A 115,343-nucleotide genomic window follows, 5' to 3' on the forward strand; every position below is an offset into this window, starting at 1 on the left:
CGCCATTCTCCCGGCAATACCTGCAATGGTTCATTGAGCGAGAAGGCCTGTTGTGCCACGGCAGCATCACGCCAGTCTCCGGCATGTGGCAGCAGCGCATAAGTAAACTCATGTTCGCCGCGATCGGCGTGAGCATCTGGACTAACCGCAGATTTGATCAGCGTCAGTTGCATCACGTTATCTTTGATGGCATGACCGTACTTGCAGTCATTCAGCAGGCTAACGCCATAGCCGTACTCCGAAAGATCGGCCCACTGGTGTGCCACGCTCTCGAAGCGCGCAGCGTCCCAGGTGGTGTTCCAGGTTGTGGGTCGTTTAACGTTACCAAACTGGACGTCATAGGTGGCCTCTGTGGCACGCACCGCCACGGGGAAAACCACCTTGAGGAGTTGATTAAAGTCTTGCCAGTCGACACGGGTATGGAAATCGATACGGCGCAGTTGGCTATAAACCTGCATCTGCTGTACCACGCGACTGTGATGATAACGCCATATAAATTCAATGGAGCAGCGCAAGGCACCTTGTTCAACAACGCGTACTGATTCCAATTCGGTCACTGGGCGCTGTTTCTGGAAGTAGAAAATTTCGATATCCCAGGCGTCGTATTTCAATGGTTTATCTTCATATACCGTCAATACGTTGCCGTGATCCGCCAAGACCTCACGCTGATACTGTCGGTCGTAAATACGCGTCAAATGGCCCTGTTCATTCCAGACAATCAGGTAGTGTGGCGTTTCCAATTGACCTTCACCGAACACAAACGGGGCATTTTCTTCGACATTCGTTTCCAACGGCGTAGCGTAGATCGTCGTACCTGACAGCGAAGGCAAATCACTTACCTGCACCAGGCTTCCGCCATCCACCGGCTGCGATAACAGCATTTGTCCTTGCGCATCATGCCATACCACATCGCTAGCTCCAGGAATAAAGGCCATATCGTCGCGCCTCCAGGAGCCGCTGTTCACTAAGCTCACCGCACCCTGACGCGGCGTCACCAAGTGACGCCAGCTTTCATTAAGCACGTCAGCGACGATATTTTCTGCCTCCTGATACTCCAACGCCGCATCCTGATACACCTCAGCAATCGAGGAACCAGGAATGATGTCGTGGAACTGATTGCGCAGCAGGATTTTCCAACCGTCAGTCAAATCGTCAGCGCGATACTGTGACCAGCCCCCACCTGTCAAGGCGCTCAGCACCTGAACCCACTCTGCTCGACGGTAGCGTAACTCGGCCTGACGGTTGGCCTTTTTCACTTGAGCCTGACTGGTGTAGGTACCACGATGGCTTTCAAAATAGAGTTCACCGTCCCAGGTGTGTTGGTATTCATTACTGTCCTGCAAGCGCGCATCAAGGCGGGTAAAGTAATCATCCACACGCCCCATCTGAATTGCAGGTAGTGCCGGCATTTTTTCAAAGCGGCGTAACAACTCCAGCATCTCTTCCGTTGGGCCGCCGCCACCGTCACCATAGCCGTAGGCCAGCAGTAATTCCTGATTGAGCGGTTTGTCTTTATAGTTGTCCCAAATACCTTGTACCGATTCCGCATTCACCATGCCGTTATAGGTATAACGAGGATGACCAGCTTCTGGGGTAGTGATGAAGTGTGCCAACACATCGCTACCGTCAATACCACGCCAGGTAAACGTATCATGTGGCATCTTATTGAATTCATTCCAACTTATCTTCGTGGTCATGAAGTATTTGATGCCGCTTTTTTTCAGAATTTGTGGCAGTGCCCACGAATAACCGAAAACATCAGGCAGCCATAGGCAGTGTGGCGTGATGCCAAATTCATCCTGCATAAAGCGACTACCCAGAAGAATCTGGCGCACAAAAGACTCACCCGAGGGTAAGTTACAATCCGCTTCAACCCACATTGCCCCGTCCACTTCCCAGCGCCCTTCTTTGATGCGCTGTTTTATTTGACGATAAAGATCGGGGTAATCCTGTTTAATGTAGTCATACAACTGGGGCTGAGACTGGAAGAAGGTGTATTCAGGATAGCGTTCCATCAAGCGCAGCACCGTGGAGAATGAACGAGCGCATTTTTCACGTGTGTGTTTAAGTTGCCATAAAAAGGCGACGTCGATGTGCGTATGCCCGACGCAATGCACCGTCACCGGGTGTGACTTGTTGGGTTGCGCATAGTCACGCTCCAACTGAGTGGAAGCATCAGCAATGGAGCGGTAAAAACTGTCACTACCGGGATCCCGCCAATCAATCAGGCAGTAGGCAGCATCAGTGACCGTTAGTAATCGTATACGCCAAGGATCGTTTTCCGGCAACACTGCCAGCGTTTGCAAGATTGCCAATGTGGTGTAATAGAGCGTGTCAGTCGGTTTATCCAACACGGCAAATTGCGCGGTTTCAAACCCGTTCCCAACGTGGAATGCCTGAAAATGTTTACGAACCTTACCTTCCAGAATCCCCGACCAAAGACGGAAACAAAGTTCGAGGGTTTTCCCCTGATATTCCTCAGGGAAAACAACCTGCGCATGGTTTTGATCGATGCCATGAAACGGCAGACCGTCAATATACAGCAGAGCTTCAAAGTCAGGCCGTTGCACGCCCAAGCCAAAATCAAAATGCCCGACGACAGTGTATTGCGGGCCTCCCTGTGGCAACGTTACACGTAATTTCAGCCAGGCATAAATATCCCGTTCCTGCCAGCGGAATCCCTGTTTACAGGGCTGCCAGTCAGCCTCGGTGCCCGGTGGGTAAGCACCGTTTTTTCCTTCACGATCAAAGCAAATCTCCGCCAGCTCTACCGATTGAATCTGTCGCAATCGATATTGGGCTACTTCGTCCAAGCGCTGGCTTAACTTTTCCTCGGTAAAAAACATAGCGTGCTCACTGTAATCATAGGGGGGTAAATGCGGCTCCTATGTAATAGCACTCAGTGTTTTTTTAGTAAACAAAATGAGTTTTTTAATTAAACATCCGTGATGTGATTCACAACATGGCGTTATTTTTTCATATGCCATGACAATAAAAAAACACAACACAATGATTAATAAAGGTTAAAACCAAAACCCACTTGTCTAAACCCCCAAAACACCGATTGAGTTTAGTAAACATAAAAAGTACCCTAGACGAAAATTAACAATTTATAGCGCCTCTAATTTATGGCGTATCTCTGTCGCCAGTGGGCGGCACAGGAGCGAAACACCATGTTAAGTTTGGGCATTGATATCGGCGGGTCTAAAATCGAGGCCGTTGTGCTGAACGCAGCGGGCGAAGTCGTCTATCTACAGCGCTATGCCACAGAAAAGCAGAGCTATGAATCTTTCTTTCACCGTCTGTGCCAAGTGATTGAAGAGGTGCGGAAAGCCCTTCAGCAGCCTTTTACCATTGGCATCTGCCTACCCGGCACGGTAGAAGCCAGTAACCGCTGTATCAAGAACTCCAATATTTTGGTGATTAATCAGCAACCGCTGCCAGCTATGTTGGAGGCATACGTAAAGCAACCCATCGCCATTAGCAACGATGCCAACTGTTTCACGCTCTCTGAGGCTATCGACGGAGCGGGCCGAGGCTACGATACCGTATTCGGTGTCATTCTCGGCACCGGTTGCGGCGGTGGTATCGCTATTCATCAGCGGGTACTGGATGGCCGTAATCGCTGTGCAGGTGAGCTGGGTCACAATGCGCTGCCACGCTATACGCCGGAGTATGACGGCCCAGCGGTCAGTTGCTATTGTGGGCAAAGCAACTGTATTGAATCGTTTGTCTCTGGTACCGGTTTAGCCCAACGCTACAACCACTTTAATGGTACTACGCTGAGCGCCAGAGAAATTATGGATGCAGTCGAATTCAAAGAGAGCAACGCGCTGGCTTACTTTCAGCGTTATCAGGATCAACTCGCACGTGCATTGGCCAGTGTGGTCAACCTGCTCGATCCCGACGTGATCGTGCTGGGCGGCGGGTTATCAAATAGCGAAGCTATTTATACCGATCTTGGCGATCGTATTGCCCGCTACGTGTTTAGCAATACCTTTATGACGCCTATCGTACAAGCCAGATACGGCGACAGTAGCGGTGTGCGCGGCGCTGCCTGGCTCGGTGCAAAAGCCGGTTACCCCATGCCGGACGATGAAACGTTGTGATACCATAATGCAATCATCACGGAGTTCCTTTTTATTCACAGCGTAAGGTAACGCATGACCAAGCGGATCAGGATCAGAGATATTGCCGCCGCATCCGGCGTGTCCACGGGAGCAGTGTCCCGAGCCCTAAAAGGACAGCCAGGACTAAAAGAAGAGACTCGGCAGCGCATTCTCTCTATCGCCCAGCAACAGGGTTATGATTTTACTCGATTGCGCACAGAAAAAATTCGTCGAGTCCTGTTTCTGCTACACCGTCAACACAACATCACCAGTGCATTGTCCTTCTATTCTCCACTGTTGCTCGGTGTTGAAAATGCTTGCCGCCAAGAAGGCATTGCCTTGAGTTTTCTTGCGTTAGGGCCGATGGATCCCGTCGAGGAACAAGTCAGGCTGCACGAGCCGGATGCATTACTGTGTGCAGGTTTCTTTGAGCCTGAGCTTCTGGCCGTGCTGCACAAGATGCAACTGCCTTTGGCGTTGGTGGATCTTTGGGCACCTGATTTACCCAGCGTCAACCCAGATAATGTGCAAGGCGGTTATCTGGCGACCCAGCATCTGATCGCCCAAGGCCGGACACGTATCGCCTATTTGGCAAGCAGCTTGGCTCACTACAGTATTCGCCAACGAGAAAAAGGCTACCGCCAAGCGCTATATGAAGCGAAATTGCTGATGCCCCCAGAGTATGAAGCGATCGCCCCACCATTGCTGGATACCGAAAAGGCGCTGACGCAGGCGGTGGAAGAGCTGCTGGCACTGCCGCAGCGTCCTGACGCCATTTTTGCCTATAATGATTCCGCGGCGTTGATTGCTATGCGCGTCTGTCAAAAACAAGGGCTTAATCTGCCGCAAGATATGGCAATTGTCGGGTTTGATGACATTGATTCTGCACGCTTGGCTCATCCGCCCTTAACCACAGTTGCGATTGATAAAGCACAGTTAGGTCATCAAGCACTCGCTCTCTTGCTTGACCCTGAACGGCGCGTGGGCGCTCAGCATCTCGCAGTGCAGCTAGTGATCCGTAAAAGTGCAGGTGAAGAGTAGTATTCCTTTTACCTTGGAGACATTATGCCTTCACAACCCCACCTGTTCTCTTTGGCCAGCCATGATGGCCAACTTGCTGCCACGCTGAGTACGGCGGGTGGTATTTTGACTTCGCTACGTTACAAGACATCCGTTCTGCCACCCCGAGAAGTGCTCTATCGCGCCCCTTGGCTGGATGATGTAGCGGCCTGTGCCAATCTTCCGCCATTAATGCAGCGTCTTGCGGGAGAGTGGGTTGCCGTCCCATTTGGCCATAGTTCACAGGATGGTGAGGGCTTTTTTCATCATGCTTCACATGGTTTGCCTGTTAACGGTGAATGGCAGGTTACATCTCAGAAAGAAAACGTCATTCAGCTCCAGTTTCTGTTTGCTGAGGATTTTCCACTCACACGCTTAACGCGTGAAGTAACGTTGCAAGACGACGGAAGGGCGTGTTTTCGACTGATTGTTGAAGCGCGCCGAGAATGCCGTTTTCCTATCGGCCTGCATCCCATCTTTCCCATTGGCAATGACGCAGGAGATGTCATTTTAACGGCAGAAAACATGCAAAGTGGGCTGGTGTACCCCGAAGCACCGGAGCCAGGCATCAGCCAGTTACGCCCCTTGGCAAGGTTCAACAGCCTTGCTACTGTGCCAACGGTATCAGGCAATACGATGAATCTGCAACGGCTTCCATTAGCAGAAGCCACGGAAGAAATCGTCCAGCTACTGAGCCCAGTATCAGCCATCAGTCTGCATTATCCAGCACAACAGCACCGCGTCACGCTGCGTTGGGACACGCAGTCGCTTCCTCACTGCTTGCTGTGGTTTAGCAATGGTGGCCGTGCTTATGCACCCTGGAATGGGCGAAACCGCTGTTTGGGTGTTGAACCCATTTGTTCAGCCTGGGATCTTGGCCCCAAAAGCCTCAGGGAAAATCCTATCGCCGCGCAAGGTTATGCGACCAACCAGCAAATAACGCCAGAAAAACCACTGAAGATTGATTACCAGCTACATTGTCAGCCCGCTTAAACGGTAAGCATGCTTAAACAAGATGCAGTTGAAAAGGTTGTGCGTTGAGCTGCTGCTGCACCTCAAACGCTAACGCGCTGTCGGTGATGATATCGGTGAGTTCCGACAGGGGCGTGACGCAGAACAACGAATACGCACCGTATTTACTGCTGTCGGCCAGCAGTATCCGGCGGCTTGCATTCGCGCCGAGATCTTGTTTTATGCCCGCTTTCTCTTCCGTCGGCGTGGTGACGCCTTTGTCCAGACTCCACGAGTTGCAGCTGATAAACGCGATATCGGGGTAAATGCTGCGTAACAGACGGCGGCCATGTTCGCCGATGCAGGACTGGCTGCTGTCATCAATACGTCCACCGATAATCGTCACTTCGATCTGCTTGAACTCAGACAGAAACAGCGCAATTTGCAAATCGGCGGTAATCACGCGCAGCGGCAAATGTGTCAGGTTTCGCGCCAGCTCCAGCATGGTCGTTCCCGCATCCAGCACGACCGCACTGCCCGGTTTAACCAGCGTCGCGGCATAGCGGGCTATCGCCTGCTTTTCTTGAAGGCTACGATGTAATTTCTCATTCGTGGTCGGCTGGGAAGGGATAAAACGATTGAGCGTCACGCCGCCATGACTGCGGCTAATCACGCCCTGCTCATCCAGTTTGATCAAATCACGACGAATCGTCGCTGGGGAAGCGTCGATCACGGACACCAGTTCATCGACTGTCACCAGATTATGGCTTTTCAGATAATCCATAATCTGATCAAGACGGCTCTGCCCTTTTACTTTATCCCCGCTCATGCGGAAAGCATCAGTTAATGTAGGATCCACGGCGATATCCATCTTGCTGTCATATACCCGTAATACTTCAAGCTGCTTGTGCGTTGGCTGCGCTCACTCACCCGAATCACTTACCTGAGTAAGCTCATCGGGATTCCCTCACTTGCCGCCTTCCTGCAACTCGAATTATTTGGGGTATAAAGTTATTTTACATTGTTGGTTCTTGATTGCAGGATACCAGAAACCTTCCCGAACGCGGGAAGGAAGATATCCTGCAATGTGCACTGTAGCTTAAAAAACCGTGCTATCAACCGTGATGGGTTACTGCCAATCAGGCCAGTTGCATGGCGAGCTGGATAGAAATCGCCATACTTTCTGACTTCGCTTTCCCTGTCCAGGCAATATCAAACGCCGTACCGTGGTCAGCAGAGGTGCGGATGAACGGCAATCCGGCAGTGATATTTACCCCATCATAGAAGCCCAGCAGCTTAAGCGGAATGTGGCCCTGATCGTGATACATCGCCACTACCATGTCGTACTGGCCTTCATACGCCTGCAAATAGACGGTATCCGGCGGGCACGGGCCATAGACATCAATGCCTTTGGCCTTCATGGCTTCAACCGATGGCGACACGATGGTGATCTCTTCATCACCAAACAGGCCATTCTCGCCCGCATGCGGGTTAACCCCGGCAACAGCGATACGCGGGTGAGTAAAACCAACGCGCTTGAGGAAGACATCCGCCATCTCGATCACCGTTTCCACGCGATCGCGGTTCAGCGTATCCAGGAACTTACGCAGCGCGATGTGCGTTGAAACATGGATCACCTTCAACTTATCGGTATACAGCACCATGGCATAGTCGCGGCTGTTGGTCAGCTTCGCCAGCAGTTCAGTGTGGCCCGGATAGAGATGGCCCGCCGAGTGCAGCGCTTCTTTATTCAGCGGCGCGGTGGCAATCGCATGGACTTCACCCGCCATCGCCAGCTCGGTCGCTTTCTTGATGCAGCGGTAAGCCAAATCGCCCGCCTGCGACTGAACAACGCCAGGCTTCAGCGCCTGAGGATCTTCCAACGGCTCATCAATCATGTTGATGACGCCCGGCGCGAAGACCGCGTCAGCTGGTTTATCAATAATTTTCAGCTCTACGGCTGGCACGATATTCAGCGCCAGAATACGTCGCATCGTCTGTACGCAGCCCACCACCACGGCGGACGCGCCGGAAAGCTCGCCTTCGGCCAGCGATTTGATAATAATTTCCGGTCCAATCCCTGCCGGATCACCCATCGTTACCGCAATAATTTTACTCACTGACCTTCTCCTCAATAAAACGTAAAACGTCGAGCAAAGTAGTTTCGTTGCCAAAACCCCCCGCTTTAGTCATCACAGGGGTCGTGCCGACAACGCTGTTCAGCAGGTATCCCCAGGGCACACAGGATGCGATTTGCCCCTTAATCTGAAAGCCGGTCGCGCCCAGTGCGGTTGCCACGGCAATCGCAATGTCACCACCGGATAAATACAGTCCGCTCGGCAGACGCCGGTTAGCTCTGTCCGCCGTCAGGCTGTCTAGCGCCTGAACAATATTGCGCGTAAGTTCCCCCAGATAGTGGCTGATCGTTTCGCCAAGCTGCTGTCGGCTAAGCCCAAGCTCCCGACAGCGCGCGTCAATCTCGAAGCGCTGATTTTCGTTATGACAGGTACGAATAATGCAGTGATTACCGTTCATCAGCGCCTTCACCGCGTCCTGACACTGAGATGCCATGACGGTGGACGAGTTGGGTGAAAAGAGTGCGTTGATATCAATCTCAACCAGCGTGACATCGCTGCGCAGTCTGACGGCCGCAATCTGTTTTTGAGCAATATCGCTCATCGACCCGACGACAGCCAGCAGCGGCCTTTCGGTCTTACGCGTAAAATTCTGCGTATTCGCCAGCGCTTCGCTCAGGCCTGCTGAGCCAACTAGCAAGGGACGAAATGGCAACGTTCTGGCGGCGTGAACGATATGCGTCAGATCGTCCTGCTCGTCGGTATCAAGAATAATCAGACGTACGCCACAGCCCGCCAGTTGCTGCAAACGGTCGGCTAAATTGTCCTGGCGGACGTCATCAAGATGTATTTCCGCCACGGCTAAAGCGGTTTGCTCTGCCAGACGGGCAGCGATAGAAGCCGAAGCCACCGGTGTTTTTGGGTCGCTGGCAAATTCCGTATCGGTAAGCAGGCGACCATTCACCCAGACTTCACCTTTGCGGGTCACGCGCCCCAGCGTCGGCGAAGCCGCAGCAATCAGCGCGACAGGCACGTCTGCCGCAGAGAGCGCGGCGGCCACTTCCGCCCCCAGATTCCCACGTAGCGTCGAGTCAATCTTCTTAATAATCCAGCCTTGTCCGCCGGCTGCCTGCCAGGCAGTAACCGCTTCTGCGGTACGTTGAGACGCCACGTCGTCACGCGCCGCACGGCTATCGGTGTTGATCACCACCGCATCACCCAGTAAATCCGCATGCAGTTTATTAACGTCAAATACGACGCTAACCCGCGCGCCATGCTGCGCCAGACCGACGCCCGCATCATTGGCACCCGTAAAGTCATCAGCGACTACTAATACCTGTTCTGCTGATTGCTGCACGTTTGACATACCTCATCCCCGGTTCGTGATTACCTGATAATGATTATATTGAATCACATTTGATTATATGTGAGCAATATCAAATTATTTAAAAGGAATTTCACCTATAAATTATCACCACGATGTGGCAAATGGCGTTTCTGCGTGATGAGAACCACGCTATTTGACTGAAAGTAATCACCATCGCAACCATTATCATCATAGCGATAACGCTCTGGCGAAAGAGAAAAGGCAAGGTAATAAGCATGAACATCAATAGCACTATCCTCAGCGGTTACCGGGTACTTCAGGACATTAGTCACCTGTTGGCAGGGAAACAGCACGTTTTATTTGTCACCGACAAAAACATCATCGGGCTGCCTGACGTTCAGGCGCTGATCGCACAAGTTAAGCAAGCCGTTCCGCAGGTTCTGTTGGTTGATAATGTTCCTGCCGAGCCAAGCCAGCACGACGTCGCCCAGATACTGAGCCAGCTCAATCAAATCCAAACCGATCTGGTCATCGGCGTAGGCGGCGGCAGCGTACTGGATGTTGCCAAACTGCTTTCCGTGCTGTGCGCGGGCGATGACGCCGTCACGCTGGATAGCCTGTTGGCAGGAGAGCAACCGACTCGCCGCACGACATCCCTGCTTATCCCGACCACCGCAGGAACTGGCTCAGAAGCCACGCCGAATGCCATTCTGGCGATCCCGGAAAAAGAGACCAAAGTCGGCATTATTACGCCAGTGATGCTGCCGGATTACGTTGCGCTGGTACCGGAGCTGACCATCAGCATGCCGTCGCATATCGCCGCTTCAACCGGTATCGATGCACTCTGCCACCTAATTGAGTGTTTCACCTCAACGATTGCCAACCCAGTCAGCGACAACTACGCGCTGATTGGACTGAAAAAGCTGTTTGCCAACCTCGAAACCTCCGTGCGCGAGCCGAGCAATATGGAAGCCAAGCTGAACATGCTGTGGGCGTCCTATTACGGTGGTGCTGCCATTGCCCACTCCGGTACGCATCTGGTTCACGCCATGTCTTACCCGCTGGGCGGCAAGTACCACATCCCGCACGGCGTGGCGAACGCCATCCTGCTCGCCCCTTGCATGCGTTTCGTGCAGGACGCCGCACAGGACAAATTCGCACAGGCGTATGACCTGCTGCCGGATGCCGATCTGACGCTCAGTACGGCGGAAAAAGCGCAGGCGCTGGTGGCCTACTTCAGCGAATTGGTTAAACGACTCAATCTGCCTAACACCTTACAGCAGCTCGGTGTGGAAAAAGACCACCTGCCGTACCTGGTTGATGCCGCGTTACAGGTTCAGCGCCTGATGAAAAACGTGCCGACGCAGGTCAGCGCCGACGATGTCCGTGAGGTTTATCTGACTCTGTTTTAAAGCGCGCGGATTTAGGTTGAACGGTTTTAAATTTTCATCTTTTTGATTACGTGTCACGAGGAAGAACAATGAGTAAAAATATTACCGGCGTCCTGACCGCCATCGTCACGCCGTTTGATAACCAGGGCGAATTTAACCCCGCAGCCATGCGCCTTCAGGTTCAGCGCCAGATGCGCTATGGCAACGGTATTTTCTGTAATGGCACCAACGGTGAGTTTTTCGTACTGCACACCGATGAGAAAGTCGCCGTTACTGAAACCTGCGTTGATGAAGTTGCCGGAAAAGTGCCGGTTGTCGGCCACATCGGCGAAATCTCCACGCGGGAAACCATCAAGCTCGGCAAGCGCATCGCCGCGCTGGGTGTCGATGCCGTTTCGGTCATCACTCCCTATTTCATCCCACTCAAACAGGAAGAACTGATCGCCCACTACACCGCCGTCGCCGATGCGCTGACTGTGCCGGTGTTTCTCTACAATATTCCTGTACGCACGGGGAATACGCTGGCACCGGAAACCGTCCGCACGCTGGCGGATCACCCGAACATCATCGGCATTAAAGACAGCGCAGGCAGTTATGAAAGCCTGAGCGGTTATGTGCAAGCGGTGAAAGGCGTACAGGGTTTTAACGTACTGAATGGCCCAGACTCGCTCATTCACCAGGGCTTTGTTGACGGCTGCTCCGCCTGTATTTCCGGGCTGGCTAACGTGGCACCGGAACCGATCAGCCAGATCTGGCACCGCTTCAACGCGGGCGACATTGAAGGCTCTCGTCAGGCACAAGAACAGGTTGCCGAATTGCGTAAGACACTGTACGCCATCGCGTTCTCACCCGCCGTGGTGAAAAAAGCGCTGGCAATCATGGGTGAAGATGTCGGCGTCAGCCGCTATCCCATCCAGTTTTCCGCACAGGATGAAGACAACATCCGCAACATCCTTAATCAATTCTCGCAGTAACAGAGAAATATCAATTTCCATTTAAGGCCGAGAAGATATGAACCATTTTGACTTCACCGATACCCTCATCATCATTGGGATGATAGTGTTTTATATCGCGTTTACCTCTTGGTTAACGCTCAAACTACGCAGTAAATCAAACGCTGAGTTCATGGAAGGGTCGCGTGCGCTACCGGCATTTATCGTCGGTGTTTTGCTGATGACCGAATTCATCGGCGCCAAATCGACGGTCGGTACGGCACAGTCTGCCTTTGAGAACGGCATCGCCGCCTCCTGGTCGGTGATTGGTGCCGCGATCGGCTTTCTTTTGTTCGGTATGATTCTGGTTAAGAAAATCTATAACACCGGCAAATTGACTATTTCTGGTGCTATCGCCGAGAAATACGGTACGAGTACCAAAAATATCATTTCGATCATCATGATCTACGCTCTGCTGTTGGTAAACGTGGGCAACTACGTCAGCGGTGCAGCCGCAATCTCTACGGTGTTGAAGATTTCTCTGCCCGTCGCCGCACTGATCACCGCGATTGTGAGTACCTTCTATTTCTACTTTGGTGGTTTAAAAGGCGTGGCTTACGTCACCCTGATTCACAGTGCCATCAAATACATTGGTGTGATGATCATCCTGTACGTAGCATTGAAAATGACCGGCGGCATCACCCCGATGATCGAAAAAATGCCGGATTACTACTGGACATGGGATGGTAACATCGGGGCCAGCACTATCTTCGCTTGGCTGATTGGCACCATCGGTTCCATCTTCTGTACCCAGTTCGTGATTCAGGCCATCTCTTCAACCAGCAGTGCAAAATCAGCCAAACGCGCTACCTGGGTTGCTTTCTTTTTCTGTATGCCTATCGCAATTGCTATTGCGGTCATCGGTGTTGCAGCGAAGTTTGCTCACCCAGAAATCAAAAGCCTCTACGCTATGCCGATTTTTCTACAAGATATGAATCCATGGGTTGCCGGTCTGGTTACGACGTCACTGGTTGCGTCGATATTTATCAGTGTGAGTACCGTCGCACTGGCGATTGCTTCACTGATTGTTAAAGACTTTTATGTTCCGTATTACAACCCAACGCCAGAAAAAGAGATGAAGATGACGCGCGTATTCTCGCTCATCATCGGATTCCTGCCGCTGGTCTTTGTTTTATTGGTGCCTGAAGTTCTCAAGCTGTCATTCTTTACCCGTGCCATCCGCCTTTCTATCTCGGTAGTCGCCATCATTGCCTTCTATTTACCGTTCTTTAACAGCACCCGCGGCGCCAACGCCAGCCTGATATCAGCCTGTGTCGTCACCTCCGTCTGGTACATTCTCGGCAACCCGTACGGCATCGATAACATGTACGTCGCGTTGGCCACGCCAGCGATAGTCATGCTGATCGATCGTATGATTCCGAACAAAGCAAACAAAGCGAACAAAATCAAAACCTCTCCAACTGAAAATAAATCGGGAGCCTGAGTCATGAGTAGCGAAACCATTACTGTGGAACGTAGCGGAAAAGTTCATCACGCAGAAGGCGATGCCGCGCGTCTGGATGCCTACATTCCATCGGAATGCCCGCAGAATCATGCGGCCAACCTGCTCCATCTGCCGAACGGCGATGTACTGTGCGTCTGGTTTGGCGGCACACAAGAAGGGATTGCGGATATCTCTATCTACATGTCACGTCTGGTGAAAGGCAGCGATAGCTGGAGTAACGCCGTTAAGCTGTCTGAAGATGCTACGCGCTCCGAGCAGAACCCAGTTCTGTTCCTCGCGCCGGACAACGTGCTGTGGCTGCTGTACACCGCGCAGAAATCCGGTAATCAGGACACCGCGATTGTGCGCTACCGTCAGTCTACGGATTTAGGTGCCACCTGGGGCGAGATCGGCACGCTACTCGATCAGCCGGGTACCTTCATCCGCCAGCCCATCACCGTGTTGGCAAACGGCGACTGGCTGCTGCCGGTGTTCTACTGCCGCGTTCAGCCAGGTGAGAAATGGGTCGGCAACGATGACGACAGCGCCGTGAAAATTTCCAGCGATCAGGGGAAAACCTGGCAGGAATACCCAGTGCCAAACAGCACAGGCTGCGTGCATATGAACATCACCCCGCTGAAGGACGGTACGCTGCTGGCGCTGTACCGCAGCCGTTGGGCGGACTTCATCTACCAAAGCCGTTCAACGGACGGTGGTAAAACCTGGTCAGATCCCGTGGCAACCGAGTTGCCGAATAACAACTCGTCCATTCAGGTGACGACGCTGGAGAATGGCCATCTGGCGCTGGTGTTCAACCATATGAGCGCCGCCGATGCCACCGAACGCCGTCTGTCGCTGTACGATGAAATCGAGGACGAAGAAGACAAAGCCAGCGATGCCAAAATGCCGGAAGTGCAAGCCGGTGGTCGTAGCGCCTTCTGGGGTGCCCCGCGCGCGCCGATGACGCTCGCCATTTCGGAAGACGGCGGTAAAAGCTGGCCGTGGCAGCGTAATATCGAAGTGGGCGACGGTTATTGCATGACCAATAACTCCACGGAGAAGCTGAACCGCGAGTTCTCTTACCCCAGCGTTAAACAAGCGCAGGACGGTAAGCTGCACGTCGCGTTCACTTACTTCCGACAGGCGATCAAGCACGTCGTGGTGAGCGAGGAGTGGGTTAAAGCAGGTTAAGGCTGTAGATCGTTTAAAACCTGAGATACACGGAGCGACCACGGGGCGAGGCTTCCCTACGGGAACCTCATCCCCGTGTTTCTCCTAAAAATAGGCTTAAGGTTAAATCACGCAGCTTTTTCTCTTTTCCAGTGGGGGCACTCCCCCGCTAGTTTCAGGACTCGATTATGATTGCAGGAAACCTCAACACCCTCAAACTCGCCACCTTACCCGATGCGCTGTGGACCATTCTGTCCGCGCCGGGCATGTCGTTGGCTGAACTGAATGCGCTACCTGAAGGCCGCTATCAGCCGGAAGGGGCCGAATGGTTCTACAACATCGGCACCGTGAACACCGCACCGCGCGCTACTCGACATACTGAATTTCACAGTAACTACCTCGATATCCAACTGATTCTGGAAGGCGAGGAAATTATCGGTTACGGTCTGAATGATGTGCATGGTCAGCCCGCGACTGAACGTAAGCCGGATCTCTATATTCTGGATAATCCTCAGGTGCCACATCAGATCCACCTGCGGGCAGGCGACTTCGTCACCTTCTATCCAGGTGAAGCTCATCAGGCACTGTGTGCGATTAACGACAGTCCAGCACCGGTCAAAAAAGCCGTGTTTAAAATCCCCGTTACGTTGTTGCAATAAGAACGGTTGTATCAGAACGGTTGAATATTAAGGAGACGTATTTCATGTCAGCGACAGCCCCTAAACACGCCCTGATTACCGGTAGCAGCTCAGGGATCGGTGCCGCCATCACACAAAAATTACTGGCGGAAGGCTGGCGGGTAACCGGCCTGTCACGCAAGCCGGGTGACTACTCACATCCAAATTTTACCCACCGCGCGGTGGATATCATGGATACGCCCGCGCTGACGGCCATTCTGGACGAGATAGCGCAGGTTGATGCCGTCATCCATGCCGCTGGCATTATGAAATCAGCCCCACTCGGTCAGCTTTCGCTGGAAGACGGTGAAACGCTGTGGCGATTGCATATCAACGCGGCACAGGTACTGGCCGATCGTCTGGTCGATAAGCTGCCGCAAGGTGGAAGAATTGTGCTACTGGGCAGCCGCACATCCAGCGGTTCAGCAGGACGCAGCCAGTACGTCACGACAAAATCCGCGATGATCGGCATGGCAAGAAGCTGGGCAGCAGAACTGGCTCCACGCGGCATAACGGTAAACATCGTCGCGCCGGGCGCAACGGAAACACCGATGCTGACCATGCCGGGTCGCCAAAGCTCTCCGCCGAAGCTGCCGCCAATTGGGCGCTTCATCCAGCCACAGGAAGTGGCCGATCTGGTGGGTTACCTGCTTTCTCCGTCTGCCGCAGCCATTACCGGCCAGCAGTTGGTGATCTGCGGCGGTGCCTCGCTGTAATTCATCACAATTTCCTTGCTAAACTGGCCCCGCAGGCCGGTTTAGTTAGCTGCTGGCGCGGGGCTCAAAGATAAACTTCACTTTTTCCACTACCGGTGGATGCTCGTCGTTGTCCATCATAGCGAGTACCAGACGCCCGACCTCCGCACCCAGCTTTTCATAGTCAAGCCGCATCGCGGTCAGCGCGGGGAACGTGTGTTCGCATTGTTCGGAACCATCGAGACAGGCAATCGCCAGATCGTAAGGGACTTTCATCAGTCGGCGCTGGCATTCAAAGAGCGCGCCCAGCGCAATTTCCTCATGGCTACAGATAATCGCATCCAGCTCCGGCTGGTTTTGTAGCAGTTCCGTCATGGCGTAACGACCAAATTGCAGGCTGGGTGCTTCCGGGATCGTAATTTTCAAATCCGCATTGTGATAGTGCACCAGCATGGCTTTATTCCAGCCGTTCAACTGCTGTTTTTGCAAACGGTTATCCGTATGAGCGCCAATATAGGCCACGTGACGATACCCCTTTTCCAGCAGCGACATCGTCAGTTGTTCCGCCGCTTCGGCAAGGGCGATATCAATATTGATATTCGCACTCAGTGCATCAGCACCGGAAACGTTCACCGTAATGACGTTACTGGCCTGGATGATGTCTCGGGTTCGCTGTGAGAGTTGTGCGCTGAATAACACCAGCGCCGCTGGCCGCTGCTGCAGGAGTTTTTCGACCATTCCCGCTTCGGTATGCTGGCGATATTCATGGCAGCCCATGATTAACGGAACGTTATGTTTGCCCACCGCCTGTTGCAGCGCCTGCACAAAACGCACGCTGGCGCGATCTTGCTGAAAAGGATAAAGCACCGCGATAGCAGGCTGATAGGCTGATGCCAGTGCGCCTGCGGCCTGATTCGGTACATAGCCCAGCGTTTTTATCGCGTCATTGATTTTCTTCTGCGTGGCATCAGAAACCAGTCCGGGCTCCCGCAACGCGCGGGACACCGTCATGGCGCCAACACCGGCATGGTTCGCGATGTCCTGTAGCGTCACGCGATTCGTGCTCTCGGTAAGCTGGCTGGCCTCTTGATTGGGTTCATAGCCTAATGCTCTGGCGGCCAGTTCCACTTTGCTGCGTAACTTTTCAGAGACCAGATCGGGTTTACGCATCACGCGCGATACCGTCATCGTCCCTACGCCCGCGTAGTCGGCGACATCCTGTAGCGTAACCTTACCGGTACTGCGACGCTTACGCATGCTCACTTCCTCTCCATTCGTCATTTTTCTCATCGCACGGTCGCGATAACAGCCGGTGACTTCTATTGCCTTCAGGCTAGCGTGACGCAGGGCAACGTGCAAACGACACCGATTTCCTTACTGCGTCATTCACGCCCTGCACCGCAGTTCATAGTGTGCCTATGGTGACACAAGGGAACAAATAATGGCCCCGCTTGTGCTAAGTGGGTCACAGTTAATGATATATATATCAGTTAGCGCTATCTTTTTAGATGTTAATCACATTATTTTCGCAATCAGCACACTATCCTGCGTTCATAATGATACAGAGGTGACTCTAATGCTTAACACTTTACTAACACCAAACGTTGTTCAGATTTTGCCTGCCTGTGATGACTGGCGTCACGCTATCGCTTTGTCCTGTAAGCCTTTATTGGATAATGGATCGATTGAGCCTACCTATCTTGAGGCGATCTATCGCTCTCATGAGGCCATCGGTCCTTACTATGTCGTCGGTCCCGGCATTGCCATGCCGCATGCGCGCCCGGAAGACGGTGTGAACCAACTCGCAGTCAGCCTGACGCTGATTCGTGACGGTGTGGTTTTCCATTCCGAAGACAACGATCCCGTGCATTTACTGATTGTTTTGGCCGCTACAGACAGCAATAGCCATATCGATATTATTTCACAGCTTGCTCAGTTGTTCGACACACCTGATGACGTCGCCGCATTACTCCGCGCGACGGACGTAGAACAGGTGCTTTCCGTTATTTCTCGTTATTAATTGCCACCAGAGGGACACAGATTATGAAAATTACAGTCGTATGCGGTAACGGCTTGGGTACCAGCTTGATGATGGAAATGAGCATTAAAAACATCGTGAAAGAACTCGGCGTAGTTGCTGACGTGGATCACGTGGATTTAGGTTCGGCGAAAGGCACGGACAGCGACATCTTTGTCGGCACCAAAGATATTGCCGATCAGCTCGTCGCGCAGGCAGTAGGGGGGAAAATTGTGTCCCTGAGCAACATGATCGATAAAGTGGCGATGAAAGAGCGCCTGTCGGTCGCCCTGACAGAACTTGGCGCGTTATAAGCGAGGGATCAAAAATGGAATTCTTCCGTTTTTTAATGAGTGATGTGCTGTCTGAACCGTCCATATTGGTCGGTTTGATTGCGCTTATCGGCCTGATTGCACAGAAAAAACCGGCCACGGAATGCATCAAGGGAACGGTGAAAACCGTAATGGGCTTCCTGATCCTCGGGGCGGGCGCGAGCCTGATCGTGTCCTCGCTGGGCGATTTCGCCCAGATTTTCCACCATGCGTTTGGTATCGCCGGTGTAGTACCGAACAATGAAGCCATTGTCGCGGTAGCACAGAAGAACTTCGGCACCGAGATGGCCATGATCATGTTCTTTGCGATGGTCATTAATATCGCGATCGCCCGCTTTACGCCGTGGAAATACATTTTCCTGACTGGCCACCACACGCTGTTTATGTCGATGATGGTTGCGGTGATTCTGGCAACAGCAGGCATGAAAGGGGTGATGCTGATTACCGTTGGATCGCTGGTCGTTGGGGTATCGATGGTGCTGTTCCCTGCCATTATTCACCCGTATATGAAGAAAGTCACAGGCTCGGATGACGTCGCCTTTGGTCACTTCTCGGCGATATCACAGCTGCTGTCAGCGTTTATCGGCAGCAAGTTTGGTAATAAAGAGAAATCAACAGAGGACATGGAAGTACCGAAGAGCCTGCTGTTCCTGCGTGATACGCCGGTTGCCATCGCCTTTACCATGTTTTTCATCTTCATTTTCACCTGCCTGTTTGCTGGCCCGGAAGCGGTGAAAACGATGAATGCCGGTGGGAAAAACTGGTTCATGTTTTCGCTGATCCAATCCATTACCTTTGCCGCTGGTGTGTATATCGTGCTGCAAGGCGTGCGGATGGTGATTGCGGAAATCGTGCCTGCGTTTAAAGGCATTTCTGACAAACTGGTTCCCAACGCTAAACCCGCATTAGATTGCCCCGTTGTCTTCCCGTATGCCCCGAATGCTGTTCTGGTCGGCTTCCTGAGCAGCTTTGCGGCTGGGGTGATCGGTATGGTTCTGCTCTACCTGATGGGGTGGACGGTGATCATTCCCGGCGTGGTGCCGCACTTCTTCGTCGGCGCAGCGGCTGGCGTTTTCGGTAACGCCACTGGCGGACGTCGCGGTGCGATTTTAGGTTCTTTTGCCAACGGATTACTGATTACCTTCCTGCCTGTTTTCCTGCTCCCAGTGCTGGGCAGTATCGGACTGGCGAACACCACGTTCAGCGATTCCGATTTCGGCGCAGTGGGGATTCTGCTGGGCATTATCGTGCGCTAAACCCGCATGACGAATGTCATCCAACAAACCGGTTTTAGTTAACGGGGGAAATGATGGAATTCTATTTAGATACGGCGGATGTCGCCGCAGTAGAACGACTCGCTGGCGTGTTGCCGATTAAAGGCGTGACCACCAATCCGAGCATTGTCGCACGCGGAAAATCCGATATTTACAGCGTGCTGCGGGATATGCAGGCCATTATCGGCACGGAAGGACAGCTGTTTGCTCAGGTGATGTCGCGCGATCCTGACGTGATGGTGGAAGAGGCGTTGAAGCTCAGAGACGTGATTCCTTCTCTGGTCGTCAAAGTGCCGGTGACGCATTCGGGTTTAAGCGCTATCAGGCAATTGACGGCGCTGGATATTCCTACCCTCGGCACCGCCGTATACGGTGCGGGACAAGGGTTTTATGCCGCGCTGGCTGGCGCTCGCTATATCGCGCCTTACGTCAACCGCATTGATGCGCAGGGTGGCGATGGGATTGCGCTCGTGAAAGAGCTGCAAACTCTGATTAACCTGCACAGCCCGCAGACTCAGGTGCTGGCAGCCAGCTTTCGCACACCGCGTCAGGTGCTGGACTGCCTGCTGGCGGGGTGTCGGGCGATTACCGTCGACCCTGCCGTTGCTGAACTGTTCCTGCAAGATCCTGCGGTTGACGATGCGCTTAACCGGTTCGATCATGACTGGCAGGCACGCTTTGGTCATGCCGATCTTGGCTGATTGATGGAAAACACCACTCGCTCGCTGGGTGGTGTTTTCAACACGCTCAATGCAGGACGAACTCGCGATACTTTTCCACCAGCGTCAGAAAGTCATCCAGACCGCATAACGACAGGCTCTCTTCGTCGTAATAACTCATGCCTTCCTCCAGCTCATCCGTGGTGAAAGACAGCTGATTTGCCTGCACCATCACTTCTTCTTCATCAAGAAGCAGCGTGTATTCATGACCCACGCGCCGCCACTGCCGCTCGCTGCCTGCGACGGAACGCGCCGCCTCTTCGACGTCAGTCAATATCGTCAATTGGCCTTTCACTTCTTCATTGAACCAGTGCCCGATCGCTTCATGTCCCATCGACATACGAACGATGACCTGGCCCGTCACATCCCGCAAAAATTCATAGTCCATGGTGCCATCCTCACTGTTATGTTTCTTTTGTTCAGTCTAGTCGCCTCTGCACCCTATCGTCGTGATGCACCTTCACCTTTCATGTTGCAGATGCACACAATCCCGTATGCCAATTCCAGCAGAGATGGCGCATAAAAAAAGGAGGCACAAGGCCTCCTTCAATGTTGGGATGCGAACTATAGCGAGTTAGACCGTCGTCTGGAAGATCACGCCATCGGCTTTCTCGGTATATTGACCTAACTGGTCAAAATTCAGATAGCGATAGGTGTCCTGCGCGGTTTTATCCACCTGCGACATGTAGGTCTGGTACTCTTCTGAGGTCGGCAAGCGGCCCAGCAGCGAAGCCACCGCAGCCAGTTCAGCAGACGCCAGATACACGTTGGCACCGGTTCCCAAACGGTTCGGGAAGTTACGGGTCGAGGTAGAAACGACCGTCGCACCGTCCGCTACGCGCGCCTGATTACCCATGCACAGCGAGCAGCCTGGAATTTCGATACGCGCACCGCTCTTACCAAACACGCTGTAGTAGCCTTCTTCGGTCAGCTGTGCTGCATCCATCTTGGTCGGCGGCGCAACCCACAGGCGGGTCGGCAGCTGGCCTTTGTGGCTATCCAGCAGTTTACCTGCCGCACGGAAGTGACCGATGTTGGTCATACAGGAACCGATGAAGACTTCATCAATCTTCTCGCCCTGCACGTCAGACAACCAGCGCGCATCGTCTGGATCGTTCGGCGCACACAGGATTGGCTCTTTGATATCGGCCAGATCGATGTCGATCACCGCCGCGTACTCGGCATCGGCATCTGCTTCCAGCAGTTGCGGATCGGCCAGCCATTTTTCCATGCCCTGAATACGGCGCTCCAGCGTACGACGATCGCCGTAGCCTTCGGATATCATCCACTTCAACAGCACGATGTTGGAGTTCAGATACTCGATGATCGGCGCTTTATCCAGCTTGATCGTACAGCCCGCAGCAGAACGCTCCGCCGAGGCGTCGGTCAGTTCAAACGCCTGCTCAACTTTCAGATCCGGCAGACCTTCGATTTCCAGAATACGGCCAGAGAAGATGTTCTTCTTACCTTTCTTCTCAACGGTCAGCAGGCCTTGCTTGATGGCATACAGCGGAATGGCGTGAACCAGATCGCGCAGAGTAATGCCCGGTTGCATTTTCCCTTTGAAACGCACCAGAACAGATTCCGGCATATCCAGCGGCATCACGCCCGTCGCGGCAGCAAACGCCACCAGACCGGAGCCCGCAGGGAAAGAGATACCGATTGGGAAACGGGTGTGGGAGTCACCGCCCGTACCGACGGTATCCGGCAGCAGCATGCGGTTCAGCCAGGAGTGGATAACACCATCGCCCGGACGCAGCGAGACGCCGCCACGGTTCATGATGAAATCAGGCAGCGTATGGTGCGTGGTCACGTCAACCGGCTTCGGATAGGCCGCAGTGTGACAGAACGACTGCATCACCAGATCGGCGGAGAAGCCCAGACAGGCCAGATCTTTCAGCTCGTCACGGGTCATCGGCCCAGTGGTGTCCTGTGAACCTACAGACGTCATCTTCGGTTCGCAGTATTCGTCAGGGCGAATACCCGCAACGCCACAGGCACGTCCCACCATTTTCTGCGCCAGCGAGAAGCCTTTTTTGCTGACTTCAACCGCTTTGGAAATACGGAAAACATCGCTGTGCGGCAAGCCCAGTGATTCGCGCGCCTTGGACGTCAGCCCACGACCGATAATCAGCGGAATACGGCCACCAGCGCGGACTTCATCCAGCAATACGTCGGTCTTCAGCGCGAAGGTCGCCAGCACGTCATTGGTGTCATGGCGGCGCACTTCACCTTCATATGGGTAGATATCAATCACATCACCCATATTCAGATCGTTCACATCGACTTCGATCGGCAGCGCACCAGCATCTTCCATGGTGTTGAAGAATATCGGGGCGATCTTGCCGCCCAGGACGACACCACCGCCGCGTTTGTTCGGGACGTGAGGGATATCATCCCCCATGAACCACAGCACGGAATTAGTTGCCGATTTACGCGACGAACCGGTACCGACAACGTCACCGACGTAAGCCAATGGGAAGCCTTTTTTGTTCAGTTCTTCGATCTGTTTGATCGGGCCCACGGCGCCAGGTTGATCGGGATCGATACCTTCACGGGCGTTTTTCAGCATCGCCAGCGCGTGCAGCGGAATATCCGGGCGCGACCAGGCATCAGGTGCCGGAGACAGGTCATCCGTGTTGGTTTCACCGGTGACTTTAAAGACGGTAACCGTAATTTTTTCCGCCAGTTTCGGGCGGGACAGGAACCACTCGGCATCAGCCCAGGATTGAATCACTTTCTTGGCGTGCGCATTGCCTGCTTTCGCCTTTTCTTCTACATCGTAGAAGTTATCAAACATCAGCAGCGTATGGGACAGCGCTTCGGCGGCAATCGGTGCCAACTTGTCGTTGTCTAACGCATCAATCAGCGGATGAATGTTATACCCCCCTTGCATAGTGCCCAGCAGCTCAACCGCTTTTTCCTGGGTGACCAAGGGGGAAGTGGCTTCGCCTTTAGCGACGGCAGCCAGAAAACCGGCCTTCACGTAGGCGGCTTCATCAACGCCAGGGGGGACACGGTTAATCAGCAGGTCAAGCAATACTTCTTCTTCGCCCGCTGGGGGATTCTTGAGTGACTCAACCAGCGCGGCCATCTGCGTGGCATCTAACGGTTTAGGAACAATCCCCTGCGCAGCCCGGTCGGCTACGTGCTTACGATATTCTTCTAGCACGACGTTCTCCTCGCTCTCATTGTCTTCATTATGCCCGGCGCTCTTGTTCCCGCTTGTGGTGTCCATGCCTGGGTGCCAGCGTGTGGATGTAAGGTAGTAGAGTGTCCGGTCCAGCCTCGTCAGCATATCAGGATTTGAATTGATTGTTAATTCGTTCACATAATAGCAACATTAATTTTTATTCAACTACGCTATGTGCCCAATTTCGCTCTCACTGAAAAATGCCGACCTCAGCAGAATAGCATGTCCCTGACGGCGCACACTAACTATGCTGAGTTAACCACATAATAGGTAGGTTTTTAACAATATAGTGTGATTAATCATCGTTTGATGGCGTAACGATAATCAGAATGTTCGCAATAGCGTCGGGAAAAGTGAATATGACGGGTACGGATATCATCCCGCTCGAAGCCGAGGGTATGATAAGCTCAATATATTAGGCATCACTAAATTAGTCAGTTACGCGGGATGGCAGGAACATGGCGTTAATCAATTCAGATCGAGAATTCATGCAGGACGGTGCAGCAAAAGCAGCGGCTATGCTGCGCGCGATTGGCAACGAGAACAGGCTACTGGTGCTTTGCTTACTTATCGAGAAGGGTGAAATGTCGGTTGGCGCACTGCTTGAACACATCCCGCTCAGCCAGTCCGCTCTCTCGCAGCATCTGGCAAAAATGCGTGAAGAAGGGTTGATTAGCTATCGGCGCGAGTCACAAACGCTGTACTACCGCATCGAAAATCAGGACGTGGAGAAAATCGTCGCCACCTTAAAAGGCATTTTCTGTCCCTGATAGCCGCGACACGAAACGGCATAGACGGAATCCCGCAATAAAAACGCCACAGGATTTCCCGTGGCGTTCGCGATTAAGTATGACGGGTAGAGAATTTAGAACGACGTATTCACGCTAACAAAGAAAGTCCGTCCCGGTTCGTTATAGGTTGCCGCACCGGCACCCGCGATGGTGACGGTATTATTGGTCGTGTTCACCACATCCTGCGCATTACCCGCGCGGAACAGGCGTTTATCAAACAGGTTATCGACACCGCCGGTCACGCTCAGGTTCTTGTTAAACTTATAGGTACTGCTTAACCCGAACAGCGCATAAGGGCTTAACTCATTGGTTGCGCTACCCGTTACGCGCTCACCTTTGTAGTTATATTTCTTCGGCTTCTGGCGACCATACCAGGTCACATCGGCCAGGAAGGAAAGGTTCTCCGTTGCCTGCCAGTCCACTGATGAATTCAGGGTAAACTCCGGCGTAATCGACAGATAATCACCCGTGGTTTTATTTTTCGATTCCAGCATCCAAGTCAGGTTGTTACGCCAGTTGATGCTTTCCGTAACAGGAACGGTCAGGTTACCTTCCAGCCCCTGAATAACGGCTTTCGGTACATTGCCCCACTGGAAGATATTGGCGTTGGCATATCTTAAATCACTCCCGCCCACCGCTTTACCGATAACATTGTTGCCTGCTTCAATCTTGTTACGGTAATCGTTATGGAAGTAGGTAATACCCGCGATCAACCCATCGCGATGAAACTCCAAACCAATCTCTTTATTCAGGCTGGTTTCCGCCTTCAGGTCTTCATTGCCGATCAGGTAGCAAGACGTGCCGCCAGCACAGCCCTGTCCACGGCTATAGAGGAGATAATTCTCGTTGGTCTGGTACAGGTTCGGCGCTTTGTAAGCACGAGCGATACCTAACTTCAGCGTATAGTCGTCACCCAGCTCCTGCGACAGGTTGAGCGACGGGCTCCAGTTGGTGCCTGCCGTGCTGTGATGATCGACACGTAACGCCGGCGTCAGCATGGTGCTGTCCGTCAATTGGACGTTATCTTCCACAAAGGCGGAAGCCAGACGAGCTGCAGATTTTTCACTGCGCCCATTGCTGCTCAGCGAACCCACGCTGCCCGCTTCGGTTGTCGTCTGCGTGTTCGACACCGGATCCGTCATCTTCTGCTCGTTCCACTCAACCCCGAACGTGAGTACCTGATCGACCCAGAGATTCAGCGGAAGATTCACTTCGTTGTGCGCGGTGAAATTATCCAGTTTTATAGTTCCGAAGGTATCCGCTGCAGAAAACAGTCCTTCGGTTCCGCCTGCCAATCCTTCCAGAATACGAGTATTGTGCGTGCGTTCGTATTGCAGATACGACGTAGAGCTGACGCCGCTGTCCCAGTAGCCGCGATGCGTTACTGCGAAGTTTTGGCGGTACATGCGGTTGGTTTCTTTACCATAATTACCGCGAACATAACCTGTATTGACATCGGTATTTGTATTTTGTGTATCGCCCGCATAGATATTGCCCTGACGGCTGGAACCCGCTTCGAATTCCAGCGACTGCTGCTTGGTCATATCCCAACGTAACAGGCCATTGATATCTTTATTACGCACCCCTTCGCGTCCGGAAGGCAGTGAAGCGGATTGATTGCCCGCGCGCGCGGACTGATGCCCTTGGTTAATATCGCGTGCATCAGCCTCGGTTTTATTCAGGTTACCGTACAGACGGAAGCTCAAGCTGTCGGTCAGGCCACCCATCAGGCTAAAATCGGTACGCTTGGTTGCGCCTTCCGAACTATGCTCCGGCGCGTTCAGGAAGGTGTTCCAGGTGCCGTGCCATTCTTGCGTCGGCTGTTTGGTGATGATGTTGACCACACCGCCCGCTGCGCCGTTACCATAGCGCGCCGCCGCTGGGCCGCGCAGCACTTCAATACGCTCGACCATATCGGCAGGCACCCAGTTGGTGTCACCACGGGTATCGCGCTCACCGCGCCAGCCGTAACGCACCGCCGTACGGCTCGACACGGGCTTGCCATCCACCAGAATCAGCGTGTTTTCCGGTCCCATGCCGCGGATATCGATCTGGCGATTGTTACCGCGCTGGCCGCTGGTTGAGTTACCGGACAGATTGACGCCCGGCATGGTTCGAATCAGATCGGACAGATCGTTAGCAGGCGGACGTTTGCTGATATCTTCAGCCGTAATCACCGACACGCCCGGAGCCTGACGGGTTTGCTCGGCGGCCGTCACCACCATCGTATCGCCCGACGCTTTACTTTCGGCCTGATTCTGCACCTGAGGGGCAGGTTCTGTTGAAGGCGCGGTCGAAGTCTGCGCAGCGCTCAGAAACGACGTCATCCCGCAGCTAACGCCAATGAGCGTCGCCAGATAACGACGCGATTGTGGTAGTTTCATCAAAATTATCCTGCCCTGTAAGAAATGAGGCCTCGCACTGTGACGTCCTCAACGAAAAATGCTATTGAGAAGTATTTGCATTACCATTTTGGCGCGGTCATTGTTACATTTGTCATTCAGGACGGGGTTTGCTCTAGCAGCAAAATGTTTTGCCAAAGCATCAAAATGGAAGGCGCAGGTCGAAGGGTTCAATCAGGTAGGTAATCACGTGCGCAGCTTCACTCAGTCATCAAAGCCGATCTATAAAGATCACATCGTTCAGCAATCGAGTCTGGTCGCGAACAATTACCGTTTTATCGGCCCTCGGCTGATCGATAACACGCCAGTGCTGTTTGGCTCGTTCACTGTCGTACAGCTCAATCCGCATCTGATCCTGCACACCGCGGATGTGATTAATCGCCACAATATGAAAACCCAAAACCTGCTGGATGGCGCAATCAAGCTGGCCATCGTGGTAAGTGGCAATGCGCACATCTCCTTTGGTCATCAGGAACTGCATCTGGGAGAGAAGCAGCCCGCCTCACTGATTGCGCTGACGGAGCCGACGATGTTTACCCGCATCGGCAAGCGTGATGAATATGAGCGAACGATTACGCTGACGTTCGACAGGGAATGGCTGTACGGCAATATGCTGGATACCGTTGGCGACTGGCAGGCCATCCACGATTTCACGCAGACCCATCTGGCGACACACCTGTGGACACCGTCCCGACAGGCATTGGCGATTGCCTTACAAACGCTGGACGCTGAACCTTGTCAAACGCCGCTCCAGCGCCTTTATCTGGAAATGCAGTGTATGAGCCTGATTATCGAGGCGTTTACTTCATTGACCGCCAGCGTCGCGCAGGAAAAAAGCAGCGGTGTTACCCTGCGCAGCTACCATCGCATTCAACAGGTCAGAGATATGCTGGAAAGCGGCAGCGCCGACCATCTGTCGATGAGTGAGATCGCTAAAAGCGTCAACATGAGCGAAAGTACATTGCAACGTCATTTCCGACAGACGTTTAATATGAGCGTGTTTGAATACCTGCGTAACTGCCGTTTGCAGCGCGCTATGCTAGCCTTGCAGAAAGACGGCATCGGTATTGCGCAAGCCGCCAGCATCGCCGGTTACAACAGCCCTGCCAACTTTGCCACCGCTCTGCGTCGTGCATTCGGTATTACGCCGGGGCAGTTAAAAGACCGCTTCTGATTCTGAACCACTAATAACCAAATGGAATTTATTATTCCGTTTGGTTATTAATCGCTATTCAGCGATGCACAGTAAATTAGTGCTTTTCTGCCAGCGATACATGACGACTCATGACCAATCAGACTGATATCACCGCAACGCTTGCCCACCACATCATCCATAGCGAACCCAATCGAGAAGCGATTGATGCTGCCCGTGACGGGGTGACTGACTTCGTTTCCACCGCACTTCCCATCGTACAGGGTGCGATTGCCGATAGCGGGCTCGCGCCGTTAAAGCAGGTATTCAGCGGCACGGACAGCCTGACACGTAGTCTGATCCTGGGTTATGCCGGTCACGTACTGGACTTTGACGATTATCATCCGGCGTTTCGCGGCCACCCCAGCACCGTCATTCTGCCCGCCCTGTTTGCTCTGGCCGCAGAAGATCCTGCCGTGACGGAAGAAGCGTTTTTGACGGCCTATGTGATCGGCGTGGAAGCCGCAGGCAGAATCGGGCTGGCATGTGGCCCGCGTCATTACAGCCTCGGTTACCACAACACGGCTACGCTCGGCGCTATCGCCGCCGCTGCCGCTGCCGCACGTCTGGCTGGTGCTTCGGTAGAGCAGACGCAAACCATTCTTGGTCTGGCCGCCACGCAGGCCGCCGGGCTGCGGGCGCAGTTTGGTTCAGCGGTCAAACCACTACACGCCGGGCTTTCCGCCAGAGCGGGGCTAACCGCCGTCAAGCTGGGCTTGGCGGGTTTCGAGGGCAACACACAGCAGGTGATTGACGCCTTTCTTGCGGCGCATGGCGATCAAAAACAGCAGCCGGAGCTGCTGGTTGAAAACTGGGGCGCGCCGTGGCGCATGCTGTCTCCCGGTCTGGAATTCAAACGCTACCCGACCTGTGGCGGCACCCACAGCGCCGCAGAAGCCGCGTTTGCGCTGCGGGAACAGTGGTATAAGCAGAAGGGTGCGGATGCCGATCTGGCCGACGCTATCGAACAGATCACGGTGACCTTCCCGCCGGGCGGCGATGTCGCCCCCTTTATCCGCAATGCCACAAACGGCGTAGAAGCGCGTTTCAGTCTGGAATATGTGATTGCAGCGGCGCTGATTGAAGGGGAACTGAAGCTGGCACATTTTTCGGAAGCACCAGTTGAAACCACAATCTCCGCACTGGCGAATCGCGTCATACGCCGTGCCGATGAAACCGCACCACCCGACGAGCTTGACCCGGAAGCGCGTTTTCATGAGGTTACGCTGCACTTGCGTAACGGCAGCACGCTAATCCAGCGCACCACACGTCAGGAAACCTCGGCGCGCCCTACCGATCTCCGTGCCAAGCTGCGGCAAACGATCGGTTCGCTGGCGCATCTCAACAGCAGCCAGATCGCCGACCGCTGCGCATTACGGCAGGAAGGCGATCTACGCTATTTGCTTGGGCTGTTGTTTTAACAAGATGCCAGTTTTAACAAGATGCCAGTTTTAACAAGATGCCGGTTTTAGCGGGATGCCGGCTTTAGCCACTGGTCCAAAAAGCTAAAGACTTCTTCCTGCTGCTCTTGATAGAAAACGTGTCCCAGCTCAGGCCAGATCTTGGTTTGCAGCTTGCTGTCCGCCCGCTGGGATTGCCACACCTTGTGCATTTTGGCGTAGGCGTCTTCAACGGATTGCGTCGGGAACAGTTTGTCTTTGCCGCCGTTAAATAACAGCATCGGTTTTGGCGCGGCGACGCTCGCCACATCCGGGAAATCAAAGCGTGTCGGTAACCCCGGATGCAGCATATAGAATGCCGACTGCCCTCTCAGCACATTGTTGCCTGGCGTCATCAGGCCATCGTACGTGCCAATCCAGGACACCGCTGCCGTTGCCGCCACCTTATCGGACAGCGCGGCGAGCTGCCAGGCACGGTAGGCACCCATCGAGAAACCGACGACGCCAATACGTTGCTTATCAACCTGTTCAAGCGATGCCAGAAAATCCGTTGCCCGCATGTCTTCGTAGGCCATCAGCCCCGCGAGCGAGCGCCCCAGATTAAAGAAATTGCTCGCCAGCGCCTGCTGCTGCTCATATTTGATCGGCCCACGCGATCCCCAACCGAGTGCATCCACCGCCAGCACCACATAGCCCCGCTTCGCCAGTTCATCCCCGACAAAGCGCCCAGTGAAAAACTTATCGGCCCACGCCTGTGCGGAATCAAGCTGCTCGTTATTCCCCCACGGCTTGATCATCTTCTCTTTGCCGATATCAAACTTCGCGCCATGATCGTGTAGCAGGATGACCGCAGGATGCGGCCCCGCGCTTTTTGGGGTCAGGAGCAGCGCGTCTACGCGGCTTTCATCGGTCAGATTAAAGGCAATTTTCTCTGCCGTGTAGCTGCCGCGATCCTGTTTTTCAATCGCCTGCGGGGCAAAGTCTTTGGTGGAATCAGGCGTCAGGAGCAGCGAACGCAGCGTTTTTCTCGACTGGGCTTGCCACTGGCTAAAATCCGTAAAATTCCCAGATAGCCAAGAATCCGAGTAGGTCATCTGCTGCTTAAGCTGCGGATAGAATGAAGGAAGCCCTTCGTCTGTCACCGCCTGATCCGTCGCGGGTTGAATCGTAGGGTTCATATCGTTCGCCATCAGTGAAGGGCTAGCCAGCAAAGCCGTCAACAGCCAGACAGAGGTGCGTAAGGTATTAAGATTCATCATAACCTCAAAAACAAAACGTCGTTTCTTTTTTGAGGTTTGATTGTAATTGACGCGGCTAAAAATAAACGGACGGAAGACGCATTCTGCGAAGCCGCAGGCAAAAAAATCCGGCACCTATAAAGGTGCCGGATTATGATTCATCGTAACAGTAGACACAAAATGACATCAGGCGGCTGATCCGTCTCGTTTGCGTTCAGCCACCAGCACAACTCCTTTTCGCGATTCATTCGGCGCAAGGCTCCAGATATCGCTTTCGGGAATGCTGCGACCATCGTATCGAATCCGTTCTCCGTCATACGGCCAGAAAGTACGTTGTTCTGAGTCGAACACAAATATCTCAATGCCAACCTCTTTACGTGCCATACGTGCCCACAAGGTTTTCCCACCTGGGAATTGAGTTATCACTCACCAGCACAATGCCGTCATTAATGAGCGCCTTATACATGGCGCTCGCGACATTGGCGTTTCGTTCACGTTTAGTGACAATCACACCTTCAACCTGAGCAAGAGTGTCATCTACCAGTTGCTGATTTTCGTAATAACCGATGACCGCCAAAATAGTCTCGGTTTCATCATTGCTGTGACGAGACTTTAGGTCAATCTTTGCAACAACAACATGCCGTAAATCACCGTTAACGTCATCAGGCTCTCCATATATGGCAACGGCGTGATGCCGCTCATTATGGATATAAATATCCACGGCGCGACCATTCACACTCGTTTCGCCAATTTTCCGATATTCCCGCGCCATAGTGGCGGGGCTATATGACATTGGAAGAATCGCCATATCAAAACTCCCGCTATCGTTGAGGACTGGTGACATTATAAGCATAGCCTGTTGCACGTCGTTGGGGTCTATAATACCAAACATCATGCGCATTTATTAGCCAATTTACGCAATAGTACTCCACCTCCCTAATAGTAGAGCAGGAACAACAGAGAAATAGTTCACTCAATTATTCAGCACCGATGCGTAAAAAAAATCCGGCACCTATAAAAGGTGCCGGATTGAATTCACGCTATTCGAACCTGAGCGAACTTACTTCTTCTTCGCTTTCGGGTTTGGCAAGTCAGTGATGCTGCCTTCAAAGATTTCAGCGGCCAGACCAACAGACTCATGCAGCGTTGGGTGCGCATGGATGGTCAGTGCGATATCTTCTGCATCACAGCCCATCTCGATCGCCAGACCGATTTCACCTAACAGTTCACCACCGTTAGTCCCGACAATCGCACCACCGATAACACGGTGAGTTTCTTTGTCGAAAATCAGTTTAGTCATACCGTCAGCGCAGTCAGATGCAATAGCACGGCCAGACGCCGCCCATGGGAAGGTCGCGGTTTCGTAGCTGATGCCTTTCTCTTTCGCTTCTTTCTCGGTCAGACCCACCCACGCCACTTCCGGTTCGGTATAGGCGATAGAAGGAATCACTTTCGGATCGAAGTAGTGTTTCTTGCCGGAGATCACTTCAGCAGCAACGTGGCCTTCATGCACGCCTTTGTGCGCCAGCATCGGCTGACCGACGATGTCGCCGATCGCATAGATGTGTGGCACGTTGGTGCGCATTTGCTTATCAACGTGGATGAAGCCGCGATCGTCAACTTCCACGCCCGCTTTGCCAGCATCCAGGTTTTTGCCGTTCGGTACACGACCGATAGCAACCAGAACCGCATCGTAACGCTGTGGCTCGGCTGGCGCTTTTTTGCCTTCCATCGTCACATAGATGCCGTCTTCTTTGGCCTCTACTGCCGTCACTTTGGTTTCCAGCATCAGGTTGAACTGCTTGCTGATACGCTTGGTGAAGACCTTAACGACATCTTTGTCAGCAGCCGGGATAACCTGATCGAACATTTCAACGACGTCGATCTGTGAACCCAGAGCATGGTAAACGGTACCCATTTCCAGACCGATGATACCGCCGCCCATAACCAACAGACGTCCTGGGACGCTTTTCAGCTCCAGCGCATCGGTAGAATCCCATACGCGTGGGTCATCATGAGGAATGAAAGGCAGTTGGATTGGACGTGAACCCGCCGCGATAATCGCGTTATCGAAGTTGATCGTCGTTTTGCCGTTTTCGCCGTCAACTTCCAGCGTATTAGCCCCCGTGAATTTGCCCAGACCGTTAACCACTTTAACTTTACGGCCTTTCGCCATGCCAGCCAGACCACCGGTCAGTTGGGTAATGACTTTTTCTTTCCACAGACGGATTTTATCAATGTCGGTTTTAGGTTCACCGAACACGATACCGTGTTCTGCCAGTGCTTTGGCTTCTTCAATGACTTTAGCAACGTGCAGCAGGGCTTTGGAAGGGATACAACCCACATTCAGACACACCCCACCCAGCGTGGAGTAGCGCTCTACCAGTACAGTTTCCAGACCCAAATCCGCCGCGCGGAATGCAGCAGAGTAACCCGCGGGGCCGGCACCAAGTACCACTACCTGAGCTTTAATTTCAGTACTCATCATGACCTCTTAATTGATTTCCGGCGGGTCTGTGACGTCATTGTTATTGAGTCTTAACGCCCTCTTCCACCGGGACGTGTCTTTGCCGCTGTAGTTTACAAAATCGTTAACAATTTTGAAACAACAAGCGACTAACGATTTGTCCTTGATCACTGACAGCTGTAACAAATAACAGCTTATCAGAAAAAAGCCGGCCGTCAGGCCGGCTTTTCGATTACATCACCAGACGGCGGATGTCAGACAACGTGTTGTTAATGATGGTAATGAAGCGAGCACCATCAGCACCGTCAATGACCCGGTGGTCGAAGGACAGAGACATCGGCATCATCAGACGCGGAGTGAACTCTTTACCATTCCAGACCGGTTCCATCGCGGACTTAGACACACCAAGAATAGCCACTTCCGGCGCGTTGACGATCGGCGCAAAGTGCGTAGTCCCGATGCCGCCCAGGCTGGAGATCGTGAAGCATCCGCCCTGCATTTCGCCAGCGGTCAGCTTACCGTCACGGGCTTTCTTGGAGATCGCCATCAGTTCGCGAGACAGCTCAGTGATGCTCTTCTTGTTCACGTCTTTGAACACTGGAACCACCAGACCATTCGGGGTATCAACCGCTACACCGATGTTGATGTATTTCTTCAGTGTCAGACGTTGAGCGTCTTCAGACAGTGAACTGTTGAAGCGTGGCATCTGCTCAAGCGCAGCGGCAACGGCTTTCATGATGAAGACAACTGGGGTGAATTTCACATCCAGTCTGCGCTTCTCAGCTTCGGCGTTCTGCTGTTTACGGAACGCTTCCAGATCGGTGATATCCGTTTTATCAAAGTGAGTAACGTGCGGGATCACCACCCAGTTACGGCTCAGGTTGGCACCAGAAATTTTCTGGATGCGGCCCAGTTCCACTTCTTCCACTTCACCAAACTTGCTGAAATCAACTTTCGGCCATGGCAGCATGCCCGGCAGACCGCCGCCAGCGGCAGCCGCTGGTGCAGACTCAGCGCGTTTCACGGCATCTTTCACGTAAGTCTGAACGTCTTCGCGCAGGATACGGCCTTTACGACCAGAACCCTTCACTTTTGCCAGATTCACGCCGAATTCACGAGCCAGACGACGGATAACCGGCGTGGCGTGAATGTAAGCATCATTCTCAGCGAACTCGCTCTTGCCTTCTGCTTTCGCAACTGGCGCAGCAGCAGGTTTTGCCGCTGGAGCAGGTGCAGCAGCCGCTTCTTGCTTGGCCGCTGGAGCCGCCGCAGGTGCAGCGCCTTCCACTTCGAAGACCATGATCAGTGAACCGGTTTTCACTTTATCGCCAGTGCTGATTTTGATTTCTTTAACCGTACCCGCGAACGGCGCAGGGACTTCCATTGAAGCCTTGTCGCCTTCAACGGTGATCAGTGATTGCTCAGCCGCGATTTTATCGCCAACTTTAACCATCACTTCAGTCACTTCAACTTCGTCGCCGCCGATATCAGGTACGTTGACTTCTTTCGCCGCAGAGGCCGCTAGCGCAGTTGCTGCTGGAGCAGCGGCTTGTGCCGGAGCGGCAGCAGGTGCAGCACCCGCCACTTCGAACACCATGATAAGCGTTCCGGTAGAAACTTTATCGCCAGTGCTGATTTTGATCTCTTTAACCGTACCTGCGAAAGGTGCCGGGACTTCCATAGACGCTTTGTCGCCTTCTACAGTGATCAGAGATTGTTCAGCCGCAACGGTGTCGCCCACTTTAACCAGCACTTCAGTCACTTCGACTTCATCACCGCCGATATCCGGTACGTTGACGTCTTTCGCTGCCGATGCCGCTGGGGCAGCAGCCGGAGCCGCTTCTTTCTTCTCTTCTGCCTTGGCAGGTGCAGCGTCAACTGCACCGTCGGCGGAATCGAAAATCATGATCAGTTTGCCAGTTTCAACTTTGTCACCGACAGAGACGTTAATCTCTTTCACGACACCCGCCTGCGGAGAAGGGACTTCCATAGAAGCCTTATCACCTTCAACCGTGATCAGCGACTGTTCAGCTTCAACTTTGTCGCCAACCTTCACCAGCACTTCGGTGACTTCAACTTCATCTGCACCGATGTCCGGTACGTTGATTTCGATAGCCATGTAATCTTTACCTCTTATGCCAGACGCGGGTTAACTTTATCTGCATCGATGTTGAATTTAGTGATGGCATCTGCAACCACTTTCTTATCGATTTCACCGCGTTTAGCCAGTTCACCCAGAGCCGCAACCACGACGTAAGACGCATCCACTTCGAAGTGGTGACGCAGGTTCTCACGGCTGTCAGAACGACCGAAACCGTCAGTACCCAGTACGCGATAATCGCTAGCAGGGACGAAGCTACGGATTTGCTCAGCAAACAGCTTCATGTAGTCAGTAGATGCCACCGCTGGCGCATCGCTCAGTACCTGAGCCACGTAAGGTACGCGTGGCGTTTCGGTTGGATGCAGCATGTTCCAACGCTCACAATCCTGGCCTTCACGTGCCAGTTCAGTGAAGGACGTTACGCTGAATACGTCAGAACCGATGCCGTAGTCTGTCGCCAGAATCTGAGCTGCTTCACGTACGTGACGCAGGATAGAGCCAGAACCCAGCAGTTGCACTTTACCTTTGCTACCTTCAACCGTTTCCAGCTTGTAGATACCCTTACGGATACCTTCTTCCGCACCCTGCGGCATCGCAGGCATGTGGTAGTTTTCGTTCAGCGTGGTGATGTAGTAGTAAATGTTTTCCTGCGCTTCACCGTACATGCGATGCAGACCGTCATGCATGATGACCGCAACTTCGTAGGCAAATGCCGGATCGTAGGAAATACAGTTCGGGATAGTCAGAGACTGAATGTGGCTGTGACCATCTTCGTGCTGCAGACCTTCGCCGTTCAGCGTCGTACGACCTGAAGTACCACCGATCAGGAAGCCACGAGCCTGTTGGTCACCCGCTGCCCAGCACAGGTCGCCGATACGTTGGAAACCGAACATGGAATAGTAGATGTAGAACGGGATCATCGGCAGGTTGTTGGTGCTGTAAGACGTTGCCGCCGCCAGCCAAGAAGAACCTGCGCCCAGCTCGTTGATACCTTCCTGCAGAATCTGACCTTTCTGGTCTTCTTTGTAGTAAGCAACCTGCTCACGGTCCTGCGGAGTGTACTGCTGGCCTTTCGGGCTATAGATACCGATCTGACGGAACAGACCTTCCATACCGAAGGTGCGCGCTTCGTCAGCGATGATCGGAACCAAGCGATCTTTGATAGATGGGTTCTTCAGCATCACGTTCAGGGCACGTACAAACGCGATAGTGGTAGAGATTTCTTTGTTCTGCTCTTCCAGCAGAGTGCTGAAATCTTCCAGCGTTGGCAGTTCCAGTTTTTCGCTGAAGTTAGGCTGACGAGACGGCAGGTAGCCACCCAGCGCCTGACGACGCTCGTGCAGATACTTGTACTCTTCAGACTCTTTATCGAAAGTGATGTACGGCAGTTTTTCGATGTCGGCATCAGATACTGGTACGTTGAAGCGATCGCGGAAGTAACGCACGCCATCCATGTTAACTTTCTTAACCTGGTGCGCGATGTTCTTACCTTCAGCCGCGTCGCCCATACCATAACCTTTAATGGTATGCGCCAGAATAACGGTTGGTTTGCCTTTGGTGTCCTGCGCTTTTTTCAGTGCAGCGTAGACTTTCTTCGGATCGTGACCACCACGGTTCAGTGACCAAATTTGATCGTCAGTCCAGTCTTTAACCAGTTCTGCCGTCTCCGGGTATTTACCGAAGAAGTGCTCACGCACATAGGCACCGTTTTTGGATTTGAAGGTCTGGTAGTCACCGTCGACGGTTTCTTCCATCAGTTGGATCAGTTTACCGCTGGTGTCTTTACGCAGCAGTTCGTCCCAACGGTCGCCCCACATGACTTTGATCACGTCCCAGCCAGCGCCGCTGAAGATACCTTCCAGCTCGTTGATGATCTTGCCGTTACCGGTAACCGGACCATCCAGACGCTGCAGGTTACAGTTGATGACGAACACCAGGTTGTCCAGTTTTTCACGGGTCGCGATAGTGATCGCACCTTTGGATTCTGGTTCGTCCATTTCACCGTCGCCTAGGAAGGCATAAACGGTTTGTTTAGAGGTATCTTTCAGACCACGGTTTTCAAGATACTTCAGGAATTTAGCCTGGTAGATAGCACCGATCGGGCCCAGACCCATAGAGACGGTCGGGAACTGCCAGAAGTCCGGCATCAGTTTCGGGTGCGGATAAGAAGACAGACCGTTACCGTGAACTTCCTGACGGAAGTTGTTCATCTGATCTTCAGTCAGACGGCCTTCAAGGAAGGCACGAGCGTAAACGCCCGGAGAAATGTGGCCCTGGAAGTAGACCAGGTCGCCGCCGTCCTGCGCAGTGCGAGCACGGAAGAAGTGGTTAAAGCACACTTCATAGAAAGTGGCGGAAGACTGGAAAGAAGCCATGTGGCCGCCCAGATCCAGATCCTTTTTAGAAGCACGCAGCACTGTCATGATCGCGTTCCAGCGGATTGCTGAGCGAATACGACGTTCCAGATCCAGATTACCAGGGTATTCCGGCTCGTCTTCCACTGCGATGGTGTTGATGTATTGACGTGCAGCTGTACCAGCAGCAACGCTGACACCGCCTTTACGTGCTTCACTCAGAACCTGATCAATCAGGAACTGGGCGCGCTCAACACCCTCTTCACGGATGACCGATTCGATCGCCTGCAGCCAGTCGCGGGTTTCGATCGGATCCACGTCATTATTTAAACGATCTGACATGGTTATTCCTTATCTTCTCTAATCAGTTAGTTTATGGAGCCTGTCTTCCTGCATTCTGACTTAGGTTTCGTCCTAAGCAAAACGCATGAAGACAGGCTCATCGTCGTCATTACCGCATTCAGAGCCCCAAAGTACGGGTGCTCAATCCCTGCGTTGCTGGAGCCGACGCAGCGATCTCTCGCGCCGACTATGTTCCCGGTTAAGATCCAGCAATACTTCCTCAATAAACGCCAGATGACGGTGTGATGCTTCGCGCGCCTTCTCTGGCTCACGGGCAACAATCGCCTCAAAAATGCTGGCGCGATGAATGCTAACCTGAGCCAGCACTTCACGGCTCAAATAAAGCAATTCAAAATTCTGCCTCACATTCTGTTCGAGCATCGGCCCCATACAGCGCACCAAATGCAGCAACACCACATTATGCGTCGCTTCTGTTACAGCAACCTGATACTGCATAACGGCTTCTGATTCGGCGTCCAGATCGCCCGCTTCCCTCGCCTTCTCAATCACGGCATGACAATCCCGGATACGCTGCAGATCCGACTCTGTGCCACGCAACGCAGCATAGTAGGCAGCAATGCCTTCCAGCGCATGACGCGTTTCCAGAAGATCGAACTGTGATTCGGGATGTGTGCTCAATAATTCTGCCAGCGGATCGCTGACGCTTTGCCATAGATTGGCTTGAACGAAGGTACCACCACCCTGACGGCGCAAAAGGAGACCTTTGGCTTCCAGGCGTTGAATGGCTTCTCTCAGAGAAGGGCGGGAAACATCGAACTGTTTTGCTAGTTCGCGCTCCGGTGGGAGCTTCTCGCCGGGGCGCAAGGTTCCCTCAAGAATCAGAAACTCCAACTGCTGTTCAATCACATCTGACAGTTTGGGCTGACGGATCTTGCTGTATGCCATAGTGAATTCTTCTCTGCGAATGGCGCGGAGTCAATTGGTAATACCAATTTCAAAAACGTGACGCTAAAGTAACAAAGTATTCACCTTCTGTCCATAAGGACCTTGAGCTAAATCACCAATCCCACCAGATTTTAACAAATGCACGAGAAACATGCGGCAAAGTGATAGCCCGCCTGTGGTATTACCATTAATCCCCTCTGTCTATATTTTAACTTTTTTGAAACGTAAAGCAGGCATTGCTGAACCGTTTAAATACGAAAATAGTGAATTTTAATTCAAAAAATAAGAATTTTTATTCTAAAAAGAAAAGCATCACCCCGACAAATCCACATTGTGGTGAGCACTCTTTTTACAGCGGGGATAAAGAGATAATAAAAGGGAGTAAACCTAAAGAGGTAACAACCCCCTCCCATCCTAAAAAACCTCTCTCGATTTTCTTGTCATCAGGCTCTTAATTAAAGAAGGATGAAAATTTTGATGTAGCGATAGTTTTTAATTATCAGACTATAAGAAATCAGTGCAATCTTGCGCACTTACCACTATTCTCTGGCAAACGGTAGCGGTTTCATTATTTAAAGAAACACCACCCGTAAAAATAAAATTACACAAACGTACAGTCACTAATACGCGTGTTCGTTCACACCGTGTTTTTTACTTGCACTGGCAGAGGGTTAAATTTGATGGATAATCAACAAACGGACGGCACGTTAAAGCGTGGTTTGAAAAACCGTCATATTCAGTTGATTGCCTTGGGTGGCGCAGTAGGTACTGGCCTCTTTCTTGGTATTGCGCAGACAATCAAAATGGCCGGGCCATCGGTCCTATTAGGCTATGCAATTGGCGGCCTGATCGCATTTCTCATTATGCGCCAACTGGGCGAAATGGTGGTTGAAGAGCCGGTAGCCGGATCGTTCAGCCACTTTGCTTATAAATACTGGGGCGATTTCGCTGGCTTTGCATCGGGATGGAACTACTGGGTGCTGTATGTGCTGGTCGCCATGGCCGAGCTCAGCGCCGTGGGGATTTACGTCCAGTACTGGTGGCCAGACATTCCGACCTGGGTGTCCGCCGCCGTCTTCTTCCTGCTGATTAACGCCATCAATCTGGCGAACGTCAAAGTCTACGGTGAGATGGAATTCTGGTTTGCCATCATCAAAGTCGTCGCTATTATTGGCATGATTGTCTTCGGTGGCTGGCTGCTGCTCAGCGGTACGGGCGGGCCGGAAGCAACCGTAACCAACCTGTGGGCGCAGGGCGGCTTCTTCCCGAACGGCGTGCTCGGTCTGGTGATGGCGATGGCCGTGATCATGTTCTCATTTGGCGGGCTGGAGCTGGTGGGGATTACCGCAGCAGAAGCAGATGACCCAGAGAAAAGCATTCCACGCGCGACCAATCAGGTTATCTACCGCATCCTGATTTTCTACATCGGTTCACTCGCGATCCTGCTGTCACTGTACCCGTGGGGCAAGGTTGTGGAAGGCGGTAGCCCATTCGTCATGATCTTCCATGAACTGAACAGTAACGTTGTGGCAACGGTGCTGAACATCGTGGTACTGACCGCGGCGCTGTCCGTTTACAACAGCTGCGTGTATTGCAACAGCCGCATGCTGTTCGGTCTGGCGAAACAGGGTAACGGACCGAAAGTACTGAAAACTGTCGATGCTCGTGGCGTTCCGGTTGTTGCTATCGGTATCTCCGCGCTGGCGACGGCGCTGTGCGTCCTGATAAACTACCTCATTCCGGGTAAAGCCTTCGAGTTGCTGATGGCGCTGGTTGTGTCGGCTCTTGTGATTAACTGGGCGATGATCAGTCTGGCGCACCTAAAGTTCCGTGCGCAAAAGGACAAAGAAGGTACGGTGACCAAGTTTAAAGCGCTGCTTTATCCGCTGGGTAACTACCTCTGTCTGTTGTTCCTGGCCGGTATACTGGTCATCATGTTCCTGACGCCGGGCATTCAGATTTCCGTCATGCTGATTCCGGTCTGGCTGGTTATTCTGGGCGTGGGCTACTTTATCAAAAAGAAAAATCAGGCGAACTAAACAGCTCCAGCGTTCACCACATCCTTTTTCATGGCCGGCGCTGTCGGCCATTTTTAGATCATATCAACGTTTAAAATCAAACCAGCGCGCCGTATATGGTCAGGAGCGCGACGACCACCACCAGTGCTAGCGTCACTTTTTTCGCCAGCGTCACGGCGGCTTTCGGTGTCTCTACAGGCTCAACGTGGGATTCACGCGCCAGAGAAAATTGGGCCAGTTGAGTCAACACCCAATACTGTGAACTGCGAGAATCCCCCAGCGAGGCGAACCAGGCAGGCAACGCTCTCTCGCCGTGCCCCAGCAGTGCGTAAGCAGCACCGACCAAGCGGGCAGGAATCCAGTCAAGCCAATGCAACAAACTATCGACGCCAGACTGCGCACGCTCGAGCGGGGTGTGGTGGCGGGCAAGCCAGGTTTGTCTGGCGCGTAAAAACGCGTACCCCATCAGCGCAATCGGCCCGTAGGGTCCAGCAACGATAAACCAGAACAGCGGCGCTAAATAAAACCGGAAATTTATCCACAGCAGCGCATTTTGCAACTCTTTCAATTGCTCGCTTTCGCCTGTGCCAACGGGCAGACCGTGAATCAGCGCCAGTTCCGCCGCCATTTCCCGGCTGGCATCCGCCTCACCGCGCTGTGCCGCCTGCAAATAACGCCGATAGTGCTGACGGATTTCACCCGCACCAATGCACATCAAGCTGATGACAATCCACAGCAAAAGAGAAATCAGGCCGAACAGAATGCCGCTCGTGAGCCACAACAAGGCCGCCACGATGCCCATGCTGCACAGCGTCAGGAACAGCGTTTGAAATAAAGACGGAGGCGGCACGTGCCGGAACACGACCTCAAGCCGATGATCGATCTGCCAGTGCTCGCCCTGTTTGAACAAGCGTTCCCATGCCAGCGTAAGCAACAGTGTAAACAGCGTCATTAATCCAGACTCCCTTTGTTCTCTGTCCCGTTTTCTTGTAGCAGACGATGATAGCCGTCCCAGTCAAATGCTGGGCCGGGGTCGGTTTTACGGCCCGGCGCGATGTCGCTGTGTCCGGTAATTCGCGATAGCGTAATAGGATAGGCCCGCATTAACAGGCGTGTAATCGCCACCAGCGAATGATACTGCTGCGCGGTAAAAGGCAGCGTATCCGTCCCTTCCAGCTCAATGCCAATAGAGAAATCATTACAACGTTCCCTGCCTTCAAACACCGAAACACCGGCATGCCAGGCACGCTGATCGAAAGGCACATACTGGGTGATTTGCCCATCGCGGCGAATCAGGCAGTGTGCCGCGACGCGTAAATGGGAAATATCGGCGAAATAAGGATGCGCAGTGGGATCCAACGTCGCCGTAAACAGTTGATCAATATACGGACCGCCAAACTCACCGGGCGGCAGGCTGATATTGTGGATCACCAGTAGGGAAGGCACCTCATCATTCGGGCGACCATCATAATGCGGTGAAGGCGTGTGTGTAATGTCGGATAACCAGCCATTTTCCAAAAGCATCGGCGATAACCTCGCATCGTATCGTTTGCCGGCTGAATCAGGCGAAAAATCAATTTCAGGAGTAAAAACAATGTCAGATATAAAAACAATGTCAGATATAAAAATAATGTCAGGTGTAAAAACAATTGTAACCAAAAGTCCTTGTATTCAAGATACCATGTTTCACACCACGCTATCTATTCAACTGGATATCAACAGGCGGCCAATGGGCTGATGGCGCAGAACTCAATTTCGGCAAAGGCCCGTTTGAAGTGAAATCTACCGGCTGGGGCTACTACCTGGTCGTCGGTTACCACTTCTAAAATCGCTTCCTCTTTCCGGCGACCACGGATGTTCGCCGGAAGACTAATAACAGTAACAGATTGAATTATAATAACTATTCATTCTGGATGTCCTGATATAAACAAGGTAGCATAGACCTCCGAATCCCCCTTCGGAGTTTTGTCATGTCAACGCGTCGCTACAGTCAGGAACAACGCCAACAAGCCTTACTTGCTCGTATTACACAAGATATCCCCGCCAGCGTGCAACTGGCCTTGCGTGAAGATTTAGGTGGCATCGTCGATGCTAATCAAGATATTACCGCGCTTCTGCTCCCCGACAACGAGACTGTCAGCGCACGCATTATCACGCGTGAAGCGGGCATATTCTGCGGCACGGGCTGGCTTGAGGAAGTCTTTTCTCAATTAGGCAATACAACAACGATCGTCTGGCACGTTGCCGATGGCGACGCTATCACTCCCAACCAAACGCTGTGTGACATCACAGGGCCAGCCAAACAGCTCCTGACAGGCGAACGCACGGCGCTGAATTTCCTGCAAACGCTGTCCGGCGTCGCCACTGAAGTCAGCCGCTATGTTGCCGTATTACAGGGAACGCGTACTCGACTGCTGGATACGCGCAAGACGCTGCCGGGGCTGAGAACCGCGCTGAAATACGCCGTATCCTGCGGTGGTGGAGACAACCATCGACTTGGCCTATCCGATGCTTTCCTGATCAAGGAAAACCATATCATCGCCGCGGGTTCAATCAAAAATGCGGTAGCAAAAGCACAGTCTCTGCGCAGCGATGTTCCGGTAGAGGTTGAAGTCGAGTCACTGGACGAATTACAGCAAGCGCTGGAAGCGGGTGCCGACATCATCATGCTGGATAATTTCAGTCTGGATAACATCCGGGAAGCCGTTAACACGACACAAGGCCGCGCATTGCTGGAAATATCCGGTAATGTCACCCTCGACACGCTGCGTGGCTACGCGGAAACCGGCGTGGACTATATCTCTGTAGGGGCCTTAACCAAGCACGTACAGGCACTGGATTTATCCATGCGCTTTATCTAATCGCGCCTCTATGTCTACCAACGAGGTGCCATTTCACACCTCGTTCACCTCTTTACATCTCATCCTCTCGCACACCATCGAAACAACACACACTACAAATCCTGCGCGGATTTCCTGTCCCGACAGCGTGAAAATTGCGCCTCTGCTCGCAAAAAATTTTCAATCCTCTGCAAGTCGCTAAAAACATGTCGTAGCGCTTTCCTGTTTCACATTTCCCTGCTCGTCAGCCTTCGCTCCCTTTTCTATGCTGCCGCCATCCGTATGGATTTATGTACCAAAGCCTTTCATTTATGTGCCACAACAGGGAGATCGACATGATAAAACACCAAGGATTTACGCTGATTGAGCTGATGATCGTTATTGCGATCGTCGCCATCCTCAGCGCTATTGGCGTACCGGCTTATCAAGGCTATCTGCAAAAAGCAGCGCTAACAGACATGCTGCAGACGATGGTGTCTTATAAAACACCGGTCGATCTCTGTGGTCTGGAAAATGCCGCGTTTACGGCCTGCAATGTGGGTAGTCAGGGAATTCCGGGGAGTAAATCTTCACGCTATGTCAGCGCCGTTAGCGTCGCTCAAGGCGTGATTACGCTAACTGGCCAATCCACTCTTCAAGGGCTACGCGTTATTCTGACGCCAACGTGGGATACCGAAATCGGCGCTTCACGCTGGACGAAAAACTGTGCCACGGATGACAACGCAGAGAGCCTGCAATCCGCCTGTCAGGACGTTTTCCGTTTCGATAATACAGCAGGCTAATCATGACAGATTCTTCCTTCTCCTCCGAGCATACCCTCAGCGAATTACAGACGCTGTGCCGACGTTATCAGGCATTGTTGCTCAGTCTCGATGAACAAACGCTATCGGTCGCCGTCACGGCCTCCCCTTCTGCGGAGATGATTGCTGCGCTGCGTTTCGCCAGCAATCGCCGTATCATGGTGGAACAATGGCCACAGGCCAGAATGGAACAGCAGCTTAACCCAGTGAACGCCGTTGCCGAGCCCACAGAAACCTACCATGCCAGCACTTATCACAATATTCATAACAACAGCACCGAGCAACAAGATCATAACGACGACTCCCCCGTTGCACAATTTATCCACCAAACGCTACGTCTCGCCGTTCAGCGGCGCGCGTCTGATATCCACTTTGAGCCGTTGCTAGATAGCTACCGCGTACGCCTACGCATTGACGGCGTGCTACAGGCCATATCCGCACCGCCGCCTGAACTGACAAACCGTATTACCGCGCGGCTGAAAATCATGGGCAAGCTGAACATCGCTGAGCGGCGATTGCCGCAGGACGGTCAATTCAGTCTAACGCTGGATCAACAAGCCTATTCGTTGCGCATCGCTACGCTGCCCGTACAACAAGGCGAAAAAGTCGTACTGCGTATTTTGCAAACGCATCAGCAGGAGCTGGCACTGGATAAACTTGGGCTCACCGCAAAGGCGTTACAGCAGGTGATTAGCGTGCTGAGCGCCTCACAGGGGATGCTACTAGTCACGGGTCCAACGGGCAGTGGAAAAACTGTCACGCTTTACAGCGCAATACGCTGGCTAAATGAGTGCAGCCGCAATATCTGTAGCGTGGAAGATCCGGTCGAAATTCCCTTGCAGGGGATCAACCAAACGGCAATCAATCCCAAAGCCGAACTGGGCTTCGGCCGAATTTTACGAGCGCTGCTGCGACAGGATCCAGACGTCATTATGATCGGTGAAATCCGTGACGCTGAAACCGCAGAAATTGCGGTAAAAGCCGCACAAACCGGCCATCTGGTCATGTCCACGCTGCATACCAATTCTGCCGTAGAAACGTTAACTCGCCTCAGTCATCTGGGCATCCCCGGTTACCTGTTAGCCGCGGCGCTAAAACTCATCATCGCACAACGCCTTGTTCGTCGGTTATGCCCGCACTGTAAAACCCTAGGAGAACCGCTACTTTCACTACCCAATGACGTATGGCAAGGGCCACTGCAACATTGGCAAGCCCGCGGCTGTAGCCACTGTTTTTCTGGCTACTATGGTCGCGTCGCGCTCTATGAATTGTTGCCTATCACGCCAGATTTTCAGGCAGCGCTAGCGGGCAACGCCAGCACAGGGGAACTATCTGCACTCTCTCGCCATGCCGGTTTTCCAACGTTGCTGGCAGCAGGGCTTGAGTTGGTCAACGACGGCCTGACCTCACTTGCTGAAGTCTACCGTGTGGTGGGCGATGAGCGGTCAATGAATCAGGAGGCGAAATGAGGCTACAGCGCTTATATCACTGGCAGGCCATCACGTCCGAGGGCGAATTTATCGATGGAGAACTCATTAGCACACATCGCCAGCACGCCTATGCCAGCCTGATTGCACAGGGTTACCAGCCGCTTCTTGTAAAAGCCGGCCATTATCTGTCGCTGCGCTACTGGAAACGTGAGCAGCTAGGCGAGTTAATCAAACAGCTTGCTGCCCTGCTACAAGCCGGATTACCACTGCTGGAAGCATTAAAACTGGTGTCGGAACAGCACGATCGCCTCGGCTGGCGCTGCGTATTACGGGATGTGCGTACCCACGTTGCTCAGGGAAGCTCACTGTCTGAAGCACTACAGGAATATCCTCACATCTTTCCCGTTCTGTATCGTTCCCTCATTGCCGTCGGCGAGCTAACCGGCAAGCTGGACGCATGCTGCCTACAGCTCGCCCAGCAGCAAGAAAAACAGTCCAGGCTGCAACAGAAAGTCATCAAAGCCTTACGCTACCCCTGCTTTGTTTTAGCCATCGCCATGCTGGTCAGCATGATGATGTTAACGCTGGTTCTGCCCGAGTTTGCCTCGCTCTATTCCTCGTTTGATACGCCGTTGCCGTGGTTTACCCGTCAGTTGATTTATCTGGCAGAAATCATATCTGACTACGGACTGATTGGATTACTGATGCTGATTTGCCTGATGGTGGGGTACGCCCGCTTGAGGCAGAGACGGCCATTATGGAAAACCCGAGAGCAAGAATGGCTGCTGAAGCTTCCTATCGTATCCAGCCTGTTACGCGGTAAATCACTGAACCAGATATTCCATATTCTCGCCATGACGCAACATGCTGGCTTGACGCTCCCTGAAGGGCTGGATGCCGCTGCGACGATCCGTCACCCACTTTATCAGGCCGCACTTCAACAGATACAGGCGCAGCTACATCAGGGGACGTCGCTATACCATGCCACACAGCATCACGCCATACTGTTCCCTGCGCCCTGTCCGCAGTTGATCTGCGTGGGGGAAGAAACCGGTGCGTTGGACGCGATCTTTACACAACTGGCAGAATGGCATGAAGGTCGGGTACAACAGCAGGCAGACATGCTGACACAAACGCTGGAACCGTTGCTGATGATGGTCGTCGGGGGAATGGTCGGAGCGCTGGTGATTGGCATGTATTTGCCTATCTTCCAGTTGGGGAATGTATTGGCCAGTGCCTGAACCGACCAATACAGCACGACAACGTTTACACGTTAGGCCGCCCCCCCATCACTAACAGCAAGACGGCGCGTAACAGCGGCAACTATCCGTTGAAAATACGGTTTTCCTGCTCGGCCACGCGGATAAACGTTGTACGCTTCGTCAGCTCTTTCAAACGGGATGCACCGACATAGGTACAGGCCGATCGCAGGCCGCCAAGAATATCGCGTACGGTATTGTCTACCGGACCACGCAGAGGCAATTTCACGGTTTTTCCTTCTGCGGCACGGTACTCCGCTACGCCGCCAACATGACGCTCCATCGCAGATGCAGAACTCATGCCGTAGAACAGCATCATTTTCTCACCGTTTTCTTCCACGATGGTGCCTTCGCATTCGTCATGCCCTGCCAACATACCGCCCAGCATGACGAAATCGGCTCCGCCACCAAATGCTTTCGCGACATCGCCCGGCATGGCACATCCGCCGTCGCTCACGATTTGCCCACCGAGACCATGTGCTGCATCGGCGCATTCGATCACGGCAGAAAGCTGAGGATAACCAACACCCGTTTTAACGCGCGTCGTGCAGACAGAACCAGGGCCAATACCGACTTTCACAATGTCCGCACCGGAGAGAATCAGTTCTTCCACCATTTCGCCGGTCACAACGTTTCCTGCACAGATGACCTTATCCGGGCAGGCCTCACGCGCTTTTTGCAGGAACGTGACAAAGTGCTCGGAATAGCCATTAGCTACGTCGATGCAGATGAATTTCAGCTCAGTCGACAGCGCTAAGATTTGCTTTAACTTGATGAAATCAGCCTCAGATGTCCCAGTCGAGACCATCACATGGCGTAATACTGATGCTGGTGCACGTTGCACAAACTGGGACCATTGTTCGACAGAATAGTGTTTATGGACAGCCGTCAGAACATCAAAAGAGGCCAACACCTCCGCCATACTAAACGTACCCACGGTATCCATATTCGCTGCGATGATCGGTACGCCGGACCAGTTGCCGCCAGCATGGAGGAAGGTGAATTGACGTTCCAATTCAACGTCGGAGCGGCTTTTCAGCGTCGAACGCTTTGGCCGGATGAGAACGTCTTTAAAGCCTAACTTTAAATCTTCTTCAATACGCATGAGGTTCGAGTTCCTGGTTAGTGACGGCGGAATGCTCAGTATTGATTTTTACTGAGTGAAAAAATAATAGCCCTTTACCAGTGACGTTATCATACGCAGGAATAATCCTGCGGCAAGACTGCGATTTTCACTTTATTTGGGATAAAATCAGAGAAATTTACCTATCACCCAGCAAAGTGATAACGTGAAGCACACTGCGGTTGATACCTGATTGACTTCAGGGGGACGGGAAGATATTCCTCACCCTTGAAAATAGTAGAAGTGTTAACTTTTCAACACGGGTGCAATGACATACATCGTAGCCTTAACGGGCGGTATCGGCAGCGGAAAAAGCACCGTAGCCGATGAATTTGCCAAATTAGGGGCCACCATCGTTGATGCGGATATCATCGCGCGTCAGGTAGTCGAGCCTGGGGAACCCGCACTGGATGCCATCAGGCTCCGGTTTGGCGACGCTATGCTCAATGCTGATGGTTCATTGAACCGTGCCGCACTACGCCAGCGGATTTTCTCCTCACCAGAGGAGAAACAGTGGCTGAATAATTTACTCCATCCGTTGATCCACCAAGAAACACAGGCCCGGTTTCAGGCTGCATCCGCACCGTACATTCTGTGGGTCGTCCCATTGCTGGTGGAGAACGGTTTACAACGGCGGGCACAGCGCATTCTGGTCGTTGATGTAGACAAAGACACACAGCTTGCACGCACGCTGGCCCGCGATGGCATTAGCCAGCAACAAGCAGAAAACATACTGGCAGCACAGGCTACCCGAGAACAGCGCCTGGCTTATGCCGATGACATTATTGATAACAGTCGCTGCCCAAACGAGCTGGCTCCACAGGTTGCGGAATTACACCGCCAGTACCTGGAGCTCGCCGCCTCCGCAGCCGACAGGATGACTAAGAATGAGTGACGCTCCCTCAACGATTTTATTCGAATACCCGCTGAACGAAAAAACACGTACCTGGTTGCGTATCGAGTCATTATTGCAGCAGTTGCATCAAAACCACTCCCTGACCGATATGGGAGGCGCTCTGACATTTTTTCGTGCTATCGCCGAACTGCTCGATGTGCTGGAACGTGGAGATGTCCGTACCGAGCTGCTGAAAGATCTGGAGCGGCAACAGCAAAAACTGCTGCAATGGAGTGATGTACCGGGCGTTGACATGGAGCGCATCCATACGCTGAGACGTCAGTTGAAAGATCTGGCTAGTACGTTGATGGCCGCGCCACGAATGGGGCAGTTCTTACGGGAAGATCGCCTGATTGGCATGGTACGCCAGCGTCTTGGTATTCCCGGCGGATGCTGTAGTTTCGATCTGCCCACTCTGCATAGCTGGCTGCACCAACCTCAGGAACTGCGTGAGAAATTGGTTTCCGGCTGGCTTAACTCCTTGTCGCCGCTCAAACAAGCGCTGGATATGATCCTGGAACTGATCCGCCACTCCGGCACGTTCCGCCCGCAGACCAGCCTGAACGGTTTCTTTCAGGACAATGCCTCCGATGCTGACCTGCTACGTTTGCGCCTTGAACAGGTACATCAACTCTATCCGCAGATATCTGGCCATAAGACACGCTATGCCATCCGTTTTCTGCCATTAGATAGCGAAAACGGCCACATTCCTCCGCGTTTAACATTTGAACTGGCCTGCTGCTAGACCCAGCCCTGACAAACCAAAATGTGTTAAATCACAAATAGAGTGAAAAAGAATCTTATGACAACAGAAGTTACGACGGTGAAATGCCCAACCTGCAAGCAGGCGGTCATCTGGGAAGCAGCCAGCATCTATCGCCCATTTTGCAGCAAACGTTGTCAGCTCATCGATTTGGGTGAATGGGCTGATGAAGAAAAGCGCATTCCAAGTGATGATATGGTTTCTGATAGTGAAGAATGGAGCGAAACGCGCTAACGGCCACGTTTCGCTACTATCGTTTTCAGGCAGGGATTTTCAGACAGGTAAAGCTAGATTAAAGCGATTTCAGCCAGCGGATCATCTCCGCATTCGCTGGCGGAAATTCTTCCTCACGTAATTCGTCTACGTTAACCCAGCGAGATTCCTGGCCTTCCCGACCATAGGGTTCCCCCTGCCAGGTTTCAACCAGAAAGAAATGAAGCGTGATGATTCTCTCCGGCGTAGAAAACGCTTTGTTGTTTAGCGGCTGTGGTGCGCTGGCTTCGATACCCGTTTCTTCACGCAGTTCACGAATCAGCGCCAGCTCTGGCGTTTCGCCTTCTTCAATTTTACCGCCGGGAAATTCCCACATCCCTGCCATATGCACGCCATCAGGGCGGCGAGCAATGAAATATTGCTGATCCGCATTGCGGATGATGCCTACCGCGACAGATAACTTTTTTTGCGTCATGACACTTCCTATCAGGTTCTTATCAAGTAAAAGGCGGTCAATGACCGCCTTTTACTTATCACATGTTAATCACTGGATTCAGCAGTCAATTATTTCTGTAAGCGGCCGTGGCACTGCTTATATTTCTTGCCTGAACCACATGGGCAAGGATCGTTACGCCCAATTTTACGGTCTGCCTGCGCCGGTGAACCGGTATTCAGGCCATCTTCTTCCTGATGGCTAAACTGCTGCTGCTGCGCCAAACGATCAGCTTCTTCACGGCGTTGCTGCTCCAGCGCTTCGATTTCTTCCGGCATTCTCACCTGGACTTTGCTCAGCGTACTGATCACTTCATATTTCAGTGATTCCAGCATCGCGGCAAACATAGAGAACGACTCACGCTTATATTCTTGTTTCGGATCTTTCTGTGCATAGCCACGCAGATGAATGCCCTGACGCAAGTAATCCATTGCCGCCAGATGCTCTTTCCACAAGGAATCCAGCGTCTGCAGCATCACGCCTTTCTCGAAGTTGCGCATGACTTCCGCGCCAACCACTTCTTCTTTGCGATGATAAACCTCAAGCGCGTGCTGGAAAATACGTTCACGCAGCGTTTCTTCGTGCAGCTCAGGCTCTTTATCCAGCCACGCCTTGATCGGCATATCCAGATCGAAGTCGTTCTTCAGGCGCTGTTCCAGACCTTCCGTATCCCACATTTCTTCCAGAGATTCAGGTGGAATATAGCTGTCGATAGTCGCTTTAAACACATCCTCACGAATACTGGTTATGGTTTCACTGATATCGGACACATCCAGCAGTTCGTTACGCTGTGTGTAGATCGCACGACGTTGGTCGTTCGCCACATCATCGTATTCCAGCAGTTGTTTACGAATATCAAAGTTACGGCTTTCCACTTTACGCTGTGCGTTAGCAATCGCCTTGGTGACCCACGGGTGCTCAATCGCTTCGCCCGGTTTCATACCCAGCTTGCGCATCATGTTGGAAACGCGATCGGAGGCAAAAATACGCATCAGCGCATCTTCCATCGACAGATAGAAGCGTGATGAACCCGCATCCCCCTGACGGCCGGAGCGACCACGCAGTTGGTTATCGATACGGCGAGACTCATGGCGCTCTGTACCAATAATGTGCAAACCACCCGCTGCCAATACAGCATCATGGCACACTTTCCAGGCCGCTTTGATTTCTGCAATTTGCGCATCATCCGGGTTTTCCAGATGTGCGACTTCGGCCTGCCAGCTACCGCCCAATACGATGTCCGTACCACGACCGGCCATGTTAGTCGCGATAGTGACCGCACCAGACTGACCCGCCTGAGCAACAATGTCCGCTTCCATGGCGTGGAATTTCGCATTCAACACATTGTGTTTGATCCCCGCTTTTTCGAGCGCCTGAGAAACCACTTCGGATTTCTCGATGGAAATCGTACCGACCAGAATAGGCTGACCTTTTACGGAACGGTCTTTGATATCTTCAATGATGGCATCGATTTTTTCCTGCTCGGTCATGTAGACCAGGTCAGGCAAGTCTTTACGAACCATCGGACGGTTGGTCGGCACCACAATCGTATCCAGCTTATAGATAGAGCTGAATTCGAATGCTTCGGTATCTGCCGTACCGGTCATCCCTGCCAGTTTTTCATACAGGCGGAAGTAATTCTGGAAGGTAATGGAAGCCAGCGTCTGGTTTTCATTCTGAATGGCCACCTTCTCTTTCGCTTCCACAGCCTGATGCAGGCCATCGGACCAGCGACGCCCCTGCATGGTACGGCCAGTATGTTCGTCGACGATGATCACTTCACCGTCTTTCACAATGTAGTCCACATCGCGGGTAAACAGCACGTGCGCACGCAGCGCAGCGGTAACATGGTGCATCAGCATGATGTTCGTCGGCGAGTACAGTGATTCTCCCTCCTCCATAATGCCTTCCCGCACCAGCAGTTCTTCTACCAGAACCAGACCACGTTCGGTGAGGTTAACCTGACGCGCTTTCTCATCAACAGAGAAATGGCCTTCGCCGAGGAAGGTATCCGAATCGTCTTTCTCCTGACGGATCAGGTGGGGGATGATTTTATTGACGCTGATATAAAGCTCAGAGCTGTCTTCAGCCGGGCCGGAAATGATCAGCGGCGTACGCGCTTCATCGATCAGGATGGAGTCAACCTCATCCACCAGCGCGTAGTACAATTTGCGCTGTACGCGTTCTTCTGGGCTGAACGCCATGTTGTCACGCAGGTAGTCAAAACCGTATTCGTTATTGGTACCGTAGGTGATGTCTGCCGCATAGGCTTCACGCTTCGCCGGAGCAGGCATTCCCGGCAGGTTAATCCCAACGCTCAGGCCAAGGAACTCAAACAGCGGACGGTTATTTTCGGCATCACGCTGTGCCAGATAGTCGTTCACGGTAACCACGTGTACGCCACGACCCGTCAGCGCATTCAGGTACGCAGGCAGCGTTGCCGTCAGCGTTTTACCTTCACCGGTACGCATCTCCGCGATGCAGCGTTCGTTCAGTACCATACCGCCGAGAAGCTGCACGTCGAAGTGGCGCATGCCAAATACACGCTTACTGGATTCACGCACCACAGCGAAGGCTTCCGGCAGCAGGCTCTCCAGCGTCGCGCCTTTTTCCAGACGAACACGGAACTCCAGCGTTTTCGCTTGCAGTTCCTCATCTGAAAGTTTTTCCATTTCTGGTTCTAAACGGTTGATGACATCAACATTTTTACGCATACGACGCAGCGTACGATCGTTACGGCTACCAAAAATTTTGGTTAGGATATTCATGACCATAATAGTTTTAATCTCACAAATGCCACGTATCCAGTGGCAACACAACATCGAAAAACTGAGAAACTCAGCAAAAAACGAGAGAAATTTCTTCAGCTAATTATCCACTACACTTTCAGCTGAGAAGGGAAGGTCCTGCACGGATGCCGCGGATTTGGGCAAGCCAGATGCCGATTTGATGGTGTGCCTGAGGATAAAAAGTGACGCGCCCAGCATGGGGGGAGATCACAAAGGGATACTGGGAATCCTGCGTCAGCAAAGCATTTAGCGTATCCAGCAAAACCAGAGAATGAGGTTGAAGATCGTCAACCTGTTGGGCACTGGCCGTCTGTGGCGTCGTCAACGCAAAAGAAAGGTGGCGAATTACCGTACGAATCGCATGCTGGTGCCAGTAGTCAACGCTGTAGGACGAGCGCCGATGCGCTTCTTTCAGCGCGACCAGATCGGTAAGGTTCAGCGATACGTTATTCTGGCGACTCACGCTGGAGCTTGAATTAGGGAGTGAGGCGATATCCTGTGAGTCGTTCAGACTTGTCGGCAGGCCAAGACTCGCCGCGACCATCCCTAATAAGAGATGCGGCCAGAAATAACGTCTACCAAATTGTCGCCAACGATTTAGAATACCAATCACGAGTAACATCCACCGGAGCCAAGCCTATGCGTGATAGCCGCCCACAATCACTGGAATTTCTGTTTGATAACGCATCCATGTCGGGTAAAGGCCCGCTACAAGATGTGCAACAGCGCGCTATCGCCTTATTAAAACTCAACCGCGCCGTACGCGGATTACTGCCTGCACCGTTGCACCCATGGTGCCGCGTCGCTAATTACCGGCAAGGTTTACTAATACTGGAAACCGCCAACGCCAGTTGGTTGATGCGGTTACGTTACGAACAACCTGCATTACTCTCTGCATTACGCGCACAAATACTACCATCATTGGCTTCAATCGACATCAGGATTAATCCAACGCTTGCCGCAAAAGGGCATGAAATCGTGAAAAATAGTGACATTGCAGCGACGGAAAATACCGACGACAAACCGTTACGTCAGTTGAGTGAACAAAGTGCGGAGACATTGAGGACATTAGCAGGCAACAGCCCGGAAAAACTCAGAGAGATATTAGAACGACTGGCTTCTCTGGCCGGAGAGAGTACCAGTAAAACCAGTCGTAATAAGAAGTGATTACTTCAAGTTCAAGCGTTACGCCAGCACGATAGACGGTGCTTTAAATGCCAACGGCATTTCAGCTTCGTCTTCAAAGGTGACGTATTCCCACGCTTCCTGATTTGCCAGCACAGCCTGCAACAGTTTGTTGTTCAGCGCGTGTCCAGACTTAAACGCAGAAAACGCACCGATGATGTTGTAGCCACACATAAACAGGTCACCAATGGCATCCAGCATTTTATGGCGCACAAACTCATCTTCAAAACGCAGACCGTCTTCGTTCAGTACGCGGTAATCGTCAACAACGATGGCGCAATCCATACTGCCGCCCAGGCACAACCCACGAGACTGCAAGTATTCGATATCGCGCATGAAGCCGAATGTACGTGCACGGCTAATCTGACGAACAAACGCATCAGCGGAGAAATCCAAACGATAGCGCTGGTTGCCTGCATCAATCGCCGGGTGGTTGAAATCGATAGTGAAATCCAAACTGAAGCCGTTAAACGGTTTCATCTCGGCCCACTTGTCGCCATCTTCAACACGAACGGACTGTTTGATACGTACGAATTTCTTGGCACAATTCAGCTCTTCGATACCCGCATCTAACAGCAGGTAAACGAACGGGCTGGCGCTGCCATCCATAATTGGAATTTCTGGCGCGTCAACATCAATGACAATATTGTCAATGCCCAACCCTGCAAGCGCAGCGTTAAGATGCTCCACCGTAGAAATACGGACGTCATGCTCATTAACTAGGCAAGTACAGAGCATGGTATCACGCACGGATTTTGCATCAGCCGGAAAATCAACCGGGGGATTCAAGTCTGTGCGGCGATAGATGACCCCGGTATTTGCCGGTGCAGGACGCATGGTCAACGTGACCTTCTTGCCGGTATGTAACCCGACACCAGTCGCCTGAACAATACGTTTTAATGTACGTTGTTTGATCATCATTTTATCTCGCATGTTACTGAACCTACCGACCTAGTATACACCAAGCTCGGTGGCACAGTTTAGCACAAAGAGCGGAGATTCCAACGTTATCTGGCAGCAAATTAGTCTGCCTGCTTACGCAGAAACGCTGGGATATCGAGATAGTCTGGCTCTTTATTCGTCTGCGGATTCGGGTCGTTAACCACTTTGGCCGCTGGTTTTTCCTGCGCCAGTGGAGTCATACCGTGTTGCTGATAGCGATGATCCATCACAGGCTGGCTGGCCTGTTTGTTCGTCACCAGCGTAATCTCAGGACGTTTGTCCATGCCGATGCCTGTCGCAACAACCGTGACACGCAGTTCATCATTCATTTCCGGATCAAGCGACGTACCGATGACGACTGTCGCATTATCGGACGCGAATGCACGGATGGTGTTACCTACAGTCTCAAACTCATCCAAACGCAGGTCAAAGCCCGCCGTGATGTTGACCAACACGCCACGCGCGCCGGACAGATCGATATCTTCCAACAGTGGGCTAGAGATCGCCATTTCCGCTGCTTCTTCTGCACGGTCTTCACCACGCGCAACACCGGAACCCATCATGGCATAACCCATTTCGGACATCACGGTACGCACGTCTGCAAAGTCGACGTTCATCAGGCCCGGACGTGTGATCAGCTCGGCAATACCCTGCACCGCGCCTTTCAGTACATCGTTTGCCGCGCCAAATGCATCCAGCAGGGAGATACCGCGTCCCAGCACTTTCAGCAGTTTGTCGTTTGGAATGGTGATCAGCGAGTCGACGTGCTTAGACAGCTCGGCGATACCCTGCTCCGCAAATGCCATACGCTTTTTGCCTTCAAAGTTGAAAGGCTTGGTCACGACAGCGACGGTCAGAATGCCCAGATCTTTTGCAACTTCGGCAACAACTGGCGCAGCACCTGTACCTGTACCACCGCCCATACCCGCGGCGATAAACACCATGTCTGCACCTTCCAGTGCTGAACGCAATGCTTCACGATCTTCTTCAGCCGAATTACGGCCGACTTCTGGGTTAGCGCCAGCACCCAGACCCTTTGTAATGCCGCTACCGATCTGAATCGTCTGGCCAACAGCCGTTTTGCGTAATGCCTGCGCATCCGTGTTGACCGCGAAGAATTCGACGCCTTCGATGCGCTCACGCACCATGTGTTCGACGGCATTACCACCGCCGCCACCGACGCCGATGACTTTAATCACCGCGTCGTTGGTTAATTCCATTGGTTCAAACATAATTTCTCTCCGTTTGTGCCTGTAACTGCGAGATCATAAAACTGTGCCAGGTGATCTCTTTGATAAAATTAAAATTCTTTCCTCAACCAGCTGTTGATTCTCTTGAACCAGTTGCTCACTGAGGCACGTTTTTCGACTTCATGCTCACCACCCAGATGAGATTCTTTTCCGTAATGCAGTAACCCAACCGCCGTTGAGTAATAAGGCTCTTGGGCATAATCCGTCAGCCCTGTTATATTCATTGGTTGTCCAATACGCACCTGTGTATGGAACACACGCTGCGCACAGGCCGCCAGACCGTCTATTTGCGCAGCACCGCCCGTCAGCACGATCCCTGCTGCCAGATGGTGTTTCACGCCTTGTTGACGCAACTGCTCCTGCAACTGTAAAAGTTCATCGTTCACCAAGTTCAACAGCTCGGTGTAACGTGGTTCAATCACTTCCGCCAATGTCTGCCTTTGCAGACTGCGGGGTGGACGTCCTCCAACGCTCGGGACTTCCACATTCTCATCTTTGCCGACGATCGCGCCTAATGCACAACCGTAGCGTACCTTGATCGCTTCGGCATCCGTCGGCGGCGTGCCAAATGCATAGGCAATATCGCTGGTAACTACATTGCCCGCATACGGAATCACTTTAGTGTGTCGCAATGCACCGCCGGTATAGACCGCAATGTCCATTGTACCGCCGCCGATATCCACAACGCACACACCCAACTCACGTTCGTCTTCAGTCAGAACCGCATAACTGGAAGCCAGTCCCGCAAAAATCAGTTGGTCGACCTTTAAACCGCAGCGTTCAACGGCTTTAACAATGTTCTTCGCCATATCGTTATGGCAGGTTATCAGGTGGACTTTCGCCTGCATGCGCACGCCGGATAAGCCAACTGGGTTTTTAATCCCTTCCTGATAATCGATCGCGTACTCCTGTGGAATCACATGGAGAACACGATGTTCATCACGCACGCGCACAGATTTAGCAGTATGCACCACGCTTTCCACATCGTCCTGTGTCACTTCTTCTTCTGAAATAGGCACCATCCCTATTTCATTCTGGCAACTGATGTGTTTTCCCGACAGCGCCAGATACACGGAGGAGATCTGGCAGTCTGCCATCAACTCAGCCTGATCAATAGCGCGCTGCACACATTTAACGACCGATTCCAGATCGTTTACGCCGCCTTTATCCATACCGCGTGACGGGCAACTGCCTACGCCAATAATGTTGACCATGCCGTCGGGCAGAACTTCCCCTACCAGCGCAGCCACTTTTGCTGTACCGATTTCCAGCCCAACTACCAGTTTTCTGTCCGTCGACTTGATCATTGTTGTTTAGCCTGTGCCTATTTCTGGTTACTGTTCTTTTGCTGATCAATGTCTTATTGCTGACCAACTCGTTGCCGATCACCATGTTGTGGTTGATCACCATGTTGTTGATCAAGCAAGGCAGGAGCCCAACCTATCGCGGCCCCGCTGTCATACCGCAAATCCACATGGCTGATACGTTTGTTTTCGCTCTGAGCCTGCCGCTGCAACAGCGGATACAGCTCGATAAAGCGTTGCAGACGTTTGGCCCTATCGTCCCGCCCCAATTCAAGGCGAGTATCATCGTCTAATCCTAGTTGCCACGAATGCCGCGCACTCATCGCCACCATTTTTAACGTAAACTTCGCGGCGGCTAGCGTCTGATTCATTGCGCGATAGCCTTCCAGCACTTCTGCCTCACTGCCTTCCGGACCATACAGCAACGGCATCTTACGATTGCCAATACGTTCGGCAGGTACACTGAACGAATTTCCTTCTGCATCAACCATTAGCTGATCATTCCAACGCGCTACCGGAACATACTCAACCAAATGAATCTTTAATTCGTCCGGCCACTGCTTACGTACACTAGCCTGTTTTATCCACGACAGACGCTCGATCTGCTGCTGGATCACGTTCACATCCTGTGTCATGAACGTTCCCGGCGACCCCAACGACAAAATCGCCTGACGGATATCGTCGTTGGTGGTGTACTGCCTTTCCCCTGTCACTGCCATGCGGGAGAGCGGTAAGCGGCTGGCGTCTTTCATCCACCCCACAACCATCCAACTTCCCCAAACGATCGTCCCTATCACCATCAGCAGGAAAATCATCCCTGCCAGTTGGCCTCCATTACTGCGACGTGTTCCTTTCGTTTCAGGCTCTCGTCCGCGTGTATTCAGCGCTGCCTGCGACATATCAGCCAGCAAGCCCTAAAATTTTCACGACCAGTTGTGAGAAAGTCAGCCCGCGTTGGCGCGCCGCCATAGGAACCAGACTGTGGCTCGTCATACCCGGAGACGTATTCACCTCAAGTAGATAGAAGGCGCCGTCGCTATCCAGCATAAAATCGACGCGCCCCCACCCACTGCAACCCACCGCACGATAAGCCGCCATTGCCAGTCCCGCTAACGCCTGCTCTTGCTCGTCCGGCAAACCACTCGGACAGAAATACTGCGTATCATCCGATAGATATTTCGCTTCATAATCGTAAAACGTACCCGCAGGCTGAATACGAATAGAAGGCAACACGTCATCACCTAGAATAGCAACCGTATACTCTGGGCCACTCAGCCATTTCTCGACGAGAACATCATCGTCGTGACGGAATGCTTCTTCCAATGCCGCAGGCAGCTCGCTAAGCGTATTCACTTTGCTCATGCCAACGCTGGAACCTTCACGGCTTGGCTTGACGATCAACGGCAATCCGAGATGGGTGAACTTCGCTAACAAGGCGTTTGCCGCCATTTCTGAATATTGGCGACGATCCAGCGCCACGTATGGCGATACCGGCAATCCCAACGTTTGCCACACCTGTTTGGTGCGGAGTTTATCCATCGTCAGTGCGGATGCCATGACGCCGCTGCCAGTATAAGGCAGCCCTAGGAATTCCAAAACGCCCTGCAATGTGCCGTCTTCACCACCACGCCCATGCAACGCGATGAAAACCTTGGTAAAGCCTTGTTCCTTTAACGTCGTCACAGAGACGTCACGGGTATCAACCGCATGCGCGTTGATACCCGCTTCTTTCAGGCCAGCCAAAACCGCCTGACCAGAAAGTAACGACACTTCACGTTCGGCAGAGGTTCCACCAAGCAATACAGCAACTTTCTCAGTCATGATGTTCCTCATTCACTCATCTGCGGCTGTAATCTGGAATCAGCCAGTTTACGCGCCAATTTACCGATGTTGCCGGCACCCTGAACCAAAATCAGGTCTTCACCTCGCAGCGCCTGTGACAACAGTTCAGGTAAAGTATCCACATCCGTCACCAGAATCGGATCAATCTTACCTCTTCCACGAATCGTACGGCACAGCGAACGGCTGTCCGCGCCTGGAATCGGCGACTCTCCGGCGGAATACACATCCAACATCAGCAGCACGTCAACCTGTGATAACACATGCGCGAAATCATCATACAAATCGCGGGTTCGCGTATAGCGATGCGGCTGAAAAATCATGACCAACCGCTTATTCGGCCACCCAGCGCGGGCAGCTTTAATCGTGGCATCAACTTCCGTCGGGTGGTGGCCGTAATCATCCACCAACATCGCCGTACCGCTTTGCCCATTAACCAGTTCAAGCGGATACTCACCGAGGAAATCAAAGCGACGTCCGGTACCCTGAAAACGCTCAAGCGCGCGCAGAATCGCCTCATCATCAATACCCTCATCCGTTGCTACGGCAACCGCCGCCGCCGCGTTGAGCGCATTGTGACGCCCCGGTGCATTCAGCGTAACGTTTAGCAGCGGTTTATCTTTCCGCTCCAGCGTAAAATGCCCTTGCGCACCAGTCTGGTGATACCCTGAAATACGCACATCGGCATCGTCGCTAAAGCCATACGTGGTGATATGACGTCCCACGCGCGGTAACAGCTCACGGATTACTGCATCATCAATACACATCACCGCTTGCCCGTAAAACGGCAGGTTGTGCAGGAAATTGATGAACGTCTGCTTCAGGTTCTCAAAATCGCCCTGATAGGTATCCATATGGTCGGCTTCAATGTTGGTCACAATCGCCACCATCGGCTGCAAATGCAGGAAAGACGCATCGCTTTCATCCGCTTCCGCAATCAGGTAGCGGCTTGAGCCCAAACGCGCATGCGTTCCTGCCGCCTTCACTAATCCGCCATTCACAAACGTCGGATCTAACCCTGCTTCCGCGTAAATACTGGTGACCATCGCCGTTGTCGTCGTCTTACCGTGCGTACCCGCAATCGCAATACCGTGACGAAAACGCATCAGTTCCGCCAACATCTCAGCACGACGGATCACCGGAATACGAGCGTCATGTGCGGCGACAATCTCAGGGTTATCCGCAGTAATCGCACTCGACACCACCACCACGCTGGCGTTCAGAACATTCTCCGCACGGTGGTGGAAGTAAATCTGCGCCCCAAGTTCGGTCAACTGCTGCGTCACTGCATTCGGTGCCAGATCGGACCCGCTAATCTCATAACCTTCGTTGGCCAACACTTCGGCGATACCACCCATGCCAGCACCGCCGATGCCGACAAAGTGTATGTGCCGGACGCGATGCATCTCGGGCACGATTGAACGTAGTTTCGCCAGTTGTTGAGTATTCACTTTATTCTATCGCTACCTTGTAGCGTCGTCGCACAGCCTTATGTCCGACAACGTTGTATTAATTAACCATGAGCCACATGTGTGGCCCGACTGCCTGCCGCTGCACTGACTTCCGCCGCAACCCGTTCGGTTGCATCTGGAATGGCCACTGCGCGGGCTTTTTGCGCCATTGTCACCAAGGTGGCGCGATCCCAACCGGACAGCACCTCGCTAACCGCCGCCACGCTGAACTGTGGCTGCTCAATAATTTTTGCCGCACCGGCCTTTTCCAACGGCAGCGCATTCCAGTACTGCTGCCGATCTTTATGTTGGAACGGGACAAACAGCGCTGGTAGCCCAGCCGCAGCAATTTCACTGACGGTTAATGCGCCGGAACGGCACACCACAACATCCGCCCAAGCGTAAGCTGCCGCCATGTCATCAATAAACTCGGTAATCTTGTGCTGCGTCTGCCCAACATCTTGATAGGCCTGCTGAACGGTTGATAACGCACCTTTGCCAACCTGATGCCAAATCGTCACGCGATCGCCCAGCTGTGCCGCCACACCGGGCAGCGTTTGGTTCAGTACTCTTGCGCCCTGACTACCACCAACAACCAGCACCCTCACAGGGCCTGAGCGATCGGCTAATCGTGTTTCAGGCGCAGGTAACGCCAGCACATCGGTTCTGACCGGATTCCCCACAACATCTGCGTTGGGAAACGCGCCAGGAAATGCCTGCAATACTTTTTTTGCGATATGGGATAACCAGCGGTTGGTTAGCCCTGCAATGCCATTCTGCTCATGCAGTACGACCGGAATGCCACACAGCCAGGCTGCCAAGCCGCCAGGGCCGGAAACGTAACCGCCCATACCTAGCACCACATCAGGCTGGTAGCGGCGCATAATCGCGCGAGCCTGACGCACGGCCTGAAAAATACGAATCGGCGCACTTAACTGCGCCAGAATACCTTTACCACGCAAGCCAGAAATGCGGATAAAATCAATTTCGATACCATGCTTAGGCACCAAATCGGCTTCCATACGATCCGCCGTACCTAACCAGCGAACCTGCCAGCCCTGCGCCATCAGGTGGTGCGCAACCGCCAGCCCAGGGAAGACATGCCCACCCGTACCGCCAGCCATCACCATCAAACGCTTGCCTTCGCCACTCATCGGGCACCTCTCGTAAACGCCTGCGCTTTCGTCAGACGCGTTTCAAAATCAATGCGTAACAACAACACAATCGCCGTCGACATAATCAGCAAACTGGAACCGCCATAACTGATCAGCGGTAGCGTTAACCCTTTTGTCGGCAACATTCCCGCTGCCGCGCCAACATTTACCAGCGTCTGAAAGCTGAACCAAACGCCGATCGAACATGCCAGAAAGCCCGAAAAACGCTGATCGATCTCCAGCGCTCGCTTCCCGATAGACATCGCGCGAAAAGCGACGAAGAATATCATTAACAACGCTAAAACCACACCGATATAGCCGAGTTCTTCACCTAAAATGGAGAAAATGAAATCGGTATGCGCTTCTGGTAAATACTCCAGTTTCTGTACTGAATTTCCCAGCCCTTGTCCCCAGAATTCACCGCGTCCAAACGCCATCAGGGACTGCGTTAATTGGTAGCCATCGCCGAACGGATCGTCCCATGGATTCCAGAAAGACGTCACACGGCGCATACGGTAGGGTTCAGCCACAATCAGCAGGCCAACAGCAAACCCACCGGAACCAATGATCGCCAGAAACTGCCACATCTTGGCACCAGCCAGAAACAACATCGCCAGTGTCGTAATAAACAGAACAACCACGGTACCGAGGTCAGGCTGCGCCAGCAGCAGCACCGCCAACACCACCATCACGCCCATCGGTTTGCAAAAGCCCCAGAAGTTATTTCGTACTTCTTCAACTTTTCTCACCATGTAGCTGGACAGGTAGCAAAACAGCGCCAGCTTAGATAATTCCGCAGGCTGAATACGCAATGGCCCCAGTGAAATCCAGCGTGATGCACCGTTGACCGAGCTTCCCACCGCGAGCACCACAAGCAACATAACCATAGAGAGCAATAGCAGCACCGGGCTGTAACGTTGCCATATCTCCATCGGGACACGCAGGGTGATTAACGACAAGCCAAATGCCAATCCCAGATAAATCGCATCACGTTTCGCGAACAGGAACGGGTCGCTGGCAAGACGCTGCCCGACAGGCATAGAAGCCGACGTCACCATCACAAAACCAATCACGGCCAGCCCAAGCGTCAACCACACCAATGTTCTGTCGTACAGAACAATGCTGAGCGTATCGCTTTCGCGCGTTCCCATAACCCAGCTCTTGATGCGTTCGATAAACGCCAGCCCGAAGAACCGCATCAGCCTAACTCCTCCGCCAGACGAGCAAATTCATCGCCTCGCTGTTCAAAGCTGCGGAACTGATCCAGGCTGGCGCAGGCTGGCGACAGCAACACCAGATCACCCGGTTTAACGCGTTCGGCGATGATACGCATCGCCTGTTCCATCGTTTCTGTCTGCTCGGCAATTTCTGGACGCAGCGCAGCCAGCTGTTGCCCATCCTGACCGAAGCAATACACATGAATGTGCTCGCCCTGCAAATACGGCACCAACGGTGAGAAATCGGCAGATTTACCGTCACCGCCTAACAGCAGATGCAACGTGCCTTCTACCGCTAAACCGCTCAATGCGGCCTCGGTGCTGCCCACATTGGTCGCTTTAGAATCATTGATCCACCGCACGCCGTTGCGCTCAAAGGCCATTTGAAAGCGATGAGGTAGCCCGGTAAATGACGTCAACGCCGTCAGCGCAGACGAGCGGGGAATCTTCACGGCATCAGCCAGCGCCAGCGCTGCCAATGCGTTCGTATAATTGTGCTGTCCAACCAGCTTGATTTCACGGGTATTGAGCACTCGTTCACCATCCACCCGCAGCCAGGTTTCTCCCTGCTGGCGGTTAAGATGATAATCGCCGACATCAACCCCAAAACTGCGGCAGCGAGCATCCGCACCGCGAACTGGCATGGTCAGCGCATCGTCAGCATTCACAACACACAAATTTGCGTGTTCATAAATACGCAATTTCGCCGCCCGATACTGCTGTAGACCAAACGGGTAACGGTTGGTGTGATCTTCCGTCACGTTCAGAATGGTTGCCGCCGCGGCGTGCAGGCTACTCGTCGTTTCCAGTTGGAAACTCGACAGTTCCAGTACATACAGTTGAGCAGGCTCTTCAAGCAGTTGCAGTGCAGGTAGGCCGATGTTGCCACCCACCCCCACCTGCCAGCCTGCGGCACGCGCCATTTCACCGACCAGCGTCGTCACCGTGCTTTTACCGTTAGAACCGGTAATCGCCACAATCGGAGCCTGCGCTTCACGGCAGAACAGTTCGATATCGCCAACGATCTCAATGCCAGCGTCGGCAGCGTCACACAGAATCGGCGTCGCCAACGCAACACCGGGGCTGGCGACGATCAAATCTGCGTTCATCAGCCAGTCTTGATTCAGGCTACCGAGGTGTCGTTCCACCTGCTCCGGCAGTTTATCCAAACCTGGCGGACTGATACGGGTATCCACTACGCGCGGTACGACATCGCGCGCGAGAAAGAAATCAACACAGGAGAGCCCAGTCAGACCCAACCCGATAATGACGACTTTTTTACCCTGATAGTCCACCATGTCTTATCGTACCTTCAGCGTTGCCAGGCCAATCAGCACTAGCATCAACGAAATAATCCAGAAGCGCACAATCACGCGCGGTTCCGGCCAGCCTTTAAGTTCATAATGATGATGAATCGGCGCCATGCGGAAAATCCGCTGCCCGCGCAACTTAAAGGATCCGACTTGCAAAATCACCGACAGCGTTTCGACCACGAATACGCCGCCCATAATCACTAACAAAAACTCCTGACGTAGCAGGACCGCGATCGTCCCCAGCGCGCCGCCCAGCGCCAGCGAGCCTACGTCCCCCATGAAGACCTGAGCCGGATAGGTGTTAAACCACAGGAACCCAAGCCCCGCGCCCACAATCGCGGTGCAGACGATCACCAACTCACTGGCATGACGGATATACGGAATATGCAGGTAACCAGCAAAATTCATGTTCCCCGTTGCCCATGCTACCAATGCAAAGCCAGCGGCAACAAATACGGTCGGCATGATTGCCAAGCCATCCAGACCATCGGTCAGATTTACCGCATTACTGGTGCCGACAATCACAAAGTAGGCCAGCGCAACATAGAGCAGGCCCAATTGCGGCATTACGTCTTTGAAAAATGGCACAACCAGCTGCGTGGCTGGCGTATCTTTGCCGATGGAATACATGGTGAAAGCCACAACGAGCGCAATCACTGACTGCCAGAAATATTTCCAGCGGGCAATCAACCCCTTGGTATCCTTACGGACCACTTTGCGGTAGTCATCAACAAAACCGACAGCGCCATAGCCAGCTAACACCAGCAGTACGCACCAGACATACGGGTTAGACAGATTCGCCCACATCAAAACGGAAACGATAATCGCCACCAGGATCATCACGCCCCCCATCGTCGGGGTGCCGCGCTTACTGAAATGTGATTCTGGCCCTTCGTTACGCACAACCTGCCCAATCTGCAAACGCTGCAGCCAAGCGATCATATGCGGTCCCATCCATAGGGAAATAACCAATGCGGTCAGCAGGCTGACAATGGCGCGGAACGTCAAATAAGAAAAGACGTTAAAACCGGTATAAAGTTTGGCCAAATGTTCGGCCAGCCATACTAACATTGCGCATTCTCCTGTAATGCATGTACAACCTGCTCCATCGCAGAACTGCGTGAGCCTTTGACCAATACGCTGATGACGTTATGTTCTGACATCAGCACCTTCAAACGTGAAACCAGCGCGGCTTTATCCTGAAAATGCTCACCATTGCCACTGGCAGTGCCGATCAATTCACTCAATGTTCCCACACTCAATACGCGATCAATGCCTGCAACACGCGCAGCTTCTCCCACTTGACGATGGCACTCAGGGGCTTCATCCCCCAACTCGCCCATATCACCAACAACCATCACACGGTAGCCCGGCATGTCAGCCAATACCTGTGCCGCCGCCGTCATCGAGCCCACATTCGCGTTGTAGCTGTCATCCAGCAGCAACTTGCCCTCAGACAACGCAATCGGAAACAACCGCCCCGGCACCGCCTGAAGCTGAGATAACCCAGCTTTAACGGCTTCCAGCGTCGCTCCGACGGACATTGCCAGCGAAGCCGCCGCCAGTGCGTTAGAAATGTTATGTCGACCCGGTAAAGGCAGCAGAACCTGCGTTTTGCCAAATGGCGTGTGAAGAGTGAAACGCGTACCTTGCGCTAAAACGTCTACGTCGCTGGCAAAAAAATCGATATCGCAAGCCGCCTGCGGCGAGAAACGCCACACGGTTTTATGATTAAACATGACCTGCCAGTGCGGGAAATCGTTGCTATCTGCATTCACGATCGCTACGCCGTCTGCTGGCAACCCCGCAAAAATCTCACCTTTCGCCTGCGCCACACCGGCCAGTGAGCCAAACCCTTCCAGATGCGCAGCAGCCAGATTATTGACCAACGCGCTTTCCGGCCGCACTAAATCGGTGGTATAGGCAATCTCACCAATGTGATTCGCCCCGAGTTCAATCACCGCAAACTGGTGTTCCGCCGTCAGACGCAGCAGCGTTAGCGGCACACCGATATCGTTGTTGAAGTTGCCAGCGGTATACAGCACTGAGCCACACTGGCGCAGAATCGCCGCCGTCATCTCTTTAACCGAGGTTTTACCGGAAGAACCTGTCAACGCGACAACACGCGCCTTTGACTGCTGACGAACCCAGGCACCTAATTGGCCCAACGCCACACGCGTATCGCTCACCAGCAGTTGCGGCACATCGATATGTAAGTGCTTACTGACTAAAAGAGCCGCGGCACCGCCTTTCACTGCATCAGCAGCGTAATCGTGCGCATCAAATTTTTCGCCTTTCAGCGCGACAAATAAGCAGCCAGACGACAACTTACGCGTATCGGTTGAAATATCTTCAATATCAATGTCTTCGCCAATCAACTGTGCATTCAGCACCGTGGCAAGCAGTTGCAAGGAGACGCGAATCATGCAATTACCCCCAGCAGGCGGGCAACGGTGATGCGATCGGAATAATCAAGACGCTGATTGCCAACCAGTTGGTAGTCTTCGTGCCCTTTACCCGCAACCAGCACCACGTCATTTTCCTGCGCCTGCATGATCGCGCTGGTGACTGCTTCAGCACGTCCGTGAATCACCTGAACGCGCCCCGCATCCAGCAGCCCAGAGAGAATATCGGCCACAATCGCCTGAGGCTCTTCACTGCGCGGGTTATCATCCGTCACCACAACGCGGTCGGCCAACTGTTCTGCGATGCCGCCCATAAGTGGGCGCTTACCTTTATCACGATCGCCGCCGCAGCCAAATACACACCAGAGTTTCCCCTGACAGTGCAAACGCGCCGCTTCAAGCGCTTTTTCCAGCGCGTCTGGCGTGTGGGCGTAATCCACAACGACCGTTGGCTTTCCTTCAGCATGGAAAACTTCCATGCGGCCACATACCGGTTGCAGTTGAGAACCCGCGATAACCAATTGATCGAGCGGATAGCCCAGAGACAGCAGCGTTGCCAGCGCCAGCAGCATATTGCTGACGTTAAACGCGCCCATCAGGCGGCTTTCAATTTCGCCATGCCCCCAGCTTGAATCAAACGCAATCGTGGCGCCGTTATCGTGATAATCAATCTGTGTCGCTTTCAGCCAGCGCCCACGGCAGCCGGGGACAAGATTGTTTTCCATAGTGACAGCAACCGCATCCGGCAGCTTCGCCAACCAGCGCAGACCAACCTCATCATCAGCATTGATAATCATCTGGCCAACGCGATGTTCAGCAAACAGCGCCCACTTGGCCGCTTCGTAGCTTTCCATATCGCCATGGTAATCAAGATGATCGCGGCTCAGGTTAGTGAACACCGCCGCCGCAAACGGCAACGCAGCCACACGATGCTGCACCAGACCGTGGGAGGACACTTCCATTGCGGCGAAGGTCGCACCTTGCTCTACCAACTGGCTCAGCACCTGCTGAACATCGACAGCAGACCCTGTCGTATTCTCTGTCGGAATCGCCCGACCCAATAGGCCATTGCCTACCGTGCCCATCACCGCACTCGTTTCGCCTAGTGCCTGGCTCCACTGCGCCAGAAGCTGAGTCGTCGTCGTTTTCCCGTTCGTTCCCGTTACGCCAATCAGCTGTAACGTTTCCGCAGGCTGCTGATAAAAACGGCCTGCCAGCGCGGAAAGCCGCTGGTTCAGATTGCTGAAATATACCACTGGCACACCGTGCATTTCGCGAACGGTGCCATCAGCGGCTTCACCTTCTGCTTCGGCAATAATCGCTGCTACGCCTTGCGCAATTGCCTGCGGAATATAGCGCCGTCCATCTGCTTTGTGCCCGACAATCGCGACAAACAGATCCCCGGCAGCCGCAACGCGGCTGTCTAATGTCATTTCCCGCAGCGCGCACGCCGGAGTGTCTTGCACCCACGGCGCAAGTAAATCGCGCAAATTACGATCTGCCACCTGATCCCTCTTCTCTATTAATTACAAACTCGTTTTTGTCGCCTGTCGGCAACGCATCCGGTTCGATATTCATCGTACGCAGAACGCCGCCCATGATGGCGCCAAAGATTGGCGCAGAAACCGCGCCGCCGTAGTACTTCCCTGCCTGCGGATCGTTAATCACGACAACCAGAGCAAAACGTGGGTTACTGGCAGGTGCCACACCCGCCGTGTAGGCAATATATTTGTTGATGTACTTGCCATCTGGGCCAACTTTCTTGGCAGTACCGGTTTTAATCGCGATACGGTAACCTTTGATGGCCGCCTTGGTGCCGCCGCCGCCGGGCAGTGCCACGCTTTCCATCATATGCACCACGGAACGTACCAACGCCTCAGGGAAGACACGCTCGCCTGGAACGGGGGGATCAACTTTGGTAATCGACAACGGACGATAAATACCGAAACTGCCAATCGTGGCGTAGACTCGCGCTAACTGTAACGGTGTTACCATCAGCCCGTAGCCGAAAGAAAAGGTGGCCCTCTCTATGTCAGACCACCGTTGTTTTTGAGGGTATAAGCCACTGCTTTCTCCGACCAATCCCAAATTGGTCGCTTTTCCTAATCCAAAGCGCGCGTAAGTATCTACAAGCGCAGAGGAAGGCATCGCTAACGCCAGCTTAGACACGCCAACGTTACTCGACTTTTGAAGCACACCCGCCAGCGTCAATTCGCTGTAACGCGCCACGTCTTTGATCTCATGGCCATTCACGTAATAAGGTAGGGTGCTGAGCACACTGTTTTCTTTCACGACCCCGCGCTGTAGCGCCGTCATTACCACCATTGGTTTAACGGTAGAGCCGGGTTCGAAAATGTCGGTAATCGCTCGGTTACGCATAATGTCTTGCGGCGTACCCGCCAAATTGTTCGGGTTATAAGACGGGCTATTCGCCATCGCCAGCACTTCGCCCGTATTCACATCGACCAGTACTGCCGTTCCTGACTCCGCTTTGTTAAAAGCAACGGCGTTGTTGAGTTCGCGGTAAACCAGCGCCTGCAAACGCTCATCAATGCTAAGCGCCAGATTGTGTGCAGCCTGACTGTCAACAGAGGAGATATCTTCAATCACGCGGCCAAACCGGTCTTTACGCACGGTTCGTTCACCAGGTTGCCCGGTCAGCCAGCGGTCAAAACTTTTCTCAACCCCTTCAATGCCCTGTCCATCGATATTGGTGAAACCAATGAGGTGAGAAGTCACTTGCCCAGAAGGATAATACCGGCGAGATTCCTGCCGCAGATTAATACCCGGCAGCTTCAGCTTATGAATGTATTCGCCAATGGCTGGGTTCACCTGACGCGCGAGGTAAACAAAGCGGCCTTTAGGGTTAGCATTGATCTTCGCTGCCAACTGATCCAACGGAATATCAAGCGCATCAGACAGTGCTTTCCAGCGCGTATCCAGCGTAATACCGCCACGATCGTTCACTTCTTTCGGATCGGCCCAGACGGCATTCACTGGCACGCTAACGGCCAAAGGACGGCCAGCACGATCGCTTATCATGCCGCGTGCCGTTGGTACTTCCTGTACGCGCAAAGAACGCATATCCCCTTCGCGTACCAGTTTATCTGGGTTGATGACCTGAAGATAAGCCGCACGCGCCATCAAGCCAACCATCGCAAGCAGAATACAGCCGCAAAGCAACGCAAAACGCCAGCTAACAAAGCTGGCTTGATCTTCCTGGCGCTTTAACTTTCCTGTACGGGCTGCTTTCATGCTTAGCTGGTTGCCTATTTAGTTCATTGCTTAACCACAATGTTTTCCTGTGACGGATCAACGTGCCCCATTTGCAGTTTTTCTGTCGCGATCCGCTCCACACGGCTATGATCCCCTAATGAGTTTTCCTCCAGGATCAGGTTTCTCCATTCGATATCCAACGCATCACGTTCCAGCAGAAGCTGCTCGCGTTCGGCTGTTAGCAAGCGCGTCTTATGCGCCGTTGTAACCACAAAGATCGCAGAAACCAGCACGGCAACCATCAGCAACACTGGGAGCTTTGCATGACGCAGCAAATCCTCACCGATGACGCCGACCAGCGTATGCCGCTCGTTACCTATCACGCTGGCAGTCTCTCCGCGAAACGCAAAACAGAACTGCGCGCGCGTGGGTTTTCCGCCACTTCTGCTTCCGAAGGCATCAGTTTCTTGCCGACAGCTTTTAACGTCTGCCCGCCTTGGCTACGCAACTGTTCTTCCGTTAACGGCAGACCAACTGGCACCTGTGGCCCACGGCTCTGATGGCGAATAAACCGTTTCACAATCCGATCTTCTAACGAGTGAAAGCTGATCACCGACAGACGCCCCTGCGGAGCCAGTACGCTCAATGCACCTTCTAATGCACGTTCGATCTCTTCCAGTTCGCTATTAATATAAATGCGGATCGCCTGAAAACTGCGCGTTGCCGGATGCTTATGCTTTTCTCTAATCGGGCTAGCGGCAGCGATCAATTCGGCGAGTTCTTTTGTCCGCGTCATCGGGTCGAGACGATTACGTTCCACAATGGCGCGAGCAATACGCTTGGCAAAACGCTCTTCGCCGAACGTTTTCAAGACCCAGACAATGTCGTCAGCTTCCGCTTTCATCAGCCATTCAGCGGCGGACAAACCATGCGTCGGATCCATACGCATATCCAGCGGGCCATCGCGCATAAATGAAAACCCCCGTTCAGGGTCATCAAGCTGAGGAGAAGAAACGCCAAGATCGAGCAGAACGCCATCGATCTGACCGGTCAGCCCGAGTTCCGCAACATACTCCGCCATCGCGGAAAACGGCCCGTGAATAATAGAGAAACGAGGATCGTCAATCGCCTTGGCGGCTTCAATTGCCTGAGGATCGCGATCGATAGCTAACAGACGTCCTTCCGGCCCCAGTTGGGAAAGAATCAGACGAGAATGACCACCACGGCCAAATGTGCCGTCGATGTATATGCCGCCGCTGCGGATGTTCAGGCCATTTACTGCCTCATCCAACAGGACGGTGGTATGTTTATAATTTTCCAGCATGGCTATAGCGATAGATCCTGCAACCGCTCAGACAAAGGTTCCTGAGTCGATTGTTCAGCGTCAATATCATCCCTGACCTGTTGATACCAAGTCTGTTCATCCCACAGCTCAAACTTGTTGAACTGCCCGACTAGCATCACTTCTTTTTTGAGGTCCGCATGCTGCCTTAACGTATTCGCAATCAACAAACGCCCTGCACTATCCATTTGGCACTCGCTGGCATGCCCCAAGAGCAAACGCTGAACACGACGTTCAGCAGGGTTCATGCTCGACAAGCGCGATAGCTTTTGTTCAATAATTTCCCATTCAGGTAAGGGATAAAGCAGCAGGCATGGCTGATGCAGGTCAATGGTGCAAACCATTTGACCTTGTGATTCCCCGTTCAGCATTTCCCGATATCGGGTAGGCACAGCAAGGCGCCCTTTACTGTCGAGGTTAACCAGCGTAGCTCCACGAAACATACCTGAGTTACCCCTCCATCACCTTTTTCACCACTTTACCCCACAAAATCCCACCTTTAAGAGTGTACGGAGGGTATGAAAACCTTGTCAAGCCAGAGCGGACGCGCTTTGGGATTATTCCTGAATGAATTGGGGCCGTCATAGAGGTAAAAGGAATAAGGAGTCAGAATTAACAAAGATTAACATCATGATAATTTGAGGAAAATCCATAGCAGAACGGGAATATTGCAAACATATAGCCACCAACTCCGGTATATCGATTATTTTTATTGTCACAAGCTGATACCAAAGACAGCCGTTTTCAGAATAGTCTTACCAAGCCAAACACCCTGAATACCAAGGCTTATACAAACCTGCAGCATCATACCGTAGCTGTTAACATCTACTCAATGTTACATTTTTAACATCAACACCACCGATTCTTCATTAATCAGCCGATTTACGTTGATGGATGCCCTACTGACGCATGCGGCTTCCTGAAAAGAAAAGTAGGTTCAGGAAACGCGCCGAATAAATTGAGCGTCCCCATATCCAAAGACGCATTAAAAATGGGGCAACACAAGCAACCCTGTTTTATCGGTCATCGACTCACTTCCTTTAATGCTTTAATGCAATTCCTTCCCTCGCAGAAAGGCCTTCCCCCAAAAAATCATAACGATTTGTTTTTAAAAAACTTTAAATCCCTTGTCGCGATAAAAAAACGGGAAAGTTACCGAGCAGACATAAAGTAGCGGGAAAGTATAAAAAACACTCACAAATAAATATTTTTACCTAGTACAAAGCCAATCATTCAGTGATGTACACTATACAAATAAAATAATGCATGACAAAAAACCACATAAATCCATTACACCAGTTTATCCGCCCTAAGAATGGAGCAACCAGGAATGTTTTCCCCGACGTCACGATTGCGAAGTGCCACCGCCGATACCTTTGCACTCGTTGTCTATTGTTTTATCACTGGCATGGCGATAGAAATCATGCTTTCCGATATGAGCGTCGAGCAATCGCTGTCTTCACGCTTGTTATCTATCCCCGTCAATATTGCTATTGCCTGGCCGTATGGGCTTTACCGCGATCGCGTGTTGAATATGGCCAGACGTCACGGCGGTGAGCATTTCCTAGTGCGCAGCGTCGCCGATCTGTTTGCCTATGTCAGCTTCCAATCCCCAGTTTACGCCATTATTCTCTGGTCTATCGGAGCGAATTCTGCACAAATCCTGACCGCTGTTACCAGTAATTTGGTGGTGTCGATGGTGACGGGCGTGATATATGGCTACTTTCTGGAATATTGCCGTCGGCTATTCCGGGTCGCATTGCCATAAAAGCGAATTGAGATTAAGTAGCGAATTGACATTGAGTAAAGAAGAAGCGCCATAGTGACTATGGCGCAGAAATGCAGACAGAGAATTACGCGCGGCTCAGTGAACCACGACGGTAGAGATTACGTCGAATACGATTCAAACCAGGCTTCGGCCTTTTCGGTTCATCCAGACTGGCCAACACCAGCTCCAGTACGCGTTCCGCGACTTCACGATGGCGCTGAGCGACAGACAAGACTGGGCACTCTAGATAATCCAACAGCTCATTGTCCCCAAAGGTCGCGATAGCCAGATTATTCGGCAAACGCCCGTTGATCCTCAGGTTAACATCCATCACTCCCTGCAATAGCGGGAATGAGGTCGTGAATAAGGCTTCGGGCATAGGATTATCTTTCAAATAATCCATAAACGCAGCAGCGGAAGCCACACGTTCATAACTATTGGAATAAAGGTAATTCACTTCGCGCGGATCGCCCGCCCACGCCTGACGGAACCCCTGCTCACGTAGGAAACTGACGGAAAGCTCAGGCAAGGCACCAAGATAAAGTACCGATTTAGCAGGCATTTTTCTTAATTCTTGTGCCAGCATTTCAGCATCTTCAAGATCGGCCCCCACCACGCTGGTGAAGTGCTCACGATCTAACGCCCTGTCTAACGCAATAATCGGCAGACTGCCGTTTATCCAACGTTGATAAAACGGGTGTTCCGGCGGTAATGCGGTAGAAACAATAATCGCATCAACCTGGCGCTGCAACAGGTGCTCAATACACCGCATCTCGTTGTCAGGCTGATCTTCTGAACACGCAATTAATAGCTGATATCCGCGCTGTCTGGCCTGACGCTCCAGATAATTAGCGATGCGTGTATAACTGGTATTTTCCAAATCGGGAATAACCAAACCAATTGAACGCGTGCGCCCGGCACGTAATCCAGCCGCGACGGCGTTGGGATGATAGTTGTGCTCCCTGACGACAGCCATGACTTTCTCAACGGTTTTATCGCTGACGCGATATTGTTTTGCTTTCCCGTTAATGACATAGCTGGCTGTCGTGCGTGAAACACCCGCAAGACGCGCGATTTCATCCAGTTTCACGGTAACCCCTTAGTAGGCCGGAAAATAAGTAGGCCGGCTCAATAAATAGTGTGATGACCATAAAATCATCATGGATATGGCGTAGATCTAACAGCAGAAGCTTTTGTACGGCAACTGCTTTTATCACGTTACTGACATATTTCAAGCTGCCATACCAATAATGGATGTCTTTTAAGCTGAATATATTGTGTCTATATAAGATAAGGGAAATAAAAAGGCCCGATACTATTATCGGGCCTCTTAAAAGAAAAAGCAGCGAAAAGTCGATTAACGCATGATTTTATCGCCGCGCGATACGCCGACGATACCAGAGCGTGCCACTTCAACAATTTCAGACACTTCCCGTACGGCGCTGAGGAATGCGTCCAGTTTATCGCTGGTGCCAGCAAGCTGTACGGTATAAAGCGAGGCGGTGACATCCACGATCTGACCGCGGAAAATATCGGCGCAGCGTTTCACTTCTTCACGGCCATAGCCTGTAGCCTGTAGCTTCACCAGCATGATCTCACGCTCAACATGCGCGCCCTGCCCCAGTTCGCTAACGCGCAGGACATCCACCAGCTTGTGCAGTTGCTTTTCGATCTGCTCCAGCACTTTCTCATCGCCTACTGTCTGAATAGTCATACGAGATAGCGTTGGGTCTTCGGTGGGTGCCACCGTCAGACTTTCGATGTTGTAGCCACGCTGTGAAAACAGGCCGACGACACGTGACAAGGCACCTGATTCATTCTCAAGTAATACTGATAAAATCCGCCGCATGATCAGGTCCTCTCCGTTTTGCTCAACCACATTTCATCCATCGCCCCGCCGCGAATCTGCATGGGGTAAACATGCTCGCTGCTGTCGATGTTGATATCAACAAACACCAGACGGTCTTTCTGTGCCAACGCTTGCAACAGCTTGCTTTCCAGTTCGTCCGGCGTATCGATAGAAATCCCGATGTGACCGTACGCTTCAGCCAGCTTGACGAAATCTGGTAATGATTCCATATAAGAACTGGAATGGCGGCCAGAGTAAATCATGTCCTGCCACTGCTTCACCATACCGAGGAAGCGGTTGTTCAGGTTAATGACCACCACAGGCAGATCATATTGCAGCGCCGTAGAAAGTTCCTGAATATTCATCTGAATACTGCCGTCGCCCGTTACGCAAATCACCGTTTCTTCCGGCAGCGCAAGCTTGATACCCAACGCCGCAGGCAGGCCAAAGCCCATCGTACCCAGCCCACCGGAGTTCACCCAGCGGCGCGGTAAATCGAACGGATAATACAGCGCGGCGAACATCTGGTGCTGACCGACGTCCGATGCCACATAGGCTTTGCCTTCGGTCAGCCGATGCAACGTTTCAATGACCGCCTGCGGTTTAATCTTGTCGCCTTCGGTGCTGTATTTCAGACAGTGACGCCCACGCCACTGTTCGATACCCTGCCACCAGTCACGCAACGCATCAAACTGCTGCTGTGCGCCATCCTGTGCCAGCAACTCCAGCATCAGGCTTAATACCTGTTTGGCATCGCCAACGATGGGAACATCAGCATTGACCGTTTTGGAAATCGACGCAGGATCGATATCAATATGCAGTACCGTCGCATTCGGACAGTACTTCGCCAGATTGTTCGTCGTACGGTCGTCGAAGCGCACCCCGACGGCGAAAATTACATCGGCGTTATGCATGGCCATATTGGCTTCATACGTCCCGTGCATCCCCAACATGCCGAGGCATTGACGGTGCGTTCCGGGAAAACCGCCCAGCCCCATCAGCGAGGTTGTCACTGGCAGGTTAAGTTTTTCCGCCAGCGTCAGCAGTTCTTCGTGGCACTCCGCGTTAATCACGCCACCACCGCTGTAGATAATCGGCTTTTCTGCTGCCAGCAGCGTTTGCAGCGCACGACGAATCTGCCCTTTGTGCCCTTGAACCGTCGGGTTATAGGAGCGCATGCTGACACTTTCTGGATAAACGTACGGCAGCTTATTCGCCGGATTCATGATGTCTTTCGGCAGATCGACCACCACAGGCCCCGGGCGTCCGGTTGATGCCAGATAGAATGCTTTTTTCAGGATCGTCGGGACATCTTCCGCTTTCTTGACCAGAAAACTGTGCTTAACGATAGGCCGGGAAATCCCCACCGTGTCGCATTCCTGAAAGGAATCGTAGCCAATCAGCGAAGTCGCAACCTGACCGGACAACACCACCATAGGAATGGAGTCCATATAGGCAGTCGCGATACCGGTAATCGCGTTGGTCGCACCGGGACCGGACGTGACCAGCACGACGCCGACCTCACCCGTCGCACGCGCATAGCCATCCGCCATATGTACCGCACCTTGCTCATGCCGCACCAAAATATGCTCGATACCGCCAACCGTATGCAGGGCGTCGTAAATATCCAGCACCGCACCGCCCGGATAACCGAACACATGTTTTACGCCCTGATCGATCAACGATCGGACCACCATTTCGGCGCCTGACAACATCTCCATGGGTCTGCCTCTTTTGTTCAGAAAGCGGAATCCGCTTCTGTATTGACCGGGGAAAATCCCCGCGCTCACGTTGTGTTAATACTGTTAACTTTTAGTACAACAATACGAAATATTACAGGATTGCTAATAACCCATTAACATAACGCCAGATTATGGCGCAGACAAACGGCAAAAAACCACCGCTCTTAATTGGGACTAGGGGAAATCAAACGTGAGGGAAAAAGGAACTGAGATAAAATACTAACTGGGAACCTTCAGACCTGAGAGATCGTCCATAAAGGCCACAAATTACAGAGTGAAATATTGAGGCCGAAAATCCACATTTCTTTTCAGGAAACGCGCTTCTCGGCCTACGATATCATCAAGACTCTGCGTACATCGCATCAATTTCCAGTTGATAACGCTGGTTAATGATCTTCCTGCGCAGCTTGAGCGTTGGCGTCAGCTCCCCTTCTGCCATCGAAAACGGCACAGGCAGCAGTGTGAATTTCTTCACCTGCTCAACGCGGGAAAGATCTTTCTGCATCTCCCGCAGACGCCGCTCGAACAGCTCAATAATATGGCTGTGGCGCAGCAGTTCCAGACGATCGTGGTACTTCAGGTTGATGGAGTGTGCATATTCTTCCAGCGCCTCGAAACAGGGAACAATCAGCGCAGACACGTACTTGCGCGTGTCCGCAATAATCGCAACCTGTTCAATGAAGCGATCCTGCCCCAGCGTGCCTTCCAGATGCTGCGGTGCAATATATTTACCGCCCGAAGTTTTCATCAGATCTTTCAACCGTTCGGTAATAAACAGGTTACCGTTGGTATCCAGTTCCCCCGCATCGCCAGTTTTCAACCAGCCGTCTTCGGTAAAGGTTTCTGCAGTTTCCTGCGGACGATGGAAATAGCCTCGCATGATAGTTGCGCCGCGTACCTGAATCTCTTTTTCCTCACCAATGCGGACCTCAATTCCCGGCAGAGGCGTACCAATAGAGCCTAAGCGGAAGCGGCCTTCTTCCCAGCAGGAAACCGTGGCACAGGTTTCGGTCATGCCGTAACCATAGATAATACGAATTCCGATCGACCGGAAAAACAGGATGATATTGTCATCAAGTCGCGCGCCCGCAGCTGGCATAAAGCGAATTTCGCCCCCCAGCAGTTGGCGCAGTTTCCCTAACACCAGTCGGTCTGCATAGCGATGCATCACGCGGCGGAAAAGACCGCCCTTCTTCTCAGACTGGCTCGCCAGAAAAGCATGTTGCCCCTGCGCAAGAGCCCAGTTAAATAGACGCTGGCGATACCACGGTGCCTGCGCCACTTTTTCATGGATGGCGCTGTAAACTTTCTCATAAAAACGCGGTACGGCACACATCACGGTAGGCTTCACCGCCTGCATCGCAGCACGCACCAGATTCGTATCACTGAGGTACACGTTCTGCGCGCCACGGTGCATAATGACAAAGCTCCATGCGCGCTCAAATACGTGGGAAAGCGGCAAGAAACAGAGCGATACGTCGTTTTCTGACATATCCAGACGATCGTCATGCAGCTTTAGCTGCATCGCCATGTTGGTGTAATCCAGCATGACGCCTTTCGGTTCACCCGTCGTGCCAGAGGTATAAATCAGCGTAAACAGATCGTTGAGATCGCGGCTGTCGATGCGCGTTTGCCATTCCTCACGCCAGAAATCGTCTACCGCCTGCGCTTCAAACTCGCACAGGGATTGCACAATGTCGCTACCGCGCAGGTTAACGCCCTCATCCATCACGATGATGTTTCGCAACTGCGGGCACGTATCGCGCAGCGCCAGCAGCGCATCCAACTGTTCCTGACCACCGACGAATATCGTACGGATATCCGCATCATTGATAATGAACGCCGCCTGCGATGCCGTATTCGTGGCATAGATTGGCACGCTGATCGCACGCAGATGCAGCAGAGCCAGATCGGCAAGCGACCAGTTCATTGAATTATGAGAGAAAATCGCAACCCGTTCCTGAACATCCAGCCCCAGCGCTAAGAGCGCGCTGGCAATGCGCTGAATGCGCTGCCCGGCCTGTGTCCAGGTGAGTTGCTGTTCGCCCGCAGGCGTCCACTCGCGCAACGTAATACGGCCTGCGCAGTGATTGATTCGGTCTTGGACCCGGTGCACCACATGGTATGGCTGTAAATGATTATTCATCTGTAAAGAATTTCTAAGGGGAAGAATTTGACAGCGTTTCAGCGTACAGCTGTACATTATTTGGCGTGCAGTCTACCGTCATTGTTCAAAACCGCAACGATCTTTCGTTCATTCGCCGCTGGCTATCGCTGGTTTACTTGACGCACGTCACACCAATCAAACGTTGACATAACCCTGATAATAGAGTACCAATAAAGGAACACCGAATTTTAGATGACGAGACACCATGTTCAATTTTACCGTCCTACTAGGCCTACTACTAAACGCATCCTTCTTGCGCGGTAGGTTTGTGGGCAGAGTTCAGAACTAAGTTTCTCGCCACACGATACAAAAACCCGCGCTGATGCGCGGGTTTTTTTTTACTCGCCGAGCGCCAAGTACAAGTAGACACGACAAGGAACTAAACCGATGAGCGAGCAAGTCATTATTTTCGATACCACATTACGCGATGGTGAACAGGCTTTACAGGCCAGTCTGAGTGTAAAAGAAAAGCTGCAAATTGCCTTCGCCCTGGAGCGTATGGGCGTTGATGTCATGGAAGTTGGCTTTCCTGTGTCCTCTCCCGGCGACTTTGAATCCGTTCAGACGATTGCCCGCAACATCAAAAATAGTCGTGTGTGTGGCCTGACCCGTTGTGTTGAGAAAGACATCGATGTCGCCGCAGAAGCGCTGCGTGTCGCAGAAGCGTTCCGTATTCACACCTTTATCGCGACCTCACCGATGCACATCGCCACCAAGCTGCGCAGCACGCTGGATGAAGTGATCGAACGCGCCATTTACATGATCAAACGCGCGCGTAACTACACAGACGACGTTGAATTTTCCTGCGAAGATGCGGGTCGTACGCCAATCCCAGACCTGTGTCGCGTGGTTGAAGCCGCCATCAATGCCGGTGCTCGCACCATCAATATTCCTGACACCGTCGGCTACACCATGCCGCATGAGTTCGGCAATATCATCGCCTCTCTGTACCAACACGTTCCCAACATCGATAAAGCCATCATTTCTGTTCACACTCACGACGATCTGGGTCTGGCTGTCGGCAACGCCATGGCAGCCGTGCATGCAGGCGCTCGTCAGGTAGAAGGCACACTGAACGGTATCGGCGAACGTGCGGGTAACTGTTCACTGGAAGAAGTCATCATGGCGATCAAAACCCGCCATAACATCCTGAATGTGCACACCAACATCAATCATCAGGAAATCTACCGTACCAGCCAGTTGGTCAGCCAGATTTGCAATATGCCCATTCCTGCCAACAAAGCGGTTGTGGGTGCCAACGCCTTCGCCCACTCCTCTGGTATTCACCAGGATGGTGTGCTGAAGAACCGTGAAAACTACGAAATCATGACGCCGGAATCCATCGGCCTGAAAGAAGTCCAGTTGAACCTGACTTCCCGTTCTGGTCGCGCGGCAGTGAAACACCGCATGGAAGAGATGGGCTATCAGGACAGCGACTACAATCTGGACGATTTGTACTCTGCCTTCCTGAAACTGGCGGATAAGAAAGGTCAGGTTTTTGATTACGACCTGGAAGCGCTGGCCTTTATCAACCGTCAGCAGGAAGAGCCTGAGTTCTACCATCTGGATTATTTCAGCGTTCAGTCCGGCTCCAGCGTGATGGCAACCGCCTCTGTCAAACTGATCTGCGGCGAAGAAACCCAATCAGAAGCCGCGACGGGTAATGGCCCAGTGGATGCCGTTTATCAGGCAATCAACCGCATTACGGGTTATCAGGTTTCGCTGGTTAAATACCAACTGACCGCCAAAGGTCAGGGCCGTGATGCGCTGGGTCAGGTTGATATTGTCGCGGATTATCAAGGGCGTCGTTTCCACGGCGTCGGTCTGGCAACGGATATCGTTGAATCTTCCGCGCAGGCAATGGTAAATGTATTAAACAACATCAAACGTGCTCAGCAGGTAGAAAAAGAAATTCAACGTCTGCAGCAGCACAGTAACCAACAACAAAACGATAGCAAACAACAAAACAGTCAGGAAACAGTGTGATGACAAAGAGCTACCATATCGCCGTTTTACCCGGAGACGGCATTGGCCCAGAAGTAATGGCGCAGGCCCATAAAGTACTGGATGCGGTACGTCAGCGTTTTGGCATCCGCATTACCACCAGCGAATATGACGTTGGCGGTATCGCCATTGACCGTCAGGGCACACCGCTGCCGCAGGCGACCGTTGTAGGCTGTGAGCAGGCCGATGCGATTCTGTTTGGTTCCGTGGGCGGCCCGAAATGGGAACACCTGCCACCGGCAGAACAGCCAGAGCGCGGTGCGTTATTGCCTCTGCGTAAGCACTTCAAACTGTTCAGCAACCTGCGTCCTGCTCGCCTGTATCAGGGGCTGGAAGCGTTTTGTCCGCTGCGTAGCGACATCGCCGCCAAAGGCTTTGATATCCTGTGCGTCCGCGAACTGACAGGTGGGATCTACTTCGGTCAGCCAAAAGGGCGTGAAGGTAGCGGCCAGTATGAACGTGCTTTCGATACCGAGGTCTATCACCGTTTCGAAATTGAGCGCATCGCGCATATCGCGTTTGAATCCGCTCGCAAGCGTCGCAGCATCGTGACCTCTATCGATAAAGCCAATGTGCTGCAAAGCTCGATTCTGTGGCGCGAGATCGTCAACGAAGTCGCACAGCACTATCCGGATGTGAAGCTGTCCCACCTGTATATCGATAACGCGACAATGCAATTGATTAAGGATCCGTCTCAGTTTGACGTGATGCTGTGTTCTAACCTGTTCGGTGACATTCTGTCTGACGAGTGCGCCATGATTACCGGTTCAATGGGCATGCTGCCTTCTGCCAGCCTGAACGAGCAAGGCTTTGGCCTGTACGAACCAGCTGGCGGTTCCGCACCAGATATCGCTGGTAAAGATATTGCCAACCCGATTGCACAGATTCTGTCGCTGGCACTGCTGCTGCGCTACAGCCTGGGTGCAGACGATGCCGCAGAGGCGATCGAAAAAGCCGTTAATACCGCACTGGCTGAAGGCTATCGTACTGCCGATTTGGCAAGCACCGGCAGCGCGATCGGTACCAATGAAATGGGCGACGTGATTGCGCGTTTTGTCGCGCAAGGGGCATAACCATGGGTAAGACGTTATATCAAAAATTGTTCGAAGCACACGTGGTTCATGAAGCGCCGAACGAAACGCCGCTGCTGTATATCGACAGACATCTGGTACACGAAGTGACTTCCCCACAGGCCTTCGACGGCCTGCGAGCGATGGGCCGTAAGGTTCGTCAACCGGGGAAAACCTTCGCGACCATGGACCACAACGTGTCCACGCAAACCAAAGACATCAACGCCAGTGGGGAGATGGCCCGCATTCAGATGCAGGAGTTAATCAAGAACTGTGCAGAATTCGGCGTTCAACTGTATGACCTGAACCACCCGTATCAGGGCATTGTTCACGTTATCGGCCCTGAACAAGGGATGACGCTGCCGGGTATGACCATCGTCTGCGGTGACTCACACACGGCAACGCACGGCGCGTTTGGTTCACTGGCTTTCGGTATCGGTACGTCGGAAGTAGAACATGTGCTGGCGACGCAAACCCTGAAACAGGGTCGCGCCAAAACCATGAAGATTGAAGTCACCGGCGATGCACCACACGGCATCACCGCGAAAGACATCGTGCTGGCGATCATCGGTAAAACCGGTAGCGCAGGCGGCACCGGTCATGTGGTTGAATTCTGCGGTACCGCTATTCGTGCGCTGAGCATGGAAGGCCGCATGACGCTGTGTAATATGGCGATTGAGATGGGTGCGAAAGCAGGTCTGGTCGCGCCGGACGAGACAACCTTCAACTACCTGAAAGGCCGCCAGTTTGCACCGAAAGATGCCAACTGGGATGCCGCTGTTGCGTACTGGAGCACGCTGAAATCCGATGATGACGCGCAGTTCGATACGATCGTCACGCTGGACGCCGCGCAGATCGCGCCGCAGGTTACCTGGGGTACTAACCCCGGTCAGGTTATCGCCGTCAATCAGGAAATCCCTAGCCCTGACTCTTTCAGCGATCCGGTAGAACGCGCCTCCGCTGCCAAAGCGCTGGCCTATATGGATCTGCAACCCGGCATTAAACTGACCGACGTGAAGATCGATAAAGTCTTCATTGGTTCCTGCACCAACTCGCGCATTGAAGATTTGCGCGCAGCAGCAGAAATCGCCAAAGGGCGCAAAGTTGCCGCTGGCGTTCAGGCTATCGTCGTACCTGGCTCCGGCCCGGTAAAAACGATGGCAGAGCTGGAAGGGCTGGATAAAGTGTTCATCGAAGCGGGCTTTGAGTGGCGCTTACCGGGCTGTTCTATGTGTCTGGCGATGAATAATGACCGCCTGAACCCTGGCGAGCGTTGTGCATCAACCAGCAACCGTAACTTTGAAGGCCGTCAGGGTCGCGCGGGTCGCACCCATCTGGTCAGCCCGGCAATGGCTGCGGCTGCCGCAGTGACGGGTCGCTTTGCCGACGTCCGCGAGTTGAATTAAGAGAGAAACCGACATGGCTAAATTTACCCAACACACAGGTCTGGTGGTTCCTCTGGATGCCGCTAACGTCGATACCGACGCCATCATCCCCAAGCAGTTTCTGCAAAAGGTAACGCGTACCGGTTTCGGACAACATCTGTTCCACGACTGGCGCTTTCTGGACGATGCGGGCCAACAGCCCAACCCTAAGTTTGTGCTGAACCAGCCGCATTACAAAGGGGCGAGTATCCTGCTGGCGCGGGAAAACTTCGGCTGCGGTTCTTCCCGTGAGCACGCGCCGTGGGCGCTGACCGATTACGGCTTCAACGTCGTTATCGCCCCGAGCTTTGCCGATATTTTCTACGGTAACTCGTTTAATAACCAGCTGCTGCCGGTGAAGTTGAGCGATGAAGAAGTGGACGAACTGTTCAAGCTGGTTGACGGTCAGGAAGGTATTACCTTCACGGTCGATCTGGAAAATCAGGTCGTTCAGGCGGGCAGCAAAAGCTATCCGTTCGAAATCGACAGCTTCCGCCGTCACTGCATGATCAACGGGTTAGACAGCATCGGCCTGACGCTGCAACACGAAGCGTCTATCACCGAGTATGAAAAGAATCAGCCAGCCTTTTTGAACTGATTAAAGATTACGGATGGTCCGAAGCCCGCGCTTTATTGCGGGCTTTGGGGGCTAACAAAGCTCATTGAGCGGCAGTAACGGATAGATCGTAAAGACGCTGTAAACACATCCCTGTGCGCTCGGCTTGCGCCATCCATGGCGCAAACGCTTTACTCTTCTATTCCGTTACTCCCGTTTTCGTTCGGCAAATAGGTTTGTCAACAGTCTGAGTCCGCACTTTATTGCGGGCTTTTTCTTTTGGAAGAATGACGTGGATTACAGCAACCCGGCAATGAGATAAAAAGCCAGCATACTCAAGAGCACCGCGCCCACAATATTTCTGATAAAAAATGAAATCACGACACTCACTATCGCGCCGAGAAAATACGGGTTATCAGGAAAGGCGCGAATCACGCCGTGGTCCATTAAAATAATCGGTCCGCAAATCGCCGTGAGTAAACAAGGTGCTGAATACTTTAATGCACGATGGAGTAAAACCGGAATTTTTACCGGCACAGCGGGTTCGAGAAAAATATAGCGATTAAAAAACACAATCCCTGCCAGAACGAATATCAATAACCAGCTCATTTTTCTTCCTTAAGCACAGATGCAATGAACACAGAGAAAAACATGCCGCCGACGCCGGCGATAGCAATGGCGCCTTCTACCTTGAAATAGGTCAATGTCATCGACAGCAGCAGAGAAAACAGGACGCCAGAGAAGGTACTGATCTTCTTTATCATCGGCACAACGATGGTGACAAACGTGGCAACGATAGAGTAATCAAGGTGATACTTATCCAAATCAGGCACAGATGAGGCCATGACCACGCCAAGAATACTAAAGATATTCCAGAAAATATAAAAGGTGAAACCCGCACCGATTAAATAGCTGGTGCTAACGTTGTTCTTCCTGTCTTTCTTTTCACTAAGTGCAAAAAGCTCATCCGATAATAAAAACCCGATAGGAAGACGTTTTCTTAATTTCAACGTTGAAACATATTCACGCAGCGTCAGGCCATATATCAGGTGCTGCGCGGTGATAAAAAAAACGGAGATTAATAGCGTCGCGACATTCGCCCCAGACATGAGCAACCCTAGCGAGACGAGTTGCGCGGCTCCCGCGAAAATAATCGCCGACATCCCGATACTTTGGCCAACAGATAATCCCGACTGGATAGCCATAGAACCAGCCAGAATACCCCAGGGCACCACGGACAAACAGAGCGGCAGCATTTCAACTACGCCGGACATAAAATGCTTCCACGGACTCACGGTGTCTTTTGATTTAGACGATGAACGGGCTACGGTGTTTTCCATATAACATTGCACTACCATAAATAAATCGATAGCGGAAAACTAACAAACCGTCTTTTAAGAGTATTGGATGAATTTGCTGCGCCCCAGAATAGGGGGCGAGTCACGCAGCCAACGCACATGCAACTTGAAGTATGACGGGCTATGCGTTGCCTTTAGCAAACTCGCCAGGCGTCAATCCCAACGAATTTTTGAAATGGCGATGGAAGTGGCTCTGGTCGGTAAAACCACACGATACGGAAACATCGAGGATAGCATCGCCTTTACGCAACAATGCCTTAGCCTTGCGTAGACGAGCTTGGATCAAGTAGGCGTGAGGCGTAATCCCCACTACCGCTTTAAACTGCCGTAAGAAGTGCCACACACTGAGTTCAGCCAGCGCGGCCAATTCAACGAGAGCCAGTTCTCTCTCAGGATAGCTGTCCATAAACGCTTTAACGTTCAATATATTTTGGGTCGCAACGGGCAGTATCTGTGGTGTCAGGCGCGTCTTGCTATAGCGCATCGTCAGCCAGGTTAATGACGACAACAGCAGCGTTTCTTTTAATAGTATATTGCCCGGCTGAGCGAGCATATTGAACGTCATGAGTAACTGTTCTGCCAGTCCTGGATCGTGAATAACGGCGTTGGGAAACCACGGAATGGAGTCCTTTGAGCGTTGAAGATCCTGATTAATCGAGCGAAAAAGATCGGGATGCGGATAAATGGCGCGATAGGCCCAGCCCGTTTCTACCTCGGCACTCCCCGTGTGCACATCGTCCGCATTCACCAGAATAATGTCGCCTTTGGGGGCAACATGCTCTGCACCAGAACGATAAAAACGCTGAGCCCCCTGCTCAATCACGCTGATGCAATACGTATCATGCACATGACGGGGAAAGCGCTGCTGATAGTACTGCGCCTGCAACATATCCAGACCCCCTAATGCCTCCAGGTGTCTAAAATGTGTCTGCTCTTGCACTACCGGCTTTTTCTGCACGCGTTAACCCTCTTATCCTTTGTACAAAATTGCTCTGGCGGAAACGACATCTGCGTACTTCTTTATAGATAGCCAGAAACAGCGTACCTGTTCACTGATTCTATCAGAAGCAGATTCACATCCCCATGCTCGAAAAAACGACGAAAAAAAGCCAGCGACAAAGCCGCTGGCCATTGATGATGCATTCTCGTCTTTATGTCTTTTACCAACCGAGTTACATCAGATGAAATCGGGATACGCCAAGATTCAACCGTTCGGCCTGCTGTTCGAGCGATGCGGCAGACGAGGAAGCCTCTAGCACCAGTGTCGCGTTTTGTTGCGTAACCCGATCCATTTCTGATATCGCTAACGATACCTGATTGATACCGCTACTCTGTTCATCGGAAGCCAGCGCGATTTCATTCATAATGCGGGTGACGTTATTAATTTCAGCCACAATCTCGGCCATCGCTTTACCCGCTTCGGATGCCAGCGTCGTTCCCTCTGTCACTCTGGCTTCGGATTCTTTAATCAGTGCAGCAATTTCCGTTGCGGCATTAGCCGAGCGCTGTGCCAGATTACGCACCTCTCCTGCGACTACCGCAAATCCTTTACCCTGCTCGCCCGCTCTCGCTGCTTCAACTGCCGCATTCAGTGCCAGAATATTGGTCTGGAATGCAATCCCGTTAATGAGCGCGATAATCTCAGAAATCTTGTCTGAACTCTTGGCGATATCCGCCATAGACCCCACCACCTGTTCAACAATGCTGCCACCGTTCACCGCTTTGGCAGAGGTCTCCGTCGCCACAACGCTTGCATGGTGCGCATTATCGGTATTCTGCTTCACGGCAGCCGTGAGCTGCTCCATGCTGGCCGCCGTTTCCGCCAACGCCGCAGCCTGCTGCTCTGTTCGTGCAGACAAATCCGTATTACCGACGGCAATTTTCGTCGAACTACTGTGAATCGACTCTGCACTGTCGCGTACCGAGCCAACCGTTTCGGAGAGCGAATCCTGCATTTGCTGGATGTTATTCCCTAAAATACCGATTTCATTCCGCCCGACATCCACACTTGTGCGCGTTAAATCTCCGTGCGCGATTGCCTGTATGCGCGACACCCAATACTGCACGGGGTTAATGATGACCCGACGAATTAATAAGAACGTCATACCCGTTAATACGATAGCCAGAATAAAGGCCCCCATCATGAACGTATAGCCCAGAGTGGAATTCCTTTCAGCCGTCACATTAATATTTTTTGCCATTTCAACCCGATAAAGATAAGACGCCTTCAACGGCACATCATACTCATCGTCCAATTTAGATAGGGTTGTCGACTCAAACGCATTGAGTTTTTCAACATTGCCCTTCTTCGCGATGTCAAACATGGGTTTGATACCGCGTTCGACATAATCGCCATAGCGCGCTTTTAATTCATTATCGCGGGCAAGTTCAACATCTGAACGAACCGACCTATTTTGATACCCATTAAACATTTTCTGAGACATCGACAGACGTTCTTCTGCCGCTTTCATACTCGCATTGTAGTTATCAGTAAGACCATTACGTAAGTGATTCACAGCATGGAGCAAATTCATACGCGCTGCTCGCATATGATTAGCACTATCAACCAGTTCCATTCGAACATTCAATTCCAACGTCGAACTATTTAACGACTGTTCAGCCTGCTTAAGAAAATAGGACGATGTGGCAACTGCCAAGGCAAAGAGCAGTAAAACACCAGAAAAAACAACGATAAAAAGCGGAGTTAATTTGATGTTATGCAATCCAGAAGCGGAATGCTGGAGTTCTGGTTTTTCGTAAATTGCTATTGACTGATAAGGAATATCGCTCATTTTTACATCCGCCGAGTTATTCAAAAAATTGCTGTAAAGTAAATTGTCGGTAAGCAAGAAAAAATAAAACGCCGCTACATGTTACATAATATTTAAAGATTGTGATAATGTGCGTTAAACACAAGATAAAAAACAGGGGGCTATAAGAAATAATTTTATACATAGGAGCGTCATCACAAAAAATCGCCTATGATTTCAATGGAAATAGTTTCAAAAAAAACAGTTTATAATTGAAATCATTGCACTAACTTAATGAATTATTTTAGTCATTATTATTACATTAATATTAATTATAAAAGAAAAAATAAATTAGCGAACTCATTCTTTTTTATTGAAAAAAATACGCTTTGACATTCAATATTACTGATTGATTTATTATTTCGTCATTCGGAATATAAAAGCATCACGCTACGACACGCCCGGATTAACGTTCACCTATGCCCTCGAGCTTCGGCACGTTGTCGCCCGTCTAAAACCGGTGGAGTAACCCGCCGTAAGCATGCCCGGTGTCTTTCTCTGCGGGCATGCTTCCTCTCCAGTCTTCTTCTTCAATTTGCTTTTGCGAAGCTGCGCGCAGGCCGATCACGCCGTTTAAATGTCAGCTAAATAAGCAGGTATATTTCATTTCCGTAGAGGTTGCGATACACCAGAACCAAACGCATAATCATTACACGTGCTATTACACGTGTAATTTTCGGAGGCCTTATGCCCGTAACAAGCGTTCGTCATAAAAAAACGGTCAGTGTGACGCTGGAACCCGTGTTGCTCCAACAGGCACGTGAAGCCGGAATTAACTTATCCGCAATACTCACCGAGGCGCTGAAGAGAGAAATTCGCCTTTCTGAAGGGGAAAAATGGAAGCAGCAGAACCAGAAGGCATTACAGGAACTAAACCGTATCACAGATAAACACGGCTTATTATCCGACGATGGCAGGACGTTTTAAGCATGCAATATAAAGTTTACCGTAATAACGGTAACAGCAACTCATACCCTTACCTGCTCAACATCCAAAGTGACATCATCGGGGAATTACATACCCGCCTGGTGATACCGTTGTTTCCACTACACAAAATTGCCAGACCACCAGCTCGAAGGCTAACGCCGATAGTCACTGTCGAAGGCAACGATTACCTGATAATGACCCATGAAATGGCGAGCGTACGCCGCTCACAACTTGGCAATGAAGTTATGGATGCGCAGGTGTACCGAAAAACAATCAAGGACGCCGTTGATTTCCTGCTTGATGGGTTCTAAGTGGAAAAATCCCTTTAACCATGCAAATCGTCCGCGACAGCCAAAACAAGAGAGATACAGGTAAACACCATAAAAAAAGCCAGCGAAAAAACTCGCTGGCTGGTGAAACGTCACCATTACTCAGAATTCTTTTTCTCACACCACCTAGAGCCAATGACGATATTCGTCGTCGGACATGTCTTTCAGGTGCCACTGCGTCGCCTGCTGTAGTAATGCAATACGCTGTTGGGTAGACATCCATCGCAACCACTTTGCTTTACAGGTCGATAAGTAGGTTTGATAGAACTGGGACAAACGGGAAATCGCCATCAGCCACCTCCTCTCTTTCCTTGTTAGAAAGTATCGGCGTAATATAGGGAAAGATAAATTGATGACTTTAGTGCAGGGAGTTCCTCTTTTATGTCTTCCCCTCGATTGCAACAACAGTTCATCCGCCTGTGGCAGCACTTTCAGGGGCAAACCACCGACACCACGCTGCAAGAGCTCACTGGTGTGTTGAATTGCTCACGCCGCCATATCCGTTCGCTGCTGAACGCGATGCAGCAAGAAGGCTGGCTGGTCTGGCAAGCCGAGGCCGGAAGAGGAAAACGCTCGCAGCTCTCCTTTGTGTATACCGGATTGGCGCTACAGCAACAGCGTGCCGAAGATTTGCTGGAACAGGATCGCATTGAGCAGCTAGTGCAGTTGGTGGGTGACAAAGAAACGGTGCGCCAGATGCTACTTGCCCACCTTGGGCGGAGCTTCCGGCAGGGGAAACACATTCTGCGCATCCTCTATTACCGTCCTTTACGCAATTTACTGCCCGGCTCGGCGCTACGGCGTTCAGAGATGCACATTGCCCGGCAAATTTTCAGCGGACTCACCAATATAAATGAGGAAAATGGGGAAATTGAGCCCGATCTAGCTCATCACTGGCAGATGATCTCCCCCCTGCATTGGCGATTTTATCTGCGTCCGGCCATCCGCTTCCATCACGGTCGCGAACTCACAATGGATGATGTCATCACCTCCCTCAAGCGCCTCACCGCCTGGCCACTGTTTGCGCACCTTGAAACCGTCACGTCACCGATGCCCTTCGTGATTGATATTCGGCTAAACAGCTCGGATAAATGGCTGCCGTGGCTATTGGGCTGCGTGCACGCCATGATTTTGCCACAAGAGTGGAAAACGCTACCGGATTTTGCCCAACGCCCAATTGGCACCGGCCCTTACGCCGTGGTGCGCAATAACAGCAACCAGTTGAAGATCCGCGCCTTCGATGATTATTTTGGCTATCGGGCGCTGATTGATGAAGTCAACATCTGGGTACTGCCGGACGAACCGGAAGAAATGCCGGTCTCCGTCCAATTCCAGTCTGATGATTCTCATCACGAACAGTTGGAAAGCCGGATGGAAGAAGGCTGCTATTTCCTGCTGTTCGATAAGCGTTCACCGCTTGCTGAACGCCCGGAGGTTCGTCGCTGGCTCTGGCAGGTCTTTAACCCGATTTCGCTCCTCAGTCACGCCGATGCTAGCCACCAGCGCGACTGGTCCCCCGCTTATAGCCTGTTGCCACGCTGGCATCACCATCATCCACACGATAGTGAACCCATCCCGGCAGGGCTGACGCAGGTGACGCTGACCTTTTATCATGAGCACCCTGAATACCGGATATTAAGCGAAATCATGCGCACGCTGCTGGCGAAACACGGCGTCACCCTGCATGTCCATACGGTCAGCTACGAAGACTGGTATCAAGGCAATGCCGAAAGCGATATCTGGTTTAGCAGCGTGAATTGCTATTTGCCGCTCGAATTATCCCTGTTTGCAATGCTCTACGAACTCCCGCTGGTGCAGCACTGTCTGAATGACGATCTGCAGGCAGATGCACAGCAGTGGCGCAATCACTCGCTGCCGATGGCGGAATGGTGTGAAAAGCTGATCGCCAGCGGCCAACTGCACCCTCTTCTGCATCACTGGCTACAGCTTCAGGGGCAGCGCAGTATGCGCGGCGTCAGGATGAATATGTTGGGCTGGTTTGATTTTAAATCCGCCTGGTTTGCACCGCCGGAACGCTGAGAGCCTTTCGCTGCCCGACTTAACCCTTTACAATGTGCCGTTCTCAACGGGGTGCGGAAAATTTTTCGCTGAGAAGATACCCGTCGAACCTGATCCGGTTAATACCGGCGAAGGGATTTGAGAGTGCGGCTTATTGCTGCCTCAAAGTCCTTTGCCACCCTATGATTCTCAGGAGTGCAAAGTGTTAAATCAATTACTACACCGTTCAGCCACCGCGCTGAAAATCAGCCTGCCTTGCCTGTTACTGCTCTCTGCTTCGGCCTTCGCCAAGCCTGCGCTTACCGTTTATACCTACGATTCGTTCGCTTCCGAATGGGGTCCGGGCCCTGTCATCAAGACCGAATTTGAAAAAGAGTGCGAGTGCGAACTGAATTTCGTCGCACTGGAAGACGGCGCATCGCTGCTGAACCGTCTGCGTATGGAAGGCAAAAACAGCAAAGCGGACATCATTCTGGGACTGGACAACAACCTGTTGCAAGCAGCAGAGCAAACCGGCCTGTTTGCGCCACACGGTCAGGACACCCGTGCCGTCACGGTGCCGGGCGGCTGGAGCAATAAGACGTTCGTTCCTTACGACTACGGCTACTTTGCGTTTGTGTATAACAAAGACACGTTGAAGAACCCGCCGAAAAGCCTGCATGAGCTGGTGGACAGCAATGCACCGTGGAAAGTGATCTATCAGGATCCGCGCACCAGCACGCCGGGGCTAGGTTTGCTGTTATGGATGCAGAAAGTGTACGGCGACGATGCGCCACAAGCCTGGCAGAAGCTGGCGAAAAAAACCGTTACCGTCACCAAAGGCTGGAGTGAAGCCTACGGTCTGTTCCTGAAAGGGGAAGCGGATCTGGTGCTGAGCTACACCACGTCACCGGCCTATCACATCATTGAAGAAAAGAAAGACAACTACGCGGCGGCTACCTTTAGCGAAGGGCACTATCTGCAAATCGAAATCGCCGGGCAGTTGGCTTCCAGCAAAAATCCCGAACTGGCAAAACGCTTTATGCAGTTCATTCTGAGCCCAACCTTCCAGCAGGCTATCCCTACCACAAACTGGATGTATCCGGCGGTTAAAACTGATCTGCCAGCAGGCTTCGCGACGCTTGCGGTTCCTGAGAAAGCCATGCAGTTCAGCGCACAGGACGTTGCCGACCAAAGGACGCAGTGGATTCAGGCATGGCAACGCGCCGTCAGCCACTGATCGGCGGACGTCTGTGGCCGGGGCTACTGGCCACAACGCTGTTAATTTCCGTTGCCGCACTGGCTTTCGGTGCGCTATGGCTACAGGCGCCCGAAAGCCAGTGGAGCACGCTATGGCATGACAGCTATCTCTGGCATGTCATCCGGTTTACCTTCTGGCAGGCCTTTCTCTCTGCGCTGTTTTCTACCGTTCCGGCGATATTCCTTGCCAGAGCGCTGTATCGGCGGCGCTTTCTCGGCCATCGCTGGCTGCTGCGCCTGTGCGCGATGACGCTGGTGCTGCCCGTGCTGGTAGCTGTTTTTGGCCTGCTCAGCGTTTATGGTCGGCAAGGCTGGCTGGCCTCTGCGTTGGGCTGGTTTGGCCTGAAATACACGTTTTCGCCCTATGGGTTGCAGGGCATCCTGCTGGCGCACGTCTTCTTCAATCTGCCGCTGGCAACCCGATTGCTGTTGCAGTCGTTAGAAGGCATCGCTACCGAGCAGCGTCAATTGGCCGCGAATCTGGGCATGAACAGCTGGCAGCATTTCCGCCTGCTGGAATGGCCCGCCCTGCGCCGGCAGATTTTACCCACTGGCGCACTGATTTTTATGCTCTGCTTCGCCAGCTTTGCTACGGTGCTGTCGCTGGGCGGTGGCCCGCAGGCAACCACGATCGAGCTGGCTATCTATCAGGCATTAAGCTTTGATTACGATCCGGGGCGCGCGGCACTGCTGGCGTTAATTCAGATGGTCTGCTGTCTTGGTTTGGTGCTGCTGAGCCAGCGGCTGGGGCGCATTCTGCCCGTCGGCAGCACACAACAGCTTGCCTGGCGCAACCCGCAAGATAGCGCCTTAAGCCGCGTCACCGACGGCCTGCTGATTGGTGCGCTGTTGCTGCTGGTCGTCCCCCCTTTACTGGCCGTGGTGGTCGATGGTGTGAACCGCTCTTTGGTTACCGTGCTGCAACAACCTGTGCTCTGGCAAACGCTGTTTACCTCGCTACGCATTGCCTTAGGCGCGGGACTCCTGTGTCTGGTGCTAACCATGATGCTGCTCTGGAGCAGTCGCGAGCTCAAGCTACGCCAGAAGCCACTGTACGGGCAGTTGATGAACCTGAGCGGTATGCTCATCCTCGCCATGCCAGGCATTGTGCTGGCAACCGGCTTTTTCCTGCTGCTGAATAACAGCATCGGATTACCGCAATCTCCTTACGTACTGGTGGTGTTCACCAACGCGCTGATGGCAATTCCGTACGCGATCAAAGTACTGGAAAACCCGATGCTGGACGTTGCCGAACGCTACAACCGACTCTGCACGTCGCTGGATATTCGCGGCTGGCAGCGGCTGAGACTGATCGAACTCGCCGCGCTAAAACAGCCGCTGGCGCAAGCGTTGGCTTTTGCCTGCGTGCTGTCGATCGGGGATTTCGGCGTCATCGCGCTGTTCGGTAATGAGCAGTTCCGCACGCTGCCATTCTATCTGTACCAGCAAATTGGTTCCTATCGCGGCGCCGACGGCGCAGTCACGGCGCTGCTCTTAATGCTGCTGTGCTTTATGTTATTTACCCTGATTGAGAAACTGGCAGGCCGTCATGATCGCGCTTGAGAAATTGACCTACTTTTATCAGCACTTGCCCATGCGTTTTGATTTTCACGTCAAACCGGGCGAGCGCATCGCCATCCTCGGCCCCAGCGGCGCAGGGAAAAGCACGCTGCTGAATCTGGTTGCGGGCTTCCTGATGGCAGACAGCGGGGAATTACGGCTTAACGGCGAATCTCACCGCGAGACGCCTCCCGCTAAACGACCGGTTTCGATTCTGTTTCAGGAAAATAACCTGTTTCCTCATCTGACAATCGGGCAAAACATCGCGCTGGGGCTACACCCTGGCCTGCGGCTTAGTGCAGAACAGCGCGAGACGCTACGGCAGATTGCCGATCGGGTCGGTCTGGCCGATCTTCTGGATCGTCTGCCCTCGCAGGTTTCTGGCGGACAGCGCCAGCGCGCGGCATTGGCACGCTGTCTGGTGCGTCATCAGCCGATTCTGCTATTGGATGAACCGTTCTCGGCACTCGATCCCGCGCTGCGTCAGGAGATGCTCGATCTGGTTGAGAGCGTATGTCAGGAGCGTCAGTTCACGCTGTTGATGGTGTCCCACAATCTGGATGATGCCATGCGGATCGCAAAACGTACGGTGCTGATCGTAGACGGGCAGATTTATTATGATGGGCCGACTCAGGCGCTACAGGATGGCAGCGCCGAAGCGTCCGCCATCCTGGGAATTTCACGTCCGTCTTCGGATTGAAGAATTAAGGCAAAGCCTGATAGCGCAAGTTGCTGAACGTGACGTCGCCCTCGCCTGAAGCATACAGGGCAGGCCGCAAACTGAGGAAATCATACGCGACGTTGTGATGGTAGCCGGACACTTCCATCTGCACCGGATATTTCTTCCACGGTTCCTGATCCGAGGTGCGGGTGTAGAACGTCACAATGTGGCGATCGTTTCTCATCAGAATCTGCACCTGATTGCCCGTAATATGCGGCAGTTTCTTCTCCGCCCTTTCCAGCCCGTAGCGATGCATGACGGTGCCGTCCTGATTAAACGACAGCCCGACGTATAGCTTCGCGTTATAGAACAACAGCAACCCTGCCTGTGCGCCGGGGGCAAAATTCGCCGTGACTTCAATCTGGTAAGCCTGATCGCCAGGGATCATCGTCAGCGGCGCGCTGTCCTTCGGCGACGTGCCTTTTGCCTTCAGGTGCAGCTTGCCCTCACTGAGCGTGACCCGTTTCAATTCCTCCGCATTGGCACGGTAGAAATGCCAGCGAGCCGGAAATTTCTCGTCGGTAAAGCTATCAGACCAACCGATGCCGTGAGGCACTGCCTCGCCGCCTTCCGGCTTGCGAATCGGTTTGCCGGTATCGAATCCAGCAGATGTAAACCAGCCATCATCACCCCAGACGATCGGCTCCAGCATCGCCTGCCGCCCCAGTGTCATAAAGCCGTTTTCATAACCGTGATACACCATGTACCAGTTTTTATCCGGCCCTTCGATCAGCGTCGCATGGCCGCGCGACCACCATTTCTCTGAACGATCCTGCGTGCGGATAATCGGGTTGTGCGGCGAGTTTTCCCACGGTCCGTTGATCGATTTCGAGCGTGCAGCAATCACCATGTGTCCGGTCGGAGGCCCAGCCGTTCCACCTTCCGCCAGCACCATGTAGAAGTAGTCGCCGTGGCGCAGCATCTTCGGCCCTTCCTGCGAGAAGCTTTCCACATCCCACTCTTCCGGGTACTGCCATCCCTGATAGACCACCGCCATTTCACCGACCGTCGACAGCCCGTCATCCGTCAATTGCACGCGGTTACCACCAGACATAAAGATGTAACGCTTGCCGTCCTCTCCCACGACGTGGCCGGGGTCGCTAGCCGGGTTTTTCAAGCCAGTATCTTTCGGCGGCGTCCACGGGCCGTGGATATCATCGGCGGTAATTACATACAGCGTCTTCTTTTTCGTCCCTTTGGCGTCGATAATCCGGTTTGTAGTGAAGTAGATATAATACTTGCCGTTGTGCTTCACCAAATCCGGTGCCCAGATCGCATCGACAGGCGTCGTGATCGCGGGGCCAAGCGGTTCCCAGTTCACTAAATCGCGAGAATGCCAAATCAACAGCCCGGGGATGTCGTCAAATGACGAGAAGGTCATGTAATAGTCATCCCCGTCTTTGATCATCGTGGGGTCAGGATGATCGCCCGCAATAATCGGATTGAGATAACAGCCATTGCCCAAATCAGCCTGCCGCTGCTGTTCGATACCCCGTTTCCATTCATTGGCAGGGCCAGCCTGACAGGCTATCGCCTGACCAATACCCACTGCCATCAATAAGATACCGCTCAATACGCCTTTCCCTACCACTCGGGACACGCCCATTTATCACCACCCACTATCTCAATGATTATTTTATAATTTATAACATTGAAACCCTGTTCCAATTGTGAAAACAGTCACGCTTCTCTCGGTTATACGGCGAAAAATCAGGCGGTAATCGTGCGGTGAAATACCAATATATACCCTAAATAATTCGAGTTTCAGGACAAAACGTAGCGTTTTGAACAGCGCTTGCGCTGACCCCGAAGGGGTGAGGCCATAGGCCGAATAACGCGGCAAGTGAGGGAATCCCGATGAGCTTACTCAAGTAAGTGATTCGGGTGACTGAGCGCAGCCAACGCACATGCAACTCGAAGTATGACGGGTATACTGTGACCAATTCGACATATTCAGTTTTTATCCCTTGTAGGTATTGTGTCTTTTTGTACTGCTGTGCTTATATGAGTTGGCGAGTGAATAACTCATTCGAACACAACATTCGGCCATAAATAATTCACTAGAACATAAATAGGATTCCCGTGACGCACTATTCTTCTTCCACTTCAGCACTACTAAGCACCGCGCATGTTGACGCGGTCGTCGTCGTGCGCGTGGTCGTCGTGGTCGTCGTCGGCAGCGCGCCGTAACGGGTTCCGAATCGAAGATTCTCAAACCCCGCCGGCGCAAGCCGAGCGGGGTTTCTTGTTTTTACCTTCCCCGCTCCGACACCGCACCGGCCCTGATGAAGGATGTAAACATGCGTTATACAGGCGCTCAGTTAATTGTTCGGCTGCTCGAACAGCAGGGCATCACCACCGTCGCGGGCATTCCCGGCGGCGCGGCCCTGCCGTTATATGATGCACTGGGTCAAAGTAAGACGATTCGCCACGTTCTGGCTCGCCACGAGCAAGGTGCGGGATTTATGGCACAAGGCATGGCACGTGCCAGCGGACGCGCCGCAGTTTGTATGGCTTCCAGCGGGCCAGGGGCGACCAACCTGCTCACCGCCATCGCCGATGCCAAACTGGATTCGATCCCGCTGGTGTGTATCACCGGTCAGGTGCCTTCCAGCATGATCGGTACCGATGCGTTTCAGGAAGTCGACACCTACGGCATCTCTATTCCCGTCACCAAACATAACTATCTGGTTCGCGACATCAACGAACTGCCGCGCGTGATCCCAGAAGCCTTTCGCATCGCACAGTCGGGTCGCCCTGGCCCCGTGTGGATCGATATTCCCAAAGACATTCAGAATGCGACCATTGAGCTGAGCGAACTGCCGGACGTCTTCCCTCTCGATACGCCACCCGCTATAGCCCAGCAGGAAATCGAGCGTGCTGCGGCCATGATTAATGCGGCTCAGCGTCCAGTGCTCTATCTCGGCGGCGGGATCATTAGCGGCGTCGCGCACGAACAGGCGGTTCAACTGGCGGAACGCTCCAACCTACCAACCACCATGACGCTGATGGCGCTGGGTACGATGCCTGTCGATCATCCCCTGTCGCTCGGGATGCTGGGTATGCACGCCGCACGATCAACCAATCTGATCTTACAGCAGGCGGATTTGTTAATTGTGCTGGGGGCACGTTTTGACGATCGCGCGATTGGTAAAGCGGAACAGTTTTGCCCGCAAGCCAGCATCATTCATATCGATATCGATCCCGCCGAACTGGGTAAGATCCGCCAGCCACACGTGGCGATCAACGCGGATGTCGCACAGGCGCTGGATCAGTTGCTGCCGCATGTTGCGCCACAGCAGCGTGAGGTATGGCGTGCCACCGTCTGCGGGCTGCAACAGGAATTCCCGTTCAGCATGCCGGGTGCTGACGATCCATTAAGCCATTATGGTCTGGTTCAGGCCACGGCACAGGCGCTGACGGATGATGCCATCATCACGACCGATGTCGGCCAGCATCAGATGTGGGTCGCACAGTCTTATCCGCTGCGTCGTCCACGCCAATGGCTGACATCCGGCGGGTTTGGGACGATGGGCTTTGGCCTGCCTGCGGCGATTGGCGCGGCGCTGGCTGAACCAAATCGCACCGTGGTGTGTTTCTCTGGTGATGGCAGCCTGATGATGAATATTCAGGAAATGGCGACCGCGGCAGAAGAAGGACTTAACGTAAAAATCGTCCTGATGAACAACCAGTCACTCGGTCTGGTTCACCAGCAACAGGATATGTTTTTCCAGAAGCGCATCTTCGCGGCCGATTACCGCTACAGCGCGAATTTCCTCGCGATTGCCGCAGGTTTTGGCTTTGCGACTTGCGATCTGAACGCCGCCGCCGATCCACAGGCCGCGCTGCAAGAGATGCTCAACCAACCAGGTCCTGCGCTGATCCACGTACTTATTGACGCCAATGAAAAAGTGTTACCCATCGTGCCACCGGGCGCAGCGAACATCGATATGATCGGAGATTAATGACTATGCCAATTCAACCCACTTCGCCAACGCAAGCAACGTCAAATCAGGTCACGCTAGAACTCTCTGTGCGCAACCATCCCGGCGTCATGTCACACGTTTGTGGCCTGTTTGCCCGTCGCGCATTTAACGTGGAAGGCATTCTGTGTATGCCGCTGGCAAATGGCGAGGAAAGCCGGATCTGGCTACTGGTCAAAGATGACCAGCGGCTACAGCAAATGATCAGTCAGGTGGAAAAGCTGGAAGACGTCCTTCAGGTTCGCCGTCACGGTGAAGAAATGCGTATTTTCGAGCAGGTCGCCGAGTTCTACTGCTAACTGGCTTGGCCGGGTCTTCCCGGCCTGCCCAACCTTACCCGTTTAACACCTGCCACAGCAGATGGCGGTAAACGGGCATCAGCGGGTGCTGAATCAGTACAACCAACAAGGCAACCGCCGCCACGGACATCACGGGCGCGACCCAGCGCAGGCGTTTGAGCGGCATCGTTCTGTTAAACCAGTCATGATGCTTACGCTTATCACTGCGCCACAAGCGCCAGTTTAGCCAGCCTGCGCCCCACACCATGATGATAGTAATCAGCAGCAGCCATTTAAATCCTGCACTGTTCGTCCCCGCAGGAATATCAATCGCGACACCAGCCAGAATACCCGGTAAGAAATAGGCCGGCGGCCACAGCAGGCAGCCGATGATATTCGGCACGGCAAATTTATAAGGCGGTAACCCCAACATCCCTGCCACCATCGGGATGAGCGGACGCGTCGGGCCGACGAAACGCCCGATCAGTATCGTCGGCATCGGGTGCTGATATAGGGCATATTCGGTTTTACTCAGTAACGTCTGATACTTTTTCAGGAAAGACCAGTTATGTAACGGGGCTTTGAAACGCCTACCAATAAAATAGGAAATCCAGTCCCCTAGCAGGCAACCAATAATCCCAGCCGCCCACGCTGGGTACAACCCCAATTGTCCGCTGCCGATCAGTGCCCCTAGCGTTGCCATCATCACCGTGCCCGGCAATAATAGCCCCACCATAGCCAGAGACTCCAGAAAGGCGACCAGCATGACGGCGATCAGTGAATACGCGAGTGATTGAGTAACCAGATGATCCAGCCACACTTCCATAAAACCTACCCGTACGTTATAAAAACAAGGATTGTCTGGATCATAGCAGAAGCGGTCAACTCCTGATTTTATCCCATCATTTAAGTTGCCTGCCGATATTGCCAGCAAACAAAACCCGCCCGTAAGCATGGAACAGGAAAGGCAGGATTTTCCCGATGCTACTGTCAACAATATTGGTTTTTTCACCACCGATGGTTGGGGTTGCTACGCACGAAAAATCGTGTCAGAAAAACACCATTACAACGCATTTGCGCCATAACCATAAATGTCATGTTATCAGGTGAGAGAGAGGCCTTTTCCCTGCCCGACGATAACAACGGGCTCATTACCGCATAGCCAAACACTGGACATCAACTGTATAAATAACCATACTTACTCCTACCATCCTTCCCTATCTCGCTTGCGATAAAAGGCCGCTTAGTGACTCAGGTTCGTCAGGGGTTTCTACTGACCCGCCACTGGAACGATACACCAGCCGGCACGCAGGTTGAATTCTGGCTGGCCACCGATGAGGGCCCGCAACTCGCACGCCTGCCGGTACAGCAGGCCGTTGCCTTTATTCCTGCACAGCAAGAAGCCCGCGCAAGAACGCTTTTACAGCAGGAAAAACGCTGGCAGTTAAAACCGCTCGCCATGCAGGATTTCCACCATCAGCCGCTGCTAGGGCTGTATTGCCCACAATACCGCCAGTTGCTGCGACTGGAGAAATTGCTGCGTGAAGGCGGCGTTCAGGTTTACGAAGCGGATATTCGGCCGACGGAACGCTTTCTGATGGAGCGCTTTATCACCGCGCCCGTGTGGTTTAGCGGTAACCCAACGTCAGGTAGCCTGCTGACGGAAGCCCGCATGAAGCCCAATCCTGATTACCGCCCGACGCTCAAACTGGTGTCGTTGGATATCGAAACCACCCGCCACGGCGAGCTTTACTGCATCGGGCTGGAAGGCTGCGGACAGCGTCAGGTTTACATGCTCGGCCCGCCGAACGGCACGCCTGCCGAACACGAAGATTTTAATCTTGAGTACGTCGCCAGCCGCCCGCTGCTGTTGGAAAAGCTAAATGCCTGGATGCAGCAGCACGATCCCGATGCCATCATCGGCTGGAATCTGGTGCAGTTTGATCTGCGCGTCTTGCAGAAACATGCCGAGCGCTACAACATTCCACTCAAGCTGGGGCGCAACGGACAGGCGTTAGAATGGCGGGAACACGGTTTTAAACAGGGGCATTTTTTTGCCAGCGCTACTGGCCGTTTGATTATTGACGGCATTGACGCGCTCAAGTCCGCGACGTGGAATTTTGCCTCGTTTAGTCTGGAATTCGTCGCGCAGTCGCTGCTGGGGGAAGGCAAAGCCATCGACACACCCTATCAGCGGATGGATGAAATCGACCGCCGTTTTGCCGAAGATAAACCCGCTCTCGCGCGCTATAACCTGCAAGACTGCGAACTGGTCACGCGTATTTTCGACAAAACCGAGCTGCTGCCTTTCTTGCTAGAACGCGCCAGCGTCACTGGTCTGGCGGCCGACCGCAGCGGCGGTTCCGTGGCGGCATTTTCCCACCTTTATTTACCGCGCATGCATCGCATGGGTTACGTTGCCCCGAATCTGGGTGACGTCGCACTTGAAGCCAGCCCCGGCGGATTTGTGATGGATTCGCGTCCCGGACTGTATGATTCGGTGCTCGTGCTGGATTATAAGAGCCTCTACCCTTCTATCATCCGCACGTTCCTGATCGACCCGGTCGGGCTGGCGGTGGGAACACAGAATCCTGACGCTCAGCACGCCGTCTCCGGCTTTCGCGGAGCGTGGTTCTCCCGCGAACAGCACTGCCTGCCGGCGATTGTCGAGCAGATCTGGCAAGGGCGTGAGGCGGCGAAGCGCGCCAATAATAAACCTCTGTCGCAGGCACTCAAGATCATCATGAATGCCTTTTACGGCGTACTGGGTGCGACAGGCTGTCGCTTCTTCGATCCGCGTCTCGCCTCCTCCATCACCCTACGCGGCCATGAAATCATGCGCAAAACGCGCGAACTGATCGAGGAACAGGGCTATCAGGTAATTTATGGCGATACCGACTCCACCTTTGTCTGGTTGAAGCACGCGCATAGCGAAGAAGAAGCAGCAAAGATTGGCAAAACGCTGGTGCAGCACGTTAACCAATGGTGGACGCAGCATTTGCAAGACACTCAGCAGTTGACCAGTGCGCTGGAGCTGGAGTTTGAAACACATTTTCGCCGCTTCCTGATGCCAACGATTCGCGGCGCGGAACAAGGCAGTAAAAAACGCTACGCCGGTCTGATCGACACGCCACAAGGCGAAAAAATGGTGTTCAAAGGGCTGGAAACCGTGCGTACCGACTGGACACCGTTGGCGCAGCAATTTCAACAGCAGCTCTATCTGCTGATTTTTCAGCAACAGCCTTATCAGGACTGGCTGCGGGATTATGTCGATCGTACCCTGAACGGTGATGTTGACGATCTGCTGATCTACCGTAAACGGCTGCGCCGTCGGCTCGATGATTACCAGCGCAACGTGCCGCCACACGCCAGAGCCGCGAAAATCGCCGATGACTATAACCGCCAGCAAGGACGACCGCTGCAATACCAAAACGGCGGCTGGATCAGCTATGTGATGACCGTCAACGGCCCCGAACCGCTGGAAACCCGGCATTCTCCGCTGGATTACCAGCATTATGTCGAACGCCAGCTCCAGCCCGTCGCGGACGCCATTTTACCGTTCCTGCACGACGATTTTGCTACACTGGTAACCGGCCAGATGGGCTTGTTTTAAATGAAAGGGGTTAATTCGCGCCACAGCAAGTTTGAGGGGTGACGAACGCACCGTCATCTATTACCATAACGCCCTTTCTGAATTTGCATCAGCAGCATTATCAGCACCCGATAATGTCATCAGACATTCCTCCGACACAGACGAACATCGAGCTAAGAATTTATGCCTTTTACACTTGGTCAGCGCTGGATCAGCGATACGGAAAGCGAACTTGGACTGGGAACGGTTGTTGCCGTCGATACGCGTATGATTACGCTGCTTTTCCCTGCCAGCGGTGAAAACCGACTTTATTCCCGCAGCGACGCCCCCATCACCCGCGTGATGTTCAATCCCGGCGACACCGTCACCAGCCATGAAGGCTGGCAGCTCAAAGTGGATGACGTGCGAGAAGAAAAAGGGTTGCTGGTGTATTGCGGCCAACGCCTGGACGATGAAACGTCGGCGGAACTGCGTGAAGTCTTTCTGGATAGCAAACTGACGTTCAACAAACCGCAAGATCGCCTGTTCGCCGGACAGATCGATCGTATGGATCGCTTTGCACTGCGCTATCGCGCCCGCAAGCATCAGAACGAGCAGGCGCGACAACAATGGGGCGGATTGCGCGGCATGCGTGCCAGCCTTATCCCCCATCAACTTCATATCGCTCATGAAGTCGGCCAACGCCACGCGCCACGCGTTTTGCTGGCGGACGAAGTCGGACTGGGAAAAACCATTGAGGCGGGGATGATCATCCACCAGCAACTGCTGGCGGGTCGTGCTAGTCGCGTGCTGATTGTCGTGCCGGAAACGCTGCAACACCAGTGGCTGGTCGAAATGCTGCGCCGCTTTAACCTGCTGTTTTCCCTGTTTGACGACGAGCGCTATGCCGAAGCCAAGCTGGACAGCAGCAATCCGTTTGAAACTGAACAGTTGGTCATCTGCTCACTGGGATTTGTGCAACGCAGCGCCCAGCGCTTTGCGCAGCTCGTCAACGCCGACTGGGATCTGCTGGTGGTGGATGAAGCCCACCATCTGGTCTGGAGCGAAGAAAGCCCCAGCCCAGAATATCAGGCTATTGAAACGCTGGCACGCGCCACGCCGGCCGTTCTGCTGTTAACCGCGACGCCGGAACAGCTTGGCCAGCAGAGCCACTTTGCGCGCTTACGCCTGCTCGATCCCAATCGTTTCCACGACTATCAGGAGTTCGTTGCCGAACAGCAGCAGTACCGTCCGGTCGCCGATGCCGTCACGTTGCTGTTAGCGGGCGAAAAGGCTAAAACGGCTGAACTGAATGCGCTGAGCGATCTGCTGGGCGAGCAGGACATTGAACCGTTACTGAAAGCCATCAACAGCGATAGCGATGACAATCAGAAAGCGCGTCAGGAACTGATCACCATGCTGATGGATCGCCACGGCACCAGCCGCGTGCTGTTCCGTAACACCCGTCAAGGGGTTAAAGGCTTCCCGCAGCGTGTCCTGCATCAAATTCGCCTGCCGCTGCCGGCGCAGTACCAAACGGCGATTAAAGTATCCGGCATTATGAACGCGAATAAGGCGTTGGAAGTCCGCGCCCGCGACATGCTGTACCCGGAACAAATTTATCAACAGCTCGAAGGGGACGATGCCACCTGGTGGAACTTCGATCCGCGCGTAGAATGGTTACTGAACTACCTGACCGCACACCGTGATGAAAAAATCCTGGTGATCTGTGCACAGGCAGCCACCGCGCTACAGCTGGAACAAGTGCTGCGCACGCGTGAAGCGATCCGCGCCGCCGTCTTCCATGAAGGGCTGTCGATTCTTGAACGTGACCGCGCCGCCGCCTATTTTGCTTCTGAAGAAGAAGGCGCACAGGTGCTGATCTGTTCAGAGATTGGTTCCGAAGGCCGTAACTTCCAGTTTGCCAGCCATTTAGTGATGTTCGATCTGCCGTTCAACCCCGACCTGCTGGAACAGCGTATTGGTCGTCTGGACCGTATCGGGCAGGCAAAAGAAATTCAGATCATGGTGCCGTATCTGGAAAATACCGCACAGGCCTTGCTGGTGCGCTGGTATCACGAAGGGCTGGACGCATTTGAGCACACCTGCCCGACAGGCCGTACCATCTATGATGCCCACCACACGCAGCTGATCGAGCGACTGACGACCGTTGGTGAACAGCAGGGACTGGATGAGTTTATCCATGTTTGCCGTCAACAGCACGACAGCCTGAAGCAACAGCTTGAACAAGGCCGCGATCGCCTGCTGGAAATGCATTCTAACGGTGGTGAACAGGCTCAACTGCTAGCGCAAGCCATTGCCGAGCAGGATAATGACGTCAATTTGGTGACATTCGCCCTGAACCTGTTCGATATTGTTGGCATCAATCAGGAAGATCGCAGCGATAACCTGATCATTCTGACGCCATCCGATCATATGCTGGTGCCAGACTTCCCGGGCCTGCCGCAGGACGGCTGTACGATCACTTTCGATCGCGATCAGGCGCTCTCTCGCGAAGATGCACAGTTTATCAGTTGGGAACACCCGCTGATCCGTAACGGGCTCGATCTGGTACTGTCCGGCGATACCGGCAGCTGTGCGGTGTCACTGCTGAAAAATAAAGCGCTGCCGGTCGGCACACTGCTGGCGGAACTGGTTTACGTGGTGGAAGCGCAGGCACCAAAACACCTGCAACTGACCCGCTTCCTGCCACCTACGCCAGTTCGCCTGCTGATGGATCGTAAAGGCACTAATCTGGCAGCACAGGTTGAGTTTGAGAGCTTCAACCGCCAGCTCAATGCGGTAAACCGTCATACATCCAGCAAGCTGGTGAATGCGGTACAAGCCGATGTTCACGCCATGTTGCAACAGGCGGAAGCGCTGGTCGAAACGCAGGCACGCCAGCTCATCACCGAGGCTCAGGAGCAGGCTGACCTGCAATTGCGCCGCGAGCTGGAACGTCTGGAAGCGCTGAAAGCCGTCAACCCTAACATTCGTGAAGATGAGTTGACCGCACTGGAAAACCAGCGCGAACAGGTGCTGAGCAACCTGCATGAAGCCAACTGGCGTCTGGATGCTATTCGTCTGGTTGTGGTGACGCACCAGTAAGCATTGCTGACTGCGGTATAGGCATCGCGCTATACCGCAGCCATAACGACATGCTGTTTGCAAAATCGAGATACACGGGCCTACCACGGGGCGAGGTCTCCCTGCGGGAACCTCATCCCCGTGTTCTCCCTAATATCACACATTATACGTTGCCTGAAAGGTGCTCCGATGGAACCCTATAATCCGCCTACCGATCCCTGGTTGCCTATTCTGTATCAGGATCAGCACATCATGGTGGTGAATAAACCCAGCGGTCTGCTGTCGGTTCCCGGCCGTGCGCCAGAACACAAAGACAGCGTCATGAACCGCATTCAGGCTGACTACCCGACGGCTGAATCTGTGCATCGTCTGGATATGGCAACCAGCGGCGTGATTGCCGTTGCACTCACGAAAGCCGCTGAACGCGAATTAAAGCGTCAGTTTCGCGAGCGCGAGCCCAAGAAATCCTACCTTGCCCGCGTCTGGGGACATATGGCGCAGGATGAGGGCGTCATCGACCTGCCACTGATCTGCGACTGGCCGAACCGCCCGAAACAGAAAGTCTGCTTTGAAACAGGAAAATCAGCACAGACAGAGTATCAGGTACTTTCGCGTGACGCTGACGGTACAACACGCGTCAAGCTGATGCCGATTACCGGTCGCTCTCATCAACTGCGAGTCCACCTGCTTGCGCTGGGTCACCCTATCCTCGGCGATGGCTTTTATGCGCATCCCGATGCCAAAGCACTGGCCCCCCGTCTTTTACTGCATGCACAAGAACTGGCTATCACGCACCCCGCTTTCAATACCCCAATGCACTTTCGTTGCGAAGCCGATTTCTGAGGCAAACGCGCTGACGGTGTTTACAAATTGGGTTTGGTGGAGCAGTAAAACAGGGGAGTAATTGAGGAAGAGGAAGAATGCGGATTATTTTGTCTGATTCGCGCTTTTTAACAGCTCATAGGCAGCCTGAATATCCTGCGCTTTGCGCTTAGCCATCTCCATCATCCTTGGCGAAAGCTTCTTGGCGACCAGCTTATCGGGATGATGTTCGCTCATGAGTTTGCGGTAGGCGCGCTTAATCGTCACAGCATCATCGCTGCTGCGCACGCCCAGCGTACGACAGGCACTTTCGACCGTTGGCCCTCGCGGCGGTGAAGCCGGGCGTTGGCCGCCATAAGAGTGTCCGTTGGAGTAGCCCCCGCTGGAGTGACCGTTACTGCGACGCTGATACGATTTACCGTTCTGGCGTGACTGATTCTGCCGCGACTGCTGCCCCGTGGTACTTTCCATATTCCGCAGAAAGAACTCAAACTGCTCGCGCGTCACGCCCAACTCATCGGCAATCACGTACAACACGCGTCGTTCGTTAGGATGCAGAACGCCATCAACAAACGCGACCTGAAGCTGAATTTCCAGAAACATCTTAATTAAATCAAAACGTCCCAGACAGGCATCGCGCAGCTTGCGTAATTTTATTCGCAGAGGGAAATGGCTGGTTTTTCCTTCTCGGAAAGCCCGTTGAGCGGCAGCTCTGGCCTCACCAAATAGCTCAAGGCGATCCATCATTTTGGTCGCGATCCTGATATCAGCTTCCGTCACCCGGCCTTTGGATTTGGTCAGGTGTCCCATGGCCTGAAAGGTCGTGAGAAAGAACAATGACTGACGGGTAGACTGAGCAGAGAAATAATCACGGCGACGCGATGCCCGAGCTTTGTCAATCCAATGCCCCATCAGTAAGCCCATGATCATTCCCCAGATGCCAGCACTTGAGACGATTCCCAGCGCCAACCCCAGCAACTTTCCCCAATACCGCATATACTCCTCAAATCCTCATGCCGTCAGCCAAAAATTGCTTTATCATACCTGTCATTTATCTTTGCACCTAACGGCGGTGCGTATAGGCGGTGGGGATTTAACACTGGCGCAACGCTAACGAGTGATATAGTCTCTGACCGTTTGCCAGCATGATGCCCCTGATGACGGAACACCTGATACCACGTATGAAAAAAAGTTTCCCAACTCTGCTGGCCACTCTGGTTTGGTCGGCGCTTTACAGCCAGCACGCGCTGGCCGATCTCGCTCAACAGTGCATCCTGGGTGTACCTACGTACAACAGACCGCTGGTAACAGGCGATCCCAACCAGTTGCCGGTCAAGATTCAGGCTGACAAAACTGAAGCCAGCTATCCCGACAACGCTAAATTCATCGGCAATGTTAACATCCAGCAGGGCAACAGCGTCATGACCGCCGAACAGGTGGAACTGAACCAGTTGGATCCGACAACGCAGGGTAACACACCAACGCGTACCATTACTGCAACGGGAAATGTCCACTACGACGACAATCAGGTTATCCTGAAAGGCCCTAAAGCGTGGGCCAACTTGAACACCAAAGATACCGACGTCTATGAAGGCGACTATCAGATGGTGGGCCGTCAAGGGCGTGGTTCCGCCGACAAAATGAAAATGCGTGACAGCAATCGCTACACCATTCTGGAAAACGGCTCCTTCACTTCCTGTCTGCCGGGAGATAATAGCTGGAGTGTCGTCGGTTCGGAAGTGATTCAAGACAGAGAAGAGCAAGTTGCTGAAATCTGGAATGCACGTTTCAAGATTGCTGGCGTACCTGTGTTCTATAGCCCGTATTTACAGCTTCCTATCGGCGATAAACGACGCTCTGGCTTCCTGATCCCCAATGCGAAATACGGTAGCAGCAATGGCTTCGAACTGCTGACGCCCTATTACTGGAATATCGCCCCTAATTTTGACGCCACGATCACGCCGCATATGCAAACCAAACGTGGTATGCAGTGGCAGAACGAATTCCGCTACCTGACCACGCCAGGCCTTGGCGTTATTCAATTCGACTGGCTGCCCAGCGACAGTGAATACGCCAAATATGCACCACAGGACGATAATGATACCCGTTGGTTGTTCCACTGGGGTCACAGCGGCGTGATGGATCAGGTGTGGCGTTTTGACGCGGACTATACAAAAGTCAGTGACGATCGCTACTTTACCGATCTGGACTCGCAGTATGGCTCAACCACCGATGGCTACATTACCCAAAAATTCAGTGCGGGCTATGCGAACCAAAACTGGAATACCACGTTGTCCACCAAACAGTTCCAAGTCTTTTCCAATGCGACCAGCCGTGATGTCTATCGTGCAGAGCCGCAGCTCGATATCAATTATTACCAGAATGATATCGGCCCGGTTGATATGCACCTTTATGGTCAAGCGGTAAAATTTACCAACGTCAACGACAATCGGCCGGAAGCGACTCGTCTGCACGTTGAGCCAACGCTGAATCTGCCGCTGGCAAACCGCTGGGCCAGCCTGAATACCGAAGCCAAGCTGTTGGCGACACACTATCAGCAGGATAACCTGGATCGCTATCGTGCCTCCTCGACGCCAAACATTGCCCAAGAGACAAAAGATGCACTGAAAGATTCAGTGAATCGGGTGATGCCGCAATATAAAGTCGATGGCAAAATGGTCTTTGAACGCGAAATGGACTGGTCGCAGGCCTATACCCAAACGCTGGAACCTCGCGCGCAGTACCTTTACGTGCCTTATCGCGATCAGAGCGGTATCCATACCTATGACTCCACGCTTATGCAGACTGACTATTCCGGCCTGTTCCGCGATCGCAGTTACAGCGGTCTGGACCGCATCGCGTCCGCGAATCAGCTTGTGACCGGTGTCACCACGCGTATTTATGATGATACGTTGGTTGAACGTTTTAACGCTTCTATTGGTCAAATCTATTACTTCGATCGCCCACGCACGGGTGACCGCAGCACGTCACTCGATAAAAGCGATAACAACGGTAGCCAAGTATGGGCAGGTGACTCCTTCCTGAAAATCGATGACAGATGGGGTGTTCGCGGAGGTCTGCAGTATGACAATCGCCTGAACGAAGTCGCGCTGGGTGATGCCGTGTTAGAATACCGTCGCGACGCGGAACGTCTGGTGCAGTTGAATTATCGTTACGCGAGCCCAGAATATATCCAGGACATGATCCCTAATGTCACGAACCCTGGCTTCCAGCAAGGTATCTCGCAGGTCGGTATCACCGCAAGCTGGCCGATTGTCGAGCGTTGGGCGGTGGTTGGCGCTTATTATTACGACACCAAAGCCAATCAGCCGGCAAACCAACTGATTGGTTTACAGTATAATACCTGTTGTTGGGCCGTGAGCGTCGGTTATGAACGTAAAATTACCGACTGGAACAGCGCCAGCCGCAGCAGCGAATACGACAACAAAGTGTCATTTAATATCGAATTACGTGGTTTAAGCAGCAATTACAGTCTGGGTTCCGAAAAAATGCTTCGCTCGGGTATTTTGCCTTACCAGCGCGCATTCTGATGTCATCCAGAGTGCTTAGCCGATAAGGGCAAACAGGCTGTCTCACTGAAACGTTGGAACTTTTAACCCGCCTTGCGGATGAAATAATGGGAAAGGTATGAAGAACTGGAGAACGCTTATTCTCGGATTGGCACTGAGTGCCTCTACCGCGTTCGCAGCACCACAGGTGGTTGATAAAGTCGCAGCAGTGGTCGACAACAGCGTCGTGTTGGAAAGTGATGTAAACAGTCTTTTGCAGTCGGTAAAACTGAATGCCCAGCAGGCCGGGCAGCAGTTGCCTGATGATGCCACGCTGCGTCATCAAATTACCGATCGCCTGATCATGGATAACATCATCCTGCAAATGGCGCAGAAGATGGGTATCCAAGTGACGGATGAGCAGTTGAATCAGGCGATTACCAATATTGCCGCTCAGAACCGGATGTCTCTGGACCAGCTAAAAAGCCAATTGGCTCATGAAGGTCTGAACTACAACACCTACCGTAACCAGATTCGTAAAGAGATGCTGATTTCGGAAGTGCGTAACAACGAAGTCCGTCGTCGCATTACCGTACTGCCTCAGGAAGTCGATACGCTGGCTAAGCAAATCGCCACCCAGACCGGTGAAAACGATGAGCTGAACCTGAGCCACATTCTGATCCCATTACCGGAAAACCCGACTCAGCAGCAGGTTGATGAAGCGGAAAATCTGGCAACATCGCTGGTGAAGCAAATCAGTGACGGTGCGGATTTTGGTAAGCTGGCCATCACTTATTCATCTGATTCTCAGGCGCTGAAAGGCGGCCAAATGGGTTGGGGTAAGCTGCAAGAGATCCCAACGCTGTTTGCTGAACGCTTAACACAGGCGCAGAAAGGTCAGGTCGTTGGCCCGATCCGTTCTGGTGTAGGTTTCCACATTCTAAAAGTGAACGATATTCGCGGCGGTAACAAAAGCGTATCGGTAACTGAAACGCATGCTCGCCATATGCTGATCAAACCGTCTGTCGTCATGACGGACAGTCAGGCGCAAGCCAAGCTGGCCGAAGTGGCACAGCAGATCAAAAACGGCAGCACCGATTTTGCCTCACAAGCCAAACTGCTCTCCCAGGATCCTGGTTCAGCGAATCAGGGCGGCGACCTTGGCTGGGCTTCTCCAGATATGTACGATCCGGCCTTCCGCGATGCGTTGTTGAAACTGAAGAAAGGCGAAATCAGTCAGCCTGTTCATTCCTCTTTTGGCTGGCACCTGATTCAGTTGCTAGACACCCGTCAGGTTGATAAAACCGACGCGGCGCAAAAAGAGCAAGCGTACCGTATGATCTTTAACCGTAAATTCGCTGAAGAAGCGCAAACCTGGATGCAGGAACAGCGTGCGGCGGCCTATGTCAAAGTGATTAATGGTGCCAGTAACTAATGCAGATTGAAACTCATGCAGACTGAGAGCAATACGCCACGCGTTGTGATCACCCCCGGCGAACCCGCTGGGATTGGCCCCGATCTGGTGATTGCTCTGGCTCAGCAGGCCTGGCCTGTAGAGCTCGTGATCTGTGCGGATCCTGACCTGTTACTCGGTCGCGCATTGCAGCTGTCTATGCCGCTGACACTGCGTGACTATCAACCCGGTCAGCCCGCACAGCCACAACAGGCGGGTAGCCTGACTATCCTGTCTATCGCCGCACCGGCAACCATCATTCCAGGCCAATTGAATGTCGCTAACAGCGCTTATGTGGTTGAAACGTTGACGCGTGCTTGCGATGGCTGCCTGAATGGTGAATTCGCCGCGCTGATTACCGGCCCAGTGCATAAAGGCATTATCAACGATGCCGGCGTCTCCTTCAGCGGACACACTGAGTTTTTCGCCGATCGCAGCCGCTGTGACCGTGTCGTCATGATGCTGGCAACAGAAGAACTGCGCGTCGCCTTAGCGACCACGCATCTTCCGCTTGCAGCCGTTTCTGCGGCGATTACCCGCCAGAGCTTGCACGAAGTCATCACGATTTTGCATCATGATTTGCAGACAAAATTCGGCATCGCTCAACCGCAGATTTATGTCTGTGGGCTAAATCCTCATGCCGGTGAAGGCGGCCATATGGGCCGTGAAGAGCTGGATGTAATTAACCCCGCGCTGGACGAACTCCGGCAGCAGGGCATCACGCTGGTTGGGCCGTTGCCTGCCGACACGCTTTTCCAGCCCAAGTATCTGCAACACGCTGACGCCGTTTTGGCGATGTACCACGATCAAGGGCTCCCGGTTCTGAAATATCAGGGCTTCGGGCGCGCCGTTAATATCACGCTGGGGTTACCTTTTATTCGTACGTCGGTCGATCACGGTACAGCGCTTGAGCTGGCCGCAACCGGCAGCGCCGACCCCGGCAGCTTCATCACGGCATTAAATCTTGCCATTAAAATGATAAAACACAGTAATGAATAATCGCGTACACCAAGGTCACTTCGCCCGTAAACGTTTTGGGCAAAACTTTTTAAACGATCACTTCGTGATCGATAGCATCGTTTCGGCGATTCATCCTCAACCGGGTCAAGCGATCGTTGAGATCGGTCCCGGCCTCGGCGCGTTGACGGCGCCTGTTGGCGATCGGATGGATCGTTTTACTGTTATTGAGCTGGATAGGGATCTGGCAGCGCGCCTGGAAACGCATCCGACGCTGAAAGACAAGCTGACGATTATTCAGCAAGATGCCATGACGATCGATTTCGCCGCGCTCTCTGAACAGGCTGGACAACCGCTGCGTGTTTTTGGCAACCTGCCGTATAATATTTCCACACCGCTGATGTTCCACTTGTTCACCTATACTCAATCTATCCGCGACATGCACTTTATGTTGCAGAAAGAGGTGGTTAACCGCTTGGTGGCAGGGCCGAACAGTAAAGCCTTTGGACGCCTGAGCGTCATGGCACAGTATTATTGTCAGATAATCCCGGTGCTTGAAGTGCCACCGGAGGCCTTCAAGCCCGCGCCTAAAGTTGATTCTGCCGTAGTGCGACTCGTTCCTCATGCCGAGATCCCCTATCCAGTCAAGGATATCCGCGTATTGAGCCGCATCACGACGGAAGCGTTTAACCAGCGCCGTAAGACATTGCGTAACAGTCTAGGCAACCTGTTCACCCCAGAAATCCTCACCGAGCTGGGGATCAATGTCACCAGTCGCGCAGAGAATGTGACCGTTGAGCAATATTGCCGATTGGCGAACTGGCTGAGCGAGCATCCTGCAAAACAGGAATAACTGGAGTTCATCATGATTAATGCGCCCCGTGTTTGTTTACAGGTTCAAAGCTTCTACGTGGAATCACAGTCGGAGCCTGATGAAGAACGTTTCGTGTTTGCTTACACGATTACGATCCGCAATCTGGGGCGTCATGAAGTCCAGCTTTTGGGGCGTTATTGGCAGATCACCAACGGTAACGGTCGCCAGACTGAAGTTCAGGGTGAAGGCGTCGTCGGCGAACAGCCGATTATCCAGCCCGGCGGCGAATTCCACTATACCAGCGGTGCCGTCATAGAAACGCCTCTTGGCACGATGGAAGGCCACTACCATATGGTTGACCATCAAGGTAAAGCGTTTCAGGTCCCAATCCCCGTTTTCCGTCTGGCTATCCCTTCACTGATACATTAATTATGTCTACCTATTTAGTTGGCGATATTCACGGCTGTTACGTTGAACTCAACGCGCTATTGGCGCAAGTTTCCTTTAATCCAGAGCAAGATACACTTTGGTTAACGGGTGATTTAGTCGCACGGGGGCCCGATTCGCTTCAGGTTCTGCGCTTTGTTCGTTCTCTCGGTTCTTCTGTCCGTATGGTGCTTGGCAATCACGATCTGCACCTGCTGGCCGTTTATGCCGGTATCAGCCGTAATAAGCCGAAAGATCGTCTCAACGACCTCTTCACCGCACCGGACGCCGATGAGCTTATCAACTGGCTACGTCGCCAGCCGATTCTACAGGTTGATGAAGAGTTGAAGCTGGTGATGGCGCACGCGGGCATCACGCCGCAGTGGGATCTGCCGACGGCGCTTATGTGTGCACGCGAAGTCGAGTCGATCCTGAGCAGCGACAGCTACCCACTTTTCCTCGATGCCATGTATGGCGATATGCCGAACCACTGGAGCACGGAGCTCAGCGGTCTGGCTCGTCTACGCTTTAGCACCAATGTCTTTACCCGTATGCGCTACTGCTTTTCCGGTGGACAACTGGATATGCTGTGTAAAGAGCCACCGGGTCAGGCACCTTCTCTGCTAAAACCGTGGTTTGAGCTGCCGAGCCAGGTTACCGGGGAATACGCCATTGCGTTCGGCCATTGGGCCTCGCTGGAAGGGAAAGGCACGCCGGAAAACATTTACGCGCTGGATACCGGGTGCTGTTGGGGGGGAGATCTGACGATGCTGCGTTGGGACGATAAGCGCTATTTCGCGCAACCGTCGCTTTCATCAAACACTTCATCAACTGACGAGCTTTCTGGCGATAGCGCGCCCTTATCGGGTGAGTAAAGGCTCGAAAGCCGTTGCTCCATCGCCAACCGTGCCAAAGTCATAAAAAGGGGAAAGTCGTCTCAGACTGAGCCTTTTTGGATGATGGTACGGCCAGTGGTTGAGAAGCCGCAGAGCATTGCACCACCAACATCCCTATAATGATTAACGCGACACCCGCGATTCG

98 protein-coding genes, 1 pseudogene and 1 riboswitch (2 of these 100 running past the window's edge) are annotated in these 115,343 nt (G+C 52.8%); of the genes and pseudogenes, 49 read left to right on the forward strand and 50 right to left on the reverse strand.

Features of this window, described 5'->3' with window-relative positions:
• Window positions 1-2,846 carry the 5' portion of an alpha-mannosidase gene (locus DMB82_RS16845; RefSeq protein WP_116163705.1) on the reverse strand. The gene continues 292 nt to the left of window position 1, outside the view, so only the first 2,846 of its 3,138 coding nucleotides appear in the window; the start codon lies at window positions 2,844-2,846; the stop codon falls past the left edge of the window.
• A gap of 327 nt (window positions 2,847-3,173) precedes the next feature.
• Between DMB82_RS16845 and DMB82_RS16850 the strand changes: the two genes are divergently transcribed.
• The 3 genes from DMB82_RS16850 to DMB82_RS16860 are packed head-to-tail and all read left to right on the forward strand — an operon-like array spanning window position 3,174 to window position 6,161.
• On the forward strand, window positions 3,174-4,109 hold the full coding sequence (locus tag DMB82_RS16850; protein ID WP_102117322.1) for an ROK family protein: 936 nt from the start codon (window positions 3,174-3,176) through the stop codon (window positions 4,107-4,109).
• Window positions 4,110-4,163: 54 nt separating this feature from the next.
• Window positions 4,164-5,150, forward strand: coding sequence for a LacI family DNA-binding transcriptional regulator (locus DMB82_RS16855; protein ID WP_102117323.1), 987 nt, complete (start codon window positions 4,164-4,166; stop codon window positions 5,148-5,150).
• Window positions 5,151-5,174: 24 nt separating this feature from the next.
• Window positions 5,175-6,161, forward strand: coding sequence for an aldose epimerase family protein (locus DMB82_RS16860; RefSeq protein ID WP_102117324.1), 987 nt, complete (start codon window positions 5,175-5,177; stop codon window positions 6,159-6,161).
• 13 nt (window positions 6,162-6,174) lie between these two features.
• Here DMB82_RS16860 and DMB82_RS16865 read toward each other — a convergent pair whose 3' ends face one another.
• The 3 genes from DMB82_RS16865 to dtnK all read right to left on the reverse strand — a co-directional run bounded on the left by DMB82_RS16865 (window position 6,175) and on the right by dtnK (window position 9,560).
• Window positions 6,175-6,990 (reverse strand): DeoR/GlpR family DNA-binding transcription regulator, encoded by an 816-nt coding sequence (locus tag DMB82_RS16865; protein WP_116163707.1) that lies wholly within the window; start codon window positions 6,988-6,990, stop codon window positions 6,175-6,177.
• Window positions 6,991-7,258: 268 nt separating this feature from the next.
• Window positions 7,259-8,239 (reverse strand): D-threonate 4-phosphate dehydrogenase, encoded by a 981-nt coding sequence (locus tag DMB82_RS16870; protein ID WP_102117326.1) that lies wholly within the window; start codon window positions 8,237-8,239, stop codon window positions 7,259-7,261.
• The gene (gene dtnK / locus DMB82_RS16875) at window positions 8,232-9,560 is read right to left on the reverse strand and encodes a D-threonate kinase (protein WP_102117327.1); all 1,329 of its coding nucleotides are present in this window, start codon (window positions 9,558-9,560) and stop codon (window positions 8,232-8,234) included. The genes DMB82_RS16870 and dtnK overlap by 8 nt, the downstream gene beginning before the upstream one ends.
• A 236-nt stretch (window positions 9,561-9,796) precedes the next feature.
• On the opposite strand from dtnK, the gene DMB82_RS16880 reads away from it, so the two are divergent.
• From DMB82_RS16880 to DMB82_RS16905, 6 genes are all read left to right on the forward strand, one after another.
• On the forward strand, window positions 9,797-10,933 hold the full coding sequence (locus DMB82_RS16880) for an iron-containing alcohol dehydrogenase (protein WP_102117328.1): 1,137 nt from the start codon (window positions 9,797-9,799) through the stop codon (window positions 10,931-10,933).
• A gap of 68 nt (window positions 10,934-11,001) precedes the next feature.
• On the forward strand, window positions 11,002-11,886 hold the full coding sequence (locus tag DMB82_RS16885; RefSeq protein WP_116163709.1) for a dihydrodipicolinate synthase family protein: 885 nt from the start codon (window positions 11,002-11,004) through the stop codon (window positions 11,884-11,886).
• A gap of 37 nt (window positions 11,887-11,923) precedes the next feature.
• On the forward strand, window positions 11,924-13,348 hold the full coding sequence (locus DMB82_RS16890; protein ID WP_102117330.1) for a sodium:solute symporter family protein: 1,425 nt from the start codon (window positions 11,924-11,926) through the stop codon (window positions 13,346-13,348).
• A gap of 3 nt (window positions 13,349-13,351) precedes the next feature.
• Window positions 13,352-14,539 carry a sialidase family protein gene (locus tag DMB82_RS16895; RefSeq protein ID WP_102117331.1) on the forward strand — a complete coding sequence of 396 codons (1,188 nt, stop codon included), beginning with the start codon at window positions 13,352-13,354 and terminating at the stop codon, window positions 14,537-14,539.
• Between the two features lie 167 nt (window positions 14,540-14,706).
• A complete protein-coding gene (locus DMB82_RS16900) occupies window positions 14,707-15,177 on the forward strand; it encodes a NanQ anomerase/TabA/YiaL family protein (RefSeq protein WP_102117332.1) in 471 nt (156 codons plus the stop codon).
• A gap of 44 nt (window positions 15,178-15,221) precedes the next feature.
• Window positions 15,222-15,911: an SDR family NAD(P)-dependent oxidoreductase gene (locus DMB82_RS16905; RefSeq protein WP_102117333.1), complete on the forward strand. Its 690-nt coding sequence runs from the start codon at window positions 15,222-15,224 to the stop codon at window positions 15,909-15,911.
• Window positions 15,912-15,956: 45 nt separating this feature from the next.
• On the opposite strand, the gene DMB82_RS16910 is transcribed toward DMB82_RS16905, so the two are convergent.
• A complete protein-coding gene (locus DMB82_RS16910; RefSeq protein ID WP_116163711.1) occupies window positions 15,957-17,147 on the reverse strand; it encodes a LacI family DNA-binding transcriptional regulator in 1,191 nt (396 codons plus the stop codon).
• A gap of 319 nt (window positions 17,148-17,466) precedes the next feature.
• Here DMB82_RS16910 and DMB82_RS16915 point away from each other — a divergent pair, with 319 nt between their 5' ends.
• The 4 genes from DMB82_RS16915 to fsa are packed head-to-tail and all read left to right on the forward strand — an operon-like array spanning window position 17,467 to window position 20,214.
• Window positions 17,467-17,910: a PTS sugar transporter subunit IIA gene (locus tag DMB82_RS16915; protein ID WP_102117335.1), complete on the forward strand. Its 444-nt coding sequence runs from the start codon at window positions 17,467-17,469 to the stop codon at window positions 17,908-17,910.
• A 23-nt stretch (window positions 17,911-17,933) separates the two neighbouring features.
• Window positions 17,934-18,221 (forward strand): PTS sugar transporter subunit IIB, encoded by a 288-nt coding sequence (locus DMB82_RS16920; RefSeq protein ID WP_039470109.1) that lies wholly within the window; start codon window positions 17,934-17,936, stop codon window positions 18,219-18,221.
• 14 nt (window positions 18,222-18,235) lie between these two features.
• The gene (locus DMB82_RS16925; protein ID WP_116163713.1) at window positions 18,236-19,495 is read left to right on the forward strand and encodes a PTS ascorbate transporter subunit IIC; all 1,260 of its coding nucleotides are present in this window, start codon (window positions 18,236-18,238) and stop codon (window positions 19,493-19,495) included.
• Window positions 19,496-19,548: 53 nt separating this feature from the next.
• The gene (gene fsa, locus DMB82_RS16930) at window positions 19,549-20,214 is read left to right on the forward strand and encodes a fructose-6-phosphate aldolase (RefSeq protein WP_102117337.1); all 666 of its coding nucleotides are present in this window, start codon (window positions 19,549-19,551) and stop codon (window positions 20,212-20,214) included.
• A gap of 46 nt (window positions 20,215-20,260) precedes the next feature.
• On the opposite strand, the gene yacL is transcribed toward fsa, so the two are convergent.
• Together yacL and acnB are read right to left on the reverse strand one after the other, a co-directional pair.
• On the reverse strand, window positions 20,261-20,620 hold the full coding sequence (yacL, locus tag DMB82_RS16935; protein WP_102117338.1) for a protein YacL: 360 nt from the start codon (window positions 20,618-20,620) through the stop codon (window positions 20,261-20,263).
• Between the two features lie 186 nt (window positions 20,621-20,806).
• Window positions 20,807-23,404, reverse strand: a complete 2,598-nt coding sequence (gene acnB, locus DMB82_RS16940; protein ID WP_116155459.1) for a bifunctional aconitate hydratase 2/2-methylisocitrate dehydratase — start codon at window positions 23,402-23,404, stop codon at window positions 20,807-20,809.
• Window positions 23,405-23,883: 479 nt separating this feature from the next.
• On the opposite strand from acnB, the gene DMB82_RS16945 reads away from it, so the two are divergent.
• Window positions 23,884-24,195 carry an ArsR/SmtB family transcription factor gene (locus DMB82_RS16945; protein WP_102117339.1) on the forward strand — a complete coding sequence of 104 codons (312 nt, stop codon included), beginning with the start codon at window positions 23,884-23,886 and terminating at the stop codon, window positions 24,193-24,195.
• Between the two features lie 95 nt (window positions 24,196-24,290).
• Here DMB82_RS16945 and DMB82_RS16950 read toward each other — a convergent pair whose 3' ends face one another.
• The gene (locus tag DMB82_RS16950) at window positions 24,291-26,600 is read right to left on the reverse strand and encodes a TonB-dependent siderophore receptor (RefSeq protein ID WP_116163715.1); all 2,310 of its coding nucleotides are present in this window, start codon (window positions 26,598-26,600) and stop codon (window positions 24,291-24,293) included.
• 208 nt (window positions 26,601-26,808) lie between these two features.
• On the opposite strand from DMB82_RS16950, the gene DMB82_RS16955 reads away from it, so the two are divergent.
• Together DMB82_RS16955 and DMB82_RS16960 are read left to right on the forward strand one after the other, a co-directional pair.
• On the forward strand, window positions 26,809-27,792 hold the full coding sequence (locus DMB82_RS16955) for a helix-turn-helix transcriptional regulator (protein ID WP_116155419.1): 984 nt from the start codon (window positions 26,809-26,811) through the stop codon (window positions 27,790-27,792).
• Window positions 27,793-27,902: 110 nt separating this feature from the next.
• Window positions 27,903-29,231 (forward strand): MmgE/PrpD family protein, encoded by a 1,329-nt coding sequence (locus tag DMB82_RS16960; protein ID WP_116163717.1) that lies wholly within the window; start codon window positions 27,903-27,905, stop codon window positions 29,229-29,231.
• A gap of 47 nt (window positions 29,232-29,278) precedes the next feature.
• Here DMB82_RS16960 and DMB82_RS16965 read toward each other — a convergent pair whose 3' ends face one another.
• The 7 genes from DMB82_RS16965 to pdhR all read right to left on the reverse strand — a co-directional run bounded on the left by DMB82_RS16965 (window position 29,279) and on the right by pdhR (window position 38,618).
• Window positions 29,279-30,466, reverse strand: a complete 1,188-nt coding sequence (locus tag DMB82_RS16965) for a dienelactone hydrolase family protein (protein ID WP_116163777.1) — start codon at window positions 30,464-30,466, stop codon at window positions 29,279-29,281.
• Window positions 30,467-30,634: 168 nt separating this feature from the next.
• Window positions 30,635-30,832 (reverse strand): hypothetical protein, encoded by a 198-nt coding sequence (locus DMB82_RS16970; RefSeq protein WP_228400012.1) that lies wholly within the window; start codon window positions 30,830-30,832, stop codon window positions 30,635-30,637.
• Window positions 30,822-31,256: a hypothetical protein gene (locus tag DMB82_RS16975; protein ID WP_228400013.1), complete on the reverse strand. Its 435-nt coding sequence runs from the start codon at window positions 31,254-31,256 to the stop codon at window positions 30,822-30,824. Before DMB82_RS16975 ends, DMB82_RS16970 begins: the two co-directional genes overlap by 11 nt.
• Before the next feature lie 252 nt (window positions 31,257-31,508).
• Entirely contained in the window at window positions 31,509-32,933 is a 1,425-nt protein-coding gene (gene lpdA, locus DMB82_RS16980) for a dihydrolipoyl dehydrogenase (protein WP_014916629.1), read from the reverse strand.
• 214 nt (window positions 32,934-33,147) lie between these two features.
• Window positions 33,148-35,034 carry a pyruvate dehydrogenase complex dihydrolipoyllysine-residue acetyltransferase gene (gene aceF / locus DMB82_RS16985; protein ID WP_116163719.1) on the reverse strand — a complete coding sequence of 629 codons (1,887 nt, stop codon included), beginning with the start codon at window positions 35,032-35,034 and terminating at the stop codon, window positions 33,148-33,150.
• Between the two features lie 14 nt (window positions 35,035-35,048).
• Window positions 35,049-37,712, reverse strand: a complete 2,664-nt coding sequence (gene aceE / locus DMB82_RS16990) for a pyruvate dehydrogenase (acetyl-transferring), homodimeric type (protein ID WP_102117344.1) — start codon at window positions 37,710-37,712, stop codon at window positions 35,049-35,051.
• Between the two features lie 141 nt (window positions 37,713-37,853).
• On the reverse strand, window positions 37,854-38,618 hold the full coding sequence (gene pdhR / locus DMB82_RS16995) for a pyruvate dehydrogenase complex transcriptional repressor PdhR (RefSeq protein WP_010306328.1): 765 nt from the start codon (window positions 38,616-38,618) through the stop codon (window positions 37,854-37,856).
• A 680-nt stretch (window positions 38,619-39,298) separates the two neighbouring features.
• Between pdhR and DMB82_RS17000 the strand changes: the two genes are divergently transcribed.
• Window positions 39,299-40,657, forward strand: coding sequence for an amino acid permease (locus DMB82_RS17000; RefSeq protein WP_039530971.1), 1,359 nt, complete (start codon window positions 39,299-39,301; stop codon window positions 40,655-40,657).
• A 76-nt stretch (window positions 40,658-40,733) separates the two neighbouring features.
• On the opposite strand, the gene ampE is transcribed toward DMB82_RS17000, so the two are convergent.
• Window positions 40,734-41,588 carry a beta-lactamase regulator AmpE gene (gene ampE, locus DMB82_RS17005; protein WP_116163721.1) on the reverse strand — a complete coding sequence of 285 codons (855 nt, stop codon included), beginning with the start codon at window positions 41,586-41,588 and terminating at the stop codon, window positions 40,734-40,736.
• Window positions 41,588-42,160, reverse strand: a complete 573-nt coding sequence (ampD, locus tag DMB82_RS17010) for a 1,6-anhydro-N-acetylmuramyl-L-alanine amidase AmpD (RefSeq protein WP_040033738.1) — start codon at window positions 42,158-42,160, stop codon at window positions 41,588-41,590. Before ampD ends, ampE begins: the two co-directional genes overlap by 1 nt.
• Window positions 42,161-42,357: 197 nt before the next feature.
• Here ampD and DMB82_RS17015 point away from each other — a divergent pair.
• The 5 genes and pseudogenes from DMB82_RS17015 to hofC form a co-directional block, all read left to right on the forward strand.
• Window positions 42,358-42,462 (forward strand): annotated as a pseudogene (locus DMB82_RS17015) (nucleoside-specific channel-forming protein Tsx); the annotation flags it as partial.
• A 144-nt stretch (window positions 42,463-42,606) separates the two neighbouring features.
• Complete coding sequence (gene nadC / locus DMB82_RS17020) at window positions 42,607-43,497, forward strand: carboxylating nicotinate-nucleotide diphosphorylase (protein ID WP_102117347.1); 891 nt, start codon at window positions 42,607-42,609, stop codon at window positions 43,495-43,497.
• A 314-nt stretch (window positions 43,498-43,811) separates the two neighbouring features.
• Window positions 43,812-44,258, forward strand: coding sequence for a prepilin peptidase-dependent pilin (gene ppdD / locus DMB82_RS17025; protein ID WP_102117348.1), 447 nt, complete (start codon window positions 43,812-43,814; stop codon window positions 44,256-44,258).
• A 2-nt stretch (window positions 44,259-44,260) separates the two neighbouring features.
• Window positions 44,261-45,745, forward strand: coding sequence for a type II secretion system protein GspE (gene gspE / locus DMB82_RS17030; protein WP_102117349.1), 1,485 nt, complete (start codon window positions 44,261-44,263; stop codon window positions 45,743-45,745).
• On the forward strand, window positions 45,742-46,947 hold the full coding sequence (hofC, locus tag DMB82_RS17035) for a protein transport protein HofC (protein ID WP_116163723.1): 1,206 nt from the start codon (window positions 45,742-45,744) through the stop codon (window positions 46,945-46,947). Before gspE ends, hofC begins: the two co-directional genes overlap by 4 nt.
• Window positions 46,948-47,029: 82 nt before the next feature.
• Here hofC and DMB82_RS17040 read toward each other — a convergent pair whose 3' ends face one another.
• Window positions 47,030-48,070, reverse strand: coding sequence for a GMP reductase (locus tag DMB82_RS17040; RefSeq protein WP_095700603.1), 1,041 nt, complete (start codon window positions 48,068-48,070; stop codon window positions 47,030-47,032).
• Between the two features lie 286 nt (window positions 48,071-48,356).
• Between DMB82_RS17040 and coaE the strand changes: the two genes are divergently transcribed.
• The 3 genes from coaE to yacG are packed head-to-tail and all read left to right on the forward strand — an operon-like array spanning window position 48,357 to window position 49,980.
• Window positions 48,357-48,983: a dephospho-CoA kinase gene (gene coaE, locus DMB82_RS17045; RefSeq protein WP_116163725.1), complete on the forward strand. Its 627-nt coding sequence runs from the start codon at window positions 48,357-48,359 to the stop codon at window positions 48,981-48,983.
• Entirely contained in the window at window positions 48,976-49,728 is a 753-nt protein-coding gene (gene zapD / locus DMB82_RS17050; RefSeq protein WP_039470059.1) for a cell division protein ZapD, read from the forward strand. Before coaE ends, zapD begins: the two co-directional genes overlap by 8 nt.
• Before the next feature lie 57 nt (window positions 49,729-49,785).
• On the forward strand, window positions 49,786-49,980 hold the full coding sequence (gene yacG / locus DMB82_RS17055) for a DNA gyrase inhibitor YacG (RefSeq protein WP_010297975.1): 195 nt from the start codon (window positions 49,786-49,788) through the stop codon (window positions 49,978-49,980).
• Window positions 49,981-50,038: 58 nt separating this feature from the next.
• Here yacG and mutT read toward each other — a convergent pair whose 3' ends face one another.
• The 3 genes from mutT to secM form a co-directional block, all read right to left on the reverse strand.
• Window positions 50,039-50,434, reverse strand: a complete 396-nt coding sequence (gene mutT, locus DMB82_RS17060) for an 8-oxo-dGTP diphosphatase MutT (protein WP_116163727.1) — start codon at window positions 50,432-50,434, stop codon at window positions 50,039-50,041.
• An 89-nt stretch (window positions 50,435-50,523) separates the two neighbouring features.
• Window positions 50,524-53,226 (reverse strand): preprotein translocase subunit SecA, encoded by a 2,703-nt coding sequence (secA, locus tag DMB82_RS17065; RefSeq protein WP_116163729.1) that lies wholly within the window; start codon window positions 53,224-53,226, stop codon window positions 50,524-50,526.
• A 112-nt stretch (window positions 53,227-53,338) separates the two neighbouring features.
• Window positions 53,339-53,854: a secA translation cis-regulator SecM gene (secM, locus tag DMB82_RS17070; protein WP_170310035.1), complete on the reverse strand. Its 516-nt coding sequence runs from the start codon at window positions 53,852-53,854 to the stop codon at window positions 53,339-53,341.
• A 26-nt stretch (window positions 53,855-53,880) separates the two neighbouring features.
• Between secM and DMB82_RS17075 the strand changes: the two genes are divergently transcribed.
• The gene (locus DMB82_RS17075) at window positions 53,881-54,408 is read left to right on the forward strand and encodes a DUF721 domain-containing protein (RefSeq protein ID WP_102117353.1); all 528 of its coding nucleotides are present in this window, start codon (window positions 53,881-53,883) and stop codon (window positions 54,406-54,408) included.
• 18 nt (window positions 54,409-54,426) lie between these two features.
• On the opposite strand, the gene lpxC is transcribed toward DMB82_RS17075, so the two are convergent.
• The 16 genes from lpxC to mraZ all read right to left on the reverse strand — a co-directional run bounded on the left by lpxC (window position 54,427) and on the right by mraZ (window position 72,302).
• Window positions 54,427-55,344, reverse strand: coding sequence for a UDP-3-O-acyl-N-acetylglucosamine deacetylase (gene lpxC, locus DMB82_RS17080; RefSeq protein WP_029367880.1), 918 nt, complete (start codon window positions 55,342-55,344; stop codon window positions 54,427-54,429).
• Window positions 55,345-55,448: 104 nt separating this feature from the next.
• Window positions 55,449-56,600 carry a cell division protein FtsZ gene (ftsZ, locus tag DMB82_RS17085; protein WP_116163731.1) on the reverse strand — a complete coding sequence of 384 codons (1,152 nt, stop codon included), beginning with the start codon at window positions 56,598-56,600 and terminating at the stop codon, window positions 55,449-55,451.
• Between the two features lie 68 nt (window positions 56,601-56,668).
• Complete coding sequence (gene ftsA, locus DMB82_RS17090; protein ID WP_102117354.1) at window positions 56,669-57,925, reverse strand: cell division protein FtsA; 1,257 nt, start codon at window positions 57,923-57,925, stop codon at window positions 56,669-56,671.
• A 53-nt stretch (window positions 57,926-57,978) separates the two neighbouring features.
• Window positions 57,979-58,821 (reverse strand): cell division protein FtsQ, encoded by an 843-nt coding sequence (gene ftsQ / locus DMB82_RS17095; protein WP_102117355.1) that lies wholly within the window; start codon window positions 58,819-58,821, stop codon window positions 57,979-57,981.
• 1 nt (window position 58,822) lies between these two features.
• Entirely contained in the window at window positions 58,823-59,743 is a 921-nt protein-coding gene (locus DMB82_RS17100; RefSeq protein WP_102117356.1) for a D-alanine--D-alanine ligase, read from the reverse strand.
• An 8-nt stretch (window positions 59,744-59,751) separates the two neighbouring features.
• Window positions 59,752-61,212, reverse strand: coding sequence for a UDP-N-acetylmuramate--L-alanine ligase (gene murC, locus DMB82_RS17105; protein WP_116163733.1), 1,461 nt, complete (start codon window positions 61,210-61,212; stop codon window positions 59,752-59,754).
• A 62-nt stretch (window positions 61,213-61,274) separates the two neighbouring features.
• Entirely contained in the window at window positions 61,275-62,366 is a 1,092-nt protein-coding gene (murG, locus tag DMB82_RS17110; protein ID WP_116163735.1) for an undecaprenyldiphospho-muramoylpentapeptide beta-N-acetylglucosaminyltransferase, read from the reverse strand.
• On the reverse strand, window positions 62,363-63,565 hold the full coding sequence (ftsW, locus tag DMB82_RS17115; RefSeq protein WP_102117359.1) for a cell division protein FtsW: 1,203 nt from the start codon (window positions 63,563-63,565) through the stop codon (window positions 62,363-62,365). The genes murG and ftsW overlap by 4 nt, the downstream gene beginning before the upstream one ends.
• Window positions 63,565-64,881, reverse strand: coding sequence for a UDP-N-acetylmuramoyl-L-alanine--D-glutamate ligase (gene murD / locus DMB82_RS17120; RefSeq protein ID WP_116163737.1), 1,317 nt, complete (start codon window positions 64,879-64,881; stop codon window positions 63,565-63,567). The genes ftsW and murD overlap by 1 nt, the downstream gene beginning before the upstream one ends.
• Before the next feature lie 3 nt (window positions 64,882-64,884).
• On the reverse strand, window positions 64,885-65,967 hold the full coding sequence (gene mraY, locus DMB82_RS17125; RefSeq protein ID WP_010298023.1) for a phospho-N-acetylmuramoyl-pentapeptide-transferase: 1,083 nt from the start codon (window positions 65,965-65,967) through the stop codon (window positions 64,885-64,887).
• Window positions 65,961-67,322, reverse strand: coding sequence for a UDP-N-acetylmuramoyl-tripeptide--D-alanyl-D-alanine ligase (gene murF / locus DMB82_RS17130; RefSeq protein WP_116163739.1), 1,362 nt, complete (start codon window positions 67,320-67,322; stop codon window positions 65,961-65,963). Before murF ends, mraY begins: the two co-directional genes overlap by 7 nt.
• Window positions 67,319-68,806: a UDP-N-acetylmuramoyl-L-alanyl-D-glutamate--2,6-diaminopimelate ligase gene (gene murE, locus DMB82_RS17135; protein ID WP_116163741.1), complete on the reverse strand. Its 1,488-nt coding sequence runs from the start codon at window positions 68,804-68,806 to the stop codon at window positions 67,319-67,321. The genes murF and murE overlap by 4 nt, the downstream gene beginning before the upstream one ends.
• Entirely contained in the window at window positions 68,793-70,556 is a 1,764-nt protein-coding gene (locus DMB82_RS17140; protein ID WP_102117363.1) for a peptidoglycan glycosyltransferase FtsI, read from the reverse strand. The genes murE and DMB82_RS17140 overlap by 14 nt, the downstream gene beginning before the upstream one ends.
• A 23-nt stretch (window positions 70,557-70,579) precedes the next feature.
• On the reverse strand, window positions 70,580-70,900 hold the full coding sequence (gene ftsL, locus DMB82_RS17145; protein WP_102117364.1) for a cell division protein FtsL: 321 nt from the start codon (window positions 70,898-70,900) through the stop codon (window positions 70,580-70,582).
• The gene (rsmH, locus tag DMB82_RS17150; protein WP_102117365.1) at window positions 70,897-71,841 is read right to left on the reverse strand and encodes a 16S rRNA (cytosine(1402)-N(4))-methyltransferase RsmH; all 945 of its coding nucleotides are present in this window, start codon (window positions 71,839-71,841) and stop codon (window positions 70,897-70,899) included. Before rsmH ends, ftsL begins: the two co-directional genes overlap by 4 nt.
• A 2-nt stretch (window positions 71,842-71,843) precedes the next feature.
• Entirely contained in the window at window positions 71,844-72,302 is a 459-nt protein-coding gene (gene mraZ / locus DMB82_RS17155; protein WP_010298042.1) for a division/cell wall cluster transcriptional repressor MraZ, read from the reverse strand.
• An 887-nt stretch (window positions 72,303-73,189) separates the two neighbouring features.
• Here mraZ and DMB82_RS17160 point away from each other — a divergent pair.
• Window positions 73,190-73,627: an L-alanine exporter AlaE gene (locus DMB82_RS17160; RefSeq protein ID WP_102117366.1), complete on the forward strand. Its 438-nt coding sequence runs from the start codon at window positions 73,190-73,192 to the stop codon at window positions 73,625-73,627.
• Window positions 73,628-73,712: 85 nt separating this feature from the next.
• Here DMB82_RS17160 and cra read toward each other — a convergent pair whose 3' ends face one another.
• The 4 genes from cra to DMB82_RS17180 all read right to left on the reverse strand — a co-directional run bounded on the left by cra (window position 73,713) and on the right by DMB82_RS17180 (window position 79,364).
• Window positions 73,713-74,717 (reverse strand): catabolite repressor/activator, encoded by a 1,005-nt coding sequence (gene cra, locus DMB82_RS17165; protein ID WP_095700618.1) that lies wholly within the window; start codon window positions 74,715-74,717, stop codon window positions 73,713-73,715.
• A 267-nt stretch (window positions 74,718-74,984) separates the two neighbouring features.
• Window positions 74,985-75,476, reverse strand: coding sequence for an acetolactate synthase small subunit (gene ilvN, locus DMB82_RS17170; RefSeq protein ID WP_010681718.1), 492 nt, complete (start codon window positions 75,474-75,476; stop codon window positions 74,985-74,987).
• Between the two features lie 2 nt (window positions 75,477-75,478).
• Window positions 75,479-77,197: an acetolactate synthase 3 large subunit gene (gene ilvI / locus DMB82_RS17175; protein WP_102117367.1), complete on the reverse strand. Its 1,719-nt coding sequence runs from the start codon at window positions 77,195-77,197 to the stop codon at window positions 75,479-75,481.
• A gap of 361 nt (window positions 77,198-77,558) precedes the next feature.
• Complete coding sequence (locus DMB82_RS17180; RefSeq protein WP_116163743.1) at window positions 77,559-79,364, reverse strand: AMP-dependent synthetase/ligase; 1,806 nt, start codon at window positions 79,362-79,364, stop codon at window positions 77,559-77,561.
• Between the two features lie 408 nt (window positions 79,365-79,772).
• Here DMB82_RS17180 and leuA point away from each other — a divergent pair, with 408 nt between their 5' ends.
• From leuA to leuD, 4 genes are read left to right on the forward strand one after another with little or no spacing between them, the layout of a single operon-like run.
• Window positions 79,773-81,371 (forward strand): 2-isopropylmalate synthase, encoded by a 1,599-nt coding sequence (gene leuA / locus DMB82_RS17185; RefSeq protein WP_102117369.1) that lies wholly within the window; start codon window positions 79,773-79,775, stop codon window positions 81,369-81,371.
• A complete protein-coding gene (gene leuB, locus DMB82_RS17190; protein ID WP_116155408.1) occupies window positions 81,371-82,462 on the forward strand; it encodes a 3-isopropylmalate dehydrogenase in 1,092 nt (363 codons plus the stop codon). Before leuA ends, leuB begins: the two co-directional genes overlap by 1 nt.
• Before the next feature lie 2 nt (window positions 82,463-82,464).
• A complete protein-coding gene (gene leuC, locus DMB82_RS17195) occupies window positions 82,465-83,865 on the forward strand; it encodes a 3-isopropylmalate dehydratase large subunit (protein WP_010298066.1) in 1,401 nt (466 codons plus the stop codon).
• A 13-nt stretch (window positions 83,866-83,878) separates the two neighbouring features.
• Window positions 83,879-84,481, forward strand: a complete 603-nt coding sequence (gene leuD, locus DMB82_RS17200; RefSeq protein ID WP_102117371.1) for a 3-isopropylmalate dehydratase small subunit — start codon at window positions 83,879-83,881, stop codon at window positions 84,479-84,481.
• A 255-nt stretch (window positions 84,482-84,736) separates the two neighbouring features.
• On the opposite strand, the gene DMB82_RS17205 is transcribed toward leuD, so the two are convergent.
• From DMB82_RS17205 to DMB82_RS17220, 4 genes are all read right to left on the reverse strand, one after another.
• Entirely contained in the window at window positions 84,737-85,048 is a 312-nt protein-coding gene (locus tag DMB82_RS17205) for an AzlD domain-containing protein (RefSeq protein ID WP_102117372.1), read from the reverse strand.
• A complete protein-coding gene (locus DMB82_RS17210; protein WP_102117373.1) occupies window positions 85,045-85,779 on the reverse strand; it encodes an AzlC family ABC transporter permease in 735 nt (244 codons plus the stop codon). The genes DMB82_RS17205 and DMB82_RS17210 overlap by 4 nt, the downstream gene beginning before the upstream one ends.
• Window positions 85,780-85,918: 139 nt before the next feature.
• The gene (locus DMB82_RS17215) at window positions 85,919-86,755 is read right to left on the reverse strand and encodes an AraC family transcriptional regulator (RefSeq protein ID WP_116163745.1); all 837 of its coding nucleotides are present in this window, start codon (window positions 86,753-86,755) and stop codon (window positions 85,919-85,921) included.
• A gap of 214 nt (window positions 86,756-86,969) precedes the next feature.
• Window positions 86,970-88,589 carry a methyl-accepting chemotaxis protein gene (locus DMB82_RS17220; RefSeq protein ID WP_116163747.1) on the reverse strand — a complete coding sequence of 540 codons (1,620 nt, stop codon included), beginning with the start codon at window positions 88,587-88,589 and terminating at the stop codon, window positions 86,970-86,972.
• Window positions 88,590-89,294: 705 nt separating this feature from the next.
• Here DMB82_RS17220 and DMB82_RS17225 point away from each other — a divergent pair.
• Together DMB82_RS17225 and DMB82_RS17230 are read left to right on the forward strand one after the other, a co-directional pair.
• A complete protein-coding gene (locus tag DMB82_RS17225; RefSeq protein WP_116163749.1) occupies window positions 89,295-89,534 on the forward strand; it encodes a type II toxin-antitoxin system CcdA family antitoxin in 240 nt (79 codons plus the stop codon).
• A 2-nt stretch (window positions 89,535-89,536) separates the two neighbouring features.
• Window positions 89,537-89,845, forward strand: coding sequence for a CcdB family protein (locus DMB82_RS17230; RefSeq protein WP_116163751.1), 309 nt, complete (start codon window positions 89,537-89,539; stop codon window positions 89,843-89,845).
• A gap of 144 nt (window positions 89,846-89,989) precedes the next feature.
• Here the strand turns inward: DMB82_RS17230 and sgrT are convergent, their stop codons facing one another.
• Complete coding sequence (gene sgrT / locus DMB82_RS17235) at window positions 89,990-90,154, reverse strand: glucose uptake inhibitor SgrT (RefSeq protein WP_102117376.1); 165 nt, start codon at window positions 90,152-90,154, stop codon at window positions 89,990-89,992.
• Window positions 90,155-90,244: 90 nt separating this feature from the next.
• On the opposite strand from sgrT, the gene sgrR reads away from it, so the two are divergent.
• The 4 genes from sgrR to thiQ all read left to right on the forward strand — a co-directional run bounded on the left by sgrR (window position 90,245) and on the right by thiQ (window position 95,381).
• Window positions 90,245-91,903 carry an HTH-type transcriptional regulator SgrR gene (sgrR, locus tag DMB82_RS17240; protein ID WP_102117377.1) on the forward strand — a complete coding sequence of 553 codons (1,659 nt, stop codon included), beginning with the start codon at window positions 90,245-90,247 and terminating at the stop codon, window positions 91,901-91,903.
• A 37-nt stretch (window positions 91,904-91,940) separates the two neighbouring features.
• Window positions 91,941-92,037: riboswitch (TPP riboswitch) on the forward strand.
• 83 nt (window positions 92,038-92,120) lie between these two features.
• Window positions 92,121-93,101, forward strand: a complete 981-nt coding sequence (gene thiB / locus DMB82_RS17245) for a thiamine ABC transporter substrate binding subunit (RefSeq protein ID WP_145985147.1) — start codon at window positions 92,121-92,123, stop codon at window positions 93,099-93,101.
• Window positions 93,077-94,684, forward strand: a complete 1,608-nt coding sequence (gene thiP / locus DMB82_RS17250) for a thiamine/thiamine pyrophosphate ABC transporter permease ThiP (protein WP_116163755.1) — start codon at window positions 93,077-93,079, stop codon at window positions 94,682-94,684. The genes thiB and thiP overlap by 25 nt, the downstream gene beginning before the upstream one ends.
• Window positions 94,671-95,381, forward strand: a complete 711-nt coding sequence (gene thiQ / locus DMB82_RS17255; RefSeq protein ID WP_116163757.1) for a thiamine ABC transporter ATP-binding protein ThiQ — start codon at window positions 94,671-94,673, stop codon at window positions 95,379-95,381. The genes thiP and thiQ overlap by 14 nt, the downstream gene beginning before the upstream one ends.
• 4 nt (window positions 95,382-95,385) lie before the next feature.
• On the opposite strand, the gene DMB82_RS17260 is transcribed toward thiQ, so the two are convergent.
• Window positions 95,386-97,008 (reverse strand): family 43 glycosylhydrolase, encoded by a 1,623-nt coding sequence (locus DMB82_RS17260; RefSeq protein WP_116163759.1) that lies wholly within the window; start codon window positions 97,006-97,008, stop codon window positions 95,386-95,388.
• Between the two features lie 476 nt (window positions 97,009-97,484).
• Between DMB82_RS17260 and DMB82_RS20825 the strand changes: the two genes are divergently transcribed.
• From DMB82_RS20825 to ilvN (DMB82_RS17270), 3 genes are all read left to right on the forward strand, one after another.
• On the forward strand, window positions 97,485-97,592 hold the full coding sequence (locus DMB82_RS20825) for an ilvB operon leader peptide IvbL (RefSeq protein ID WP_015731251.1): 108 nt from the start codon (window positions 97,485-97,487) through the stop codon (window positions 97,590-97,592).
• Window positions 97,593-97,702: 110 nt separating this feature from the next.
• Window positions 97,703-99,367, forward strand: a complete 1,665-nt coding sequence (gene ilvB / locus DMB82_RS17265) for an acetolactate synthase large subunit (protein WP_116166104.1) — start codon at window positions 97,703-97,705, stop codon at window positions 99,365-99,367.
• A 5-nt stretch (window positions 99,368-99,372) separates the two neighbouring features.
• Window positions 99,373-99,684: an acetolactate synthase small subunit gene (ilvN, locus tag DMB82_RS17270; protein ID WP_102117412.1), complete on the forward strand. Its 312-nt coding sequence runs from the start codon at window positions 99,373-99,375 to the stop codon at window positions 99,682-99,684.
• A 34-nt stretch (window positions 99,685-99,718) separates the two neighbouring features.
• Here ilvN (DMB82_RS17270) and DMB82_RS17275 read toward each other — a convergent pair whose 3' ends face one another.
• Window positions 99,719-100,489: a DedA family protein gene (locus DMB82_RS17275; RefSeq protein ID WP_116163760.1), complete on the reverse strand. Its 771-nt coding sequence runs from the start codon at window positions 100,487-100,489 to the stop codon at window positions 99,719-99,721.
• A 420-nt stretch (window positions 100,490-100,909) separates the two neighbouring features.
• Here DMB82_RS17275 and DMB82_RS17280 point away from each other — a divergent pair, with 420 nt between their 5' ends.
• From DMB82_RS17280 to rluA, 3 genes are all read left to right on the forward strand, one after another.
• Window positions 100,910-103,276, forward strand: a complete 2,367-nt coding sequence (locus tag DMB82_RS17280) for a DNA polymerase II (protein WP_102117385.1) — start codon at window positions 100,910-100,912, stop codon at window positions 103,274-103,276.
• Window positions 103,277-103,438: 162 nt separating this feature from the next.
• The gene (gene rapA / locus DMB82_RS17285; protein WP_102117386.1) at window positions 103,439-106,342 is read left to right on the forward strand and encodes an RNA polymerase-associated protein RapA; all 2,904 of its coding nucleotides are present in this window, start codon (window positions 103,439-103,441) and stop codon (window positions 106,340-106,342) included.
• 168 nt (window positions 106,343-106,510) lie between these two features.
• The gene (gene rluA, locus DMB82_RS17290) at window positions 106,511-107,164 is read left to right on the forward strand and encodes a bifunctional tRNA pseudouridine(32) synthase/23S rRNA pseudouridine(746) synthase RluA (RefSeq protein ID WP_116163762.1); all 654 of its coding nucleotides are present in this window, start codon (window positions 106,511-106,513) and stop codon (window positions 107,162-107,164) included.
• Window positions 107,165-107,248: 84 nt separating this feature from the next.
• Here the strand turns inward: rluA and djlA are convergent, their stop codons facing one another.
• Window positions 107,249-108,139 carry a co-chaperone DjlA gene (gene djlA / locus DMB82_RS17295; protein WP_116155400.1) on the reverse strand — a complete coding sequence of 297 codons (891 nt, stop codon included), beginning with the start codon at window positions 108,137-108,139 and terminating at the stop codon, window positions 107,249-107,251.
• A gap of 149 nt (window positions 108,140-108,288) precedes the next feature.
• Between djlA and lptD the strand changes: the two genes are divergently transcribed.
• From lptD to apaH, 6 genes are all read left to right on the forward strand, one after another.
• Window positions 108,289-110,694 (forward strand): LPS assembly protein LptD, encoded by a 2,406-nt coding sequence (gene lptD, locus DMB82_RS17300; protein ID WP_189338662.1) that lies wholly within the window; start codon window positions 108,289-108,291, stop codon window positions 110,692-110,694.
• 97 nt (window positions 110,695-110,791) lie between these two features.
• Window positions 110,792-112,087: a peptidylprolyl isomerase SurA gene (gene surA / locus DMB82_RS17305; protein ID WP_102117389.1), complete on the forward strand. Its 1,296-nt coding sequence runs from the start codon at window positions 110,792-110,794 to the stop codon at window positions 112,085-112,087.
• Between the two features lie 15 nt (window positions 112,088-112,102).
• Complete coding sequence (gene pdxA, locus DMB82_RS17310; RefSeq protein ID WP_102117390.1) at window positions 112,103-113,104, forward strand: 4-hydroxythreonine-4-phosphate dehydrogenase PdxA; 1,002 nt, start codon at window positions 112,103-112,105, stop codon at window positions 113,102-113,104.
• Entirely contained in the window at window positions 113,097-113,915 is an 819-nt protein-coding gene (gene rsmA / locus DMB82_RS17315) for a 16S rRNA (adenine(1518)-N(6)/adenine(1519)-N(6))-dimethyltransferase RsmA (RefSeq protein WP_102117391.1), read from the forward strand. The genes pdxA and rsmA overlap by 8 nt, the downstream gene beginning before the upstream one ends.
• 12 nt (window positions 113,916-113,927) lie before the next feature.
• Window positions 113,928-114,305: a Co2+/Mg2+ efflux protein ApaG gene (gene apaG / locus DMB82_RS17320; protein ID WP_102117392.1), complete on the forward strand. Its 378-nt coding sequence runs from the start codon at window positions 113,928-113,930 to the stop codon at window positions 114,303-114,305.
• A 2-nt stretch (window positions 114,306-114,307) separates the two neighbouring features.
• Complete coding sequence (gene apaH / locus DMB82_RS17325) at window positions 114,308-115,177, forward strand: bis(5'-nucleosyl)-tetraphosphatase (symmetrical) ApaH (protein ID WP_116155398.1); 870 nt, start codon at window positions 114,308-114,310, stop codon at window positions 115,175-115,177.
• Window positions 115,178-115,217: 40 nt separating this feature from the next.
• Here apaH and DMB82_RS17330 read toward each other — a convergent pair whose 3' ends face one another.
• Window positions 115,218-115,343, reverse strand: the end of a protein-coding gene (locus DMB82_RS17330) for a DMT family transporter (RefSeq protein WP_116163763.1). It continues 414 nt past the right edge of the window; 126 of the gene's 540 nt are visible here — the last part of the coding sequence; its start codon lies off the right edge, out of view — the gene reads right to left on this strand; its stop codon occupies window positions 115,218-115,220.

Source organism: Pectobacterium aquaticum (genome assembly GCF_003382565.3).
GTDB lineage: Bacteria > Pseudomonadota > Gammaproteobacteria > Enterobacterales > Enterobacteriaceae > Pectobacterium > Pectobacterium aquaticum.

Bases quoted from the DNA above. Each gene is read 5' to 3' on its own strand.
- DMB82_RS16850 (WP_102117322.1), top strand. From the start codon at position 3,174: ATGTTAAGTTTGGGCATTGATATCGGCGGGTCTAAAATCGAGGCCGTT.
- DMB82_RS16855 (WP_102117323.1), top strand. From the start codon at position 4,164: ATGACCAAGCGGATCAGGATCAGAGATATTGCCGCCGCATCCGGCGTG.
- DMB82_RS16860 (WP_102117324.1), top strand. From the start codon at position 5,175: ATGCCTTCACAACCCCACCTGTTCTCTTTGGCCAGCCATGATGGCCAA.
- DMB82_RS16865 (WP_116163707.1), bottom strand. From the start codon at position 6,990: ATGGATATCGCCGTGGATCCTACATTAACTGATGCTTTCCGCATGAGC.
- dtnK (WP_102117327.1), bottom strand. From the start codon at position 9,560: ATGTCAAACGTGCAGCAATCAGCAGAACAGGTATTAGTAGTCGCTGAT.
- DMB82_RS16880 (WP_102117328.1), top strand. From the start codon at position 9,797: ATGAACATCAATAGCACTATCCTCAGCGGTTACCGGGTACTTCAGGAC.
- DMB82_RS16885 (WP_116163709.1), top strand. From the start codon at position 11,002: ATGAGTAAAAATATTACCGGCGTCCTGACCGCCATCGTCACGCCGTTT.
- DMB82_RS16890 (WP_102117330.1), top strand. From the start codon at position 11,924: ATGAACCATTTTGACTTCACCGATACCCTCATCATCATTGGGATGATA.
- DMB82_RS16895 (WP_102117331.1), top strand. From the start codon at position 13,352: ATGAGTAGCGAAACCATTACTGTGGAACGTAGCGGAAAAGTTCATCAC.
- DMB82_RS16900 (WP_102117332.1), top strand. From the start codon at position 14,707: ATGATTGCAGGAAACCTCAACACCCTCAAACTCGCCACCTTACCCGAT.
- DMB82_RS16905 (WP_102117333.1), top strand. From the start codon at position 15,222: ATGTCAGCGACAGCCCCTAAACACGCCCTGATTACCGGTAGCAGCTCA.
- DMB82_RS16910 (WP_116163711.1), bottom strand. From the start codon at position 17,147: ATGCGTAAGCGTCGCAGTACCGGTAAGGTTACGCTACAGGATGTCGCC.
- DMB82_RS16915 (WP_102117335.1), top strand. From the start codon at position 17,467: ATGCTTAACACTTTACTAACACCAAACGTTGTTCAGATTTTGCCTGCC.
- DMB82_RS16920 (WP_039470109.1), top strand. From the start codon at position 17,934: ATGAAAATTACAGTCGTATGCGGTAACGGCTTGGGTACCAGCTTGATG.
- DMB82_RS16925 (WP_116163713.1), top strand. From the start codon at position 18,236: ATGGAATTCTTCCGTTTTTTAATGAGTGATGTGCTGTCTGAACCGTCC.
- fsa (WP_102117337.1), top strand. From the start codon at position 19,549: ATGGAATTCTATTTAGATACGGCGGATGTCGCCGCAGTAGAACGACTC.
- yacL (WP_102117338.1), bottom strand. From the start codon at position 20,620: ATGGACTATGAATTTTTGCGGGATGTGACGGGCCAGGTCATCGTTCGT.
- DMB82_RS16945 (WP_102117339.1), top strand. From the start codon at position 23,884: ATGGCGTTAATCAATTCAGATCGAGAATTCATGCAGGACGGTGCAGCA.
- DMB82_RS16950 (WP_116163715.1), bottom strand. From the start codon at position 26,600: ATGAAACTACCACAATCGCGTCGTTATCTGGCGACGCTCATTGGCGTT.
- DMB82_RS16960 (WP_116163717.1), top strand. From the start codon at position 27,903: ATGACCAATCAGACTGATATCACCGCAACGCTTGCCCACCACATCATC.
- DMB82_RS16965 (WP_116163777.1), bottom strand. From the start codon at position 30,466: ATGAATCTTAATACCTTACGCACCTCTGTCTGGCTGTTGACGGCTTTG.
- DMB82_RS16970 (WP_228400012.1), bottom strand. From the start codon at position 30,832: ATGGCACGTAAAGAGGTTGGCATTGAGATATTTGTGTTCGACTCAGAA.
- DMB82_RS16975 (WP_228400013.1), bottom strand. From the start codon at position 31,256: ATGGCGATTCTTCCAATGTCATATAGCCCCGCCACTATGGCGCGGGAA.
- lpdA (WP_014916629.1), bottom strand. From the start codon at position 32,933: ATGAGTACTGAAATTAAAGCTCAGGTAGTGGTACTTGGTGCCGGCCCC.
- aceF (WP_116163719.1), bottom strand. From the start codon at position 35,034: ATGGCTATCGAAATCAACGTACCGGACATCGGTGCAGATGAAGTTGAA.
- aceE (WP_102117344.1), bottom strand. From the start codon at position 37,712: ATGTCAGATCGTTTAAATAATGACGTGGATCCGATCGAAACCCGCGAC.
- pdhR (WP_010306328.1), bottom strand. From the start codon at position 38,618: ATGGCATACAGCAAGATCCGTCAGCCCAAACTGTCAGATGTGATTGAA.
- DMB82_RS17000 (WP_039530971.1), top strand. From the start codon at position 39,299: ATGGATAATCAACAAACGGACGGCACGTTAAAGCGTGGTTTGAAAAAC.
- ampE (WP_116163721.1), bottom strand. From the start codon at position 41,588: ATGACGCTGTTTACACTGTTGCTTACGCTGGCATGGGAACGCTTGTTC.
- ampD (WP_040033738.1), bottom strand. From the start codon at position 42,160: ATGCTTTTGGAAAATGGCTGGTTATCCGACATTACACACACGCCTTCA.
- nadC (WP_102117347.1), top strand. From the start codon at position 42,607: ATGTCAACGCGTCGCTACAGTCAGGAACAACGCCAACAAGCCTTACTT.
- ppdD (WP_102117348.1), top strand. From the start codon at position 43,812: ATGATAAAACACCAAGGATTTACGCTGATTGAGCTGATGATCGTTATT.
- gspE (WP_102117349.1), top strand. From the start codon at position 44,261: ATGACAGATTCTTCCTTCTCCTCCGAGCATACCCTCAGCGAATTACAG.
- hofC (WP_116163723.1), top strand. From the start codon at position 45,742: ATGAGGCTACAGCGCTTATATCACTGGCAGGCCATCACGTCCGAGGGC.
- DMB82_RS17040 (WP_095700603.1), bottom strand. From the start codon at position 48,070: ATGCGTATTGAAGAAGATTTAAAGTTAGGCTTTAAAGACGTTCTCATC.
- coaE (WP_116163725.1), top strand. From the start codon at position 48,357: ATGACATACATCGTAGCCTTAACGGGCGGTATCGGCAGCGGAAAAAGC.
- zapD (WP_039470059.1), top strand. From the start codon at position 48,976: ATGAGTGACGCTCCCTCAACGATTTTATTCGAATACCCGCTGAACGAA.
- yacG (WP_010297975.1), top strand. From the start codon at position 49,786: ATGACAACAGAAGTTACGACGGTGAAATGCCCAACCTGCAAGCAGGCG.
- mutT (WP_116163727.1), bottom strand. From the start codon at position 50,434: ATGACGCAAAAAAAGTTATCTGTCGCGGTAGGCATCATCCGCAATGCG.
- secA (WP_116163729.1), bottom strand. From the start codon at position 53,226: ATGGTCATGAATATCCTAACCAAAATTTTTGGTAGCCGTAACGATCGT.
- DMB82_RS17075 (WP_102117353.1), top strand. From the start codon at position 53,881: ATGCGTGATAGCCGCCCACAATCACTGGAATTTCTGTTTGATAACGCA.
- lpxC (WP_029367880.1), bottom strand. From the start codon at position 55,344: ATGATCAAACAACGTACATTAAAACGTATTGTTCAGGCGACTGGTGTC.
- ftsZ (WP_116163731.1), bottom strand. From the start codon at position 56,600: ATGTTTGAACCAATGGAATTAACCAACGACGCGGTGATTAAAGTCATC.
- ftsA (WP_102117354.1), bottom strand. From the start codon at position 57,925: ATGATCAAGTCGACGGACAGAAAACTGGTAGTTGGGCTGGAAATCGGT.
- ftsQ (WP_102117355.1), bottom strand. From the start codon at position 58,821: ATGTCGCAGGCAGCGCTGAATACACGCGGACGAGAGCCTGAAACGAAA.
- DMB82_RS17100 (WP_102117356.1), bottom strand. From the start codon at position 59,743: ATGACTGAGAAAGTTGCTGTATTGCTTGGTGGAACCTCTGCCGAACGT.
- murG (WP_116163735.1), bottom strand. From the start codon at position 62,366: ATGAGTGGCGAAGGCAAGCGTTTGATGGTGATGGCTGGCGGTACGGGT.
- ftsW (WP_102117359.1), bottom strand. From the start codon at position 63,565: ATGCGGTTCTTCGGGCTGGCGTTTATCGAACGCATCAAGAGCTGGGTT.
- murD (WP_116163737.1), bottom strand. From the start codon at position 64,881: ATGGTGGACTATCAGGGTAAAAAAGTCGTCATTATCGGGTTGGGTCTG.
- mraY (WP_010298023.1), bottom strand. From the start codon at position 65,967: ATGTTAGTATGGCTGGCCGAACATTTGGCCAAACTTTATACCGGTTTT.
- murF (WP_116163739.1), bottom strand. From the start codon at position 67,322: ATGATTCGCGTCTCCTTGCAACTGCTTGCCACGGTGCTGAATGCACAG.
- DMB82_RS17140 (WP_102117363.1), bottom strand. From the start codon at position 70,556: ATGAAAGCAGCCCGTACAGGAAAGTTAAAGCGCCAGGAAGATCAAGCC.
- rsmH (WP_102117365.1), bottom strand. From the start codon at position 71,841: ATGCTGGAAAATTATAAACATACCACCGTCCTGTTGGATGAGGCAGTA.
- mraZ (WP_010298042.1), bottom strand. From the start codon at position 72,302: ATGTTTCGTGGAGCTACGCTGGTTAACCTCGACAGTAAAGGGCGCCTT.
- DMB82_RS17160 (WP_102117366.1), top strand. From the start codon at position 73,190: ATGTTTTCCCCGACGTCACGATTGCGAAGTGCCACCGCCGATACCTTT.
- ilvN (WP_010681718.1), bottom strand. From the start codon at position 75,476: ATGCGGCGGATTTTATCAGTATTACTTGAGAATGAATCAGGTGCCTTG.
- ilvI (WP_102117367.1), bottom strand. From the start codon at position 77,197: ATGGAGATGTTGTCAGGCGCCGAAATGGTGGTCCGATCGTTGATCGAT.
- DMB82_RS17180 (WP_116163743.1), bottom strand. From the start codon at position 79,364: ATGAATAATCATTTACAGCCATACCATGTGGTGCACCGGGTCCAAGAC.
- leuA (WP_102117369.1), top strand. From the start codon at position 79,773: ATGAGCGAGCAAGTCATTATTTTCGATACCACATTACGCGATGGTGAA.
- leuB (WP_116155408.1), top strand. From the start codon at position 81,371: ATGACAAAGAGCTACCATATCGCCGTTTTACCCGGAGACGGCATTGGC.
- leuC (WP_010298066.1), top strand. From the start codon at position 82,465: ATGGGTAAGACGTTATATCAAAAATTGTTCGAAGCACACGTGGTTCAT.
- leuD (WP_102117371.1), top strand. From the start codon at position 83,879: ATGGCTAAATTTACCCAACACACAGGTCTGGTGGTTCCTCTGGATGCC.
- DMB82_RS17205 (WP_102117372.1), bottom strand. From the start codon at position 85,048: ATGAGCTGGTTATTGATATTCGTTCTGGCAGGGATTGTGTTTTTTAAT.
- DMB82_RS17210 (WP_102117373.1), bottom strand. From the start codon at position 85,779: ATGGAAAACACCGTAGCCCGTTCATCGTCTAAATCAAAAGACACCGTG.
- DMB82_RS17220 (WP_116163747.1), bottom strand. From the start codon at position 88,589: ATGAGCGATATTCCTTATCAGTCAATAGCAATTTACGAAAAACCAGAA.
- DMB82_RS17225 (WP_116163749.1), top strand. From the start codon at position 89,295: ATGCCCGTAACAAGCGTTCGTCATAAAAAAACGGTCAGTGTGACGCTG.
- DMB82_RS17230 (WP_116163751.1), top strand. From the start codon at position 89,537: ATGCAATATAAAGTTTACCGTAATAACGGTAACAGCAACTCATACCCT.
- sgrT (WP_102117376.1), bottom strand. From the start codon at position 90,154: ATGGCGATTTCCCGTTTGTCCCAGTTCTATCAAACCTACTTATCGACC.
- sgrR (WP_102117377.1), top strand. From the start codon at position 90,245: ATGTCTTCCCCTCGATTGCAACAACAGTTCATCCGCCTGTGGCAGCAC.
- thiP (WP_116163755.1), top strand. From the start codon at position 93,077: ATGGCAACGCGCCGTCAGCCACTGATCGGCGGACGTCTGTGGCCGGGG.
- thiQ (WP_116163757.1), top strand. From the start codon at position 94,671: ATGATCGCGCTTGAGAAATTGACCTACTTTTATCAGCACTTGCCCATG.
- DMB82_RS17260 (WP_116163759.1), bottom strand. From the start codon at position 97,008: ATGGGCGTGTCCCGAGTGGTAGGGAAAGGCGTATTGAGCGGTATCTTA.
- ilvB (WP_116166104.1), top strand. From the start codon at position 97,703: ATGCGTTATACAGGCGCTCAGTTAATTGTTCGGCTGCTCGAACAGCAG.
- ilvN (WP_102117412.1), top strand. From the start codon at position 99,373: ATGCCAATTCAACCCACTTCGCCAACGCAAGCAACGTCAAATCAGGTC.
- DMB82_RS17275 (WP_116163760.1), bottom strand. From the start codon at position 100,489: ATGGAAGTGTGGCTGGATCATCTGGTTACTCAATCACTCGCGTATTCA.
- rapA (WP_102117386.1), top strand. From the start codon at position 103,439: ATGCCTTTTACACTTGGTCAGCGCTGGATCAGCGATACGGAAAGCGAA.
- rluA (WP_116163762.1), top strand. From the start codon at position 106,511: ATGGAACCCTATAATCCGCCTACCGATCCCTGGTTGCCTATTCTGTAT.
- djlA (WP_116155400.1), bottom strand. From the start codon at position 108,139: ATGCGGTATTGGGGAAAGTTGCTGGGGTTGGCGCTGGGAATCGTCTCA.
- lptD (WP_189338662.1), top strand. From the start codon at position 108,289: ATGATGCCCCTGATGACGGAACACCTGATACCACGTATGAAAAAAAGT.
- surA (WP_102117389.1), top strand. From the start codon at position 110,792: ATGAAGAACTGGAGAACGCTTATTCTCGGATTGGCACTGAGTGCCTCT.
- pdxA (WP_102117390.1), top strand. From the start codon at position 112,103: ATGCAGACTGAGAGCAATACGCCACGCGTTGTGATCACCCCCGGCGAA.
- rsmA (WP_102117391.1), top strand. From the start codon at position 113,097: ATGAATAATCGCGTACACCAAGGTCACTTCGCCCGTAAACGTTTTGGG.
- apaG (WP_102117392.1), top strand. From the start codon at position 113,928: ATGATTAATGCGCCCCGTGTTTGTTTACAGGTTCAAAGCTTCTACGTG.
- apaH (WP_116155398.1), top strand. From the start codon at position 114,308: ATGTCTACCTATTTAGTTGGCGATATTCACGGCTGTTACGTTGAACTC.